Annotated in this window: 120 protein-coding genes and 1 tRNA gene (2 of these 121 cut by a window edge); 57 read left to right on the top strand and 64 right to left on the bottom strand. The window is 49.9% G+C overall.

Features of this window, described 5'->3' with window-relative positions; genetic code table 11:
* Together EKK48_12430 and EKK48_12425 are read left to right on the top strand one after the other, a co-directional pair.
* Positions 1–264, top strand: partial view of a nicotinate phosphoribosyltransferase gene (locus tag EKK48_12430; GenBank protein ID RTL42785.1) — the 3' end only. 1,209 nt of this gene lie to the left of the window's left edge; the window shows 264 of its 1,473 coding nt (coding positions 1,210–1,473); the start codon falls outside the window, past its left edge; it ends in the stop codon at positions 262–264.
* Positions 200–1,243, top strand: a complete 1,044-nt coding sequence (locus EKK48_12425) for a ribose-phosphate pyrophosphokinase (GenBank protein RTL42784.1) — start codon at positions 200–202, stop codon at positions 1,241–1,243. The genes EKK48_12430 and EKK48_12425 overlap by 65 nt, the downstream gene beginning before the upstream one ends.
* Before the next feature lie 11 nt (positions 1,244–1,254).
* Here the strand turns inward: EKK48_12425 and EKK48_12420 are convergent, their stop codons facing one another.
* The gene (locus EKK48_12420) at positions 1,255–2,007 is read right to left on the bottom strand and encodes a hypothetical protein (GenBank protein RTL42783.1); all 753 of its coding nucleotides are present in this window, start codon (positions 2,005–2,007) and stop codon (positions 1,255–1,257) included.
* Positions 2,008–2,260: 253 nt separating this feature from the next.
* On the opposite strand from EKK48_12420, the gene EKK48_12415 reads away from it, so the two are divergent.
* The 3 genes from EKK48_12415 (at position 2,261) to EKK48_12405 (ending at position 4,169) form a co-directional block, all read left to right on the top strand.
* The gene (locus EKK48_12415; protein RTL42782.1) at positions 2,261–2,476 is read left to right on the top strand and encodes a hypothetical protein; all 216 of its coding nucleotides are present in this window, start codon (positions 2,261–2,263) and stop codon (positions 2,474–2,476) included.
* Entirely contained in the window at positions 2,451–3,602 is a 1,152-nt protein-coding gene (locus tag EKK48_12410; GenBank protein ID RTL42781.1) for a hypothetical protein, read from the top strand. The genes EKK48_12415 and EKK48_12410 overlap by 26 nt, the downstream gene beginning before the upstream one ends.
* A gap of 123 nt (positions 3,603–3,725) precedes the next feature.
* Entirely contained in the window at positions 3,726–4,169 is a 444-nt protein-coding gene (locus EKK48_12405) for a hypothetical protein (protein ID RTL42780.1), read from the top strand.
* An 89-nt stretch (positions 4,170–4,258) separates the two neighbouring features.
* Here the strand turns inward: EKK48_12405 and EKK48_12400 are convergent, their stop codons facing one another.
* Positions 4,259–4,879: a hypothetical protein gene (locus EKK48_12400; protein RTL42779.1), complete on the bottom strand. Its 621-nt coding sequence runs from the start codon at positions 4,877–4,879 to the stop codon at positions 4,259–4,261.
* A 20-nt stretch (positions 4,880–4,899) separates the two neighbouring features.
* Here EKK48_12400 and EKK48_12395 point away from each other — a divergent pair, with 20 nt between their 5' ends.
* Positions 4,900–5,379 (top strand): hypothetical protein, encoded by a 480-nt coding sequence (locus tag EKK48_12395; GenBank protein RTL42778.1) that lies wholly within the window; start codon positions 4,900–4,902, stop codon positions 5,377–5,379.
* A gap of 90 nt (positions 5,380–5,469) precedes the next feature.
* Here EKK48_12395 and EKK48_12390 read toward each other — a convergent pair whose 3' ends face one another.
* Positions 5,470–5,964 (bottom strand): hypothetical protein, encoded by a 495-nt coding sequence (locus tag EKK48_12390; GenBank protein RTL42777.1) that lies wholly within the window; start codon positions 5,962–5,964, stop codon positions 5,470–5,472.
* 543 nt (positions 5,965–6,507) lie between these two features.
* Between EKK48_12390 and EKK48_12385 the strand changes: the two genes are divergently transcribed.
* Both EKK48_12385 and EKK48_12380 read left to right on the top strand, forming a co-directional pair.
* A complete protein-coding gene (locus EKK48_12385) occupies positions 6,508–7,974 on the top strand; it encodes a hypothetical protein (protein ID RTL42776.1) in 1,467 nt (488 codons plus the stop codon).
* A 738-nt stretch (positions 7,975–8,712) separates the two neighbouring features.
* Positions 8,713–11,457, top strand: a complete 2,745-nt coding sequence (locus EKK48_12380) for a hypothetical protein (GenBank protein ID RTL42775.1) — start codon at positions 8,713–8,715, stop codon at positions 11,455–11,457.
* Positions 11,458–11,512: 55 nt separating this feature from the next.
* On the opposite strand, the gene EKK48_12375 is transcribed toward EKK48_12380, so the two are convergent.
* The 3 genes from EKK48_12375 to EKK48_12365 all read right to left on the bottom strand — a co-directional run bounded on the left by EKK48_12375 (position 11,513) and on the right by EKK48_12365 (position 14,369).
* Positions 11,513–12,031: a hypothetical protein gene (locus tag EKK48_12375; GenBank protein RTL42774.1), complete on the bottom strand. Its 519-nt coding sequence runs from the start codon at positions 12,029–12,031 to the stop codon at positions 11,513–11,515.
* A gap of 796 nt (positions 12,032–12,827) precedes the next feature.
* The gene (locus EKK48_12370) at positions 12,828–13,979 is read right to left on the bottom strand and encodes a hypothetical protein (protein ID RTL42773.1); all 1,152 of its coding nucleotides are present in this window, start codon (positions 13,977–13,979) and stop codon (positions 12,828–12,830) included.
* 3 nt (positions 13,980–13,982) lie between these two features.
* Positions 13,983–14,369: a hypothetical protein gene (locus EKK48_12365; GenBank protein RTL42772.1), complete on the bottom strand. Its 387-nt coding sequence runs from the start codon at positions 14,367–14,369 to the stop codon at positions 13,983–13,985.
* A 1,274-nt stretch (positions 14,370–15,643) separates the two neighbouring features.
* On the opposite strand from EKK48_12365, the gene EKK48_12360 reads away from it, so the two are divergent.
* A complete protein-coding gene (locus tag EKK48_12360) occupies positions 15,644–16,894 on the top strand; it encodes a DUF4102 domain-containing protein (protein RTL42771.1) in 1,251 nt (416 codons plus the stop codon).
* On the opposite strand, the gene EKK48_12355 is transcribed toward EKK48_12360, so the two are convergent.
* Both EKK48_12355 and EKK48_12350 read right to left on the bottom strand, forming a co-directional pair.
* Complete coding sequence (locus EKK48_12355) at positions 16,866–17,093, bottom strand: hypothetical protein (protein RTL42770.1); 228 nt, start codon at positions 17,091–17,093, stop codon at positions 16,866–16,868. The genes EKK48_12360 and EKK48_12355 overlap by 29 nt on opposite strands.
* Positions 17,090–17,353, bottom strand: a complete 264-nt coding sequence (locus EKK48_12350; GenBank protein RTL42769.1) for a hypothetical protein — start codon at positions 17,351–17,353, stop codon at positions 17,090–17,092. Before EKK48_12350 ends, EKK48_12355 begins: the two co-directional genes overlap by 4 nt.
* A gap of 895 nt (positions 17,354–18,248) precedes the next feature.
* Between EKK48_12350 and EKK48_12345 the strand changes: the two genes are divergently transcribed.
* The 31 genes from EKK48_12345 to EKK48_12195 all read left to right on the top strand — a co-directional run bounded on the left by EKK48_12345 (position 18,249) and on the right by EKK48_12195 (position 44,587).
* The gene (locus EKK48_12345) at positions 18,249–18,512 is read left to right on the top strand and encodes a hypothetical protein (protein RTL42768.1); all 264 of its coding nucleotides are present in this window, start codon (positions 18,249–18,251) and stop codon (positions 18,510–18,512) included.
* A 247-nt stretch (positions 18,513–18,759) separates the two neighbouring features.
* Positions 18,760–19,542 carry an HNH endonuclease gene (locus EKK48_12340; protein RTL42767.1) on the top strand — a complete coding sequence of 261 codons (783 nt, stop codon included), beginning with the start codon at positions 18,760–18,762 and terminating at the stop codon, positions 19,540–19,542.
* Positions 19,543–19,806: 264 nt separating this feature from the next.
* Complete coding sequence (locus EKK48_12335; GenBank protein ID RTL42766.1) at positions 19,807–20,091, top strand: hypothetical protein; 285 nt, start codon at positions 19,807–19,809, stop codon at positions 20,089–20,091.
* 3 nt (positions 20,092–20,094) lie between these two features.
* A complete protein-coding gene (locus tag EKK48_12330; protein ID RTL42765.1) occupies positions 20,095–20,424 on the top strand; it encodes a hypothetical protein in 330 nt (109 codons plus the stop codon).
* A 1-nt stretch (position 20,425) separates the two neighbouring features.
* Complete coding sequence (locus EKK48_12325) at positions 20,426–20,665, top strand: hypothetical protein (protein ID RTL42764.1); 240 nt, start codon at positions 20,426–20,428, stop codon at positions 20,663–20,665.
* Between the two features lie 27 nt (positions 20,666–20,692).
* Positions 20,693–20,977 carry a hypothetical protein gene (locus EKK48_12320; protein ID RTL42763.1) on the top strand — a complete coding sequence of 95 codons (285 nt, stop codon included), beginning with the start codon at positions 20,693–20,695 and terminating at the stop codon, positions 20,975–20,977.
* Positions 20,977–23,517 carry a hypothetical protein gene (locus EKK48_12315; GenBank protein RTL42762.1) on the top strand — a complete coding sequence of 847 codons (2,541 nt, stop codon included), beginning with the start codon at positions 20,977–20,979 and terminating at the stop codon, positions 23,515–23,517. Before EKK48_12320 ends, EKK48_12315 begins: the two co-directional genes overlap by 1 nt.
* 9 nt (positions 23,518–23,526) lie before the next feature.
* A complete protein-coding gene (locus tag EKK48_12310) occupies positions 23,527–23,919 on the top strand; it encodes a hypothetical protein (GenBank protein ID RTL42761.1) in 393 nt (130 codons plus the stop codon).
* On the top strand, positions 23,919–24,446 hold the full coding sequence (locus tag EKK48_12305; GenBank protein RTL42760.1) for a P27 family phage terminase small subunit: 528 nt from the start codon (positions 23,919–23,921) through the stop codon (positions 24,444–24,446). The genes EKK48_12310 and EKK48_12305 overlap by 1 nt, the downstream gene beginning before the upstream one ends.
* A complete protein-coding gene (locus tag EKK48_12300) occupies positions 24,376–26,007 on the top strand; it encodes a terminase large subunit (GenBank protein RTL42759.1) in 1,632 nt (543 codons plus the stop codon). The genes EKK48_12305 and EKK48_12300 overlap by 71 nt, the downstream gene beginning before the upstream one ends.
* Positions 26,008–26,179: 172 nt before the next feature.
* Entirely contained in the window at positions 26,180–27,892 is a 1,713-nt protein-coding gene (locus EKK48_12295; GenBank protein ID RTL42758.1) for a phage portal protein, read from the top strand.
* Positions 27,885–28,553, top strand: coding sequence for an HK97 family phage prohead protease (locus EKK48_12290; protein RTL42757.1), 669 nt, complete (start codon positions 27,885–27,887; stop codon positions 28,551–28,553). The genes EKK48_12295 and EKK48_12290 overlap by 8 nt, the downstream gene beginning before the upstream one ends.
* Positions 28,554–28,757: 204 nt before the next feature.
* On the top strand, positions 28,758–30,023 hold the full coding sequence (locus tag EKK48_12285; GenBank protein ID RTL42756.1) for a phage major capsid protein: 1,266 nt from the start codon (positions 28,758–28,760) through the stop codon (positions 30,021–30,023).
* Positions 30,024–30,108: 85 nt separating this feature from the next.
* Entirely contained in the window at positions 30,109–30,534 is a 426-nt protein-coding gene (locus EKK48_12280; protein RTL42755.1) for a hypothetical protein, read from the top strand.
* 90 nt (positions 30,535–30,624) lie between these two features.
* Positions 30,625–30,852 carry a hypothetical protein gene (locus tag EKK48_12275; GenBank protein ID RTL42754.1) on the top strand — a complete coding sequence of 76 codons (228 nt, stop codon included), beginning with the start codon at positions 30,625–30,627 and terminating at the stop codon, positions 30,850–30,852.
* A gap of 3 nt (positions 30,853–30,855) precedes the next feature.
* Positions 30,856–31,461 carry a hypothetical protein gene (locus EKK48_12270; protein RTL42753.1) on the top strand — a complete coding sequence of 202 codons (606 nt, stop codon included), beginning with the start codon at positions 30,856–30,858 and terminating at the stop codon, positions 31,459–31,461.
* Positions 31,462–31,473: 12 nt separating this feature from the next.
* On the top strand, positions 31,474–31,830 hold the full coding sequence (locus EKK48_12265; protein RTL42752.1) for a head-tail adaptor protein: 357 nt from the start codon (positions 31,474–31,476) through the stop codon (positions 31,828–31,830).
* Positions 31,788–32,228: a DUF3168 domain-containing protein gene (locus tag EKK48_12260; protein RTL42751.1), complete on the top strand. Its 441-nt coding sequence runs from the start codon at positions 31,788–31,790 to the stop codon at positions 32,226–32,228. The genes EKK48_12265 and EKK48_12260 overlap by 43 nt, the downstream gene beginning before the upstream one ends.
* On the top strand, positions 32,221–32,709 hold the full coding sequence (locus EKK48_12255) for a hypothetical protein (GenBank protein ID RTL42750.1): 489 nt from the start codon (positions 32,221–32,223) through the stop codon (positions 32,707–32,709). The genes EKK48_12260 and EKK48_12255 overlap by 8 nt, the downstream gene beginning before the upstream one ends.
* Positions 32,710–32,735: 26 nt before the next feature.
* Positions 32,736–33,098 (top strand): hypothetical protein, encoded by a 363-nt coding sequence (locus EKK48_12250; GenBank protein RTL42749.1) that lies wholly within the window; start codon positions 32,736–32,738, stop codon positions 33,096–33,098.
* A 57-nt stretch (positions 33,099–33,155) separates the two neighbouring features.
* On the top strand, positions 33,156–33,587 hold the full coding sequence (locus tag EKK48_12245) for a hypothetical protein (GenBank protein ID RTL42748.1): 432 nt from the start codon (positions 33,156–33,158) through the stop codon (positions 33,585–33,587).
* A gap of 73 nt (positions 33,588–33,660) precedes the next feature.
* On the top strand, positions 33,661–34,065 hold the full coding sequence (locus EKK48_12240) for a hypothetical protein (protein RTL42747.1): 405 nt from the start codon (positions 33,661–33,663) through the stop codon (positions 34,063–34,065).
* 32 nt (positions 34,066–34,097) lie between these two features.
* Positions 34,098–34,406: a hypothetical protein gene (locus EKK48_12235; GenBank protein ID RTL42746.1), complete on the top strand. Its 309-nt coding sequence runs from the start codon at positions 34,098–34,100 to the stop codon at positions 34,404–34,406.
* A gap of 3 nt (positions 34,407–34,409) precedes the next feature.
* A complete protein-coding gene (locus EKK48_12230) occupies positions 34,410–38,438 on the top strand; it encodes a hypothetical protein (GenBank protein ID RTL42745.1) in 4,029 nt (1,342 codons plus the stop codon).
* A complete protein-coding gene (locus tag EKK48_12225; GenBank protein ID RTL42744.1) occupies positions 38,438–38,806 on the top strand; it encodes a hypothetical protein in 369 nt (122 codons plus the stop codon). The genes EKK48_12230 and EKK48_12225 overlap by 1 nt, the downstream gene beginning before the upstream one ends.
* Positions 38,776–39,366, top strand: coding sequence for a DUF1833 domain-containing protein (locus EKK48_12220; GenBank protein RTL42743.1), 591 nt, complete (start codon positions 38,776–38,778; stop codon positions 39,364–39,366). Before EKK48_12225 ends, EKK48_12220 begins: the two co-directional genes overlap by 31 nt.
* 1 nt (position 39,367) lies before the next feature.
* Positions 39,368–42,268: a hypothetical protein gene (locus EKK48_12215; protein RTL42742.1), complete on the top strand. Its 2,901-nt coding sequence runs from the start codon at positions 39,368–39,370 to the stop codon at positions 42,266–42,268.
* A gap of 177 nt (positions 42,269–42,445) precedes the next feature.
* Entirely contained in the window at positions 42,446–42,883 is a 438-nt protein-coding gene (locus EKK48_12210; GenBank protein ID RTL42741.1) for a hypothetical protein, read from the top strand.
* Between the two features lie 90 nt (positions 42,884–42,973).
* Complete coding sequence (locus tag EKK48_12205) at positions 42,974–43,477, top strand: hypothetical protein (GenBank protein ID RTL42740.1); 504 nt, start codon at positions 42,974–42,976, stop codon at positions 43,475–43,477.
* A gap of 193 nt (positions 43,478–43,670) precedes the next feature.
* Positions 43,671–43,976: a hypothetical protein gene (locus EKK48_12200; protein ID RTL42739.1), complete on the top strand. Its 306-nt coding sequence runs from the start codon at positions 43,671–43,673 to the stop codon at positions 43,974–43,976.
* A 2-nt stretch (positions 43,977–43,978) separates the two neighbouring features.
* A complete protein-coding gene (locus EKK48_12195; protein ID RTL42738.1) occupies positions 43,979–44,587 on the top strand; it encodes a hypothetical protein in 609 nt (202 codons plus the stop codon).
* A gap of 526 nt (positions 44,588–45,113) precedes the next feature.
* Here EKK48_12195 and EKK48_12190 read toward each other — a convergent pair.
* From EKK48_12190 to EKK48_12035, 32 genes are all read right to left on the bottom strand, one after another.
* Entirely contained in the window at positions 45,114–45,734 is a 621-nt protein-coding gene (locus EKK48_12190) for a hypothetical protein (protein RTL42737.1), read from the bottom strand.
* A complete protein-coding gene (locus EKK48_12185) occupies positions 45,727–46,149 on the bottom strand; it encodes a hypothetical protein (protein RTL42736.1) in 423 nt (140 codons plus the stop codon). Before EKK48_12185 ends, EKK48_12190 begins: the two co-directional genes overlap by 8 nt.
* A complete protein-coding gene (locus EKK48_12180; protein RTL42802.1) occupies positions 46,142–46,405 on the bottom strand; it encodes a hypothetical protein in 264 nt (87 codons plus the stop codon). The genes EKK48_12185 and EKK48_12180 overlap by 8 nt, the downstream gene beginning before the upstream one ends.
* A 153-nt stretch (positions 46,406–46,558) precedes the next feature.
* Entirely contained in the window at positions 46,559–46,798 is a 240-nt protein-coding gene (locus EKK48_12175) for a hypothetical protein (protein ID RTL42735.1), read from the bottom strand.
* Between the two features lie 194 nt (positions 46,799–46,992).
* Positions 46,993–47,370, bottom strand: a complete 378-nt coding sequence (locus EKK48_12170; protein ID RTL42734.1) for a hypothetical protein — start codon at positions 47,368–47,370, stop codon at positions 46,993–46,995.
* Positions 47,371–47,686: 316 nt separating this feature from the next.
* Positions 47,687–49,390 (bottom strand): hypothetical protein, encoded by a 1,704-nt coding sequence (locus EKK48_12165; GenBank protein RTL42733.1) that lies wholly within the window; start codon positions 49,388–49,390, stop codon positions 47,687–47,689.
* Positions 49,391–49,675, bottom strand: coding sequence for a hypothetical protein (locus tag EKK48_12160; protein ID RTL42732.1), 285 nt, complete (start codon positions 49,673–49,675; stop codon positions 49,391–49,393).
* Positions 49,676–49,683: 8 nt separating this feature from the next.
* The gene (locus EKK48_12155; protein ID RTL42731.1) at positions 49,684–50,277 is read right to left on the bottom strand and encodes a hypothetical protein; all 594 of its coding nucleotides are present in this window, start codon (positions 50,275–50,277) and stop codon (positions 49,684–49,686) included.
* Between the two features lie 51 nt (positions 50,278–50,328).
* Positions 50,329–51,477, bottom strand: coding sequence for a hypothetical protein (locus EKK48_12150; GenBank protein RTL42730.1), 1,149 nt, complete (start codon positions 51,475–51,477; stop codon positions 50,329–50,331).
* Positions 51,470–52,324 carry a hypothetical protein gene (locus tag EKK48_12145; protein RTL42729.1) on the bottom strand — a complete coding sequence of 285 codons (855 nt, stop codon included), beginning with the start codon at positions 52,322–52,324 and terminating at the stop codon, positions 51,470–51,472. Before EKK48_12145 ends, EKK48_12150 begins: the two co-directional genes overlap by 8 nt.
* Positions 52,325–52,553: 229 nt before the next feature.
* A complete protein-coding gene (locus EKK48_12140) occupies positions 52,554–54,758 on the bottom strand; it encodes a hypothetical protein (protein ID RTL42728.1) in 2,205 nt (734 codons plus the stop codon).
* The gene (locus tag EKK48_12135) at positions 54,722–54,958 is read right to left on the bottom strand and encodes a hypothetical protein (protein RTL42727.1); all 237 of its coding nucleotides are present in this window, start codon (positions 54,956–54,958) and stop codon (positions 54,722–54,724) included. Before EKK48_12135 ends, EKK48_12140 begins: the two co-directional genes overlap by 37 nt.
* 248 nt (positions 54,959–55,206) lie before the next feature.
* The gene (locus EKK48_12130; GenBank protein RTL42726.1) at positions 55,207–55,392 is read right to left on the bottom strand and encodes a hypothetical protein; all 186 of its coding nucleotides are present in this window, start codon (positions 55,390–55,392) and stop codon (positions 55,207–55,209) included.
* Between the two features lie 28 nt (positions 55,393–55,420).
* Complete coding sequence (locus EKK48_12125) at positions 55,421–56,662, bottom strand: hypothetical protein (protein RTL42725.1); 1,242 nt, start codon at positions 56,660–56,662, stop codon at positions 55,421–55,423.
* Positions 56,663–56,691: 29 nt separating this feature from the next.
* Positions 56,692–57,039, bottom strand: a complete 348-nt coding sequence (locus tag EKK48_12120) for a hypothetical protein (GenBank protein RTL42724.1) — start codon at positions 57,037–57,039, stop codon at positions 56,692–56,694.
* Between the two features lie 25 nt (positions 57,040–57,064).
* On the bottom strand, positions 57,065–57,262 hold the full coding sequence (locus EKK48_12115; protein ID RTL42723.1) for a hypothetical protein: 198 nt from the start codon (positions 57,260–57,262) through the stop codon (positions 57,065–57,067).
* 366 nt (positions 57,263–57,628) lie between these two features.
* Positions 57,629–57,895: a hypothetical protein gene (locus EKK48_12110; protein ID RTL42722.1), complete on the bottom strand. Its 267-nt coding sequence runs from the start codon at positions 57,893–57,895 to the stop codon at positions 57,629–57,631.
* Between the two features lie 9 nt (positions 57,896–57,904).
* On the bottom strand, positions 57,905–58,162 hold the full coding sequence (locus EKK48_12105; GenBank protein ID RTL42721.1) for a hypothetical protein: 258 nt from the start codon (positions 58,160–58,162) through the stop codon (positions 57,905–57,907).
* Entirely contained in the window at positions 58,155–58,415 is a 261-nt protein-coding gene (locus EKK48_12100) for a hypothetical protein (GenBank protein ID RTL42720.1), read from the bottom strand. The genes EKK48_12105 and EKK48_12100 overlap by 8 nt, the downstream gene beginning before the upstream one ends.
* A gap of 94 nt (positions 58,416–58,509) precedes the next feature.
* Positions 58,510–58,908 (bottom strand): hypothetical protein, encoded by a 399-nt coding sequence (locus EKK48_12095; GenBank protein ID RTL42719.1) that lies wholly within the window; start codon positions 58,906–58,908, stop codon positions 58,510–58,512.
* Entirely contained in the window at positions 58,901–59,128 is a 228-nt protein-coding gene (locus EKK48_12090) for a hypothetical protein (GenBank protein RTL42718.1), read from the bottom strand. The genes EKK48_12095 and EKK48_12090 overlap by 8 nt, the downstream gene beginning before the upstream one ends.
* Entirely contained in the window at positions 59,129–60,598 is a 1,470-nt protein-coding gene (locus tag EKK48_12085) for a DEAD/DEAH box helicase (protein RTL42717.1), read from the bottom strand.
* Complete coding sequence (locus EKK48_12080) at positions 60,599–60,877, bottom strand: hypothetical protein (protein ID RTL42716.1); 279 nt, start codon at positions 60,875–60,877, stop codon at positions 60,599–60,601.
* A 95-nt stretch (positions 60,878–60,972) separates the two neighbouring features.
* A complete protein-coding gene (locus EKK48_12075) occupies positions 60,973–61,254 on the bottom strand; it encodes a hypothetical protein (protein RTL42715.1) in 282 nt (93 codons plus the stop codon).
* 251 nt (positions 61,255–61,505) lie between these two features.
* Positions 61,506–61,736: a hypothetical protein gene (locus EKK48_12070; protein ID RTL42714.1), complete on the bottom strand. Its 231-nt coding sequence runs from the start codon at positions 61,734–61,736 to the stop codon at positions 61,506–61,508.
* The gene (locus EKK48_12065) at positions 61,736–62,032 is read right to left on the bottom strand and encodes a hypothetical protein (protein ID RTL42713.1); all 297 of its coding nucleotides are present in this window, start codon (positions 62,030–62,032) and stop codon (positions 61,736–61,738) included. Before EKK48_12065 ends, EKK48_12070 begins: the two co-directional genes overlap by 1 nt.
* Positions 62,026–62,376, bottom strand: coding sequence for a hypothetical protein (locus EKK48_12060; GenBank protein ID RTL42712.1), 351 nt, complete (start codon positions 62,374–62,376; stop codon positions 62,026–62,028). Before EKK48_12060 ends, EKK48_12065 begins: the two co-directional genes overlap by 7 nt.
* Positions 62,373–62,558, bottom strand: a complete 186-nt coding sequence (locus EKK48_12055) for a hypothetical protein (protein RTL42711.1) — start codon at positions 62,556–62,558, stop codon at positions 62,373–62,375. The genes EKK48_12060 and EKK48_12055 overlap by 4 nt, the downstream gene beginning before the upstream one ends.
* Before the next feature lie 247 nt (positions 62,559–62,805).
* Positions 62,806–63,054 (bottom strand): hypothetical protein, encoded by a 249-nt coding sequence (locus EKK48_12050; protein ID RTL42710.1) that lies wholly within the window; start codon positions 63,052–63,054, stop codon positions 62,806–62,808.
* 25 nt (positions 63,055–63,079) lie between these two features.
* On the bottom strand, positions 63,080–63,352 hold the full coding sequence (locus EKK48_12045) for a hypothetical protein (GenBank protein RTL42709.1): 273 nt from the start codon (positions 63,350–63,352) through the stop codon (positions 63,080–63,082).
* A 109-nt stretch (positions 63,353–63,461) separates the two neighbouring features.
* A tRNA-Arg gene (locus EKK48_12040) sits at positions 63,462–63,535 on the bottom strand.
* Positions 63,536–63,692: 157 nt separating this feature from the next.
* A complete protein-coding gene (locus tag EKK48_12035; protein ID RTL42708.1) occupies positions 63,693–65,129 on the bottom strand; it encodes a hypothetical protein in 1,437 nt (478 codons plus the stop codon).
* A 275-nt stretch (positions 65,130–65,404) separates the two neighbouring features.
* Here EKK48_12035 and EKK48_12030 point away from each other — a divergent pair, with 275 nt between their 5' ends.
* Positions 65,405–67,054 carry an alpha-D-glucose phosphate-specific phosphoglucomutase gene (locus tag EKK48_12030; GenBank protein ID RTL42707.1) on the top strand — a complete coding sequence of 550 codons (1,650 nt, stop codon included), beginning with the start codon at positions 65,405–65,407 and terminating at the stop codon, positions 67,052–67,054.
* A gap of 44 nt (positions 67,055–67,098) precedes the next feature.
* Entirely contained in the window at positions 67,099–68,115 is a 1,017-nt protein-coding gene (locus EKK48_12025; GenBank protein ID RTL42706.1) for a hypothetical protein, read from the top strand.
* A gap of 24 nt (positions 68,116–68,139) precedes the next feature.
* Here the strand turns inward: EKK48_12025 and hflB are convergent, their stop codons facing one another.
* Positions 68,140–70,128 carry an ATP-dependent zinc metalloprotease FtsH gene (hflB, locus tag EKK48_12020; GenBank protein RTL42705.1) on the bottom strand — a complete coding sequence of 663 codons (1,989 nt, stop codon included), beginning with the start codon at positions 70,126–70,128 and terminating at the stop codon, positions 68,140–68,142.
* 576 nt (positions 70,129–70,704) lie between these two features.
* Here hflB and EKK48_12015 point away from each other — a divergent pair.
* Positions 70,705–71,553 (top strand): haloacid dehalogenase-like hydrolase, encoded by an 849-nt coding sequence (locus EKK48_12015; protein ID RTL42704.1) that lies wholly within the window; start codon positions 70,705–70,707, stop codon positions 71,551–71,553.
* Here EKK48_12015 and EKK48_12010 read toward each other — a convergent pair.
* Positions 71,536–72,081: an N-acetyltransferase gene (locus tag EKK48_12010; GenBank protein ID RTL42703.1), complete on the bottom strand. Its 546-nt coding sequence runs from the start codon at positions 72,079–72,081 to the stop codon at positions 71,536–71,538. The genes EKK48_12015 and EKK48_12010 overlap by 18 nt on opposite strands.
* Before the next feature lie 280 nt (positions 72,082–72,361).
* Between EKK48_12010 and hisD the strand changes: the two genes are divergently transcribed.
* From hisD to EKK48_11995, 3 genes are read left to right on the top strand one after another with little or no spacing between them, the layout of a single operon-like run.
* On the top strand, positions 72,362–73,672 hold the full coding sequence (gene hisD / locus EKK48_12005; protein RTL42702.1) for a histidinol dehydrogenase: 1,311 nt from the start codon (positions 72,362–72,364) through the stop codon (positions 73,670–73,672).
* Positions 73,635–74,993: a hypothetical protein gene (locus EKK48_12000; GenBank protein RTL42701.1), complete on the top strand. Its 1,359-nt coding sequence runs from the start codon at positions 73,635–73,637 to the stop codon at positions 74,991–74,993. The genes hisD and EKK48_12000 overlap by 38 nt, the downstream gene beginning before the upstream one ends.
* Positions 74,994–75,029: 36 nt before the next feature.
* Complete coding sequence (locus EKK48_11995) at positions 75,030–76,313, top strand: hypothetical protein (GenBank protein ID RTL42700.1); 1,284 nt, start codon at positions 75,030–75,032, stop codon at positions 76,311–76,313.
* Between the two features lie 83 nt (positions 76,314–76,396).
* Here the strand turns inward: EKK48_11995 and EKK48_11990 are convergent, their stop codons facing one another.
* The 7 genes from EKK48_11990 to EKK48_11960 all read right to left on the bottom strand — a co-directional run bounded on the left by EKK48_11990 (position 76,397) and on the right by EKK48_11960 (position 83,915).
* Positions 76,397–77,641: a pyridoxal phosphate-dependent aminotransferase gene (locus tag EKK48_11990; GenBank protein RTL42699.1), complete on the bottom strand. Its 1,245-nt coding sequence runs from the start codon at positions 77,639–77,641 to the stop codon at positions 76,397–76,399.
* A 97-nt stretch (positions 77,642–77,738) separates the two neighbouring features.
* On the bottom strand, positions 77,739–78,974 hold the full coding sequence (gene hisE / locus EKK48_11985) for a phosphoribosyl-ATP diphosphatase (protein ID RTL42698.1): 1,236 nt from the start codon (positions 78,972–78,974) through the stop codon (positions 77,739–77,741).
* Positions 78,968–79,894: an imidazole glycerol phosphate synthase subunit HisF gene (gene hisF / locus EKK48_11980; protein RTL42801.1), complete on the bottom strand. Its 927-nt coding sequence runs from the start codon at positions 79,892–79,894 to the stop codon at positions 78,968–78,970. The genes hisE and hisF overlap by 7 nt, the downstream gene beginning before the upstream one ends.
* Before the next feature lie 13 nt (positions 79,895–79,907).
* Positions 79,908–80,528, bottom strand: a complete 621-nt coding sequence (gene hisH, locus EKK48_11975; GenBank protein ID RTL42697.1) for an imidazole glycerol phosphate synthase subunit HisH — start codon at positions 80,526–80,528, stop codon at positions 79,908–79,910.
* Positions 80,516–81,469 (bottom strand): ATP phosphoribosyltransferase, encoded by a 954-nt coding sequence (locus tag EKK48_11970; GenBank protein RTL42696.1) that lies wholly within the window; start codon positions 81,467–81,469, stop codon positions 80,516–80,518. The genes hisH and EKK48_11970 overlap by 13 nt, the downstream gene beginning before the upstream one ends.
* 316 nt (positions 81,470–81,785) lie before the next feature.
* The gene (locus tag EKK48_11965) at positions 81,786–82,265 is read right to left on the bottom strand and encodes a hypothetical protein (protein RTL42800.1); all 480 of its coding nucleotides are present in this window, start codon (positions 82,263–82,265) and stop codon (positions 81,786–81,788) included.
* Between the two features lie 222 nt (positions 82,266–82,487).
* A complete protein-coding gene (locus EKK48_11960) occupies positions 82,488–83,915 on the bottom strand; it encodes a hypothetical protein (protein RTL42695.1) in 1,428 nt (475 codons plus the stop codon).
* A 226-nt stretch (positions 83,916–84,141) separates the two neighbouring features.
* Here EKK48_11960 and EKK48_11955 point away from each other — a divergent pair, with 226 nt between their 5' ends.
* The 4 genes from EKK48_11955 (at position 84,142) to EKK48_11940 (ending at position 88,557) form a co-directional block, all read left to right on the top strand.
* Positions 84,142–84,549 carry a YjbQ family protein gene (locus tag EKK48_11955; GenBank protein RTL42694.1) on the top strand — a complete coding sequence of 136 codons (408 nt, stop codon included), beginning with the start codon at positions 84,142–84,144 and terminating at the stop codon, positions 84,547–84,549.
* A 436-nt stretch (positions 84,550–84,985) separates the two neighbouring features.
* Positions 84,986–85,654 (top strand): hypothetical protein, encoded by a 669-nt coding sequence (locus EKK48_11950; protein RTL42693.1) that lies wholly within the window; start codon positions 84,986–84,988, stop codon positions 85,652–85,654.
* Between the two features lie 429 nt (positions 85,655–86,083).
* Positions 86,084–87,301: a cystathionine gamma-synthase gene (locus EKK48_11945; protein RTL42692.1), complete on the top strand. Its 1,218-nt coding sequence runs from the start codon at positions 86,084–86,086 to the stop codon at positions 87,299–87,301.
* Positions 87,302–87,312: 11 nt separating this feature from the next.
* On the top strand, positions 87,313–88,557 hold the full coding sequence (locus tag EKK48_11940) for an aspartate kinase (protein ID RTL42691.1): 1,245 nt from the start codon (positions 87,313–87,315) through the stop codon (positions 88,555–88,557).
* 72 nt (positions 88,558–88,629) lie between these two features.
* On the opposite strand, the gene EKK48_11935 is transcribed toward EKK48_11940, so the two are convergent.
* On the bottom strand, positions 88,630–89,151 hold the full coding sequence (locus EKK48_11935; protein RTL42690.1) for a hypothetical protein: 522 nt from the start codon (positions 89,149–89,151) through the stop codon (positions 88,630–88,632).
* 270 nt (positions 89,152–89,421) lie between these two features.
* Between EKK48_11935 and EKK48_11930 the strand changes: the two genes are divergently transcribed.
* The gene (locus EKK48_11930; protein RTL42689.1) at positions 89,422–90,903 is read left to right on the top strand and encodes a hypothetical protein; all 1,482 of its coding nucleotides are present in this window, start codon (positions 89,422–89,424) and stop codon (positions 90,901–90,903) included.
* A gap of 202 nt (positions 90,904–91,105) precedes the next feature.
* On the opposite strand, the gene EKK48_11925 is transcribed toward EKK48_11930, so the two are convergent.
* The 11 genes from EKK48_11925 to EKK48_11875 all read right to left on the bottom strand — a co-directional run bounded on the left by EKK48_11925 (position 91,106) and on the right by EKK48_11875 (position 104,286).
* A complete protein-coding gene (locus EKK48_11925; GenBank protein RTL42688.1) occupies positions 91,106–91,468 on the bottom strand; it encodes a hypothetical protein in 363 nt (120 codons plus the stop codon).
* Positions 91,469–91,494: 26 nt separating this feature from the next.
* Positions 91,495–92,460: a branched-chain amino acid transaminase gene (locus EKK48_11920; protein RTL42799.1), complete on the bottom strand. Its 966-nt coding sequence runs from the start codon at positions 92,458–92,460 to the stop codon at positions 91,495–91,497.
* A 109-nt stretch (positions 92,461–92,569) separates the two neighbouring features.
* Entirely contained in the window at positions 92,570–93,682 is a 1,113-nt protein-coding gene (gene leuB, locus EKK48_11915; GenBank protein RTL42687.1) for a 3-isopropylmalate dehydrogenase, read from the bottom strand.
* Positions 93,682–94,284, bottom strand: a complete 603-nt coding sequence (gene leuD / locus EKK48_11910) for a 3-isopropylmalate dehydratase small subunit (GenBank protein RTL42686.1) — start codon at positions 94,282–94,284, stop codon at positions 93,682–93,684. The genes leuB and leuD overlap by 1 nt, the downstream gene beginning before the upstream one ends.
* Before the next feature lie 43 nt (positions 94,285–94,327).
* Positions 94,328–95,773 (bottom strand): 3-isopropylmalate dehydratase large subunit, encoded by a 1,446-nt coding sequence (leuC, locus tag EKK48_11905; GenBank protein RTL42685.1) that lies wholly within the window; start codon positions 95,771–95,773, stop codon positions 94,328–94,330.
* The gene (locus tag EKK48_11900) at positions 95,774–97,624 is read right to left on the bottom strand and encodes a citramalate synthase (protein ID RTL42684.1); all 1,851 of its coding nucleotides are present in this window, start codon (positions 97,622–97,624) and stop codon (positions 95,774–95,776) included.
* A complete protein-coding gene (locus EKK48_11895; GenBank protein RTL42683.1) occupies positions 97,563–97,871 on the bottom strand; it encodes a hypothetical protein in 309 nt (102 codons plus the stop codon). The genes EKK48_11900 and EKK48_11895 overlap by 62 nt, the downstream gene beginning before the upstream one ends.
* On the bottom strand, positions 97,868–99,526 hold the full coding sequence (locus tag EKK48_11890) for an acetolactate synthase 2 catalytic subunit (GenBank protein ID RTL42682.1): 1,659 nt from the start codon (positions 99,524–99,526) through the stop codon (positions 97,868–97,870). Before EKK48_11890 ends, EKK48_11895 begins: the two co-directional genes overlap by 4 nt.
* 3 nt (positions 99,527–99,529) lie before the next feature.
* Positions 99,530–100,573, bottom strand: coding sequence for a ketol-acid reductoisomerase (gene ilvC, locus EKK48_11885; protein RTL42681.1), 1,044 nt, complete (start codon positions 100,571–100,573; stop codon positions 99,530–99,532).
* A gap of 15 nt (positions 100,574–100,588) precedes the next feature.
* Positions 100,589–102,265, bottom strand: coding sequence for a dihydroxy-acid dehydratase (gene ilvD, locus EKK48_11880; protein ID RTL42680.1), 1,677 nt, complete (start codon positions 102,263–102,265; stop codon positions 100,589–100,591).
* A 356-nt stretch (positions 102,266–102,621) separates the two neighbouring features.
* Positions 102,622–104,286: a 2-isopropylmalate synthase gene (locus EKK48_11875; GenBank protein RTL42679.1), complete on the bottom strand. Its 1,665-nt coding sequence runs from the start codon at positions 104,284–104,286 to the stop codon at positions 102,622–102,624.
* A 437-nt stretch (positions 104,287–104,723) separates the two neighbouring features.
* Between EKK48_11875 and EKK48_11870 the strand changes: the two genes are divergently transcribed.
* The gene (locus tag EKK48_11870) at positions 104,724–105,929 is read left to right on the top strand and encodes a hypothetical protein (protein ID RTL42678.1); all 1,206 of its coding nucleotides are present in this window, start codon (positions 104,724–104,726) and stop codon (positions 105,927–105,929) included.
* A 13-nt stretch (positions 105,930–105,942) separates the two neighbouring features.
* On the opposite strand, the gene EKK48_11865 is transcribed toward EKK48_11870, so the two are convergent.
* Positions 105,943–107,250, bottom strand: coding sequence for an alpha-amylase (locus tag EKK48_11865; protein ID RTL42677.1), 1,308 nt, complete (start codon positions 107,248–107,250; stop codon positions 105,943–105,945).
* A gap of 72 nt (positions 107,251–107,322) precedes the next feature.
* Positions 107,323–108,441, bottom strand: coding sequence for an SRPBCC family protein (locus EKK48_11860; GenBank protein ID RTL42676.1), 1,119 nt, complete (start codon positions 108,439–108,441; stop codon positions 107,323–107,325).
* 82 nt (positions 108,442–108,523) lie between these two features.
* On the opposite strand from EKK48_11860, the gene EKK48_11855 reads away from it, so the two are divergent.
* Together EKK48_11855 and EKK48_11850 are read left to right on the top strand one after the other, a co-directional pair.
* The gene (locus EKK48_11855; protein ID RTL42675.1) at positions 108,524–108,787 is read left to right on the top strand and encodes a hypothetical protein; all 264 of its coding nucleotides are present in this window, start codon (positions 108,524–108,526) and stop codon (positions 108,785–108,787) included.
* 307 nt (positions 108,788–109,094) lie between these two features.
* Positions 109,095–110,315 (top strand): hypothetical protein, encoded by a 1,221-nt coding sequence (locus EKK48_11850; protein ID RTL42674.1) that lies wholly within the window; start codon positions 109,095–109,097, stop codon positions 110,313–110,315.
* Positions 110,316–110,482: 167 nt separating this feature from the next.
* Here the strand turns inward: EKK48_11850 and EKK48_11845 are convergent, their stop codons facing one another.
* On the bottom strand, positions 110,483–111,742 hold the full coding sequence (locus EKK48_11845) for a cation:dicarboxylase symporter family transporter (GenBank protein ID RTL42673.1): 1,260 nt from the start codon (positions 111,740–111,742) through the stop codon (positions 110,483–110,485).
* A 263-nt stretch (positions 111,743–112,005) separates the two neighbouring features.
* Here EKK48_11845 and EKK48_11840 point away from each other — a divergent pair, with 263 nt between their 5' ends.
* The 3 genes from EKK48_11840 to EKK48_11830 all read left to right on the top strand — a co-directional run.
* Entirely contained in the window at positions 112,006–112,716 is a 711-nt protein-coding gene (locus tag EKK48_11840; protein ID RTL42672.1) for a hypothetical protein, read from the top strand.
* A 284-nt stretch (positions 112,717–113,000) separates the two neighbouring features.
* A complete protein-coding gene (locus EKK48_11835) occupies positions 113,001–113,501 on the top strand; it encodes a tetratricopeptide repeat protein (protein RTL42671.1) in 501 nt (166 codons plus the stop codon).
* 475 nt (positions 113,502–113,976) lie between these two features.
* Positions 113,977–115,343 carry the 5' portion of a glycosyltransferase family 39 protein gene (locus tag EKK48_11830; GenBank protein RTL42670.1) on the top strand. Its footprint extends 412 nt past the window's final position, so the window shows 1,367 of its 1,779 coding nt (coding positions 1–1,367); it begins with the start codon at positions 113,977–113,979; its stop codon lies off the right edge, out of view.

Here is a 115,343-nt window from a genome sequence, read left to right as displayed (position 1 = left end):
GGATTTGCCATGAAGGCGACTGCAACACGACAGAACGGACAGATTATCCCAATCTTCAAAAAGCCTGTGACGGACACCGGTGGCAAATTCTCGCACAAAGGCATTCCCGTCGTAACAGGAGAATCCGGGAAATATGTTGTCAGCGAACAGTCATTGCCGGAAGATCTAGATCGATGTGCATTTGAAAAGGTCTTCAGCGATGGGAAGCTGCTGGTCGACAATTCCTTCTCTACAATCAGGAGTCGCGTTCGTGCAGATTTATAGAGTCGAATTGGGCGACAAAGAAAAATATGAGTTGATCAAATTCCCCGGCGGCGAACTGCATGTGAGAGTGCATGAAAAACTCATGCCGGATATTGTGGCGGCAGACGTAGTAGCGGTCACTGCGCGCATAACCTGCTCCGAGCAAGTGATTGAAACACTATTGCTCTGCGATGCGCTGAGACAAGATAGTGATCGAGCGATATCACTAATCCTGCCGTATCTACCATATGGACGTGCCGATCGCAGATTTAGCGGCGGCGATTGTTTTGGTGTCGCCACGTTTGCACGCTTGATCAATTCGGCTAATGTAACTCCAATCACACTTGACGCTCATTCCGCGCAGGGTCTGCAGCACTTCGAGCGCATCCAGGACCTGCCATCAAATCACTTCATTCAGCAAGCCTTTGACGATTTCAGCAAATACAATAGTGGTGGCAAAGGAACCAATCGTGGTGACGAAGAACCTGCTAGTGGTAACGAAGGACCTGCTAGTGGTGACGAAGAAACCGATAGTGGTGCCGAAGGACCCGCTCCTCTGACTCTGCTGTTCCCTGACAAAGGAGCCCGACAACGTTACGAAGCAGTCAGCAGCAACTATGAAAACGTACTGCACTGCAGCAAGGAACGCAATTTGCTGACGGGCAAACTGAAAGGATTCAAAGTTCCCGAGTTATCCGAATTCAAAACAAAAAAGGTTTTGCTTGTCGACGACATCTGCGACGGCGGAGGAACATTCAATGGTATCGCAGACAGCTTGAAAGAATATGGACTAGAACTCGCTCTTTACGTTACTCACGGAATTTTCTCAAAGGGATTCAGCGAAATAAGTAATCGTTTCAAGCGAATTTATACTACCGATTCGTTCGCAAGAAATCGCGCTTCTGACTTGCCTGGCATGGAGAAGCTCACGGTGTATCCCACGCAAGATTTCTTCCTTCAAAGTCTTTCAAAACTGCAAGAGTTTTCGACGGCAAGCTGAAAGCTACGCGCTTAAGTGTTTGCAGCTTGCTTAACGTTGAATGGAATTCCGTCTGCATCTTTGCCTCGCAAGGCTCTCCATCTAACCTGCAGATTGACGCGATTAACGACAACGATGAACACTTTACGCAAACGCTCAGGGGGACAAGTCAGCGGACGAACACCATGCCACGAATTTTCGGTGCGGTGAAAGATGAAGCTGTGATTGTCCATAATTTTAGATGCCGCTACTACATTGAAAGCATCGAAGGATGGCGCTGAATGAGCCTCTACCGGCTTATCGCTCTCGAGCACAACAGTCTGTCCACCCCAGGTATCATCCCACTCATCGCTGCGATGGAAATAAAAGATATGCGAACCCAACTTGCGACTGGCGTCTACATGAGGTGATACGGAGCATCCTGCTTTAGCGTAATGCCAGTGCATCGTCAGCACAATACGCTCGCTCGCCTTCAGTCCGTACATTCTCCTGATGAACTGTTCGTATTCCGAACCGTGCAAATAATCGACGAATTCCTGCCATACCGCTGACAGGTTCAATTCTGGTCGATACTGAAGCGACAATCGATCGTGACTTTGCTGCCCGTAGCCTCGCGCCTTGCCAAACTCGCTGTGCAACATCGATGGCGGAGGCAATGTTTCCATCAGTTCTTCAAAAGTTTTATCGGTGAGAAAACCTTGAATGTTTGTCCAGGGAAACGGTTTGCGGTTCTGAAAGTCGGCAGCGCTAATCGTCGCAAATGTCTCGGGGTTGATTATTGTCATTGGTACTCCTGGCTTTATACACCGCTGCCTAAGATTGATAGCGCGAAAGGCAAAGGTTCTTCCTCATCCTCAAGATTGATTTGTTTAATTAGCAGGCACGCACGCAACACATAAGACGCCGAACCGCACGTCGAGCGGTGATAAGAGATGACCAACTTTTTATTTCGCTGGAGGTCCGCATCAACGGGCAAAAGACACCACGAATCAATAAATCAATCTTTCGGACGATAGATATGCGGACGTCCCGACAGTTATGCCGAGCACACTGAATGCGGTATACGTCGATAGATCCCGTCATTTAGAGCTAGCATTTAATCAGTCCAACGAAAAGATGGGAGGTTCAGACATGGAAGCCATTCCAATTGTCGCCGCTAAGGTCCTCTTCCGCATCCTCTTGGCTGCTAAAATGACAGCAATCAATATTGAGGAGCACAAGATGCCTGATGCAATTGCGCGACAGGCACGATGAAGCGGAAGACCTGGCTAATGAGTTTCCGTTCAACGTGCCTGAATTGCCACCCCGGACGAACGATCCAAAGTCTCAATACAACCAGATAGTCAAATACGTTGTTATCGATATGAAAGAAGTTTATGAACTCCTGCAGGGTCGATACACAGAATCTGAATCTCGCATCGTTCAGAAGGCAGCGAAGATGGGCATGCTGCGTTTCAATTACGAGCCTGGCAGTGAAATCGGCGATTATGCGCTCAAGATCCTATTAAAAGACTACGGCGGCGGGCTGGAAGCTTCTTCCATTTTCTATGATTTGCAGAAGGCACTGGAGGCGAAAAAATCGCGCGCAGAGATTCTAAAGGCTCTCGATCACACGGACAAATTGGGCACCGATGTGAATAGCTATATGCTGAACATGAAGATGCCACCATCCGTGCGTATGAAATTTAAGAAGTCCGAGGCTTCTTCAGTTAGCGGTAATACGAATGAGGCAAACGTGTCCTCATCACGGCGCGAAGGAAGTAGCAACAAAGTTTGGAGTTCATTTGGTGGATTGTCAGGTAAACCTACGCCAATCGCACAACCACCAGGCGGTAAAACAATTTCGACGCGGGCGGACAAGCTGGCATTGTGGGACATGGGCTCGTTCATCGGTGCAGCGGCACTGTTAAGTCAAAGCCCGGACGTCCCTCTTTCCAAAGCAGCGCAATTTTATGCATGGGCTGAAGACATAGCCCGTAAGTTTCAACTGCAAATCGCGCCATTGCCCGCAAGGACTGGGTCAGTAACGAAAGACACAATGGCAAGCCTGACCTGGGCCACACAAGGTCAGTATCCGCTATGGAACAACTTAGAAAACAAATATGGCGAGACCGAACGTCTCGACGTCGAGCTTGCCACCAAAAGTCAGATGCTGTTACTGGTTTACGAACAAAGTGGCAGCGGTCGCATGGTTTGTGAGGAAATTAGTAAGTCGTTTAAAGAGAACGGGGAGGCTGCGTTTCCTCCGCGTATCTGGAAACCGCTCACAGATGCTATCGATCGAAAAGCATCGAAGGATGAAATAAAACGTCGGGTTGCGGACCTTGACGCAGCAGTGCGTGCCTGGTACGACCCATCAAAACCCGCACCGAGGAATTAAGGATTGGTCCGCTCGCGAGTTAGCGGTTTGTTGTGCACCGGATTGAAACCATCATCTTTTAACACTCTGGACAGGATAGAATTGCTCAAGCCAGGATCAAGTATAGAGTGGAATGTTGCATCGATGTTCGAATTTTCTGGAGGAACAATGCAGTCAATGAAGGTGTTAGCAGCAGTGGGACTAATCAGCATTTTTGCTGGAATTGGAGAGGCAGCGATCGCAGCCGAAAATTATCCTTTCGAAATCAAAAAAGCGAACCGAAAAGCGCTTCGCGCTTACCAGAATATCGTGCCTGCTAAGTACATGGCTATGCCCTGGATTTACACCCTCGAGGGCACCTCACCGCCAATGTCCATCATAAAATTCAAAGGCAAAGATTGTTATTATGGAAGCGTCTGCATGCCTCACAATTGCGGCGGCAACGATGTCATTTTTCTGATCGCAACAGACGGCAGCAGTGCACATGGATTGCTTTGCTCAGCTGATTTAACGAAGGGCAAGGAAGAAGAATTTGGTGTGCACGACGATGCAGCAAAGAAACTGATGGAAAAGCAACTGTCGCAGTAGATTGCATTGATTGACTCAAGGCGTAATGGAAGTTGCTAGTCTATTGCGCTTCCATTTGATCAGCACTGGCACAAAATGATTATTGACGCCTAGAATGTCTGATTGTCTTCCAGAATTGTAATCTCAGCCTGCTCGTCAGTACCAAGCAGTCCCTGAAAATCTGGAATGGAAAAATCGGTCAACCAAGTTTGAATCCCTGGATCTTGGGCTATCTCTGGAATCGATTTCGAGCAAAAGGTGATTACAGCATCGAGATATTTGTTTGCGGAGTCTTTTAACTCTTGCAAGGGCACCAGTGCTGAACGCTGATCGGACCTATCTAACGTCGGATCCTCTATGTGCTTGAACGTAAAAGTTTCCACCTTCACCACCCCATCTCGACGGTGAAATGCTAGATAGAATTCCGGTTGAAGATGCGGAGCAATATATTCTTCCGATACTGAACCTCGTTCCAGTCTGAAACAGATTGCTGCTAATGCACGCGCAAAACCAAGGATTGGATAATTCGTCGTAAAATCACATCCGTTGATTAGGAAAATCTGACGTCCCTCAAATGCTCCAAGCTGAATTACGTCCGACCACTGACGAGGAAATGGAGACAAATCTTCAACTGTTCGAGGGCAGTGAACATCTTCGAAGGCTAGAGTAATCATACTTTCGCGGTTGGCTTGGTGGAACCTCTTTGGTATGATAACAGGAGCGCTTTCCACAAGGCACGAGTTCGACTTTTATGCACACAAAGATCGCTTTACCCGAGCCGATTCTTTGTTTCATTGTAGGCTTTTTTTCAACTGGAGTATGGATAGCACTGCTTTCCATCAGCGTTGATGGTCTTTTTTCGGCGTTCGACCCATCGTATGAACTTCCGATTCAGAATTTTGCGCAGCCATTTTTTATGTACGGGATTGAAGGTGGCTTAGTGGGAGCAATGGTGGCACTCGTGTTTGGTCGATTTGTACCTCAGTCATTCAAGCATCGAGAGACATGGATGATGATTGGCGTGCCTCAAGTTTCGTTCTATTTAGCTGGATCAACAGTGACCGTCCTCAATGCAGTTGATTCAAAAACATCATTTCTCAAATTGATTCCACAACTCATCAGCTTGAATGAGATGACGGCTATATACTCCGCAGCAGCGGGCGTCTGCTCTCTATTGGTTATCATTGCTCTATGGCTAATTCGCTCGCAAAAATGTCAGAATTCGCCCTAAACTAGTTAACGGTCGCGCAATCCTTCGAATCCGCATCTGCTGGTTTATTACTTGCAATGGTGATGATTAATTACCTGACGCGGACATTTTTCAAGTTCTGTTGACTCCAAGTGGCTCCAGTAATTTCTTCCAGCTAGGACTGATCTGTTCAGCTTCTGGCAGTTTATCGAGTTCTTGTAGAACTAGCTGTACTTTGTTTGTGCGGGCAGCATCTGTATTCTTCAGAAGCCAATTCAAATTGCGATCCGTTTGCGCGGAGGCAAATTGACCTTTCCATTCTTCTATTGGGACATATCCCCGCTCTCCACCATACGCAAGTGGTTCTGCAATTTCATTGACTGGAAATTGAACTTTCTGAACCGGAGTTCGGGAAGCTGCCGCTACTCGCTCTTCAAATGTCATTGCCTTAGCTTGTGTTGCGACAGCAGATTCAGATGTAGCCGCTTTCGCGACCGTTTTGCCAGTGTTTCCCTCAGCCACTATATCTAACAAACTTAAACCTCTGGCAGACGCAGCCTCAATCGCTTCTTCGGTCCTGGCTAAAGCTGAAAGTCCAGCTTTAGCTATCAATGATTCTCCAGCCATTTTTGAAAAACCTCAAAGAATTACCTATTCAGTGTTCAATCAGGGCTATAAAATTTGCATGAAACCACTTGGAGGCAATTACGCGTCTGATGCGTGAATTACCATGGCGCCTCAGAGAAACAAGCTCTTATCTTCACCGACGCACCACAAAAACTTAGTGCAGGACTTCGAATTCAAGACTGATTCTAGTCGTAAATTTGACCTTCATTTTGTCCACACCCGGCATGAAAACAAAAAGGTTTCTCTTCAATACGAAAAGCACCCAGCATTAAACCAAACTAATGAGCCCCAAAGGCAGACCAGAGGGAGACCAAGAATTTGCGATCATGAAAAGCTTTGCGCCCAGAGAGATTCGAACTCCCGACACCTTGGTTCGAAGTCTCCTCCAAGCAAGTTTCTCACACGCACGATACAATGCATAATCACTGATGAACACTGGGTTTCCGAGTTATTTGAAGTAGACAAAAATTCACCAAAATTCTTCAAATTTGATGCAAAAAGGGAGACCAGGGGGAGACCAGAATCGCATTTTTTGAGGCGCATATGAACAGCCCAAAGCCTGACAAATACCCGAAAATCAACTTTAGCAAACGCACGATCGAGTCACTGCCACTTCCGCCAAAGGGGAGACGGGCGAGGTACTACGACGAAAAAACAAATGGACTGCTTATCCAAATCACTGGTAGCGGAGCCCGCACTTACTGGGTACGAAAAAAAGTCGATGGCATCTCACAGTGGGAACGTATAGGAGATGTTTCGATTTTCTCAGTCGAACAAGCGCGAATGAGAGCATACGAAATCAACGGAAGATTGGCCGACCGGAAGTGCAAAGATATTCGCACCAAAACTCTTCGTGAGGAACCAACTCTCCAAACTTTGTTTGATGAATATATTGAGCGACATGCAAAAGAAAACCGAAAGACATGGAAAGATATGGAGGCGAATTTCAAACGCTACGTTGTGAACTTTCACATCTCTGGCAGAAGATCGCTGGCGTCACTAAAGGTATGTGATATCACCAGCGGTATGGCGCATGATTTACACAAAAAGCTAAAACACGATGGGCAAAGTCGAGCTCAAGCGAAAAATACCATCTGGTTACAGACACAGAACAAAAGATTAGCCTGGATCGAGAAACAGCTTTCAAAAATAAACAAGGAACTTGATGAAGGACCTTCAAATTTTGCAAGAAGCGAGAAACTTCAGGAACGAAAAACAAACTTACTCAATTGGAAAGAAAAAGCCGAATTAAAACTGCAGGAACTCAATTCTCCCAAAACGAAACTCGATAGACAAGGTTCGTACTCTGCAAATCGCACCATTCAGCTTCTAAAAGCGGTCGTCAACTGTGGAAAAAAGTTCAAATCTTACACCGGAGACAATCCGTTTGACGGTATCACTTTATACAAAGAGGAGAAGAGAAAGAGATTCCTGACGGACAACGAAGCTGCCCGCCTATTTGACGTATTGGATAAGCTTAAGGGTGACACTCGAGACATCATCACTCTTTTGTTACTAACTGGCGCGCGGAAATCGAATGTTTTATCACTACGCTGGGAAGAAATTTGCTGGGATACGCAAACGTGGACAATTCCTGAAACAAAAAATGGGGAATCACAAACAATCCCACTGGGTCCTGAGGAACGAACAATTCTACTTGCTCGCTGGAACACAGCCTCTCAAGCCAAAATGAGCGAATATGTGTTTCCTGGAAATGGCGCCACTGGGCATATCGTTTTTCCGCGCAGGTCTTGGGTGTCGGTTTGTCGCCAAGCTAATCTGAAAAACTTCACCATGCACGATCTACGAAGAAGCCTGGCAGCAAAAATGGCTAGCAGCAACGTCAATATCGCCATCGTCAAAGGTGTCATGGGGCACAAGGATATAAAAACGACATTGAGCGTTTACGCTCATACAACACAGAGCGCTCAACTTGAGGCTCGCCTCGCTGCTCATGATGCTTGGCGAGAATCCAACAAGAATCGACCCAGAAATACTAATACAGGTTAGTTTCCACGGACTTTCGAACAGTATTGCCGCTCAGTGAATAGATCTCGGAATGAAAACTCTTCCAATCGAACGATGATCAGCGACTCACCTTTGAAAGACGAAGGCTAGCGATCAGGACCAGCGGCCAGAATGTCGGATATAAGTTGCACAACAAATCGCAATCATGTTGAGTTATGTGGTCCGAAAGCTGACCGAGCTTTACCTTTCGGGTTGAATAGCGAGGCGCCGCAAATAATAGTCAGCCGCGCGAGCAGCATGTAAAGCGGATTTAAGCGCACGCGCGCAAACTTTCGACATCGATTCGCTAGCTGCTGACTGCTGTGAAAGCATTCTGGAATCCGCTCGCATTTGCTCGCGCCAGTAATTCACAACGCTTCAAGCTTGCTTATTGTATTGTGACATGGTGCTCGAATCGCACTCGAATTGATTAATAGCGGCTAAACATCAGGTTTTAGAATCTCTATAGCATTTCGCCAATCAGGCGCCGCGCATTCTTTTGACACGCAAATGCGCACGTTCAATATAGTCGACACGCTCATGCGGTTGCGTTGAATGCTTTGCGATTGTTAGGTTTCAGACCTTCGCAGTTCACATTCCTCCAATCGGCTCACCTGACACCAAAAGACGTCTAACCACTTTTACGCAAGCTTTCGAGTCGCATCAATCTAATTGGTGTGAATTGCGCCTTGCGTCCGTGAACCGCGAAGAATCAACTTCAACAGCCGAATAGGAAAAGCCATGAAGATACGAAATCTTCTACCCGGCTTTGCGCTAGCCGCGCTCTTAGCGCTAGGCATAACCGGAACCGCACATGCGAACGACTACACCGGAAACTGTGCGAACTTTCCAAACCTTACCGGAGGTGGAACCTTCGATGGACACGGTGACGTGGATATCAGCGATACCGGTACATGTTCATTGCCACAGGCAGTTACGGCAACAGGGCACGTCCACATCACTGCCTCCGGCTCAATCAGCACATCGACGACGATTCAAGGCGCGGGCGAGGTGACTTTGTCCGGAACTTCAGTCAATGTCAAAGACGTTGTCTCAACTGGAAATCGTCTGAAAATCATTGCGACAAGTGGTGATATCGACACGCAAGCAGTAACTGCAAACGGCGAATATATCCAGGTTCTTGCTCCATCGGGAAAAATCACTATAAACGGCGCCGTTACCGGACACAATTTGACGGAAATTTTCAAAGCCAGTGATGACGTAGGTTTAAAAGGCGGTGCGACGAACAACGGTGGTGATGTGCGAGTCTTCGCTCACACCAGCGGATCTTCTAACACCGCTTTTGAAATAGGTTCTAGCAGTTCAAACGGCGTCACTTTCATCAACACGAACGGTGTCGGAAGCGGAACCATCTACATTTCAAATGGAGTCAGCACTGGTGGTATCAACTACAGTGGCTCGGACAAACTGCAAGTCCGAGCTTCTGGAACTCACGCTGGTACAATCGTTCTAGATGGTGGTTCGACAAACAAAATCACCCTAGCTGACGACATGAACGCAAACGGGAGCGCGGGTCAGTCATCCGGCGGTATCTTGCTGTTTGCTCCAGAAGTGATTAGCAATGGCGCGACTCTGAGCGCCAACTCACCTGGGCACCATGTGGGAAATATCTCGCTTACAACTAACAAAGTGACAATTAACTCTGCAGGACTCAATCTAGAAATCAATGGCGACGGTTCTTTTCCTGACTTTGTCAATCTCTCGATCACTCCAGTTGGTTCGTGGAGTGTTACCGGCAGCGATGATCCAGCTGCATTTGTTACCTTCGGACCCTTTACCAGTTCGCCGAACACTCTATCTATCACCGGCACAGGGCTTTTCTATATCAGCGCGGACGGCTATGGCAATGGTCTGAAGATATGGGGGAATTCACTAACAATAAACCCAGGTGCAACCTTGATTAGCCAGGTTGGCGGTTGGAATGCGATTGCGCTGTCGGCATGGGATGGAGCAAGCACTCTTTCTGCATTGACGCTAGCAGGCAGTATCGAGATTCACGAAAACACCGGCGCTCCTGGTGAAGGGCGAAACCTGATTGAAGTCGATGCCGTGAGCATCAACACACTGACATCTCGCGTCCTTCTCGACGCGTCTGGTACCTCAGGTGGTGATGGAAGCAACATAACGATTGCTCCAACTCAAGGCGCTATAAGCTTTGGGGATAGCGGCTCTAACTTCAGCTTAAATGCGAACGGAAGCAGTACTGGGGGCGATGCAGGGACTATCTATGCGGGATCTGGCAGTGATTCGCTGACTCTTGTGATAAATGATGGTGAAGCAATTACTGCTTCTGGCTTGGCCAATAACGGTAACGGTGGCTTCATTTATGTGGCAGGAGCGTTCGTCTCATCGACCGGCAATATCCGCGCAGATGCAAACGGCTCCGGCACAGGGGGAAATGTCACGATTGATCAAACCGACCTTGGAGACGTAATGACGCTCTCTGGTGCAGTTATCTCGGCTTCTGCTGCTTCTGATGGTTCGGGTAATGGAGGCAACATTACCATAAATGGCATGTATAGCGCTGATCTATCGACAACACTGATTAAGGCTCTAGGCAGCTCAAATGGCAATGGCGGACTGGGTGGCACTGTGATAGTGAATCTTGCAGGCGGAAGTGGAACTGATCCGCTTAACGTCAATGCATCCATTTTTGTATCCGGTGACACAGCATCTCTGTCTACAACCGATTTTGACGGTTCAATCAGTCTCAACGGAACAACATGTCAGCAATGGGTGACTAAAAAGGCGTGGCCAGCAACTTATTGGGATTGTGTAAACCCCACGAGCCCTACTCTCACACCAAATGCTGCCGATGTAGTTGCAGCCGCTAGTGCGCTTCAATCGACACTAACCACAAATCCCGGACGACTGAAAGATGCGAACCATCAGATCTATATTTTTGCAAACCCGGCGGCGATGAATTCGTTCTTCGGGACCGGTCTCTCACCTGATGAAGCCGTTGGGCAAACCTTTCCGCCCGCACATGTCGGTGCCGTGTTTGTACAAGACGGCTTCGGCAACACTAACATGTACATGTCTCAAACGATCCTTCATGAACTGGGTCATGCTTTGGACTACATCTGGGGTAATCCGTATTCACTGATATCCGGAGGTGACTGGGAAAATGCATACAACGATGATGTAATTTCTCCGGCGCTGCCTGGGAGTGGAACAATCAATGATGTCAGCTGTTTCACGCTCTGGCCGTCGCCGCTAACCGTATGTGCAGATCATTCTGGAACGAATCCGGCAACTTCGCAACCTTGGACTAATTGGGAGATCTTCAAAGACATATACCCACAATGGGACCAACGAGAGATGCTGGCAATTCTCATGGCGTACCGTCAGAGCGTTCTACATGGTGGGTCATACCATGGAGATCCTACCTTCGAAAATACGCTGCAGTATTTCCCTAACATGATCTTCCACATTGATCATGCTATCTCAACAGGTACGCCATAAGCGGAACCGTATTAATGCTTATTATGAGGGGGAGAATATCCCCCTCATTTCACTATTAAGCAGGACGCCAAGACAAAGACAAGACAGGTACGGACTCATCACATCTTACTCGATAGCGTTTTAGCAAACCATTCTGGAAAGTAGTATCGATATGAAAATGTAGCGGATGCTGACCTGTTAGCACCAGATCGAATGTTTTGTCTACTTTTGAAGCAGTCTCTGAACGACGAGCTTCTTTCGACCCCCAGAGCTGTTCGCAATCAGACAATGTCAATTCTGATGTAGGCGGGATAGGACCATAATCGCCGAATCCCGCAGGATTGAGCATGGAAGTTGTGTCTGGTTGAACAACCAAGATAGCGGAAATATTAGTTTTTCCGGGTTTAGCCAAAGCAAAAATCTGAGCTTTTTGCTGGCGAGGGTGAGCTACGTTCTGACGACAAGCGATGATTGGATAAGCTCGATTCCCTAAATCTAAAAACTTAGCTCTTATTTCCTTTTCGTGTTGCTCTGCCTCATCGACTTGAGGAAGCAAAACAATTGAATAACTTTCGAGACCCTTTTTAAGTGTCAACGATTTGTTCTCAGGTTTTGCTGCTGAGCCAAGATGCAAGACTGCTGTGGCTAGTAAAAGACTTAAAACGATTCTTCTGGGCATTGGTTCGCGATCTCAGCAAGGGTAATGCGATGCAGGTTGTTGGTACTATTATTCACTAAATCACATCTTTAGTACGTTGACTAGTCAGCGTGCGTGAAATCCAAAGTGCGTGAAATCCAAACCACACTCAATACCCAACAAATTCTATTCTGTTAGAGTCCATCTCAACACACCATAAGCAGTATCAAATATTTATCGACAATTCTTCGATTCTTTTGGCGTTTTCCTTTTTTCGCCTTCACCTACGACAAGCCTTAGTAAAAATATGAGTAAGTTCAACAATAGGCTCGTTTGAGCAACCAGGAGGCTCATCATCTGTGCTGCTGTATTGAGCAAATGCAATTGAGCCATCAATAGCGAATGTCAATGCACTCAGCTCACCAACTAATTCTCCTGAAGAAGGTTCAGCCGCGTGGTCTATTTTGTGATGTAAGTGTAGTCGATGGACATGCGCAAGTTTTCTCGCATTTAAATCCAAACAATCGGGCAATGTATTTTCCGGTCGAATACTACTCAAAAAAACGTCCGCATTATAATTTACGGATCGGTACACCAATACCAAGACAATAACACCCAATCACTTGTGGTGGTCGAAAACAGCGTCGAGGAATTGCGGACTAACCGTTGCAATTCGATTGATCAACAGACATTAAAACATTGATCGGCTAGGCACCATAAACGATTTCATCAATTAGCCAGGTCGCTGCACGCTTCATCTACAGCGCTCGTCTCTATCATCAGTCCTCTGTTCTCTTTCGTATGTTTCTTCGCACGGACTATCCAGTTCTGGCTGTTTATCACTTATCCGACTCGACAATTCGCGCGATGTGGCGTCGACATATTCCTGGAAATAAACAGCAAATGCCGAAAATCCCCTGTCTAACTCCTCGTGCCTGATGTCTTCTACACGAGTCGTTTGTCGAATATATTCTGCTTCAGGTCCGGCCACCGCGCGTATGTCCCTGTCAATTTGGTCCAGTCCATCTAGCAGCTTGTCTAATTCACAGCCTTGATTAGCCATGACTTTGCTTTCCGAAATAGATTCAATCAGGGCTAGTTCACGGCGAGCATCTGCGGCCAACTCAGGAAAACTTTCCTCAATGTCATTCCAATACTTTCTCAATTCCCGTGTTTGATATGTTTCATGAAAATCGAGGAGCCTGCCTGCGGATTCTGTTTGATACTGCTTGTAGCTCTTTTGGCGGTCGTAACTTGGCTCCGTTGCCAATGAGTTTTGTAATTCTTGCTCGAAAACTTTCCAGTCGCTATAAGTCCCACTCGCGTCACCAAACATCAATCTTTCGAATTCTTGATCGCCTCGTTGTCTGTGAAATTGGAGCGTTGCTGCACGAGTGGGTTCTTGCAAAATTCGTTTCAACTCGCCGTCGAGGTACCGGTCCAAAGAATGTTCTCGTTCTAGATATTCGTTGCCCCATTTCCTCAGGTTTTTACTGTCCTTGCCACTCAGGTGTACCCTTCGCCCCTGCAAGTCCATGCCTATCACAACAACGTGTGTATGAAAGTGTTCTGTATTTTCGTGGTTGACTGCATACCACTCAAGATCAAGTCCTTTGCTACGCGACAGCTCGGTCATCATCTCTCTGGTGTATGCAAACATATCGGCGTTGTTTAATCCAGGAGACAAAATGATCTTGTGGATCTGCACGCCGGCCTGGTCCAATTCATCTAGCCTTCCTTTTATTTGACTGCCTGTGATTGAATCACTTTGGCTGTCGAAGAACTTCCTCGGACCGCACTCTCGGTCCTTGCCTTCTCTGTATTGAATGTAATTGATATGGGCTTTAGCACGCGTCAATCCGCTGCGTCCTTTGACATAGCTCCACTTCACGACTGCTCGGATCATGCTTTACGATCCGGTTTGCTCTCGCAGCTCGTCTTCTTCCGGCCTTAACTTGGAGCGCATTTTTTTAACACCGCTGGCATAACATTCAGAGAAGAGCTGACCCCTCTCGTCTTCACCCATACGTGACCAGAGAAGATGCTCCGTCGCGAAGATGCCGACTCCCAGTTTTACAAGAAGTGATGCGAACCGATTTTCCATTTTTAACAGCCTCTTTTCGAGTGGTGATTGTTGCTCGTCGAGCAACTCCGATTCACGAGTTTTCATGTAGTAGCGGATCGCTTCTCTGGCTACTTCAGTCTTCGTTTTGCCTTCCAACCGGCAAAATTGATCAAATTTGATATGGTCAGGTGCGGCTAGCTTGGTTGCTATTGTTGGTGTTCTTCGACGCATGGATTTACTCCTCTTCTAGGTTATGAAGCCAATCGTTTGATCGAGTGGCACCATTGGCAGTGAATCATAGTTATTGAGACGCCAGAACTATAATTTTGTGCCGGATTAAGCGATAGCGCGACGAAAACAATCACCATATACGATACCATATTTCAGTCAATAGTGATCAATGGTGAGAAAGTGCGCATGCAAATCGGCGGGGGCACGCTGGACGTCATAACCTGACGCCGCTTGATGATGTACCGAACCAAAATAGCTTTTCTTCTTGGCTTGAGGGTCTCAGACCGCCGCCTTAACAGTGATTGATCCGTGCGGAACCATGCGCGAAGAATGCATCTACAAGGTACCCGGGAACAGTGACCGGAACGTTTCATCCTGCCTTACTTCGTGCGGCGTCGCAAGCTGCACGGAGTTCCGTAAGGTTCGATCCAGCAAGCGATCCAGGCAATACACTAACACTTTCAACCACCATCGATCGCCACTATCAATTTCGCATTTTAGCCCGTTTAGGACAGATATGCTTGGGTTTACAGGCAGTGGCAATAAAAATGATTTCGCCAACTATGGTATCGCCAACAACACCAGGTCATTATCAATATTCAACTATAAAGAGCAACATCACTGAGAAGAAATTTCTCCAGATCGGAAGAGCAGGCACCGAGCGAAGGCGAACTAGCCTCGCGTCATGAAAGTCAGCATTTCCGAATCCTTGTCCTCTCGCCAACAAGCGAAAAGGAGCCCGGGTGAGGGCTTTTCAAAACTTTCAATACAATCAACTAAAAACGCTAGCAACGACAAATTGAAATCGAGCAGTCGATTCTGCGTATCCGTCATCTTGCAATTTTTGCGCACTCTGGTCCAGAAAAGAAGCAATCGGGCCGTGTCGCAATGCTGTCATGAGAATGCTAAGCTGTGGTGGAGAATAGTTTAAAAACTACTCCAAAATTTGGCTCTGGCTAGCGAAGCTTAACCGACGAGTGCGATCGCATTGTCAATAGAACGACTCGACAATTAAGCAAACAATTTAGAAAGATTAAGTCAAACTAATACTCCCAAAGGGGAGACCAGAGGGAGACCAAGAATTAACGATCCCGAAAAGCCTTGCGCCCAGAGAGATTCGAACTCCCGACACCTTGGTTCGAAGATTTTGCCTTGTCGCCCAGGGCGAACCGATGTCGTATATAGTCAGCCTGCGAAAACCTCCGAAAGCCCCGCTAGCCTTGTCCTTCCAGGGTTTTCACCATTGTTGAGCCACAGTTTTCCCGGTATATCTAATGAATAAGCAATCGGAATCTAATGGGCACTTGCTGGTCACTTGTTTTGAGGGGAACGACCAGGTCATGAAACTTACCCAGGCGTCAATCCTGGGTATCACGTACAGCAAAATCCAGGGATCACAGGATGTCCGTTGGGACGACACGCTTCCGGGGTTCGGTGTGCGTGTATACCCGACTGGAAAAAAATCGTTCGTCGTGAAATACCGCATTCACGGGCGACAAAGAACGATGGTCATCGCGCCTTGTAATCTGATGACATTGGAGGAAGCCAGGAATCGAGCGAAGCGAATATTCGTCAATATTCTCGACGGCAAAGATCCGCTGGCGGAACGAGAAAAGAAGCCGATTTTGTTCGATGAACTATGTGTCGCTTATATGGAAAGGCACAGCAAGCCTTATAAAAGCGTGAACGAATCGAGGGAAGACCAGCGTCGCATCGATAACTATCTTCTGCCGGCATGGCGTAATCGCGCGGTGGCAAGCATCGAGCAAAGCGACGTAGCCGCACTTCATAGCAAAATCGGCATAAACAAGGTGGGCAAGCGCGGCGGACCCTACGCGGCGAACCGCGTCCGCGAACTTATTCACAAGATGTTCGAATGCGCGAAGATTTACAAAATGCTCGAGGCTCACGCGATCAATCCGGCGAAAGGAATCGAAGACTTTCCAGAGAAAGCCCGGTCGCGGTTCGTGACTGAAGACGAAATGCCGCGCTTGGCGCAGGCAATTTCCGCATACCCTAACCCTTACATTCAAGCGGCTCTCTGGCTATATCTTCTGACCGGTCTTCGGCATCAGGAACTATTGCGGCTCAAGTGGACAGACATCGACTTCACAGCACGGATGGCTAGAATCGGTTTGACTAAAAACGGTTTGGTTCATTACGCTCCGCTGTCGGCTGCAGCCGTCGAAATATTGCGTCGCATTCCACGAAAGCAAAACAACTCTTATGTTTTTTGCGGACACCTTGCCGGAAAGCCACTTTACCGAATCCAAGCCGCTTGGAAGACTATTCGAAAAAATGCAGGAATCGAAGACGTTCTGATTCATGACCTTCGCCGAACATGCGGCGCCTGGCTGGCAATGTCAGGGCATAGCTTGCCCGTTATCAGTAAAGTTCTAAACCAGACGAACGAACAAGTGACCGCCGTTTATGCCAGGATTTCAGATCCTCACGCGAAAGGTGCGCTGGAATCACACGGCGCGAAAGTGGCGAAGTTCATTCGCCGGAAGGACCGTCGCGCCTGACCTCGCCGGAAGACGCTTCGTTAAGGTTCCGCTGGTCTACAAATGCGCGTTCTTCCGGCGTCATCTGAACGGGCAAAATTACTAAGTTTTCGGCAAGGATTAGTTTATTCGGCTTATTGCAGTCCAAGCAGAATCCGTCTTGAATCAAGTGATTTACGCCGACAATCTGACACTTTTCGATTCTCGCTTCGTCTGTCACGATACCACCACGCGCAATACCGACGTATTCGGCGGCAGTTTCGACAGGTCGACATCATACCCGCCGGCTTCGTCTTCCCAGTACTCAGTCAGAACTGGATTCAGCCCGTGTTCGCTCAGATAGACGACGGCTTCTTCTAATTCCTTCACTACAGATTCGGGCGGTTCATGTCCGGCAGATTGGCACAATTTAATCAAGTTCTGAAGTTCTTCGACTCGATTCGTCGACTTGATAGCGATCACTCTCAAATAGCTGGACATGATTTTTCACCCGCGTTTTCCCTCCGAAATTTTAGCGCGGTCTTCTTAGCAGAACGCAGAATTTTTTTGTTCGCCTTCTTTTCTGCAATCACCAGCGAAGCCGCGCTAGTCAGGGAAAGTACGTTAGGAAAAAATGGCGCCATGTTCGTCTTTCGAATACTGGCGCGGCACTAGCTGCGGTGCACTCGTTTTAATGCGTATATCTTTCACTTGAGGGAATGTAGTAGATAGTTTTAGAAGACGACACCAAATGAGGTGCCATAAATTCAGGGTTAGGACCTGGTCGACCGTTTTTACGTAACATTGCAGTTTTTGTATTCCCGTAGCGTTTCGTCTACAGAGGCGAAATTAGACGATGTACCCTTAGCCCTAACCCTGTGCGTTATACAGACTCAGACGTTTTCAAAATAGATACTAATTTCCCTGAATAGATATGTAGTAAAAGTGAATACAAAAGTGAAAGGAAAGTGAATCTTCAGGGAAAGCGTTTTAGGCGCCTGTCTAGAAAAGGGAAAAAGGGAAAGCAAAATCAAAAATCGCTCTCATATGCGCGACCTAACAACGCACGCAGGCGGAATATATATTACGCGTAACAACGCACGCAAACAAAGCTTCGCGCGCACGCTGCGAGGCAAAAAAGCCAAAATGCTTTCCCTTTTTCCCTTCTTCGGGCCTGGCTGGGATCTTGCTTTCCCTGAAGATTCACTTTTGGTTCACTTTGCTGTCACTTGGACCCGCTGGAACCCGCATGAATGCTACGTCTTCGAACGACTTTTGTCAATTTGATTTTCGAAATCCCCGAAACGCACACAGGCGCCTTTCGTTAATTCTTGGAACCAAAACCGCTAAAAACTGCCGATTTTGTTTTATATTGCCCAGAGGAAGGTATATGCGAATGGTCGACGGTCGAAGCATGGAAGCAAAGACTAAAATGCCTGACGGTCGTTCTTATCAGCAGCACCTTACCGAAGCGCTGAAGAACTTCGAAGACGCAGCATTCGCCCTGGACCGTCTGGTTCCTGGTGGCATTAAGGTGCAACTGTCGAAGAAGTCAGACAGACCGCAAGATACACAGCGCTTCGTTCAGAAGCTTGGATTAGTGATTCGCTTGGAAAAGCACAGACAAGCAGCATCCGACAATTTGCAGGTAACTGCATGAGCGACACGAAGATGTTCTTCGTGCTTGCGAGTTTAGGACTAACAGCCTATGCGGTCGGTCATGTGAAGCCAGTCTTAGCGTTCGCCCTAACCATGGTGCTAAATGCGTACTGACCGGGAACTACTAACAATGTGGCAACGTGGCTATGACACTGCAAACGCAGAAAACAGGCTGAAGCTGCGCGTTATGTTTGCGTTCTTGTTTCTCCACAGCATAGTTATCATGGGTCTGGCATTGCAGGTGAACCATGCCCTATAAAGCCAAGCACAATTGCGCATACTCAGGCTGTCTTGTCGAAGTGACTGGTCGCTACTGCGATAGACATAAGAAGCAGACAGTAAGCCAATCTCAATCGAGTAGTGAAGACAGAAAGCACTACAAGACGACAGACTGGCAAGCAAGACGCGAACAGCAACTAATCGACGAACCCTTCTGTGAAGCCATTCTTGACGACGGTATCAGATGCAATGCTATTGCTACTGATGTCGATCACAAGACAGCTAGAAACAATGGTGGCACAGACGAACCTTCGAATCTTCAGTCGCTGTGCCATTCTTGCCATAGTCGAAAGACAGCACGATTTGACATGAAGCGCCAGAACGGAAGATTCGCATCGAAAGCTGCATCAGTAGCCATTCTCGTGCTAAGCGCGCTTTCAAATGGCGACACCACGCATGATACCGCTCTCAGAAATCCAGAAACCCCGAAACCCGCACAGGGTGGGGGGTGGGTCGGATTTACGGGAAGCCGCGCCCCTGGGAACGCGGGGGTGCCTCCGAAGGCGTGCCCGCAAAATCTCTTAGGGGGGATGCCAGGGGGGGATACCTCAGAAGCCCTTCTGTGGCGCCGTAGACGCCGAAAACCGGTGTCGATAGCCGATTACTACACCGTCATCGTTTCAGCGCAGCCTGCGGGAACGAAAAATAATGCCGGTGTCTCAAATTTTTCAATGATGGGCAGCTGCTTTTCGACGTGTCGTTCCGCCTCCGACGACACGTCGGTTCGCAGCGCACTAAATGCGGTGGCATAAATGGAAATCAATCTTTCACATTGCGCACCAAATACGGTGATGACTGGAAAAATGGCGGACCTCCGCCGGCAGTTAGGGGAAACCTGGGAAAGCTATCAGCCCGAACCGCAGTGTCCGAATTGTAACGACTTCAAAGAAAACGGCTTTCTTTGCACGAACTTTGAGTTTCACGGCAAGCCTTCGCGAAATCAGCTTCGTGTAATGCGCAATCGACTGACGCGCGTTCGTCGTGACAAAGCTGGGCTTCGGAAGGTACGCAACTAAATGGAAAGCTTAACAGACCGACACCCTTTCGCTGTTTTCTTCGTCGGTGTCGCCTTCGTGGTGGCGCTTGGCTGTATTTCTGCGAACCTAACAGCGCAGGAACAGTACTGGCTTCAGACTTGCGCGCTCGAAACTCACGGTTCCGTCGAACGTGAATACGCCGGCGAAACCATTCACACCGACTCAAAGGGCGTGCCTTATGGGTCTTCAGTCGATTGGCACTACTACGTTCGCACGTCAAAAGGCAAGCGAATCGAGTATAAACAGCCATATGAGCGTGAATAGTCAATGCGATATTACGACAAAGAACAGCGCCGTGATATGTACCGTGCCATGCTTCCAATGCTGGTAAGAATAGCGCGGAATCATGGTTACTGTCTGGCTGTTCATGGTTCCGAAACGCGCGACCTGGACCTGGTAGCAGTGCCCTGGGTCGAATGCCCTTCAGAACCTGAACTTCTAGCCGAAGCGATCCGGCTTTCGACGAATGCTTACAACCATGCGGACTATCCGAATCCAGAAATGAAACCACACGGGCGATTTTCGTATTCGTTTTACATGCAGAACAGCGGATACATTGATTTGTCAATCATGCCGCCAGTTAAGAAGGCGGTATGAGATGAGTCTAGAAAAACTGCAGCACGAAGTAATAGAAAAATGCGGCTGTAAGGCTGTTTATGCGGATTCGGCGCAAGAAAAACTGACAGAATTAGACGCGTGTTCGATTGAATGCGCGACAAAATTTCTTGAATCGATAGGCGATTTCGAAGTCGTAAACTTGGAAACTACAAACAAAAAAGGCGAAAAACTCGCCTATTCATGCGTAATACAACCGTCAGGCGTCGTCAAATTACCCTGATCTTTAAGTAGAAAGTAGGCAAAAACAATGAAAAAACGTCAGAAAACCGCATTAATTGCGGCATTTTTGTTTGCACTGTCAGTGATGGCACGTCCAGCGGAAGCAAAACACCCAATAAAACGCACCGTCAGGGCGATTCTTGCGCTTCCAGTGTGCCTAGTCGCCGGCGCAGCGGTCGGAATCGTCGTCGGTAGCTTCGGCGCGCTGACCGGTCCGGCAATCTGGATAGATATAGTTCGCAGTGATGCGGCAGAAGACGCAGCGGAAGACGCAAGACTGGCTGCGCAGGCGGCGAAGGACCAGGCGAAGTAGTGAACATAACGAAAACGTTATACATCGAACCGGAAGCGACGTTTAATCGCCTTCTGACGTTCTCCGCGAAGTTCGATATCAGCGCGGCAACATATCAGTTGGTGGTGAGGAAGGAAAACAGCCCAGACCTTCCAGACTTGTTCGCGTCCGATGATATGTCGCCGGACAGCACGACAGAAACCGACGGCGTCTGGACTTCACAGCTTGTCTGGACAATGGATATAGCAGAACTGCGCGCGGCATTCGGAACCGGCTGTTATTACTGGCTGAAACGCACCGTCGGCGATATTGTCGACGTGGTCCAGGAAGGTACAATCGACTTCAGTAATGATGCTGACGACGTGACAATCGTCGACGAACGCGAAGTCGTTTCTGTGACGTATGAAGGCGGCGGCGGTCCTGGCGGTGGCATCACGACCGAAGAACTTGACGCAGCGATAGCCACACGTCAGCCACTAGACGGCGATTTGACAGCACTAGCGGCGGGCACCGTGCCAGGCTTTATTACAACTGCGATTTCGACAGCGATATCTGCGGCAGCCGGAAACTATCAGCCAGCCAGCGGAAACCTGAACACGCTGGCGGCTAATGGTGTCACCAGTGGTATTAGTTCCGCGATATCTTCCGCAGTGGCTGGAAAAGCTTCGACTACTTATGTAGACAGCGGCGATGCGGCGACACTAGCGACAGCCGAAAGCTACACTGACAGCGCCGTGTCTGGTTTGGTGAATGCGACTTTCGTATCGTCAGCGATATCGACAGCCATAGCTGCGCTTAGCAGCGTCTATCAACCGTTGGCGACGCACTTATCGACACTAGCCGCCGGCACGGTGCCAGGGTTTATTTCTAGTGCAATCAGCAGCGCCATAGCTGCGCTGTCCAGCGTATACCAGCCGCTGGCTTCGAACCTGACAGCGCTCGCCGGCGGCGCGATAACTAACGGCGTGACTGCGACAAAACAAACCCTGGGCGACAATACTGACAAAGTCGCGACTGATTCATTCGTGCATGACGCGGTAGCTGGCTTAGCGTCTTCGTCTTCGGTGACTGCGGCAATATCCACAGCTGAAAGCTACACCGATACCGCTGTCGCGAACATGGCGAAGACGAACAATGCGAACAGCTGGACAGCTTCACAGACGCCGAACGCGAACAATGCTATCGACCTGGGCAGCACTTCGAAATGGTGGCGCAATCTCTTTATAGGTGCAGCCACTTATTATGCGAAGCTTCAGACAGGAACGCTGACCGCTAACCGCACGGTGACTATACCCGATGCTGATTCAGTAACGGTCAGACCGTCCACTGGAAGCGCTGGTCAGTATGTCAACGGTCTTGATTCTGACGGCGCGCTGACTTACGGAACGCCGTCGGGCGGTTCGGTAGATCCACGAACGAATGACTTCAGGCTGTCACTAGCCAGCGGTGTGTATAACGATTCGGCATCTGGTGTGACAGGCGCCACCCGTATCTATTGGACACCGCCGCAGGCTGCTGGCGGGACCGGCAAAGTAAAAACACGCGACGCCGGCACATGGACAGAACACCAGTCGTCTGAAATCTATCTAGACTTTCCAGCGAACCCATGTCAGCAGCAAGACATCTATGTTAATTACAACGGTTCGGCGCTGGTACTAAGCGCCCAAGCTGCGGATTCGACAGGACGCGTATCAGGCACCATAACTGATGCGACAGCTGCGGCGCCTTGCGTTCTTACTTCAAATAACACGCTGTCAGTCGGCGACTTTATCATGATTACGGGCATCACGGGCAGCATGGGTAGCGATTCTTCAGCCCAGGGGTTAGGTGATCGTATGTGTCGCGTCTCCGCGCGCACTTCGACCACTATCACACTGGAAGGCATGGACACGACTGGTCTAACCTATACGTCTGGCGGAACATGGTATAAAATCCCGACGACGCCAGCCGTCGCGCCTGTTCAACAGGATAATGTCTGGTGCAAAACAGGCGCCCTGGACTATCGCTGGGTCGGTAGAATCCGCACTAGGGGCGATGGCACCATATGTGTAGTCAGTGGTCGAATGCTGGTCGATAACGTTGATAACGCGATCAATATACCCGCGTCATGCAAAGACACAGCATCGAACTGGACGCTTCCAGCCAGTACGAATACATGCAGATTGACGAACCTGAATTCACTTCCAGGCGCCGGAAGAATTGAATTCGTTCAATGCTTTGCAAGCAATCGAAACTTTCGCGACTTCGGAACCGCTATCGGCTTCGCCGGTGCATACAACTACGAAATCGGTCTGCTTTTGAATAAGTGCGCCGTAACGTTACCGCTGCGAGATAATACGAACGTTCCGATTTCAGCCGGTGCCGGTCGTGCCAGCGGCGGCAATGGTGAAATAACGATGCAGATAAACGAAGCGAACGCAAGTATTCCTGCTGGTTCAGGCTGGATTCAGCGCATGGAAACTAACGGCTTTTCTGGCGCCGCAACTTCGCCTTATGGTTCGCAGTCCAGCGGCGGTGCGTATAACTTCAGCAATGGTCTTGTCGGAACACTTTCGCACTAAAGGTAAATCATGACACCAGCATTCGAATTTATGGCGCAGTTTCCAGGGGTTAGCATGTCGTTTGATGACCCCGAAAGCATTGTACCGACCCGGTTTCATTACCCTGCGGACTACACACAAGAACAAATAGACGCTGTGAACGCAGCCGCACAGACGTTTAACTGGGCACCGCGCCCGGTGCCGAACCCGGCAGGTCTAAAACAGGCGCTGAATAACTCAGATTTGATAAGCGACCCGGTCAAAGTTCAACTGACACCGTATTTGGTGTTACTTGATTCGTACATACTGGACCCGGTCGGCACGAAAGAAGCATGGCAGCGTACCAAGAGGGTGCTTGATGTGAGCGACCAGGACGCTGCAATAATCGAACAAGCGGCAGCCAATTTCGGGATGAATCTATAATGCCAAAGAAACCAGGACCTAAAAACACACCAGAAGCGCTGAAAGAACTTGCCGGCAATCCAGGCAAGCGACCACTAAACACGAAGGAACCGAAGTTCCCTAAAGGAATGCCGACGGCGCCTTCGTATGTGGTGGCAAATGATTACGCATACGCGCTCTGGAAATCAGACGGCGCCATGCTTTTGAAAGCCGGCGTTCTCACACGCGCCGATCGCGAGATGTTCGCGCTTTACTGTATGACCGCATCACTTCTGAAGGAAGTCGAAGAAGAGTTAGCGACGCTTCCGCGCAAGGACGAAGGTAATAGCAAAAAGGTGTTTCCCTTTTTCAGCACTCCGAACAATTACCTTCAGGAACACCCGTTAATTGCTACTCGGGTAAAAGTGGCAAAGCTGTTAGACGAAGCATCAAGCGCGTTCGGCTTGACACCTTCGGCACGTTCGCGAATGCAGATACATGCCGCAGGACCAGGACCGAAAACGAAAGCCGAAAAAGAAGAAATCGACTTACTCGGACCAGTCGAGTAAAGATCTCTATTATTTCGACGAAGAAGCGGCGGACCGTGTTATTCGGTTCGCGCACTCCTACGCGCGGCACCAAAAAGGCGAATGGGCAGGACAGTTAATTCGGCTTGACCAGTGGGAAATCGACATCCTGCGAAAGCTGTTCGGCTGGAAGAAAAAATCAGATGGCACGCGAAGATATAAAACGCTGTACTTAGAAGTTCCGCGAAAGAACGGAAAGTCGCTGATAGGTGCAGTAATCGCGCTGTATATGCTGATTTCAGACGGCGAACCTGGCGCTGAAGTGTATTCAGCAGCGACGGACCGAAAGCAAGCATCAATCGTTTTCGACGTAGCCGCGCAGATTGTGAAAGCCGATCAAGCACTGTCGAAACGCTGCAAAGTCTATAAAGGCACGAAGACGATCACTGTCGAAAGAACGAATTCGAAGTATGTCGCGCTGTCAGCCGACGCATTCACCAAAGACGGGTTAAACGCCAGCTGCATTATCTTCGACGAATTACACGCGCAGAAGAAGCGCGAACTGTATGACGTTCTTCGTACCTCCATGGCAGCCCGCCGGCAGCCGTTAGAAGTTTATATTACGACTGCCGGTTCCGATATCGATACCATATGCGGTGAAGTTCACGACTACGCGACGAAAGTCGCCGACGGAACACTGGTCGACGACTCATTCCTGGGCGTTATCTTCGCGGCGGACAAAGACGACGACTGGACCAGCCCGAAAGTCTGGGCGAAGGCGAACCCCGGCTTCGGCGTTTCAGTGAAGCTGGCATATCTGGAAGATAAGTGTCGGGAAGCGCAGAATAAGCCGTCCTACGAGAATACGTTCAAGCGAAATCATTTAAACATCTGGACAGAAGCGGAAACTATCTGGATTCCGCGCGCGAAGCTCCTGAAGTGCAAAGCGAACTATTCGCAGATTGGAACAGAAGCTTATGGACAGCCGATCTGGGTCGCCGTCGACTTGTCGAAGCGTGTTGATATCACAGCCGTTTCGTTTACTTATTTGCATAACGAAAAGGTCATGCGAAATATTACACAAGGATTCATGCCGGAAGAAGTCGCGAAGGAACGCGAACAACAGGACAGAATCAAGTATTCGCAGTGGGCGAAAGAAGGCTGGCTCACGCTCACCGAAGGCGATGTCATCGATATAGATGTTATCTGCGATTGGATAGACGGACTAGCGGAACACTTCGACGTTCAGAAAGTTGGCGTCGACCCTTGGGGAAGCCAGGCGCTTCAGACGCGGCTAATCAAATCTGGTGCGCCAGTGATGGAATTCCGCCAGGGTACGAAAACAATGTCGCCGGTAATGAAAGACATGGAAGCCGCCGTTCAGACGCGCCAATGGCAGCATAACGGAAACCCCATGCTTCTCTGGATGTTCGCGAACTTGACGCCGTTCGTCGACAGCAGCGGAAACATGAAGCCCGACAAGTCGAAACGAAACAAGCGCATCGACGGCGCTGTTACTTCAATCATGTCAGCCGGTCTGGTGCTCGCAGACCTGGGCGAAGAAGTGAGTATCTACGAAACAGAGGACATCAAATTTCTATGAAGACAAAATTCGACGCTTTCGACTGGTGGACGCTGTCGGGAATGCTTGCATTCTGGTACGGAATCTATCAGTTCTCGCCGGCAGCCGCTTGGATGTTCGGTGGCATCGCGTTTCTGATTTACGGCACGACCGAAGGAAAGTTCGGACGAACAAAAAAGGGCGGTGATGAATAATGGGTCTATTTGCGAAATCAGTCCGTTCGGTCGTCCAGGACCTGGGGTCGATTGGTGTTCGATATCCCAGCGAACGGCTACTGTCGCTGTTCGGCGGCGGTCGTTATTCTTCGACGCCCAGCGGAAAAGAAGTAACACGAAAAACCGCGATGGAACTAACTCCAATTTATGCGGCGGTCACATACCGCGCGAAGATTCTGGCATCTGTTCCGCTGACGATTTATCAAAAGAAGAAAGGAAAGGTTGAAGAAGCTTTCGATCATGCACTGTGGGACCTTCTGAACTTTGCACCACAGAGGGACTTCGATACTTTTAGATGGCGCTTCCTCCAATCAGTCAACCTTGACCTTCGCGGTAACGCCCTAGCATACATTGATACCACAGGCGGTACTGTTCAAGAAGGCGGCGATATCAATCAGCTGATGGTCCTGGACCCTAATTGTGTAACGCCAGTTCTGAAGAACGGCACGCTTAGTTATATTGCTTACAATCATGCTACAGGAATGGAAATACCACTTCGCCGCGAAATGGTCCTGCATATCGTCGGCGGTGTCAGTGAGGACGGTTACTGGGGCGTTTCTCCAATCCATACGGCGAAGAACGCAGTCGGCGGAATGCTTGGACTGGAAGAATATTCTCAGACGATTTTCAAAAATGGTGCGCGCCTGGGCGGCGTGTTAACTCACCCGATGAAGATTTCACCTGAGCGCGCGAAGGCTCTCGAGGAAAAGTTTAACCAGCAGTATGCCGGCGCGCAGAACGCGCACAAAACAGCGCTGCTGGAAGAAGGCATGAAATTTACCGCGCAGTCAATGACCGCCGATGAAGCGCAGCTGATCGACCAGAAGAAGTTCAACGTTACCGAAGTCGCCAGACTGTTCGGAGTGAAAGCGCACAAGCTGGGCGACTTAACACAAATGGGTTATTCGTCGATTGAACAAGAATCGCTAGATAACGTTATCGACTGCGTTCACCCAGAAGCGCGCCGCTGGGAAAGCGCGATGAACTACCAGCTTCTTTCGAAGAAAGACCGCGCACGGGGATTTTTTATAAAGTTCAATCTACGCGGTCTGACGGCTGCAGACATGCAGACACGCTGGGCAGCTTACAACACCGCAAGAATGGGCGGCTGGATGAACGGCGACCAAATCCGCACGCTGGAAGATATGGACCCTATGGAAGGTAAGAAGGGCGAAATCTATCTTCAGCCTTCCGGCACGACCGAACTGGGCGCCGAACCGGCGCCGGCAGCAACACCGCCAGCACCACCACAGGACACGCCGCCGCCAGACCAGCCGCCGCCGGCGGACGCAAAACGCGAATATCAAGGACGCGCGAAAGCGGCTTTCAAGCGTGTCTTCGCGGACAAACTCGAAACAGTCCTGGCGAAAGAAATCGTTCAAGTGAACAAGACAGGCGAAGACAAGCTTGACGAACTCTATATTCGACATATCAAGTTCATTCAGACGGCGCTGGTTCCACAGCTGATCGGTTTCTGTGAAGCGGTCGTCGGTCCAGACCCGTCGCATGAAAGAAGTATGCAGGGCGTCGCCGAGTGGTACTCGCACCTTCACAGCAAGGCTTCGCGCGACGAACTGCGAATGAAGGACCGGGAAGAACTGGCGAAGCAGTGGAAGAACGAACGACCGATGCGCGCCGCCGACGCGCTAATTCAACACATTTCAGAAAAACTGGGGGTTACAGATGGCTGATCAGAAGTTAGAACGACGCGCATTCGCGCAAAAGGCGGAAGTCAGAACGAACGACGCCGGCATTAAAACAGTAACCGGTCACGCGGCGGTATTTAACAGAACATCTCTTCCTATATATGGAATGTTCTATGAAATCAACGAACCGGGCTGCTTTCGCGAAGCCCTGATGAAAGACTCGACAATCGTCCAGGCGGTTTATGCTCATAACGACGCGACGATTCCCTTCGCCGTGTTTCGTGGTGGCGGAAAACCAGGTTCGATGATTCTTCGCGAAGACGAAGTCGGTCTTTACTGCGAGTACGAACCACTCGATTCGGAAATGGGCAGGTCGCTTATAAAGTCAATCGAACGCGGCGACACCGACGGCATGTCTTATTCGTTCATTCCGCTGGATGAAGACTGGCGCGAAATGTATAACGGTCTACCACTCCGACGCATTCTAAAAGCGGATATTTTTGACACGACAGCGACGCCGAATCCAGCCTTTCCGTCGACTGATATTTCGGTTAGAAAACAAAATAATTCTTTGGAAATGGAACTGAAGGACTACGCGAACCTTATCGAAAGCCGCAGCGGAAAGCATATTTCGGAAGCCGAAAGCTACCTGATAGCGAACGAACTTCGCCGCCGACAGCTGCAACTTTTACGATTGACACTATAAACGGTGCCTGGTAGTCTTCGGTTACTTAATTGAAACGGCGGCGCGGTAGCGTCATTCGGTCGAAAGACAATACCCGCCTAAGATCCAGCCAGCATCAAGGTTTTGAAGCGCAAGGATCGCTAATCACGGTAAACGTGGTGTTCGCGATTCTTGCGTTTTTGTTTCTTGCGCAGCGAACACCCATGACAAAAAAGGTGTTCTCACATGCTGCAAGAACTAAAAGAAAAGAAAGAAAAGCGCATGAACATTCATGCGGAATGTACCGAAATTTTGAAACGCGCTGAAGACGAAAAGCGCAAGCTCAGCCCCGAAGAAGAAGCCAACTGGGAAAAGGGCATGGCTGATATCGACGACCTCGGTAAACAGTGCGAACGGTTAGAACGGACCCTGAAGCTTTCCGAAGACATCAATCGCGAAAACCGTGACGCATTGTTCGCTGACATCAAAACAAAACAGGAAGATCGCGAGAAAACCGAAGCCGGCAAGCGCGAAAAAGAGCGCGCCGAAAAGCGCCGCGCCGCCTTTTGCCACTACTTGCTGGAAGGTCGCCAGAACCTGAACGAAGAACAGCGCGGTCTTCTCTATGGCAACGATAGCAAGGGTGGCTTCCTTACTGCGCCCCCAGAATTTTCGCTGGACATGATCAAGGGCGTCGATGACATCACGATCATGCGTCAGATTTGCAAAGTCAGAAAGCCCCTGGATAAAGCCGAATCAATAGGCAACGTCACCAGGACAAGCCGTTACAACCCGTATGACTGGTCCGACCCAGAAACTTCAACGCCGGCAACGGAAGACGACAATCTGGCGTTCGGCGTGCGAGAAATGCAGCCACACAGACAGCGGAAAAAAGTATTCGTTTCGCTTTTGCTGCTTCGTCGCGCCATTCTCGACCCGACTCCTATCGTCATGGAAGAACTCATGACCGCGCTGGGATATTCCCAGGAAAACGCGTTCCTGACTGCTAGCGGTGTGAAGAAGCCCCTCGGTCTGTTCACTAACTCGTCAAATGGTCTTGATACCACGCGTGACGTGTCAACAGATAACACCGCTACTGGTGTCACCTACGACGGCATCCTGAACGCGCTCTATGCGCTCAAGGCTCAATATCAAGCCGTCGCAAAAATGATGTTTCACAGAAACACCGTTCTGATGCTTCGCAAGCTGAAAGACGGAAACGACAACTACCTTTGGCAGCCGTCAGTACAAGCCGGACAGCCCGACCTAATTCTAGGTCGTCCGTTCTACATGTCTGAATTCGTTCCAGCGACCTTCACCGCGAACGCCTATGTCGGCGTTATTGGCGACTTCAGCTGGTACTGGATTCAGGACGCCCTGGAAACAATGCTGACCAGATTGGACGAAGTCTACTTCGAACAAGGCAAGGTCTGTTTTATCTCCGATACCTGGACAGACGGCGCGCCAGTTCTTCCTGAAGCGTTCGTTCGCGTAAAGCTCGCAGCTTCGTAAGCCGCAAGCTGACCCAGTTTAAGTCGTTGGGAAAAGGCACCGTAACTGGTGCCGCCTCCCTTACAAATTTTGGAAGGTAAATTCAATGTCTACTTTTTTCACTGACAAAAAAATCACTAAAGTGGCGGCAGCTGCGACTTCAGCAGGCACAGCCGTAAACGGAACTGGTCTTTCGATGGAAGGCTTCGAAAACGTCATTTTTATGGCGGCGTTCGGAACTGCGAATGCAGGCAATTACCTGAAGGCGCAGGGTTCCGCAGATAACTCAACATGGGCTGACATCAAAGATTCGAAAGCTACGCCTGGCGCCGATGGCGACCTGGTAGCGCTTGAACTTTACGAAACCAGCGCCAATCACGCGTATGTGCGACCGGTCGGAATTCGCGCCGGCGCTAATACGACCCTGGGCGACATCATCGCGATCCAAACTCGTTCGAAGGTGAAGCCAACGACACAGCCTACGGGAACTGTCGCCAAGACAGTTTATTACACGCCAGAAGGCACGCCGTAACAGCCGGACCTACCCGGCGCTGTTTAAGTCTGGTGCGTTTTCCTCCGCTAGACACAGCGCCGGCGGTCCACCAACACAAGAGGAAAAAAAATGGCTAACGAAAAAACCGCTGAAAAAGCAAAGGTCGAAGTTCAAATCATGTTCACGCTTGCGACACCAGATATGGTGCGCCCCGCTATGTCAGTCGTCGCCTTCGAACCAGAAGTCGCTGCGACTCTTCTAGCTAACGGGCAAGCTCGCACGCTGGCAGCAATGAAAGAAGAAGAAGAAGCTCGCAAGGCTGCGGCAGCTGCACGACGCGAAGCAGCACAGGGCTAATACATGGGCGTCAAGACGACTACCAGCCCGAACGCAGAACCGCTTGACCTTGCTGAAGTCAAAGCGCACCTGCGCGTCGACCACGACGACCAGGACTTGTTAATTCAAGGCTTGATCACAGCGTCACGCGAATTCGCGGAAAACTACACGCAGCGAAGTTTTATTACTCAAGAAATTACGCAAACGCATGACTGTTTTCCGAATGGTAGTCGTCCTGATGATACCCGCATCATCGAACTTGAAAAGGGTCCGGTCCAAGCGGTTCTAGCGGTCCAGTATTTCGACGAAGTCGCCGGCGCATACGCAACTATCGACCCCGCCGATTATCAGGTTTCCCTGACCAGCGATAACAAAGATCGCCTAGCGCCGGCACCTGGCAAAAACTGGCCTAGTACGAATCCTGAGCGCCTGGACGCCGTCAAGATTCGCTCCCGCTGCGGCTATGGCGGCACGGGCGCCCTGGTCCCTCGGCAAGCGCGTAACGCCATGCTGATGCTTATCGCCCTGTGGTACGCGAACCCCGAAGCCTTTTTACTCGCCCAGCAAGGACAAGAATTCCCGGTTCCTATCGGATTCGATGCGCTGCTGTGGTCTATCCGTTCATTCTGAAACTGAGGCATCATGCGCGCTGGCAATCTCAACCGACGAATAACAATCGTTCGAAAGCCGCTAACGCTTCGACGCGATGGCACCACATATAGTGATGAATCCAAAACGATCGAACTAACAGTCTGGGCGAAATACCAGCCTGTGAAGGGCACCGACCGCCTGGGCGCAGATAACGAAATCGCGTCCGCCGACACGATGTTCACGATTCGCTTTCGTTCAGATTTCACGCCGACGCCTTACGACTTCGTCAAGTTCCAGGGCGAAGAATACGACATCACAGAAGTTCGGCATCTTGGCTTAAACGAAGGCTGGCAGCTAATGACGACATGCCGACGCTTAACAGCACAGCCGCAGGTAATGGAATCATGACGACTTCAAAAGAACAATACATTCGTGATTACCTGGCGAACGACGCCCAGCTGAAGGCGCTTGTCGGCGACCGCATTTATTCAGAAACGCCGCCGTCAGTAAAAGGCTCATACATATATTTCTTTCTTCAGGCTGAACTTCCTGATTCCGGCTTGAACGAACTTAGCGGTCTTGTCGAAACGCATTATCAGTTTGACTGCTGGTCGCCAGACCCGCAGACGGCGCGCGCCTTGCGTGACCGCGTAAAGAAAATATTCGGACCGATGTCAAATTCAGTCATTTCGCAGACGAAGCAGAACGCTACGTCCGATCTGTTCGACGATTCGACGCGCGATATGAACGCGATGGTGTCGTTCGAACTGACCTTCTGTTGCGAGGCACCGACACCGTATGGCTAAGGGCACCTACGAATCGAAAGGTTTTGTCGAACTGGTCGCGCGGCTTCAGTCGCTGAAAGACGATGCGTTCGCGGACAAAATTGTCAAAGATTCGATGATGAAAGCGTCGTTAGTCATTCGCGACGCAGCGAAGCGCGAAGCGCCGAAGGTATCCGGTCGCCTTGAATTATTCATTGGGCGCACTGTCGGAAAAGATGCCGAAGGCATGTTCGTTTGTCGCGTCGGTCTAATCAAGTTCGGCGGCAAGTTCGGCAAATCGCAGCTATCACGATTCGGACGCTTAAAGCGCGGCGAACACCGCCTGGGCGTCCAACTTACAAAAGACGCCTGGTATGGGCGCATCGTACACAACGGCAGCAAATACCAGAAGGCAAATCCATTTTTACTTCGCGCATTTGTCGCGAACAAAGAAGGCTACACCACGAAACTAGCCGAAATTCTTCGCGAACGGCTGGACAAAGTGGCTAGGAAAACCGCTTGACACAAGACAGTTAGGAGAAAACCAAAATGGCACGAACAGACATTCCAGTAACTACGGTTGCTTCAATCAATCAGCAAGCCGCTAACTCGTTTGACGTAGCTGGCACCGCTGCCGATACCAGTAATGGCAACTCGTTCACGGTGACCGGTCGCGAAATGCTACTGGTGGAAAACACCGACGACGACACAGCCTATACCTTCACCGTCGCATCAGCGCCAGACAGACTTCTAAGAACTGCCGACATCGTCAACTATTCGCTGAACTTCGGCGAAAAAGCGCTTCTAGGTCCTTTCCCGATGGAAGGCTGGAACAACAGCGGCAAAGTCAACCTGAACGCTAGCAACGCGGCTATCAAATTCCTTCCTTTCCGTATTCCTAACACGCTGTAAGAACAGCCTGGTCTGCGGTCTTTCGTGTCCTTTCTCTAGAATGAGGTTCTAACAAAAATGTCTAACGCAATGACGACAAGGCGGACAAAGTTCTTCCGCAAAATCGCCGGTCTATGGGTATCCGTCGCTGAAATTACCGACGTAGCCGGACCTGGTTTTAAGCGTGACGTTACCGAAGTAACACACCTTGACTCACCAGACGGCTACAAAGAATTCAAGGGCGCAAACCGCGAAGCCGGCGACTTCACGCTGTCAATGAATTACGTACCCAGCGACGTTAACCAGAATCAGTCGACTGGATTCATGGCTGATTTTCATAGCGACGAACCTCAGGACTACTGCGTTCAGTACCCTGATTTGTCAGGTTATGAATTTCAAGGCTTGATCACGGGTAACGAAATCACAGCCAAGAATAACGACAAAGTGTCGGCGCAAGTCGGAATCAAAGTGACCGGCAAGCCGGTTCCTTTCACTAACACAGCACACTAAAACGCATCGCCCGGCTGGTATCTATCAGCAATGGTGCCAGCCAGGCTTGCACACATAAGAGGAAAAACGAACTATGTCTACAGAGGAAAACGCAGTCGCTATCAACAGCCTGGAAGCTTTCAAAGTCGCCCAGGAACTGAAGTCGGAAACCGTTTCGGCGGAAGGAATAACAGTCACAATTCGACAGATAGCAATCGGCGACCTGAATAATTTTCTGTTCGAAACTACTAATCGGCTTGCAATCGAAAAGAAGAAAGCAGACGAAGATCCCGAATATGTTTCGACCTACAATCCAGGAATCATCTTGCTCGCTAAATGCCTGGCATTCGCGAACGGCGAACCTATGTTTTCATCCGAAGAAGAAGGCGTCGATTTCTTATCGAAGTGTCAGCCGCGCTTGATTCGAAAGCTAATGAAAGCTAGTCAGGACCTCAATCCATACACTGACGAACAAGTCGAAGAAGTCGCAAAAAACTAAGAAGGTCGCCCGACAGGTTCCTATACCGACTAATGCTTGAACTCAAGATTCCAACAAAACGCGAACTACTTAGTCGCCTGTCGCCTCAAGACCTATTGGAATGGAAAGCGTTCTATCGATTGGAACCCTTCGGCTGCCAGGTCGCCGACATTCGCATCACCAGATTAATCCGCCTAATAACACGTAATTTCGAATACGACTTCCCAGGCTGGCTAGACGCGAAGTTCGACGAACAGGAAGAAGAAGAAAGCAAGCGACCACGCTGGAAAAAAGTACAGGAAAAACTAAACGCCGGAATGGAAATGATGATGGCGTTCTTCGACGGAAAGAAGGAAGACTAACTTATGCCTTCAATTGGTGATCTCTATACAAAGATGCGGCTGGATTCCACAGAGTGGGAAACCGGCATTGCGAAGGCGTCTAAGTCCATTAAAAAAATGGAACAAGATGTCGAACACGCAGCGAATGCTATAGAAAAATCAATTGAAGGCATTAAGCGCAGTATCGAAGCGATAGCGGTCGTAGAAATCCTAAAAGAAGGTTTCACGAAGCTAGTCGAAGAATCTAGCCAGGCTAGCGACGCCTTCGCGCAAGTGGAAGCGCGCATTCGTTCGACTGGTGGCGCCGCCGGTGTCACAGCCAAACAAGTCGCAGCGCTATCTGAAAAGCTGGGCGATCTGAATGGTATTGACGACGATGTTATCAATTCGATGGAAGGCGTTCTTCTGTCGTTCACCAGCATTTCTAAACAAGAATTGCCGCGCGTAACTCAGGCAGTTATCGACCTTTCCGTCGGAATGAAGATGGACCTGAAGGCGGCAGCTGTGCAGGTCGGAAAGGCTATGAATGACCCCATTAAGGGCGTTCAATCTTTGCAGAAAGAAGGCGTCAAGCTAACAGAAGCGCAGAAGGACCTGGTCGCCGGTCTGGTCAAAACCGGACAGACAGCGAAAGCCCAGGCGATAATCCTGAAGGAACTGGAAACGGAATTCGGCGGCGCTGCGGCTGCCGCGCGTAACACTATGGGCGGTGCTCTCGGTGCGCTGAAAGTGGCGTTCGACGACTTGTTCAAAACAGCGCAAGATACTAAGGGAATGGCAGCATTCCGCGAAGGTATCGAAACTAGCATCGTCGCTCTTAGGAACTTTCAGAAGGCGCTAGGAAACGCGAATGATGATTCGGACGTGTTCTGGCAAAACATGCAAATATTTGGCGCGACATTCACCGTTGTTTTCGCTGACATGGGACTAGCTGCGAAGCACGCCGCGAACACTGTCGCGGCTGCTTTTGAATCTATGATGCCGAAGCACCCTGAAGAATTCTTAGGACCTCTCGGGCAGTTTATCCAGGGCGTTCATAACCAAATTCAGGCGGACGCGAAGGACGGTTCGAAAGACTATGTCGGTCAGTTCTTACAGCCATTGATCGACGGCTGGAAGAAAGCCGGTGAAACCGCGCGTAAGAACATGCACGACATGGACGCCGCGTCGAAAAAGTTCAAGCCTGGCGCCGGCGATACAAGCGGACCGAAAGCTTCCGAAATCACAGAAGCCGAAAAGGCGGTCAAAAAGCAAAATGAAGAATGGAAGAAGCAGTCGGAAATAGCCGTCGACACGCTGAACACATACAAGCAGAAAACCGATGCACTTAAAAACGAACTAAACGGCGTAAAGGAAATCACCGACTACGAACAGGCGCGCCTCAAAATAATGAAGCAGACAGCGCTGACCGACGAACAGCGTAAAGTCGCACTGGAAGCCCTAGCAGGACTTGAGAAAGAACGCCTAAAAACTAATCAGGCGATGGCGGTCAAGGACGACGAAAAGCGTCTAGACAAAATTCTGGCGGACGAGAAAGAAAAACTCAAACAAGCGCAGAACGAACTAGCAGGCAAGAAAGAACTAAACGTCGTCGAACAAGCACAGAAACAAATCGACGACGCGATTCGCGCCGGCAAAGAAATGACGGCGGCAAAACAGAAGGAAATTCTGGATACTGCCAGGGAACTTTTGAAAGTCGAAGAACTGCAAAAACAAGCTGACGCTTATGCAGACATGGACAAGATCACAGCAGCGCTCAAAGAACAAGCCGACGAAGCCCAGCTAAAACTGCAAGGTCAAGAGAGTCTAATACCACTTTTGCGCGCGGAAAAACAGCTTCGCGAAGACGCGAAGAAAGCCGGCATCGACGAAAACGATTCTGTCTTTCAGGACCGCCTGAAAAAACTTCGTGAAACTAGCGCGGAACTGGAAAAGAATAACGCGCTGATTCAGTCGCAGAAAGACAGGATCGACGCGATTGTCAGTTCAACTGATTCATGGAAGAAAAAGCAAAAAGAACTGAACGACCTGCTAGCCAGCACTGATCCGAAGCTGAAAATCACACAGCAGCAATATTCAGACGCGATGAAAAAGATCGCATCGGATGCGAACAAGACGAACGACAGCGCTAAGGCGTTCGTTAGCAACATGAAAAAAGGTCTGGAAGACGCGATATTCAACGGCAAAAAATTGACTGACGTGTTCAAGGACATGGGCAAACAGTTGGCGCAATTAGCAGCCCAGCAGCTTCTGTTTAAACCGCTTGAACAGTGGCTAGGCGGTGGTATGCAAGGCGGTCTTGGCGGTCTTGGAAAGTCGCTCTTTAGCCCTGTCGGAAATATTTTCGGCGGGTTAGGAAAGCTTCTGAAGTTCGCGGACGGTGGTCGTCATCCTGCGAATCAGCCGTTCCTGGTGGGCGAAAAAGGACCAGAAATAATCATCCCCGACGGCGGTTCCGGCACCGTCATTCCGAATCATGACCTACATAAATACAACTACGGCGCAGGGCTTCCAGGCTATGCGCTGGGCGGTCGATACGGCTTCAGCCTGGGCAACTCGCTAAGCGGCAGCGCAGGAACCGCTGGCGGTGGCTCAAGCGGAATGCGCGCGCCGACGACCGACGACTTCCTGGCTATCTGGCAGGCATATTATCACGCGCAATACGACGACTTCTATAAGCGCCAGTCTGAAGGCGACAAGACCATATCACAATTCATGGTAGCTTCAGCTGAAGCCAGAATGAAACAATGGGACAGCTACACTTCGGCTAGCGCCCAGGGCTTCCAATTCTTCGCTAACGGTCTGCCGGCACTTATGGCGCAGTACCCGAACGCTTTTGGCGGAATCGACCCAGCCGTTCTGAACTGGTTCAAGAGCAGCGGCGTTCCGAACCTTCTTCCAGGTTTTCCCGCCCAGCCTATGTCGCCCCTGGGCGGTGATGGTGGTAGCGGCGATGGTGGCGTCGTTCCGACCGACGGAAGCTATGGACCCGTTAATCCTTATTCTGGTTTCAGCACTTCCGGCGGAAATTATCCTGGCGGTTCTGGCTATCTGGGCAGCGCGAACTATGGCACAGGCACCGCCTGGGATGGCACTAGCCCTGGCTACAATTACGGCGCGCGCGGCGGCGCCCAGCGGTTCATCGGCGCGCCGACCGAAGCCGACGGTTCACACTGGACCGGCGTATCGGATTATAACGGCTTGCCTGGTCGGAACGGCTACAAAGAAATGGCGGACAAGGTCGCACAGGGCATAACTGGCGGTCTGTCGAAAGGCGTTTCGGAAGCGATAGCCAGCGGCACGGGAGGAACCTTGGCGCCGTTCTCCGGTGGCTTCCAGACGGGCGAAGGCGGCGGAAATATGGACGGTTCGCCATTGCAGCCGAGCGACTTTATCGACCAGATACCAAGCAATTTCAAAGACAGCGGTTTGACTGATCGCGGTGACGCTTCGCTGAACCAGCACTTCTATGATCTCTGGAAAGACTTTTGTACCGAAGCGACCGGCGAACAGCAGCGCGACGCGCGCGAACGCTGGGAACAAAGCGGCGCCCGGCATAACATAAGTTTTTCAGACTGGGTAACGGCGCAGATCGAAGCGGCTATAAAAACGCCACTATATAAAGCCTGGGAAACTTCATTCAGTAAAGGCATGAGCCTGTCTTTCGAAGAATGGCTAGCGACACCACTGGCGACACTAGGCGTCAACATTCCCAAAATCAGTACTGGCAAAATTCCAGGCTTTGCCAGCGGCGGAAGACCGCCAGTCGGCGACCTTGCACTGGTCGGCGAAAACGGACCAGAACTGTTCATCAGCGACCGCGCAGGAACGATCATTCCAAACGGCGCTTCCTATGCCGGCGGAAGCATGACGCAGCACATAAACATTCAGAACGCCAGCCCGCATCATGAAGCAAAGGTCACGCAGCACGGCAAGAACTTACAAATCGAATTCGAAGAACGCCAGCGTCACGGCATGGCTAGCGCTTCCTCGAAAGCCGCGCTCAAGCAAAACTTCCCGAACGTCAAACCCAGTTTCACGAGGCACTCATAATGCCAGTATTTCCGCTGAACAAATTCTTTCTTCAGGGCAGCGTCACAGAACAGCCCCAGGATAACGTTCGACGAACCGACAATGACGCCGGTCCACAGAAGACCAGGCGCCGCTATACGGCGAAGGTCAACACGTTTAACGGTCAGCTTTTCCTGAACGGCGCAGAAAAGAAGACGCTGAAGCTGTTCTTCGATAATGAATGCGCTGACGGCGCGGTTCCGTTTACCTGGATTCATCCGTTCGAAGGAACGCCGGTGTCTATGCGCCTCGTGGGCACACCGCAGTTCCAGCACGTTAGCGGCTCAATCAATCAAGGCGCCCGCAGTATGTTCTTCCGATGCAGCCTGACGGTGGAAATTCTGCCATGAGAATTTTTAGCACACTAGCAAAACACGCCATGAACGACCAGCACAATAAAGGGCAGGTCTGGCTTTATCTGTGCGAAATTTCGTCGCCAATTTTTCCGACACAGCGCTTCGTCGACAATAACGAAGACATCGTATCTGGTGGCAATACATACCAGAAACGCACCTTTACTTTTCAGCCGCCGGCGGAATCCGAAGACAATTCAGATCCTACAGGAACGCTTCGCCTGGACAATGTCGACCTAACGCTGGGTAAGCTCCTGGTCCTTATGCAGCGCGACGCCGAAATCACGGTGTCGATTTCCAAAATCATCGCGGCGGAACCGGACACACTTCTATGGACGCAGACATATGCGCTGCGGCAGCTGCAATGTGACGACCAGGCTGTCGAACTTACTCTAGGCGCGGAAGACGCACTAAGCGAAGGTCTTCCCTGGCTTGTCTACTCACTTGGCGCGAATGAAGGGCTGTTCGAACTTGGTCAGTATATCGCTGGTACTAACTTCGGTGGCGCGCCAGTGAACGTCGACTTCGCGCACGGCGAAGAACCGCCAGGGGGTTAATATGGATTTCGCGAAAAACTGGACACCAGCTGTCAGATATCATCCGCTATTCAATCCGATAGCGCCGGCAGCGCCTAACACTTCGACACCGCCCCAGGTGGCACAGCAGACCGCGCCAATGGTGCCACAGCTGACCGGCTCTAGTAACGTCGCCAATAAATGGGGCAAAGTCGGGCGCGTCCTGGGCAAGCCTAAACAAATCTTTCCGAACCGGGCATGTCAGCCCTACACTGAAATCATAAATATCTTCGACGGCACCGTTCTTTACCCGGGTTATCAGCCGACGAACCGCTGGCAAAATTATTCGTTTATCAATCTTGTTTACGAAATAGGTCCTGGTCCCGTCTTCCTGACGAATTATTTTTTCCAGAATCCGAACGGTCCAGGCGTACTGCCGATGACAGAAGCGAACTTTCCGCGTCATGTAATGCAGGTTACATCGGGGTTTAAGAACGACCCGCCGATCACTCTTTATCCGCTGTGCTGTCAACAGACGAACCTGTCCGACGTTAAACTGACGCAGAACGTCACGCAGATTTACGACGTTCCTTCGAACGATGTCGAATGGATTGAACTAGACTTCGCCTTTCCGCGTGGTCTATATCACCGCAATTCGAACACGCCACCATATGGTCAAGCGCCTGGATATGTGGAAGTTCAACTGATCGCACGAAACAAAGAAACGAACGAATCAATCGTTCTGAAGTCCTACACAAGCAACGCCGGCAGTCAGTATTCATTCCGCGACAGTACTGGAAAGATGCGCGTTCCGAAGGGTAACTATGAAATCCTCGTCACGCGTGTTAACGCCGAAACGACTGACACAGACGACCAGGCGCCGCGAACCATTTCCGAAATCCAGCTGATAGCTATCAAGGGATTCAAGAACAAGCCGGCGTTTCAGCAGTTCAGAAAGGACCGGCACGGGCGGATTATTCCGCTGTCGTTTATCGCGATGCGCATTCTTTCGACAGACAATCGCGACGACGGCACCGAAGACCGCACTGTTAATGGTGCTGTGTCGAACAACAATTCGCCGTATTATCCAGTCAATTCGTCCACGCCGGCATATGGCGGGCATATTTTCAATGCTCAATACTTCCAGAATGCGCCAAATTCCAGCGTCTTCAATCCTCTGGTGGCGCTGAATGGCACACTGCCGGCGTTCCGCTGCGATGCTCAATCTTTGCTTTCATATTGGAACGGCGCGAACTTCGCTAGTCACCCAAACAATGATCTAAACATGGTCCTGGACGGTCGCGCCCTGGTATCGCCAGCGGTGATAGACGCTTCCGACAATCCGTCGGACTGCGGTCTTCTGGTTCTCACTTCCGGCGCTCTCAATTACAACGCCCTGGACTGCAATAGAATCGACGGCGACAGTTTCAAAAAGGCGCATGAATGGTGTGTCGCGAACGATTTTCGCTGCGACGGTGTAGTCGCCGAAGACATTAGCGCGTTCGAACTTCTGAACCAGATCGGCGCAACTGCCAGGATGCAGTTCGTTAAGAACGACGATTCACACCGCGTTATTATCGACAGACCGCGCGTTCTAAATACCGAAGTCGCCCAGCACTTTTGTTCACGCAATTACAAGAATTTCAAGGTCACGAAAACATTTCTGACCGACGGAATTCCGCACGCGATACTAGCTCAGTTCCTGGACGAAACGACAGCTTATAAAGGCGACGGACCGCAGCAGGGCGAAGTATTGATCTGCCGCGACGGCTACACGCCAGAAACCGTCTATAAACTTTTGCGGCAAGATTTCCCGTATGTCACGCGCGAAAGTCAGGTCTACAAGCTCGCCCGGCATATGCTCGAAACTTTCCAGCAGCGCGGCACATATTACGAATTCACGACCGAAACTGACGGCTACATATTGAACCAGGGCGACTTGATTCTAGTTAACAGCCCGGTCGTTTGGGATGTTAACAACAGCGGCAAAATCTTGGAAGTTCTGACCAGCGGCGGCTATGTGACCGGCTTCATCGTCGACGAACAGCTGATATCTTCAGCCGACTACGATTCGGGCACTACGTATAGTATCAGGGTCCGCTGTGCTAATAACCTGGGCGTCACGTTCGAAAACGTTTCAATTACGCCGGATTCCAATCGTGTCGACCTGGCTTCGCCTGTTATCTGGTATGACGACGACGCGCATCCGAATGCCGGCGACTTGCTCATGTTCGGCGAAGACCCTGTTCATGAATGCCTGGTGACAAACGTCGCGCCGGACGCTGAAGGCAACGTTCAAATTACCTGTACTGATGCAGCGCCAGGCGTTCACTATGTTGATGGTTCTATAGAACTTCCTTCGACTGGACAAGTCGGCGTATTACCACGTAATACAAACCCACTTGCGACGCCGACTATTCTGTCGCATTCAGTCCACAATTTATCAATCACTCTCGAAATGCAACGCCCAGGTTATTCGCAGTACGTCGATAAATTCCAGTTCTCTTATAAGAAATCGACAGACCCAGATGAACAGAAATACTGGCAGGGTAACACGATCATTTCTAAGCGGCTGGGCGTCGTCTATATCACGGTGCCGGAACCTGGCGAATACGACGTTCGCGTTCGCACTATGCGCGATACCGCCTATGTTTCGTCCTGGGCATCGGTCAGCGGAATAGTAGTCGAATCAATCAATCGAACATTCGACATCGAAGTCGGCGTCGTCGGCGAATTTGTCGACCCGCGAATATTCGTTACTTACGACGCGAAAGTCGGCGCCGAAGAATCAGCGACGGTCCTGGACCTGGAAGACGGCGCTATGCAGGTCGCTTTCGATGTGCCGATCCGCGCGGCGACGAACACGGTCGAAGACCTGGAAGACGGAAATATCTATGTGTCGTTCGACATCATTGTCGGCACCGGACAAGCAAAGAAACGCTAAGAGGAAAAGCGAATGGAAGAAGAACAACAAACGAAAGTAACGCTAGGAAAAGGCTTGCAAGGATTAGTAGCGCGAACGGAAGTATCGGCTGTGATCGTCAATGAAGACGGTTCTGTTTACAAGGATTACGGCATCATTCATACCGAAATCCACGAAGAAGAAAAGGAAGGATAAATCATGCCACTTGTGAATCTTGGTTTAAGTTCAATCACGTTTTTCCTGTCGCAGCAGACAGGAACCTGGTTCGGTGCCTGGGGCACTGGTGCCGGCACGACAGCGCTAGACGACACGACTTTGTTCACCGAATCGAAGTCGGCGGAAGTCGACGGAAGCGGCTATCACCGGCGCGTCGAATGCGTCAGCACGCAGGAAACACGCGACAAGTTTAACGACATCTGGCGCGCTGTCGTGACGCTAGTCGCTGACGCTTCGAAGACTATAACCAACGTCGGAATATTCGACAGTGACGGCGTCGCCGCGAACACAACAGACCCGCCGGCAGGGGGAAATTTAATTACAAAAGTAGACTGCGCGCCCAGCATCGACGTTCCGTCCGGAAAGTCGCTTGTAATCACGTTCAACCACATTTTTAAGAACGAAGGCACGGTCGGCTAGCACTTTTGCGCTAGCGTTCAGCGCTCAATTCGATTAGGAATAGACATCGCCAGTAGTGGCTACATGAAATCAAAGTGAGGAAAAAATATTATGGGATTTCCAGGATTAGACCCTGAAAAAATGGTCAAAGACCGCTTGATGAAAGCAGACGAAGATAATAATCACGTTCCAGACGTTGAACAAATGGGCGCGATTAAGGTCAAGTTCGAAGCCGGCGCATCTGAAGTTATTCACGCGATTGATCACGACAAGACAGAAGCCGCAATCGTTGAACTAAGAGCCGGCGGAACAGCGCTTCTGGCTGCTACTCCGAACCTAGAAAAGCTTGAAGCGGAACTAGTTGAATTCGCGAAGGATACGAAATCGAATCCTGAAGATTGTATCGCCGACCTGAAGGCAATCGCGGCGACTATGGTTCAGACTATCGGCGCTGTCAAAGCGGCTTCTGCTGACATTGGCGGCGGACTTGCTTCGCTTGAAGCTGCGGTCAATAAAGACCAGGTCAAAGCCGGATACGCACAGATCAAGTCTGGTTTCGACGACGTTCACAACTACGTCGAAGGCGTCAAGGCGGCACATTCAAAGAAGAAATAGCGTCGCACAATCGTTGACACTTCACTAAGAAAGGAAAAGCAATGCACAGATTGATAACATGCCGCGTTCACAAAGAATTCAGCCGCGGCTATGACTACGCTATCGGCGTCGCTCTCGCTGCGCTCGCAATTGCAGCAGCAGCGGCTTATATAGTGCCGATGGTGACACGATAACAAAACAGGAAGGGTATCCAGTGCCGGCAAAAAGCTACTTCGTTATATTCCTGTGTGCGTGCATTTTCTTCGCCTGGGCGCTGAACGCATACACGCAAATAAGCGTGACAGGTCGCTTTGAACCGCACTGGACACTTATCTTCTTTGTTCTATATTTCATCGGTCACGGCGTTTTCGAATTCTCCGTGAAATCGATTTCGGAAGTAAGAAAGTGGTTTCTACCAGCTGTGACTGAAGTTCAAGAAGTGCTAGTCGACGAAGTGACAGGCACACATAAAAAGATAGAAGTCGACGCCCAGGACGTTGAACCAATTGAAGGGGATTGATAGTGCCACCACTGCCAGTATCATTTAATGACGCGCTGAAGAAAGAATATGAATCGCTGTTCGCCGCTGCGGTCGTTTCAGAACAAGGGAAGCGTTTCGCCGGACCGATTATAAAAACCATTGTCGCGAACAAGCCGCGCTATCAAGGAGTCGCCGAACGCGTCGGGTGCCCGTGGTGGATAGTCGGAATCATCCACTATATTGAATGCCATAACGATTTTTCAAAGCACATACACAACGGCGACCCGTTGGCTCAGAAGACGAAGAAGCGCCCAGCTAACAGACCGCTGACGCCTGGACCCTGGTCCTGGGAAGAAAGCGCATATGACGCCCTGGTCAATGTGCGCGGCTTGAACAAATGGAAGGATTGGAGCATAGCCGGCTGTCTGTGGCAGCTGGAAGGATATAACGGCTATGGATATCGACAATACCATCCTGACGTTAAAACGCCGTATCTCTGGTCGATGACTAACCAGTATACGAAGGGAAAGTACATCGAAGTGAACCAGGGCGGAAAGTGGGTAGTTCAGTGGAAGCCCGAATTAGTCAGTCAGCAACTGGGGTTAGCCGCGATCATGAAATTAGGTTTCGAACAAAAGGTTTTCAGCTAGCACCGCCTCTGGTGTACAATTAATTCGTGTGGTTTGATTTGAAAGGGCGGCTGTGTGGTCGCCCTTTTGCCGTGGTATTATTTCTTTTGCTCGACGGCGCGTTCATTCTGGTTCGCCAGTCTAAAATGTTACGGCAGACGTGTTCGCTGGGCGCCATAGCCCCTAGCTCTGTGAGCCTCCGTAAGTGCAGAATCTATCCAGCGGCTACTGAATAGACAGTTCTCGGTTATACGCGAAGGGTTCGTTCAAATCGAACAGGGGCGGCTTCTAAAATGAAAAAGGCCGGGTGGTTAAGACCGGCAACGTGAAACGACTGCAGCCGCGCAACGCGAACGCATAAGACAGTCAGAAAGCACCGTCAGCAATGGCGGTGCTTTCTGTTTTGTTTACCGTTCGGGACATTTAGGACGAAAAACGGGCAATTCGATTAAAAATTTACCGCACGGGATATCGCATTATCGCATCCCCTTAAACAGCGTAAACAGAAGCCGGAAGGGCAGCGCGACCGGAATGACATAGGGGAACTTCATTGATGATAATCCTCTGGTAGCAGTTCGTTAGGGCGCCAGTCGAATTCGTCCTTTTCTGGCAGCGCGTAGATAGTCTGAAAATCTCGCTTCGGCGGATTCTGCGCGATAACGATTCGCCGCGAACCGATTGGGAACCTTGCTGTCGTAGTAAACGGGCGAATACCTCGCCCCTTGTCGAATTCAAGGCAAGCTTCGGCGACAGCTTCTTCAGCGCTGACGTTCTGAACATCAACACCGATCCAGCCAAAATCCCCGAAGTCGATTCGATGAAGGTCGCTTGAAACAACTTCGACACGAAGCTTTCGCGTAGCGAATAATTCGATAAACCCTTCCCGCTTCATTTGCGCCTGTCCGAAGTGTTTCACGATAAGCGAAAAAACGTGTCCTATAGCTGGTTTTGCGCGGACGAATAATAAGGACCTGTCACCACCATGCCAGCGCCAGTCGGCTAGAAGCGCAGTCGTTAAGCCGCACTGCCGATTACCTACGACGTGAATTTCACCGTTCGGCGCCGAAAGAAGTTCGCGCATAAACGGGCGCATCTCCGGTTCTTCAGGCGGCGGATGGAAAGCATTCAGCTGTCCGTTCAGATATTCTAATTTGAAATCATCAAGCATAGTAATCCTCTGGTATTGATTCGGGCGGACGCCAGTCGGGGTCCTGTTTGACTGGCAGGACCCCTGTTTTCTGCGGAATGAACGATACACACATTTCTTTTCCAGTCGTGCCGACTTCCTTCAAGATGGCTAGGACTAGCTGTTCTTCGCCGCCAGGTAGCCGAATTTCCAGAAAGGTTTCAGCGCCGTTCCGGCTGAACAGATAACGAAAGGCTTCGCCGTCGAATGCTAGATCTAGTGTCACCGTTCTGCTCGATGGCAGCGGCGGCAAATACTGCGCGTAGTTGTTACCACTGAAAAGGTGTGACGACTCGATTAGCTCAAGTCCGCCAAGATTTTGGGCGATACCCAAAATCTTGACCGGTCGCCCGTCGACGATCAGTTCGCCGCAATCGTTTTTCTTTGCTTTAGCCAATTTTTTTATCAATCCATTCAATGATCACGATGGTAACAGCGGCGACCTGGATAAGTTCGTAGCGCAGCTTACGCCATAGAATGCGCGTTCTAACTTCTTCAGGCGGCGTCGGGTGAAAGTGTGTGTCGCAGGCTTCCTTAGCTGCTTCGCCGACTTCCTCGGATAGAATCAGCATCCATTCGGCTAACGTGTTTTTGCCGTTCTGCGGGAACTTGCGATCCTGGCTGTTTCTTTCCTTCGCAATTTCAATACAGATGCTTCCGAACGATTCGGTTTCGACGCGGTCCAGAGCTTCGGAATCCGCTTTTTGTTCGTTGTTCATGAACTTCATATTTCTCCGATTAATGGGGCACCCGCGAAAATCAAAACTTTTTTCGAGTCTTCCGAAATCAGCATGACAAGCCAATCTCTAAAAGCCAGCTCCGCGCGAGCTCGTTCCGCCGGCGGAAGGTGATTTCAGCGAGGAAGTGGTATCAGATGCGGTTAGAATTTCGTAAGGCGGAAGAACGTTTTCAGCCTTGATTCCATCTTTCGCCGCAGCCTCAAAAATGTCGAGGCACCGCTGACAGTGCCAGGATGCAACGCCGCCATACTGGAAATACCCGACGCCTTCGTTCTGGCAATTGTTTGATATACACTTTCGTGTCAATTTCCTTTCCTCCTAAACTTATAGATTCGAATCAGTTCCTTTCGGTCCGCTGCGGCGTCCGCGTCGCATTCATCAAGCTAGCTTCTGCTTTTGCGCAGTGGTGGCGCAAGCGTAGTGGATGAAGGTTTGTTTTCCGTTCCCGTCAGTAAAGCAATAGACGCGGTCGGACGTAACAGGGCAGCCGCAGCGGGTTTTCATGCTAGCTTCAGCGTGTACAGAATCTTGGTTCCGTCCATCAGATAAGCCAGGTCGCGCGGACAATTGTTTTCTACAATGACCCGCAGCCCGAAAAGCGAAGCTGGCTTCGGACCAATCAGCGCGGCGTAAACATTCAGATTCTTTTCGCGCAAGTTCGCCAGCGTGGTTTCAGCCATCATGATCGAAGTCGCTTTCGTGAACGGACCGCCGTACATGGTGTCTAATTCGGCTAGACTGTCGCGCAATTCGTTCTGAACCTTTTCCAGCTGCGCGGCATTGAAACCGGCTTCTAGATTCGACTTGAGTATCGGATTCGGTTTCGTCGGACCGCTTTGTTTTTCGTAGTAGTTCCGCTGGTTCGGTGTCAAACTCATGCAGCACCTCCGTTACACTTTTTACAAGCGCAAAGACAGCGACAAGGCTTGTCGCGCGGGCATGGCTTTTCAGTAGTCCATTCGCCAGCCTTTTCTGATTTCCTAATCGAACCGCATTCGTACATGGCTGTAATGAAATACGGTAAAGGCGACTGGGATTCCAGTTTCGAAACGACTTGCGCAGTGCAATTGCCGCACAGCATATCGCGAAGCGTGAAATAAGGCTTATCGCCGTTTTCCAGTTTAAATTTCTCAATCTGTTCTTTAGATTCACGACGCAGTTCGGCTAGTTCATCAAATCCACACTTTGAGCATTTCATGCCGGCACCGCATCCTTTGCTGTGAACAGCTTAGTGACACCGTCTTCAAAAACGTAGGTCTTTCCACAGCCCCAGCTTTCATCTGACAGATCAGGGATATCGTGTTCCTTCGAAATTACGAAACACACCAGCGACGGTGCCTTGAAATTTTCAAGGATTTGAATCAGCCCGCCGCGACCGGCATCGTCGATTTGAACGTCGTCGTCCAGGATAAGCAGCGAACAAGGTTCCAACCACGCCAGGGCGATCTGCAAGGTCATACGGCAGCGCCAGCGAAGACCGCCTGAACAGCGGTGATAACTTCTACCGTCGTAAGTGATAGTCATGTCGTCATGCAGTTCGACCAGACCCCAGTCGGCAAGCTCACAGACGCGCTTCAAATATTCCTGATTGAACGTTTTCAATCCGGCGGACTGCTTCGTCAGTCGAAGACCTTCCTGTTTTAACACGCCGACGATATACAAGTTCTGCGAAATGTTTTCGGCGTGCTGGTCAAGCTTAGTGCGCTGCGTCCAGGCTTTCAACCGGCGGTTAGCGCGTTCGACGTTTGCGCGCTGTTTTTCTACCACTGCCGCCGGCGGCGCTTCCTGTGCGCCTTTCGCCTTAAGGACGGCAAGTCGTTCTGCGGCTTTCTTCGCCTGGGCTAATTTCACCTGTGCGTCGCTCAGATTGTCCAGCGCCTGGTTTTCGGCTTTCATCGCTTCGGCGACGAATTCCTTCTGCGCCAGGATAGCCTGCGCCATTTCGTTCTTTTCTTCGTCAGTGTAAAGGTCAGCCGGCTTCACTTTGCGCAGCGTGTCGCCCTCGATAATCAAGTCACGCTTGCAATGCGGGCACGGAACGCCGGTTTCGCCGAAGTCTGGTTTCGGAAGCGTCTTCAGAAGGTCCTGGGCTTCCTTAACTTTCGCCCTCGCCTTGTCAGCGTGTTCTTTCAGAACTTGCACGCGAAGCGCCAGGTCGTCCAGGTTCTTCGATTCTTCTTCCAGGTCGGCGATTTCCTTTTCTGATATCGCTTCGACTTTCAAGCTGGTTTCAAGGATTTCCCGTTCGCGCGCCAGTTCTTCGACCAGCGTCTGTTCGCTCATTCCCTGAAGACTGTTATCCCAGTATTGCGGAATGAAACTGGCTTGCTTGGTGCTTCCCCAGGCTTCGCCCGCTTCCTGCGCCCACAGTGATTTATGAAGGGCGCCCTGATTTTTGTAGTGATCGTGCGCTTTCTCCCAGCCGTATTTTTCGACGTAGTCGACGACTGCTTCCGCGTTCTTACCTTCGACGCCGACTTTCGACAGGGCGTCGGTCAGTTCTTCCGGCGTCGGCAGCGTCCTTAGATACTTCTGAACGACCGCCGCGCGATCAGCTGGTTTCATCTTACAGATTGATTCCATGCCGACAGCGACAAGCGAAGAACGCGGCGCGACGCCAGTCGCCGAATGCTTGCAGTCTGGATAGGTCAGGGTGACTTCGCCGGCGTCGTCGAAAACCCTGATTCGGGAACCGTTCGGCGCGCCGTCGCGAACCAGTTCATAAGCGCGGTTCTGTGGATTCTCCGCATTATAAGTGGTGCCTGTCAGCGCGAATCCTAGAGCCTGGGCGATTGAACTTTTCCCGACGCCATTATCGCCGACTAGCATCGTTATGCGGTCTAGCTCTATGTCGGCAAGCTTGACCGGTCCGAAGTTTTCTATTTGTGCTCTCAAAATTTAAGCCCCCCTTTTCTCGATTTGTCGTCGCGGTCTGACGGATACTGGCGGATTAATCATGTTTCGTATAGCGTCGAAGGTCGCCAGTACATAGAGGCATTCGCCCGTCTTCAGCCAGACGGCGGTTACTGCTTCGGTATGCGCTTCGTTCACTTTTGCGATCATGAATTCGTCGTCAGTCAATTCGCGGTAATAGTTGATATTCGAGATATCGACCAGAACCCGCTTCCTTTCAGTTGTTTTATTCGTCAGCCCTGTTCGTGCTAGCAAAAATTGCTGGTGCATAGTTCCTCCTATTTAGTGTGCGATGCCCACCACGCAGCGGTATTAGCCGCCGCCGGTGCGCCTTTCGCGACTAGTTTGATTCGATATCGCCATGGGTGAGCGACCTCGTAAGGACGCAGGTCAGGAACGTCTTCGTTCTTTATCTCGCTATAGCGAAGATATTCCGTCTGCGTTCCGTCTAGTTTGTAGTGATAGACGCGACGCCCGCGAAGAAACCCGAAATTCTGCTTCGTTACCTTCTGCAGTCCAACGACCTTGTATGTATGCGGCTTCCTGTCTTCGTCTTTCAGAATGACGACCGTCATAGGTTCCGGCGTGTTGATTGGAAGTTCCTTCGGCACGTCGTCCGCGAATGCCGGCGCACTGAAAAGAATCGCTGACACGGCGACAGCGAATCCGCGTTTCAAAAGGTCCAGGATAAACGTCCTGCGTTCGGCTGAATATGTCGACCACAAGGTGTTCAAAGCGTGCAGCGCGCGCCATTCTTCTTTAGTCAGCTTGCGCGTTTCCTGAATGCTTTCGAAAGCTTTCATAGTGCCGCGAACTTGCTGGGCTAGGGAAAAATCGGTGTCTGGTATTTCTGGAAATTCTTCGTTTGGCATGGTGTCTATCTTCTAGCTTCGGTCGTGTGTGTGTGGTTTGACCTGCGCTGTTTAGAATCGCCTGGTTCGCTTCGTAGATTCCGGTATCGGCGGTGGTGCCTCAGTTTCTGACCCAGGCGCCGATGATGGCGAAGGGTCCGCAGAGGATGGCGCTAGGGGGTCGGCACTTGCAGCCGCCGCCTTTGAACTTGATTCTGGTTCCGTCGTAGGCAAGGGTCCAGAAGCTTCCGCAGTGGGGGCAGCTTCCTTTGTAGGCGCCGCTGTCGATACTGCAGTGTTTTTTCCCTTCGTGTTCGTATCTTCCGATTTCGTTTCCTCCTGTTTTGCTTTGCGTTCGGCTTGCTTGGCTGCGGCAGCGGTGTTAGACGCGCCTTTGAAGAAATCGGACGGCTTCGCTTCGCCGGAATTTATCGCGGCGTAGACAGAACGCAGGCGACGAACTTCAGCTGGTTTGTAGTCGCCCAGGGCGCGCTTTTCGGAAGGGTGGATGCCCAGGAACGCGCGAAGCCGACCTTCTTCAATGCCAATGTCACGAAATGCCGATAGCATCGAAGGAATGGCGGCTTTGTTCTTGCCGATGGACATATCGACGGTCTGAATACATTTGTCGTAAACTTCCGCGACCACGTCCGCCGGCAGCGTGCGCTTGATTAGATTTCGTCGTTCTTTTGACAGAGCCGCTTTCGTCTGCCAACCGATTAACTGCTTCTTCTGCGACGTGTGCTGAATGTTTATTTTCGCGACCTTGCGAACATTGCTTTCGTAATTCCACAGAATGATTTCGCCGGAACTTTGCTGAAGCTGATCGCTGTAGCCATGCTCGATAGTTTCGACCTGGACGTTCTGGTATTCGTCGATCAAAGAATCCATCATCGCCGTAGACGGACCTTCTTTGAACGAATCGCCCAGGGGCAGGCAGTAAATAGCCGTTTCAGCGAACCGTTCCTGGCTTGCCAGTTCTAGCGCTCGTTTTCTGAACACTGCTAGATTTCGCGGTTTGTTCTGCGCGGCGTACACTTGCGTCAAAACTTCGACAGCTGCGCGCTGCGCTGCGACAGCGACGTTCCCTGTCATCGCGTTCTGGCTAATCTGCGCCAGCTGTCCCATGTTGCTAGCCGCACCGCCGCTGGTTTCTACGACAGAAACTTCCGCCTGGGCGTCTTCTTCTTCGTATTCGATATCTTGTGTTTCTTCAGTCAATGTCTTCGTCTCCTGTTGATTTGGTTTGTTTTCCATAAGGGCAAAGCGGCGTCGAATGCGCTTCGCAGTATTTTTTCGAGCACATGAACGAAGCCGGATTCGCGGGAAAAGCCGCGATTGAATTCGTTCGGCTGAAAGCTTCGTAATCTCTCATGACACGTTCGACGGTGTCGAAATAGGCATCTTCCGCAGCGGTCAAGTTATACGGAATGATTTCGATGTCCGGCTGTGGTTTGTCATATTTCACGCGCTTGCAGAAATTGACCTGGGCAGCCGAAACCTCGATATCATGCGACGCATAAAGAACGCTATAGCCGCCAATCTGCGCCCAGTAAGACGACAGCTTGACGCCCGTCTTATGGTCGTGAATGACACCATATTCGGTTCGACCGTCCGGCTTGCCGACGACATAAAAAATACCGTCGACGTGAACGATCATTTCTTCTTCGATATTCGCGAACTTATCATAAGGAACTATCTGGTGCGCGAACACATTGATCATTTTTTCGATTTGTATTCGCGCCTGGATAGTGTCGCGCGTCGTCTGGTCTGTCTGAACACCGTCGAAAGAATCGGCCGCATACTTTGCCCAACCCAGGGCGACGGCTGCGGGTAGGTCGGCGTCCAGACCGCATCGCACGCGGTCTAGCATGAAAGCGACGCCGGCATGAACAGCGTTACCAACTACCGAACCGATAGTCGGAAAGGTTTTGCGAATCCGTTCTTTTCCGACGACCGTTTCAATCGGTTCGCGAAAAATCTGGACGGCAGTCCTTCGCCCGCAGTCCTGATAATTAGACAGGCTTGACGGGTGAATCAGAATGTTTCCTTCTAAGTCTTTACGCATGTTCTTCCTGGAAGATAACAGTCTGTGGTTCCATATCCTGAAGAAGATGAAGGCGCGCACCGTGATTCCGTCTGAAAGTGTCGGAATAACAACGCAGCGCTTCGCGGACAAGGTCGCTTCGCGTGCGGTGTTCGCACTGTGCAATAAAGTCAACTTGTTCAAGTAGTCCAGGCGGCAAAGCAACTAGAACTTTTTTCGGCATTTTCAATCCCTCTTGTGTGTGGTGTGTTTATGCGCGGAATCTAACGCGCTCGTTCGGTGTCCATTCCGGTGTCAGCTTCAGACCCCTATAACAGGGATGTCCGTCGCGTTTCCGTATTTCGTAGCCGCGCGCCTTCATTTCGCGCTGCATTCGATGTATGTCCCAGGTCCTGGCGTGACCACATTCCTTTTGCCACTGCGTTAACACGCGGAACATATCCGCGCGGCGCACGAACATAAGGCTGTGTTCTTTCGGGATTTCTGGAATTTCTAGTTCGAAGCATTCCGAAAGAAAGTCTTTGAAGATGTCCATTTCCTTTCGGTACTCGTTTGTTGCTTCGTCGATTTCGGGCGGTATGCGAAGACCGCTATTCATGTAGTCTTCGGCTGCTGCGATAAACAGATTCAGAATGCCTTCGCGCTCAGCCCATAGCCGCGACTTGATTCGTGGAACCTTTTCCATTCGCACCATGAACGGTATCAAGACGACGCGGCGAAAGACGGAATCAGAAGCCTTAACGCGCGGCTTTTCATTACCCCTCATCCACAGCTTAGAAACCGACATGAATTCCGTCGCGTCCTTAAACATCTTGGAAGCGCTGACGGTGTCTTCGCCGGTGACTTGTTTAAGTGCGGTTTCCGAAACGCGGTCGGTTTCGTCGATTTCGTCAAGCAGAATATAGCGGCGTCCGGCGATGCGCCAGGGGTTTCCGAACTTAGTGTCCTGACCGCCTTCCAGAATCAGCTTCTTCGACATACCGCGCGCGTACTCGCCCATGATTTTCTGGACAAGTTCAAGCAGCGTCGACTTTCCGTTCTGACCCTGCGGTCCGTAGCAGAAGAAGAAGACTTGTTCGTCTGTCAGCCCGGTTAGTGAGTAACCGATCGCACGAAGAACGAATTCGATAATCGTCCGGTTCCCGGCGAAAGTTTTGTTCAGACCGTCCAAAAATGTGATGCAGACGGCTTTCGGGTTATAGTCGATGTCGATAATTTTACTGCAATAATCTTCTTTCTTGTGTGGCAGCAGTTTCTTCTGTTCGAACGAATAAGTTCCGTTCCGCAGGTTCAACAGAAGCGGATCGTTATCGAAGATTTCGAAATCGCGTATCAGAAGCGGTCTAGACAGTTCTAGAACGTGTTTTAGACCGCCCAGGGATTCTAGCGCCTTATGCCAGTTTTTAAGCTCCTGGCGGTCAATGTTGCCGTCGGTCGAAAAGATTTTGTACCACTTCCTAACGCTCTCACCGACCAGAAGAACGGCTTTATGCTTTTCGTCTTCTTCCCACTTCTTACCGTTCCAGATCCACCACAGCCCGCCGGCATATATCAAAACGTCGCGGAAATCATTCGCGAAGCGTTCGGCTGTAGCCAGTTCGGTGAACGGATTCTGAACGCCTGGCATGAACGTGCTTGGCTGTTCTTGCACTTCCGGCGGTGCCGGTACGAAGTATTCAGTCGCCTCGATTAAGTCGATCAGTTCGTCAGCCGTGTGCTTGTCGCCTAGCCATTCAAGCGGATTCAGCCTGATTACTTTCACCAGAAAGTCGTTATTCTTCAGCGCCTTAGCTTTCGCTTCCGCGTGCTCGATTCCGGCTTTATCGCCGTCGGTCAATATGACAATCTGCTTTGCGCCGGCAAGCTGTTCTGAGTACTCAACGCGCCACTGTGATTTCGAACCGCCCTTGTGTGTGGTGGCTGCGAATCCTTCGTCTTGCAGACGCCGCGCGGCTTCTTCGCTTGTCGTCAAAAATACGCTGCAATTCTCCGCTATCCAACCTTTGATTTCAGGATAGTCAAACAGGACCGGCTTCCAGCCTTCGGTTCCGCCGTCGTTCATTCCGTAGGGTGGACGACTAGACGGATATTGAATCGTGCCGTCGGGCATGTCGTAGCGCTTGACCTTCAGTGTTTCGACGATATTTCCTTCTGCGTCGAAATCTCGATAGGTCCATTCGCCGGCTAGCTTGCCGTCAGTCCACCACTTTAGACCCGCGTCTTTCTTCTTGCTCGCCTTCCTCTGCGGCTTCGGCTTATCGAAGACGCCCAGACGCTGAAGCCCTTCGTGTATCTTCGGGCCCGCGCATTTATTCTTGCAAGTGAAAGACAGTTCGCCGGCTTCGTCTCCGAATCCCAGTGTGCCGTTAAAACACACAGGACAGACTGCGATATAGCTGTCGCCGACTTTCGTCGCGTTTAGGATTTTTGCTGCTTCTGGTGCAGTTTTTGACATTTGTCAGCCTTTGCGTATAAGTCGATCAGGGTGCCTTGTAGCTGGAACGGAATAACACCGTTCCGCCGGTGAACTTTGTCAATCCGTCTTTTGATTTCATGGGCAAGCGCGGCGAATGACACCATTTCTGGTGCACGGCTGTGCCCCAGGGGCGTCTTCAAATCCAGCCCCCATTTATTTACGTCTTCGTCTGGAATCAAGTCTGTGCGCTCTTTTCTAGCTGTCTTAGTTCTTCGTTAGATATGCGGCACGCTTCTAACGCGTGCTCAAATACTGTCGTCGCCGATTCGAATTCGTCGCCAATCCAAAGCGCGTCTTTCTTGCAGACCGGGCACTTAATTGGCTTGCTTGTTACTGTGTGCGCCATTTTTTGACCTTTCTAGAGTCTTGTATTGCCGGACGTAGGGCGCCGGTTCCTTGACGACGCCCTAGCCAGCTATTCGAAAAGCTACTCGTCGCCGTATTCTGCGCCGGCTTTGCGTTCTTCTTTGCGGTCGCTTTCGACGATAATCGAAGCGTAGACGCGCGGATCTAGGTCGCCGATTTTCACACCCTGACGCGTGGTAAGCGCCAGTACGACCCAAGCGCCGACGCGGTCAATGATTCGGCAAATGCTTTTTACTTCTGAATCCAATTTCTTTTCCTCTAATTCGAACGTGTGATTACTTTCTGGACTTCGTGCTGGCTGTGCGCTTACTTCCGAACTTCGGCTTCCTGGCGTTCTTGCCGGCGGGCTTCGCGAATGGGACAGTTCCGTCTGTGGCGTTCGATTCGCTCAAAGACGAACCATCGGTTTCCGAGCACTCCGTATCCACAGCTGCACTCGATACAAAGCTGGTTGATTCCTGAGAGTCGGGTAACTTTCCCATGTCGGCTATCGTCTCCTGACCTTCAGAAGATGTCGCCGTTACAGAAACATCTAGAATTCGCTGCGGTTCTTCCCAAGCTCTGTTAAGCCAGTCGATTTTCTCCGCGTCGGTCAGCTTATGCCAGTCTTCGTCTTCGTGCGGAAAGTCGACGGGCACTTTCGACAGGTCTTCACCGCAAGCGGTGGCAAGTTCGCCCGGCGTCATGTCGACCAGCTTCTTCGGTTCGTCTGTCACGTCGCGAACTTCGACATCGACCGGCGCGTTATCATCGCAGCCAATCAGAAGCGGTCCGCCGCAGCCGGTTTCCTCAAAGCGTTCAGCAATCGCTTCTAGTCCGTTCGTCATTTTTTCCGGCACTTGCGCGGCGATTGAAGCGTCGTAATCTTCAACGAACCTATTCTGTTCTTCAGGCGTCAGCGCTTCCCAGGCTTCGACAGTGTCGACGCCAGCAAATACCCGAATGGCTTCGTTCCTGGCTTCCAGTTCGGCGATAGTCATAGTCTTGACTGGACCGCCTTCCGCTTGTTCGTCCGTCGGAATATCGCGAATGGACATTTGTCCGTCAATATTCTTGCTTCCTTTCTTCGGTTTGCCGCCTTCCGCCGGCGCGTGCGAACCGCTATAACGCGAATCGATAGCCGCCTGAACTTCTTCTGGCATACGCTGGGCGTTCCAGGCTTCCTGGACGAAGTTCGACCAGGTCGGAAACTCCATTGTCTGAAGCCTAACGATGGTTTCCTCTGATGGAAGCGCGGCGCCTTGCACAGACATATTCTTAGCGACCATTAAGCGAAATTCCGCCGCTAGCGTTTCCAGCTGTTCGACAGCAGCATAGCCAGCTTTGTTCAGAACCTTGATGTCGCGGTCTGCCAGGAAGCACTTATCGACAGCCTGGTCGCGCTGCTTCTGAATTTCCGACTTCGCGTCGTCGACCGATTTTTTGTCGAGCAAATAATAATCCGCGTGGATCTTACTCGCCTGGAACGGAACATCGCGGTCCGCAATCCTGATTTCTATTTGTTGTAATGCGCTCAATTGTTTTTCCTCTTAGCTATTCGTGTGGTTTACTTGTCGGCTTTCTTCGCGTGCAAAACCGTGATTTGTTTCTGCATTCCGGCGACTTTGCGTTCAAGTTCAGCGATCCGGGTAGCCAGCTTCCCTTCGCCCGTTGCCAGGTTTGTCAGCTTCCTGTCAGCGGCTAAAAGCCCCTGGTGCTGCGCCCAGTCAACTTCTGCAATGTGCTTAGCGTTCTGTGGCATAGCGGACTCTAGAACGGTGATGCGATTGCTTAGATGCAGCAGAACCTTCAGCGTTTTTTCGCTTCGGTCGTCAGCGAACGCGGCACCGCATATGGCGGCACTTGTAGCGACGGTGACTAAGCCCAGGGCAACAGATGCGATCAGTTTATTCATTCGTTTTTCCTCTTGGTTCGGACAGTTATCGTTCGTAAAGTCGCGGCGGATTTCGGCGCGGCTGGGGCAAGGCTGGGCAGGCGACTTCCAGGTCGCGCTGTGCTGTCGTAACGGGCACGGCGGAACCGCAGTAATCGCACTGAAGAAACCAGACTAGGAGCGGCTTTCGTCCGACTTCCTTTTCGGTCCATTTATGATTCTGGGTGTTTACCACTGCATTCATTTAAATTTCCTCGGTTTTGCAAAGCTGACAATGTTCAACAGGATGCCGAAGAAGAACGCCCAAACGACGAAGCTAAGGGCAGCGCCGGCGGGGGTGAATAAGTATTGCAACGTGATACCTCCTGTGGTGCGGCGGGGCAGCGGAACCATTCCGCCATTTCTAATTCCGTGATTTCCTTTCCGCACTGCCGGCAGGGTGATAGCTTTTTCGCAATCCCGTATGTCCGCCCGTGCCAGTGGACGCCTTCTGCTAAGTCAATCGCCCATAATCCAAGTCGAACGACAAATTTGTGCGTCGACTTCGTCAAAATCTGCTGAATGAAACCGCAGCGGACAGCGCTGTCCTGTTTAAGTTCCGCCAACCTTGTCATAGCATCCCCCACAGCCAGCCAAGCTTCTTTATCTTGCGCTGGACTTCTAGCCAGTAAGAATGGTCGACGCTGATTCGGTCTGGGTCGGTAAGTTCGGCGATTTCTTTTTCCAGGCGTTCATTTTTGGTTTTGACGCACGAAAGAACGTTTCGAGTCGCGACAAGATCGCCGTTCAGCTTTTGAATTTCAGCCTTCAGTTCGTCGCGGCTTTTCGGTTTTTCTGGTAGTGGTCGGCCAAAGCTTGCCAGAATTCTGACTCCCATAACACCCCCTTAAAACGGTAATTTGCTGATACCAGATGCGGTGTCTAGCACGTCCTGGATATCCGCCGGCGGAACTGAAAGGCGTCCCGTGTCCAGGTCGCGCATGACGACCGCCAAAGATTCCGACAGCTTCGCGGTGTGCGGCTGCATAGCCAGGGCAAGGAACACGGCGTCGCGTTCGCGCTGCATTTTCGCCAGGTCCTTCTGAAGCTTCGTAATTAGGCGGTCCTTCGATGACACCGCTTTTCTTAGTTCGGAATTATTCATCGCGTTTATACCGCCAGCGCCAGCTTCTAGCTATGATGCTCACTTGCCCGATGGACAATCCATATTTTGCCGCCAGTTCTTTCCGACTCATTATTTTTGAATCTTCAAAAATCAGGCGGTCCCGTTGTCTTCTTTGGGTACGCCTTTCTTTTGCTTTAACAGCGCGCTCGCTTTTCTCCCGACGCTTTTGTTCTGTGTTTGCGATGTCCGCTTCTGAGCAAAAGGTCAGTTCAACACGGGTAATAAAACGCATGTCGTCAGCGTAAGTTTCGACCTTGTCAGCGACCTGCCGTAGGTATTGGACGGTATCGGACTTTGATTGATATCTTTCGGGATGATTTATAAACCTACTCACAAACTTTGACCCCCTTCGATGACATGAACAAAGCGCGCTCGATCTGTGGTTCCGGTGCCGGTCCGAAGATCACAGCACCGCAGCCGCCGGCGGCTTTCACTTCACTGATAAAATTCGCCTGTTTTTTCGTCGGCTTCGATTTCAGGTCTTGCTTAAATTCGAATGCGACAAACTGCGCGACTTTCCGACCGACCATATCCGGCGTGATAATCAACTCGCGCCAGCCCAGCTGGTCGCTAGTGCCGTTCGGACCACAGCCGAAGGCGCGCTGTTCGTAGACGCCGCCGCGCTTGACGTAGGCGACGCCGCGCGCATTCGTTAGCATCTTAACGACCCAGGGAAGATGTCGCAGGCACTTTAAGCCCAGGATTTTTACTGCGGATTCAAGCATTATCACCATCCTTCTTTGCGACAGCAGTGTGACCGAGAAGGCGATACTGGTAGGGATAGCAGCGGGCGGCGCAGTTAGATAGCACCATATTTTGCAGCGCGTGAATGTGGTTGCAAGCTTCTACCAGATCGGCAGGATGTTCCTTGCCGAATATTTTTTCGAATAGAGAAGCTAGCCCGCCAATGCGCTTTACCAGTGCGTGTTCGTCATCCGTCAACACCTAACCAGCCCTCCTGTTTGCCTGCTGTCTTGCTACACGCGCGGCGTTCTTCTTCAGGCACGCACGCCAGATAACCGCTGCGTAATCCGCACCATATCCGCGTTGTGCGCAGTAGGAAATAAACGACGGCAGCGTTAGCGGATTCGTTTTCGAAAACATCTTGTAGGCGTATTGATGGATTTCGTTCCGCGCCTTTTCCTTCTGCGCCTTCGACAAAATTTCGGCAGCCGCTTCTTCTTCCAGGCGCATCAGTCGCCCTTCTATTTCTTTGATTTCGCGCATGGCGCGTTTCATTTCAGCGCCGCAAACATCGCACAGCGGCGCCGGTTCTACCCACGAATAGCAAGATTCACACTGCACTATGCGCGGTATCGCCTCGCGCTCGCCGCGTTCGACTTTCGGTCTTCCGTCAAGCGTCCAGGTCCGGTCGCGGTGCGGAATTCCGAACTCTGGATTCAGCACGTTTCCGACGTGGTCAAGCAGATACGCGAATGGTTTGTTTTCGGCAGCGCGAAGCACGCGCCCGACGGCTTGCAAAAACAGGCGAAGCGACTTCGTCGGGCGTAGCATTATGCACACCGTCACCAGGGGCAGGTCGAAGCCTTCAGATATCAGTTCGCAACTGGTCACGACCTTTAGCGAACCATTCTTCAGATTTTCAAGAACGGCGCGAATGTGGTACTTCGACTGTTTTCCGTCGATGCTCGCTGCTGGAATGCCCGCAGCGTTAAATTCAGCCGCAGTCTGTTCAGCGTGTTTGACATTGCAGCAGAACGCGACCGCCGGCAGCCCGTCGCAGAATTCCTTATACGACTCGATAGCTTTCCCAGTGATACCTTTCGCGGTCACGACCTGGGCGGCGTCATCCGAATTCCAGTCGCCGGCTTTTGTCACACGGCAAGCGGAAGCGTCGACGCGCGTCGGTATGTGGATAATCGGTCGGACCAGGTAGCCGTCGCGAATCAATTCTTTCGGCTGCGGTCCGCAAATAAGCACGTCGTAGTAATCGCGCAGACCTTTTCCGTCTAGCCGGCAAGGCGTCGCACTAAAACCAATTGTCACCGCTGACGGTATCGCGCACTTTTCCCAGATATTAGCGGCGCGATTGTGGCATTCGTCGTTCAGAACAATATCCGGTTTCGGGTAGCGGTCCAGGCGCTTCGCCATTGAAAACACAGACACCAGCTGGATTCGCTTGTGTGGCGCTTCAGGATAGTCGCCGGCGACCACACCAAAATCAAGACCGAATAAATTCAACCGCTCGCTGAATTGTTGAATCAAAGTGTCGCGATGCACGTCGATGCGGACGATCTGGTCTGGGTCTTGCATGGCTTCGGCGCACATCATAGCCATAATGTCGGTCTTCCCGCCGCCGGTCGGCAGCTGGTATAGGATGCGCTCGAAACCCGCATTGTAGGCTGCGCGGAGGTCGGCTAATGCTTTCGTCTGGTGTGGTCGCGGTGTGCGCATCTATTCCTCCCAGTGTTTAGCGAAATCATGCGGATTCATTACGGATAAGCGCCCCTTGTGGTCGATTACAATCCAGTCGCCGACGAACGCGTCTTGCGACGAAGCATCGTCAACAGGACGCCAGATCTTTAGGTGTCCACTGAATGAGCCAATACAGTATTCGGCTAAGGCAAACCTGACGACATCGCCGAATCTATAACACTGATCGACGATCATTTCGCTGGTGACTTGGAAGGCGCGTACTTCCTTCGGTTTTTTCTTGAAGGTTTTCAGTTGCATTTACTATCGTCCTCTGAAAAAGGGTCCTGGTTTTGCCGCATTTATAAGGGTCCGCATAACCGAAAGCCAGGAAAAGTGCCCCAGACCCTGATGTCCTAATCTTCGAACTTGTCGAATTCGAATCCGTCCAACGACGCCGGCAGAACAAATTCTTCCGGCACCAAAACCTTTGAGCGAATCGCGATCAGAATCGCGCACGCTTTTGACGGCGCGCCCAGCTTCTGAACTACGTCTTCCGTATACTTCCGAAACGTCGAAACCCGCAGGTCAAGCACTTTTGCGGCGACCGATGCCGGCAGCGCGAAATGCGCCAGGACGTTCAAGTCTCGTTCGCTCAGTTCGGCAGCGTCGGTTTGTTTTAATCGAATCCTGTTCAAAATTTCACCAGCCTAAGTAAAAGTACGCAAAAGAAAAGAGCGCAGCGGATAGAATCCACTCCCAGTGCGCTCTTATGATGTCGGGCATTCGGTCCGGTCTTTCTAGGTTCTCGTTTTAGAGATGCGATATAAAGTAGCCGTCCCAGGCTGAACCATGCGAAATTACATGCCAGCCTTGTCGGCGAAGGTCAGCTAAGGCGCTCAGATAGCGTTCAGCCGATACGTAAAAAAGGGTATAGATCGACGACATTTTACACACCGCCTTTAGCGAATTCAGACAGCGCCTTGGTTCCGTCACGCTTCGCGCCGCGCCAGGCTACTAGCCGAACAACGGCGGGCGCATTACACACAACTACCTTGTTTTCAAAGCAGCAGATTTCTTTAGGTGCATATGGGTCCACAGGATGAACGCAGGCTTCAAAGTTCTTGGGAATTACGTTTTTGTGCTCTTCGCACAGGTGGCTAACGAACTTGATTTCCACTACACACCGCCTTTCGGGCGGGTTTCACCCGTCTGATAGTCGACGACGACTTCGCCGGATGGAATGGAAGGTCTGATTTTTTCGGCGGCTTCCAGCGTGCGAAGAACGCGAATCATTTGCAACGGCAGCGAACCTAGAATCCCATGCCATTGGCACCATTTTTCGAACGCTTCGACCGGCGTCATTCCGGCGACATGGTTCGCCATTTCTTCCGGCGTTTCTTCGTCTTCGTCGTAGCCCAGCGCCTGGGCGATGTCCGTTATCATTTGAACTGGCAGTTTTTTTGTGTCTAGCATTCGGCACCGCCTTTAGTGCGAATCAGCTGCAAATGAAGCAAATTGTCGTTATTCGGTTCGCCGCCTTCGATTCCGAAATACTTCGCGGCTTCGACCAGTTCGTTCCCCGTGATGATCATTTCCTGGACGCCGGCGCGGCGCATCACTGTGATTAAAATATTGCGGTGCGCCTCGATCAGCATTATCAGTTCAAGCTTGCTGTATGGCATCTGTGCGGCTAGCGCTTCCTGGATGGTTTCTGGCGCCTTGTCGAACAAGGACGCCGCGAAGTCTTCGCCATAACAAAGCGCCGCGAATGCGCGGACATGCTGCTTCTGGGCTTCCAGTCGTTGGATCTGGTTCATTCTTCTTCCCCTTCGCCGCTGGGAATCAACTCAATAGCCCTGATGATTTGACGGCATCCTTCCTGGGCGATTTTCTGAAGCTTGGACTTATTCGGGTACAAACTTAAGATTTGCTGCTGATGACAGCGGACCTCGTTAATTGCGGCTTCCTTGTGCTGCTCAATTTCGGTTTTTTTGGCCACTGACCTTTCCCTTCTTTCGGCACTGGCAAAAGACGCAGCAGGGGCGGTTTTTACCCCGCCACTACTAGAATTAGGCTGCGCCTATATTTTGTAAGAACTGCTGCGGCTGGATTTCCAGCGATTACTGACACGTTTCCGTCGCCAGTGAAGATATCTTACACGACCTTTCGCAAATTTGCGAAAGAAAATTTGCACGAATAAAGCACGTCTAAGCTCGACCGCTCAAACGTGCTACTGGTCAATACTTTCAGGATATTTTGCGTTCGTTCTCTTGTATATACTCAAGCAACTCAGCCAGAAAGTCTGAAGGGCGAACGCCGATTTTTTCCGCAGTGTGCTCAATGCGTTCTATTAATGCGTTCATTCTTTCAACGTCTATAGTGCTTGCGACAGTCGACGCGCTCTCACCAGACCGCCTGGCGGCTTCTGTGGCAGTGCTTATCTTGTACTTTTCCTGTTCCCAAAGGCGTTTGACCAATGGGTGTATCGGCTTCATTCTGTCCATTCCGCGCGGCATACGGCTATCCCTCCGACCTTACATGAACTTCAGTTCCAATCAACGTTTTAGCTACTGACATAAACTGTCCGTAGACCCAGTGCTGTTCGCCGGGTTCGATGTCGTTATGCTCAAGAAGGAAATCGACTGTGTTTCCTTCCAATTTCTTCAAATCTGCGAATGAAGCCGATGGCAATACGAAGACGGCGTCATTCTCTTTGCCGAATTCTTTAGGTGGGCGCTGGAGCTCGTGCCGCTTGTTGTTAATACTTATGAAGCCGATGGTCGGTATTTCCAAGGCTTTTAACTCCTGTTCACGCGGAATCCACATATGCGGGATATATCTAGGGTGTATATCGGTCGTTCGCTTGGTGGTAGCTTGTCCAATGTATAAATCCCGTAAGCCTTGCGCCCAGAGAGATTCGAACTCCCGACACCTTGGTTCGAAGCCAAGTACTCTATCCAGCTGAGCTATGGGCGCCCGCGGGTATGCTAGCGCCTCGCATACAGGCGCGTCAAGCTCAGGACCGCTCCGACGCCCAGAAGGGACGCATCAGCAACTGGCAAAATAGCCCAAAAGGTCCTGGCAGTCCGAAATCTGGGTTTTGAGGCTGAATTTCTTCCGATATCGGAAAAAATCACTGCGCCAATGTGACCGAATCGCTCTCCACTGGCACTTTTGAGCGCTTTAACGGCACAACAAACCAGAAGGTACTGCCTTTACCCTTTTCACTTTCACAACCCATTGAACCGTTCATTAATTCAGCCAGTTTTTTAGAAATGGAAAGGCCCAGTCCGGTGCCACCATAGTTTCTTTCAGTCAGTGAACCATCCATCTGCGTATAAGGTTCGAACAACTGTTCCATCTGCTCCGGCGATATTCCAATTCCGGTGTCTTTGACGTCAAAACGAACTTGAACCTGTCCTTCATTCGAGTCAGCCAGTTTCGCAGAAACAATAACCTCTCCTTTGTTCGTGAATTTGATGCCGTTGTTGACGAGATTTAGCAGAACCTGGCGAATACGATATGAATCACCAACAAACGAACCTTCCAATGCCGTATCACAAAAAACATTCAGCTTGATATTTCGAGAATCGGCAAGTGTCCTCATCACGTTAGCGACTTCATGTAACAGCAACTCGATTGAGAAGTCCTCCTCGAGCAAGGTGAACTTGCCTGATTCCATTTTGGAGAAGTCGAGCAAGTCGTTAATGAGAGTCATTAGCTTTCGCCCCGAGTCTAATATCAGAGTAGAGAGCTCTCTGGTATCAGATACGGTATCAGCCGCAGCCAGCAATTCGCAGACTCCGAGCATTCCACTCAATGGCGTTCTTATCTCATGACTGACATTGGCAACAAACTGCGACTTGAGCAAGTTCGACTGAATCGCCTGGTCTCGAGCCTTGGTAATAGTCTCAAGAGCGTCCACCTCGGCTTTTGCAAACTTTTCAGAAGTTCTAATAATCCAATAGGCCGCCACTAAAATAGCAGCGCAGAACAGCAAAATCGCCACAAAAGAAGTTTGAGACAACTGTCTGACTCGCTCTTGTCTTTCCGATAGTAACCTTGTTTCCTCGGACTGTATCTTGCCTATTAAAGTCCTGTATCGATCCATAAGATCTTTGCCGGTATCAATATTTATGAGCGTTTTGCCAGGTTTCCAGGAGTCACGTTGCTGGTCCTTCTTGCGGGCTTCGATAACCTGCTGGCTAAATTTGATTTTTTCAGACGCAAGTTTTCGCAGTTCAGGTATTAATGCCTGTTCTCGTGGATTGTCGACTGTCAGCGCGGAAATCTTCTCTATGTGACTCTCCACTTCTCCGAAACACTTTTCATAAGGAGCCAAATACTGTTCGCTGCCGGTAATCAGATAGCCGCGATAGGCAGTTTCACAGTCCATAAGACAGACAAGCGACTCTGCCGCCTCGTCCAGCACAACCAACGTATGCGAAACCCACCAGTTAGCTGATTGGAGCTGAGAAAACAGGTAGACGGATGTGGCTGCTATGCCAATGCTGAACAGTGACAGCAGTATGCTCAAACTTCTCTGTTTTTTTCTAAATGCGACTTGCATACTTGGCTGTGCAACTGTAGTTTACAAAGTAGTTTCGTACCTCATAGTATACATCGGCAAAGCTCGTGATGCGCGGATTTTCGCAATTTACCGCGATATCTCAGTCTTTTCGAGCCCGACCCTTTGCAACCAGGAAGTCTCCCAAATGGTGAACGAAACTGGCGTCAGACGAAGCGGAACCAAACGGGTTTCATGTAATAGCATACAAGACTGATATACTCTAACGGGCACACAAGCCGCCACTGGTTCCACTTCCGACAGGGAAGGTCATTGTAATGAGCACAAAAACGTCCGATGTTCGCATTGTCGCAACGACGCCTTTCAGCGATCAAAAGCCCGGCACTTCCGGGTTGCGAAAGGCTGTAAAGACCTTTCAACAGCCAAATTACCTGGAGAACTTCGTCCAGTCGATTTTTAACAGTGCCGGACCACTTGACGGCAAGACAATCGTACTTGGTGGCGACGGCAGATACTTCAACAGAGAAGCCGTGCAGATAATCCTCAAAATGGCGGCAGCGAACGGTATCGGAGCAGTCAAGGTCGGTCAGCACGGAATCCTCTCGACGCCCGCGACTTCATGCGTGATCCGTAAAAACAAATGTGCCGGCGGCATCATACTTTCCGCTAGCCACAATCCGGGTGGACCAAACGGCGATTTCGGCGTCAAATACAACACCGAAAACGGCGGACCAGCACCTGAAAAAGTAACTGAGGCAATGTTTGCCATCAGCAAGAGCATTACCGAATACAAAATTCTCGAAGCCGACGATGTAAATATCGACGAGCTTGGTAAACACAACCTGGGTGGCATGGTCGTTGAAGTTATCGACTCTGTGGCCGACTACCAGGAATTGATGGAATCAATATTCGACTTCGACCTGATCAAAAGCATGATCATGAAGGGCGATTTCCGGATGCGCTTCGATGCCATGAATGCAGTAACAGGTCCTTATGGTCACTCAATCTTCGAGAAGCGTCTTGGCGCGCCACCAGATACAGTGATGTACGGAACACCGCTGGTAGACTTCGGTGGTGGACATCCAGACCCCAACCTGGTCTATGCTCACGACTTGGTGGAGGTTCTGTTCGGAGGCAACGCCCCCGATTTCGGAGCTGCATCAGACGGAGACGGCGATCGAAATATGATTCTCGGCCGCAAATTCTTTGTCACGCCAAGTGACAGCCTGGCAATCATGACCGCAAATGCGACTCTCGTTCCAGGATACAAGAAAGGACTTTCCGGCGTAGCTCGCAGCATGCCCACCAGCTGCGCAGTAGACAGGGTGGCTAAAAAGCTCGGCATTCCCTGCTACGAAACTCCGACCGGTTGGAAATTCTTCGGAAACCTGATGGATGCAGACAAAGCCGCTTTATGCGGCGAAGAAAGCTTCGGCACAGGTTCAAATCATATCCGAGAAAAAGACGGTATCTGGGCAGTTCTGTTCTGGCTGAACATTCTCGCCGTTCGCAAGGAATCCGTAGAAGAGATCGTGCGCAAGCACTGGCAGGAATTCGGACGCAACTACTATTCTCGTCACGACTACGAGGAAGTAGAAAGCAGCAAGTGCGAGTCTTTGATGGAACATCTGCGTAAACAGCTGCCGGGCTTGAAAAACAAGAAGTTCGGCAAATACGAAGTTGCCACCGCAGATGATTTCAGCTACACAGATCCGATTGACGGCAGCGTTTCCTCGAAACAAGGAATCCGCATTATTTTCACAGACGGATCACGCATCGTCTACAGACTCTCGGGCACCGGCACGCACGGGGCTACTCTGCGTATCTACCTCGAAAGTTACGAAGCGGATACGAACCTGCACGATCAGGAAACACAAGAGGCACTAGCCCCCCTGATCAAAATTGCGGACGAACTAGCCACGATCAAAGCGTTAACTGACAGGGACCGACCGACAGTCATTACATAACTAGCCATTTGTACCGTGGCATGCGGAAACTTTCACCACAGAAAATGAATTCGAACCAACGTTTCGTTCAGACGCTTACGTTATGTAGTGCTCTGACAATTTTCTCGGCGCTTTTTCCGATACACGTCCTTGCGGCCAATAAGCTGAATCCCAACGATCCAAGTCTCAATCCCGATTCAGCAGCGATGATGCTTGAGCGTGACGATGCGAACGTCCCACCCAAACCCGGGCAGCTGAGCGCCCGTGCCTCCGAACTTGCCGATTTAACGGGCATTGGAAAGGTCCTCTCTCAACTGAGAAAAGAACAAGAATTAGCAAGGCGCTCACCAGCAGCGCCAAAATCTCCTGAGGAGATGCAACGCAATCTGCGCATCATTTACCTGCACGACAAATTGAATCAATATTTCCAGACAGCAAACCTGGAGATCGATTCAACAATCGCAAAGCTAAATTCCGGTATGTCAGCGCTTGGAGACAGAAAAGCGACACTGGCTGACGAAAGGGGGCGAATCCTCAGACGCAACACTTTCATCAACCTGATAAGCGGTGGTCTGACCAAAATTGGTGGCTACTCAAATGCGCTCACGCCTGGCTCTCTCATACCGACCAATGTGTTAGAAATTTTCGATGGGGGCGTGCAAACGTCGCTGTCAGCCTCGACAATTAAGCAGCAACGCGACGAGGCACGCTTCAGCAGAACAACTCCAGAGATGTTGCTCGAATTTATAAATGGCAACTCTCAGCTAGCACCACATTATCCGCCTAACGTCTGGGCCTATCTAAATGCGAAAGCCAATTCTAGCGATAAACTCAGTCGACGAGGCACCTTGATCGACAGGTGGAGATCATCGGGACGTCTCGCACCCGGCGGCAGTTCAATCGCCCGTAGGCGTCCGCAGAGCACAGCACCTTCGTCCGCCCAAATTGTCGCGTTCGATGATCTCGATGACACCATTACCATGCTTGCCGATATCAGAGCAGTTCTGGCCGGTGCGCAAATCAGCCTCATGGAATTGAGTCAGACGCTGAAATTAGTCTACGACGACGATCCAGTTATTTGAGTTTGAAGAAGGTCTGGACATCCGTTACTTGGACATTAATGACTCCAGATCGTCGATCGCTTGTTCAACTCTAAGTGGAGCATTGACTGCCACCGTAGCTGAGTATCCGTTCCACAACTCCAAAAAGCGCTCGCCCAACAATGTCTGCTCAGCCAGCAATGCCTCAGCAACTCGCTCAATACGGCGCTCATTTTCTATGATCAGACGTTTCGCTTCCTGGTAGCACTCGTCGATGATTCCTCTCCATTCAGCGTCGATTTCATTTGCAAGTTCATCGCCAATTTTTGTTGGTCTCTGTCCGTCGTCCGACAGCTTGACAGAAAATGGCTCCAATTTAGACATTCCGAATTCTGCCACCATAGCCCTTGCAAGTTTGGTCGCCTGCTCGAAATCATTGGCGGCGCCGGTGTCCTTGCGATTCAAGAATACCTCTTGCGCAATGCGCCCTCCCATAGCAGTCATGATTCTGGCGCGCAGTTGCTCTTCGGTATATCCGTAACGATCGTTGACGGCGTGACTTTGCATTGAACCAAGAGATTTTGTTCTCGGCTCGATCGTTACTTTAGTGATCGGATCTGCACCATAGGGACGCAGAGCCTGCTGCACGGCACAATGACCAGCCTCGTGGAACGCAGTGTTACGTTTATCCTCTTCAGACATCGAACGAGCCCTGGAGAGCATTGGATCACCGAATTGCACATAGTCGATACCGCAGTCGAAATCTTCAAGAGTGATTACTTTGTCAGCGTCAGTTAGTTGATATGCAGATTCCTCCGTCAGCTTTTCAATGCGCTCGGCTGCAGAAATAGCTGCCTCATTGCAAGCTTGCTCAATATCTGCACCAGAAAACTGAGGCGTGCGTACAGCGAGGTCACGCAATCTAACGTTCGGCGCCAGCCTCATGTTTTTGGTGTGAATCATGAATATCTTTTCCCGACCGAGCGTGTCGGGTAAGTCGACGGAAACTTGATAATCGAATCGGCCCGGACGTTTTAAAGCCTCATCCAATGATTCGACCATGTTGGTCGCCGCCATCACAAGGATTCCACTACTGGCTTCAAAGCCTTGCATGCAGACAAGCAATTGATTCAATGTCTGATCGCGCTCAGAATCTGCGCCCGAGTTACCCTGTCCACGTTTTTTGCCAATAGCGTCGATCTCATCAATGAATATGATTGACGGCTTGCCGGTCTTTTTCCGGGCAGCGACGGCTTCAGCAAAAAGTTTGCGAACGCGTCGAGCACCGACTCCGGCGAACATCTCAACAAATGTAGAACCACTGGCCGCAAAGAAATTAGCATCTACTTCGCCGGCCAGAGCGCGAGCGAGCAGAGTCTTGCCAGTTCCAGGAGGTCCCACCGCAAGTACACCTTTCGGAATTTTTGCACCAAATTGCTCGTACCAATCAGGTGATTTAAGCCAACGCGAAACTCTTCTCAGTTTAGCTATCGCCTCGTCGCATCCAGCGACATCATCAAAAGTGCGACGCTCTTCAGGTGCGGTGGAGGCGACTTCCGAAGCACTAGGATTAAACGAATCCATGCCTGGAAGATTAACATCAAGACGACGAAATACCCGCTCGCCGAAAAGCAAGGCGAGTGCACTTAATACACACATCCCAAGCATAATCCAGAAAGTTGGATGCAATGAATAAATCAACCGGTCGACTAAAGAACGATGAACCGTTTCACTGATCTGGACCGGAATATGGGCAGAATGAGCCTTCGCCAAAAGAGAATTTGCATTCGAATAATCAACCAGAGCTGGTCCAAGCGGGCTGATATCAGCAATTACTGTACGTAGTCCCTTAAAGCAGGTGATTCGTTCTATGGACCCAGGCGATTCGGCAAAGATCCGATCCAACTCATAGCTCGTAACAGATCGCATGTTCGCTGCTTCATCAGGCAGCCGAGGAATCATCTTCTGATCGAACACACCGGCAAAAGCAAGAACAATCAAAGCGACAGCTGACAAAAAAATGGCTATCAGTCCGACTTTCCGTTTGTTCTTCATGCACACCTCTCAATTTCAAGCATCATCCAGCAGTACTTCAGGAAGAGCGATAGCTCATCAGCAGCCAGTCTTGGACATTTCGGCTACGTATTTATATCTTTCACGCAACTCAGAAAATGTATCTACTTTGTGAAGAAACACAGCCAAAATGAAGTCACAATGAAGTCTGCTGAGCTTGCAAAACCTGCATAGCAAGCGGCTTTGAGAGGTACAAACTCGAAGCAAACGGCTTAGATTGGTGGCAATTCTGATAGCGGGTGTTTCGGCGCGGACTTAACGATGGTGCCATCCATTGTTTCAGCAAACGGCCTTAGCATCGTGCCACAAGAACTTAAGCAAGCGACTTTTTATGATGGCACCCGGTGAATAGACGTTCTGGAGTGGTGGCACTTGGCACCCCCGAGAACCTCCTGCTGAGCTTCGTTAAATTGGAAGCAAGGTCGGCGCTGTCATGGTTTTGGCGGGCGTAAACAGTGCTATAGTCCTCTTCCTGTCAGTGATTTTTTCCGATATCGGAAAAAATTCAGCCCCAAATTTCTTCCGATATCGGAAAAAATTCAAGAGAAAAACACCCTTTTGGACACTGTAGCCGTCATTTTCGACTTCGACGAGACCCTGATGCCTGACTCCACGTCGGCGTTACTGGCAAAACATGGCATCGACGTCGAAAAATTCTGGACCGAACAGGCAAAAGCACTAATAGACCAGGGTTACGACCAAGCCCACGCCTACTTGCGACTGATTCTTGAAAACATTGGACCAGATAAGCCTCTGGGAAATTTGACTAATAAAGACCTGGGCAAGTTCGGTGCTGAATTGGACTGCTATTATCCCGGCGTTTTAAATATGTTTGAGGATCTTCGCCAGATTGTAAACGCAGTCTCGACCGATTTGAGACTCGAGTTTTACATTATCAGTGGTGGTTTACAGGACCTCGTGCAGGGAACGAAAATCGCGAAGGAATTTTCGGCTATCTATGGCTGCACTCTTGATGAAGACGCTGAAGGCACAAGTATTCGTTGGATCAAGCGATGCATTACGTTTACCGAGAAAACTCGATATCTGTTCGAGATTAACAAAGGTATCCGTCCTTCAGATGTTCTGAATCATCACTGCGCGGTCAATACTTCAGTAGCTGAAGAAAGACGCCGTATTCCTTTCAAGAATATGATTTACGTAGGAGACGGACTGACTGACATTCCTTGCTTTTCGTTACTGAAAAAACATGGTGGCTACGGCTACGGAGTTTTCGATCCGTCGCAACAGAAATCAGCAAAGAAGGCTCTAGAAGAATTTATGAGAGCAGATCGCGTACTTTCGGTCTACCCGCCTGATTTTCAAGCGATGTCAGGGTTGGGGGCAATGCTCAGAATAACCGTTCAAACGGTGGCAAACAGCATTGTGCTGTCACAGAAGCGCTCTTGATTTGTTCTTGATTCGATAAAGAACATGTTCCTGCAGGGGATGACCATCCTCCAGATACGGGTGCTTGAAGTTGTCTCTGGGGTCAAAGGTCATACCGATCTTTTCCATCACTCGCATCGACCTTTTATTTGTCGTGGCCGTCATTGCCACAATCTCTTCTAATCCAACTTTTTCAAAGCCGAATTGCAATGCAGCTCGTGCGGCCTCAGGTGCGTAACCGTTCCCCCAGGAACTGTTAGCCAGACGCCACCCAATTTCAACACAGGGAGTAAAGTGCGCCTCAAAGGTCGGTCGCCAGAGACCGACAAAGCCTATGAACTGTTCGTCTCGTAATATCTCTACCGCCCATAGACTGAACAAATCGTCATCAAACCGATTCTCGATTCTCTCAATCAGGGCTCTTGTCTCTTCGGCGGACAGAGTCTTCGGAAAATGCTCCATGACAGCAGGGTCAGCGTTCAATGCTGCAAAAGGCTCAAAATCAGACTCTTTCCAGCGACGCAATAATAATCGCTCGGTTTGTAACATGCATAGGCTCTCCTGGCACCGATCTAGTATCGCATTTGATATCAATTTTGAACAATGCGGAGCGGTCCTGAGGTGCGCCAGCTTGACTTTGCCGCCTTAACGAATCGTATAGTTGACTAGCTGTCATGAGGCTCACATGGTACCCTTGGCTTGAAATCAGAAGCACGCATCGAATTGCTTCGTTTCCCAGACTCGAACGCACCCAAGAGGCTCGTTTTGCGTCGCAGGCAGCCCGCTCACAGCGGGTTTTTCATTCCAGTGGTATTTTCGGGAGCATCGGATGATTCAGATACACGAACTGAAAAGCATGTCCAAAGCGGACTTAGACAAATTGATGGTTCGCGCCAATGTCGACATAAACGAAGTCAAGGCCAGTGTCGAAAAAATCATTCAAGCAGTGCGCACTGAAGGCGATCAGGCCCTGGTTAGATTCACCAGAGAATGGGACGAACCAAACTTCGAAATTTCACAGCTTAAAGTTACTCGAGAACAGATCGACGAAGCATACAAGAACACTCCGAAAGAGACGATTGATCGAATCAAAGAGCAGATAGAGTTAGCAAGAAAGTTCCACGAAATTCAGCGTCAACAGATCCGCGATTGGCAGATCGAACTTGAGAAAGGCATACTGGTCGGCGAGAAATGGACGCCAATCGACGAGGTCGGGTTATATGTTCCAGGAGGGAAGAATCCATTCCCTACAGTGCAACAGATCCTGGCAGTGGCAGCCAAAACGGCCGGATGTAAGCGTATAGTTTCTTGCATTTCGCCAAAAGGCAAGAACTACGAAGTACTGATTGCTGCCAATGAATGCGGACTGACAGAAATCTACAGAGTCGGCGGTGCACAAGCGATCGCAGCGATGGCTTACGGCACAGAGAGTATCAAACCGATAAGCCTGATTGCGGGACCAGGCAGTCCTTATGTGACAGCTGCGAAAATTCTCTGCCAGCAGAAAGTTGCTATCGATATGCCGGCCGGACCAAGCGAAGCGATTATTCTTGCTGATGGCACCACAGGCAATGACATCGATCTGCGTACCAAAGCCAGATACTGTGCTGCCGACGTACTGGCTCGAGCTGAACACGGTCCCGATTCAGCCGGTGTTCTGGTTACGGACTCGATGGAGCTGGCTAAACTCACAAAAGAGGAAATCGAGCGACAATATGAAACGCTGTCGCGTCAGAAGTACATTAAGGAAGCGCTCTCTATGTACAGCGGCTTGATCGTCACTGCAAATATGCAAGAAGCGATTGACTTCACCAATCAATATTCACCAGAACATTTAGAAGTGTTGGTTGACCAGCCGGAACAAACACTCGGGCAAATAACTAATGCCGGGTCTGTCTTCCTCGGCTACTACAATCCAGTGGCTACAGGCGATTATGCGACTGGCATCAATCACATCTTACCCTCCGCAGGATGGGCAAGACAAACTTCGGCCGTAGGAGTCTGGACATTTATGAAACGCGTTCAGTTCTCCAGCTTGACCCAAATGGGACTACACCGGCTCAAGCCGATTGTCCAGACTATTGCCACCGTAGAGGGACTGGATGCGCACCGTCGCAGCGTTGAGGTGCGGTTCGAATAGTTCAAACAATTCGCAAACCTCTCGGTTCTCATCTCGCAAAAGTTATATGGCAGCAGCGCTTCATCTCAGTGACATTCAAAAAAAGCAGTTTAGCGACAAAGCAGGCGCTGAAACAGATTTGCTTGATTTCTTGCGCGAGAACGAAGACCAATCAATCCAAAAGGTAGAACTGCAGCCCAAACCAGAATCGCTGAACTCGCTCAATGGCTTTGTCACATTCGACAACGGTGAAAGGTTCTTCTTCAAAACACACACCGAAGAAAATGAGAAAGTCTCTGAATACTACAACGCGACAGAACTTGCGAAGGCTGGATATCCGATTATTACATCTAAGCAGGTGACTCACCGAGTCGGAAAACAGATTGTCCTCTATCAAATAATCAGCTATCCGACTCTCTTTGATCTCCTCAAAACTGAAGAAGATAGCTGTATCAAGTGTGCTTCAACTGCAGTTAGTTCCACCTCGACGATTCTCCTTAATGGACAAGTTGATCTGGATAAAATGGTATTTGATATATACGCCAAAAACCTGACCAGGGCATCAGCCGAACAGCAATCGAAAGCTGTGATACACCAGCTTTTCTCCCACCGCCTGGCGGAAGACGGGCGAGTCGGACTCTTCTATAGAAATAAGCTGCTGGATCTGGAATCAACCTCAATACCGTTCCAGACGCTGGCGGAAATGCGATGGAACATCAACGGTGTGGAATACTCGCAATCACTCAACGAAATAATCGAGCGCAGCAGGACTGTGCTCAAACCGAAAGAAGGAGCCGCTGTACCCGGGCATGGAGACGCACACAACGGCAATATCTTCGTCGATATGGAAAAACAAAAGTTTTACATGTTCGATCCTGCATTTGCAGGCAAGCACCATCCACTGCTGGATCTGACAAAGCCCTTATTTCACAATATCTTTGCCAGATGGATGTACTTCCCGGACCAGGTCTTGCAAGAATTCAAATTGAATTACTCTATTCAAGGCAACGTCATTCACATCTTACACGACTTCAAACCAAGCCACTTGCGAATATCACACTTACAGTCGCGTATAAACAATGTCCTCGCTCCGACTGTTGCTCTGCTCAAGGAAAACGGACTTCTAAAAGACGACTGGCGAACATTCGTTCGCTCAGCACTTTTCTGTTGTCCGTTCCTGACAGTCAATTTGTTAGCTGACTATGTGCCAGACGGCACCCTGTCGCAACGATACAAACCACCTGTTAAGTTGTTGGGACTGGCAATGGCTGTCGAACTCGGAGCTACCAAACACAGTGGCTCGAATCCTTTTACGGATCTTCTCGACGAGATTCTTGCCTGACTCGCCTGCACTCACTAACAGGAGCGAAGCCAACTCTTGGTCGACAACACTAGAGCTTACAGCACGTTCCAGCGGCGAATATTTTTATTCGACGTAGACGGAGTAATAGTCAATCCGATAGCGTATCGACTGGGAATCACAAGGACGCTCACGGAGCTTTGTAAAAAAATCGGACTGACAGACATACCATCGATACTGCCGACCGAAGCAGAAGTTTCTGCAATGGAATCGCAGGGCGTGCACGATGTCTGGGATATGACCAACATCATGTTTTGCGACATTCTGACGACAATCGCCGTACAGAGTTACGTTACGCAGGACCATCTGCCAGCGCGTGACGTTTCCGGCCGCCTCGCAGGAAGCAAGGTTCAAAACAGTGACGAGATCGATGAAGTACTTTCGCTTTTCAGTTCTGTGCATACTTCCACAATGCGGCCAGACTATATGACTCTTGCTAAGGAAATGGCTGTAAATGACACGCACAGTCATCCACCTGATATCGCGTTGCAACTATTCTCTCAGAAGCTGCTGCCAGTCAATCAATCGTCATACTGGTTGGAACTTTTGAAGCGCTTCTTGATCGGAACCCGATCAGTCTATTCAAGCCTTGGGACTCGACTCTTTCAAAACATAATTCTCGGCTCAAGTAATTTTGAGAGGACTTATGAGCTCAAATCAGCATGTGAAGGCGCCGGACTGCTTGAAACAGAAGACAAAACGCTTATTAGTAAGGAAACAGTCGACAAACTCAAAGAGCTGAGTAGAGACGCCGCAAACTCAGTGGGTGTTTATACAGCCCGTCCCAGTTTGCCACCAACCCACGCAAAAGTTTCATCCGTTGGCTACTCACCAGAGGCTGAGATCGCTCTGGACAATGCCGGCATGCGCTCCTTTCCCTTAATCGCCATGGGAATGATGGAATGGCTGGCAAAAGAACACGGGCAGCGCACGGAAGACCTCACCAAACCAAATTCTACTCAGGCGGTGGCAGCGCTGATAAACACGATCACACAAGGACAGGATGTACTGGCACTGCACGAAGCCTACGCCATTGACAAACAAGAGAAGGACCCAGGGACTACGAGCCTTTCAACTATCAAAGAAGCAGATACTGTTATCTATGTCTTTGAAGACACCATTTCTGGTATCGTCCCGCTGCTTAAGACGACCGAACTTCTACAATCAAGAGGCTTTAACATCAAACTGGAGCCGCTGGGCATAGCAAATGAGCAAAGCAAACGCATCGCACTTGAACAATATTGCCAGCAGGTCTTCAGCAACGTCAACGACGCGTTCGCCTCAATCAACCCTTGCCAGTAATACCGCTACGCTGCATTCACAAGCAACAGCTACTCAGCATTCACAAGCAACAGGTACTCGGCATTCACAAGCAACAGGTCTGGTCAGTTATTAGCAGCCAACCAATTGTCTATGCGGTCAAAAGCTTCCGTCAATTCTTTCTCTTCGGCGCCAAATGACATTCGAATATGCCCTTCGCCAGTAGGACCGAACGCGTTTCCGGGCACAGTGATTACCTTTGCTTCGTTCAATATTCGCAGGGCAAAATCCATCGAACCGATATTTTCGCGCGCCTTAAAACGGGGAAAAACATAGTAGCCACCACGTGGTTTAGCGTAAGTGAAAACCTCGGATAAGCGATCTAATCTTTCGCAAACAAGATTGCGGCGCAGGGTCATTATATCCATCAGTTGTCTTACACTTTCATCGCCGGGCCCGTCTTTTCCATTCGTACCTTCCAGGGCAGCCAGGGCTGCATATTGGGAGATTGTAGGAGCGCAGATGGCAAAAGCATCGTGCACTTTCAGGACCTGTCTTATAATGCGCTCGGGCGCATACATATAACCTACACGCCAACCTGTCATGCAGTATCGCTTACTGAAACTACAGGCTGCGATGATGTTATTCTTCAATTCTGGAACCGACATCAAACTAAAATATGGTTGATTGTCATAGACGAGAAAGTCATAGGTTTCATCAAGTATGACAAACAAATTGTGCTCCAAAATCAACGCTGCAATTTCACGCAGCTGAGTCTCAGAGAAGACGGCTCCGGTTGGATTCGAAGGACTGCACAGAATAATCGCCTTTGTCCTTTTCGTAATAGCTTTCCTGAGTGCCTCGATATTGAGAGTCCACTCTGCTCCTTCATCAAGCGGCACAAACACAGGGACACCTTCTGAAAACAGAATTTGCTCAATATGCGAGGAATAGCTGGGCGAATTCAAAATCACCTCATCGCCCTTATCGACGATGGTGGCGATACCGGTTGCAAGCGCTTCCATGCCACCGCAACTGACAAATATCTCAGTCTCCGGGTTAATCTGCGGAATATTCCTTGTACGCATCAAGTCCTGGGCGATCAACTCCTTCAGACGAGGAATACCTGGTTGCAGTGAATACTTTCCAACTGCGCCATCGCTTTGCAGAGCCTTGATAACAGCTTCTCTAATGAATAGTGGCGTATTCGGTGACGGAATGCCTTGCCCAAGAGAGACACAGCCAGGCACCTTGCTTGCCAGAATGGGCATTTGTTTAATAGCGGACACAGTAATCTGAGCAACCCGACGAGAAATCCCGCTCAAATCTTCCTGTTCACCGGCACTTTTGAATACTGACCTGCTTTCCATCTTTCTCCCCATCGCCCTTTTATACTGAGCGCCTTTCAATCGTTACCGGCATCAGATATTTTTAGTCTGACTCGCCTTCCATCTTCACTATTGTTAGCTAACGTCTGCGCCCTGCCAACTCTGCTTCGATATCTCTCCACTCAAGACCTTCATCCACTGCAAGCACGCTTGCGAAATAAATCAAATCTGCGATTTCCCACCTTAGATTCTCTTTCGAGGAATATGACACTACTTCATACGCCTCTTCCATGATCTTCTTCAAAAGCAGCCTGCGATCGGACAGCAGCGTTGCCGTATACGACTTGCTTGAGCCTGAATTCTTGCGAGACTGAATAGTCTCGAAGAGTTCAGGCAGAGAAAACTTTCTATCGGAAGTGACACCACCGAAACAACTGTATGTCTGATTGTGACACGCTGCATTTTCTTGTACAACGGTGAAGAGAAGACAATCTCTGTCGCAATCAACCCGGCAGGAGATAAGCTTCTGCGCGTTGCCTGAGGTCAGTCCCTTCTCCCAGATTTCGTTGCGAGATCTGCTGAAGTAAATGCCTTTACCTTCCCTCAATGCACGACTCAAACTATCTTTGGAGCTGTAAGCCATCATCAAGACCTGTCCAGTTTGATCTTGAACGATAGTCGGCACGAGCCCGTCTTCCTTGAACACAATTGACTTCACGACAGCTTCAATCGGGTCGATACGCCCTGTATAAAGCGCCATTCCAACTTGAACATCAACACCCAGGGCCGAGATCTGAACAATTTCATCCGTCTCAGCGATGCCACCAGCAACGGTGAGTTGACCTTTTATCTTATCTTTCAAACCTTTTATCGCCTCAATGTCCATGCCATTGAGACATCCCTCGCCTTCCACAAAAGTTGCGAGAAATCCTGCGCAGTAAGGAGCCAGCCGTTCAGCGCGGGCCCAGATAGTTTCACCGGTGGCGTTCTCCCAGCCCTGGTCAACGACAATCTCGCCCTTATGGTCGAGTGCCACCATCACCTGCTGCGGCGAAAACTTATCTAAAAATTCCGGCGTTGCCATCGTACCGACGATCAACCTTTTGGCGCCAGCCTTGAGGAATTCCCTGCCGGTGTCAACGTCTCGTATGCCGCCACCGACGCGCACATCACAGACCCGACAGATCTCTTTGATCAACTCACGATTATTGCCTTTTCGAAGCGCCGCATCCAGGTCTATTACTGCCACTTCGCCATAGCGATTGAACTCTTTGGCTAACTCAAGCGGCGTGCGCTCGCTCTGCAAAACGAATTCCTTTCCCTGCTTAAGTTGAACAGCTTTGCCGTTCATAATATCAATGCTTGGTATCAACATATACGCACTGGAATCCCCTCTTGATTGAGCTGTCTCTTAACCTGGCTGATAGTGTAAATACAATCGTGAAAAATGCTCGCTGCAAGAGCGGCGTCGGCGCAACCTTCAGTAAAAACATCGACAAAACTCTGTGGATCCCGAGCACCGCCTGAGGCAATCACTGGAATCGGCAGCATGGAAAAAGCCTTCACCATCTCAATATCAAAACCTTGTTGCGTTCCGTCGGCATCCCATGAAGTTAGCATAATCTCGCCTGCGCCCCGTCGCACACATTCTTTGCCCCATTCAAGCGCGTCCAGTCCAGTGGATACAGAGCCGCCTCTGGTCAAAACTTCCCAGACCGAGCCACCCGAACCATCCGAGCCACCCGAACCACCCGAACCACCCGAACCATCCGAGCCATCCGCGGCAGCTGAGGCAACAGAGGCATCGGAGACAGTCGATCCCGTTGATCCGGTCGATTCATTCAATCGATTCGAAGTATTCGATTCATTTAAGCCCTTAGCCCGTTTTCGCGCGTCAATCGCTACGACGCAACATTGAGAACCACATGCGGTGGCAATTTCTTCAATCAATTCCGGTCTGTTTACAGCAGAAGTGTTGATCGATACTTTGTCGGCACCCAGTTCTAAGAGTTTTCGCACATCCTGAATAGACGATATACCACCACCAACGGTAAAAGGAATCGACAAACGATGAGCAACTTCTCTAACCAGGTCAAAGACAGTGCTGCGGTCTTCCTTGGATGCAGTAATATCGAGGAACATGAGTTCATCTGCGCCCTGTTTCTGGTATTCATAGCCGAGTTCAACCGGGTCTCCAATGTCACGCAAATTCTGGAACTTGACCCCTTTGACGGTGCGACCATTTGCTACATCAAGGCACGGAATAATCCGTTTACACAATCCACTCTTCGGCATCGATAAGGATTCCTTAGCTGACATCGTTTATCCATTTGCGCAAGAGGCGCTCACCAAATTCGCCACTCTTCTCCGGATGGAATTGAAAAGCTGTGACATTGCCGGTTTTAACAGCTGCACAGAACGATTCGTAATAGTCAGATCGATACAATATGACGTCCTCCGAATCAGGCTTTGCATAGTAAGAATTGACGAAATATACGTAACCCTTTTCCCATCCGGAATCATTTACCGGTTCAATAAAATTCCAGCCAATTTGCGGAACTTTGCCCTGCCGAAATTTCAAAACCTTTCCCGGGATCAAACCTAAACCAGCAACACCTGGAGCTTCTTCACTCTGGTCAAAAAGGACTTGCAATCCTACGCAAACGCCAAGAAATGGTGTTCCGGATCGCACCAGTTTAACTATAGTCTGATCAAATTGATTTACCTTGAGCGAATTCATCACTGCGCCAAAAGCACCCACACCAGGCAAGATGATCGGGCGCGATCCGCCAGGCGGGTCATCGTTGCCTACCAACCTGAAAGGCACACCCATCCTGGTCAGAGTGCGGCTTATGCTACCCAGGTTGCCACCAGCAGAGGTGACAAGATCAAACTCAGTCGTAATTCTGCTAGCCACTAACTGTCGTATCCTGCCACTATCTTTTCTACTTTATATTCAAGAATATCCCGCGCCCCCAGGGAAACAAGTGTCGGGATCAAATCTGGTACGTCCTTAACCGGCACTGCAATCTTGATTGCGTAACCATCTCCGTTGTACAACTCAGATATCGTTGGTGCTCGCATACAAGGCAAGTTCGAGACAACCCGCTCGAAATCATCTCGAGACACATTCATTTCAAGCATAACCTTCTGTTTGGCAAGCAACGTGCTCTTCATGAGCATCGTCATCTCCTCCAACATCTTCCGTTTGATCGGATCTTCCAGGGCTTGCTTGTTGCAAATAAATCGAGTTGTGGAGCGCATCAACTCTTCGACAATGACCAGTCGATTATGCTTCAAAGTCGTACCTGTGGAAGTATTGTCGACGATGACGTCTGCGTCTTCGGGAGGCAGCGCCTCAGTAGCACCGAAAGTCTGAACGAAAATGGCGTTCAACTTATTTCGCTCGATAAAGCGTTGGGTCAGGCTTTTATACTCGGAAGCGACAATCAATTTACGACCAAAATCTTTGGTTTTGAAGTCGTCGTTGCCGACCAGGTCTTCAGGCATAGCTGCCACAATTCTGACGGGATCAAAGTTCAAATCGAGCAATTCAACAACGTCGGCATCCTGTTCGACGATCCAGTCGTAACCAGAAAAGCCACAATCATGTCGCCCCAACGCTACCAGACTGGGGATATTCTGAGATTTAAGCAGTTTCGTTACAATATATGGGTCGGAGCAAAGCGGTCGATAAGAGCGACCGTCGGCAAGAAAGTTCATGCCAATCTGACCAAGGAGAGCCATGACCTTTTCCTGGATTCTTCCTTTAGGAATGGTCAAGCGTAAATTCGTCTTGGCGTTGCCGGCGCCATCCTCAGATCGCTTCAGTGAGCCCTTTGTAGAGGCTGATGTTTGATTGTTTGACATTCATCCTTCCTATCTATATAAAACGAAAAGAGCCCGCTTTGAGCAGGCTCCGGACAGTGTTTTGCTGTAATGCAAGCTTATCTGTCAGACTGCTCCAGGAACATTCCACAATGATGGTGATGGTACCCCGAAACAGGCGCGGAGTCGACATTTTTGCCAAATGATAGAGATACGAACATTGCACTACTCTTCTAAGCCAAGAGAGAGGTTAGCACTCGCCCCGTTCGCTTGGCAAGCCCGCAATACGAATTTTTAAGAGCCTAACCAGCAAGCATTGAGCGATACTTTCGTCTGAGCGACTCTGCCATAACCGAATTCAACTGTAAGCCTGTCTACGCCAATTCTTGCGACCCGCCAATTTCTGCCTGATCACAGTCCGGATTTCTTCCAATGTGAAGCATGCAGCAAGAGCTTGCCAAATGACTTTCCGAGGTTTGGTTCGCACGCCGCGGTCCAGACCGCGTTGGCGCAATGCATCAAGAGCTTCATCCCGCCAGAGCAATTGAGACAACGCATATGGATCGATATCCAGATTCTGGCGGGACGGCCAAATTTCATTCAGAACTGTGACACCTTTAGTGGTGCGAGAAGAAATCAATCCCCACCACTGAGGCACAATTTCGACAGCTTTAGCGACATGACGCTCATCAGCAACAAGAGTCATACGATCAAAAATTTTGCTATAAGTTAGTTGCTGCGACGGTAAGCGATCTAGATTGTCGGAAAAACTTTTGATCTCGTAGCCGTGCAATCTTGAATTGATGACAGCAAGATCGACGCGAAAACTGCCTTCCATCAAGCCAAGCTCGTCGACGACCAAGCTGCCAGGATGCGCTGCGAGTATGTCTTTGATCTCGTGATTATACAAAGCCAAACGAACATCAAGCTCTTTCAAATGACATCACCCATGGTATCACAAGGACAATTCTAAAACTGGCTGAGAGCTATCATACAGACGTTCGCCAGTCTGCGCAACTGTGGATAATGCAATAAATAAGGCGTTTGTACAGCCAGCAAATCAAGGCGAGAAGAAGGAGCCGGCGTAGCTTGAGCCAAATGGGGATCCGAAAGATGAACCCATGCTACCCAAAGTTCCAATCGTGCTTACAGATCCATAACCTGGATAACTTGAATAAGCTGAGTAAGCCGGAGCAAAGCTCGAATAAGAATAGGGGCTGCCAAATCCACTCCCCATACCCATCCCGTAATAACCCATGTTCATCGAGCTCATAGCTCCGACGGCAAGTCCACCAGCGCCAACAGCAGCACTACCGGCAATGGCAACTACCTTACCAATCTTGCCAAGCAACGAGCTATGTTTTCCTTTGGATTTATGCTTGCTGTTATTTGCGAACTGTGGGTTCGATGAACCAGCCATGAACGGTGATGAATTATACGACCCACTATTTTGCATGCTGTTGTATCCGGCTCCTGCACCTGAGAGACCGGCATAGGGGTCAGGTCCCTGAGCACTGTAGCCATTGTTACTCGTACCTGATGACGGAGACGTAGGACCAGAACCGAACGGGTTACTGGCGCCAGCCACGTAAGAATTAGAGCTATTCCAGTTGCGGTTGTATTGAGAACTGCTAAAAGGGGCCGATTGAAGTGATTGCGCAGTCGCAGCCTGGCTAGGAGCCTGAGGAGACTGCGGTAGACCCATCTGAGTTCTAGCCCAAAGTGTGCTCACTCGTGTCGTCATATCATCAACAGGAGATCGGGCAGCAGAACCAAGTACTTTGCTCTCCAAGTCTTTGATACGTTGAACAAGCGAGTGGTTTGAGTTGGCATGACCAAACAATTTTACTTCCATTGCCGAAACTTTTTCCAACATGCCTAATGAGCCATCTTGAGTAGTTCCTGTAATACCGGTTGCTCCTCGCAGCGGCGCAGGAATGTTGTTCATTAAATCGCCTGGTTGCATGCCGTACACACCGGCATAAGAGCTGAGATTGTCTACTCGTGTAGCCAGGTCATCGATGCGTGACGGCGCACCGTAGGCCTTACTCTCAAGGCGGCTCAAACGTTGACGAACCGGCTCACCTGCATATGTGCGACCAAGTAGTGAACGCTCGAGTTCAGTCACTCGTGGGTATTCTGAATTGCTCAGATCAGAACCACCAGGTTTGCTAGTTTGGCTGGCGGACTGATCCGCTTTAGCTTGCGTGGCGATACTTGTATCGGGTTTACCAGGCGTAGCTGAATCAACAGTTTTAGAAATACGTGCTACGCGTTCCTCGATTGAACCTGACTGAACATTGCCAAAAACAAGCCGCTCCAGGCGATCAAGGCGCTCGCCCGGTGTTTCACGCTCGTACTGATGGGAGAAGAACCTCACTTCTAATGGACCAAGGTCGCTGAGTCGCACGATAGCGAGCGCCGGGAGCGAGCTCAGACTGATCAAACCTACAAACAGAAGCTTAGTGACGTTTCTAGAGAAAATCATCAGGTTCCTACAACTTAGTTCTAAATACGTTGTACCACTGACAACCTCAATTTAGCCAAATATTGCTGCTGTTGAGATGATTTCTACTTCTTTGGCGCTATTGTTAAAAACACTCTTTGGTAAGCTGTTTTTTTCCGATATCGGAATAAATCTCCGACGAAATTTTTTCCGATATCGGTAAAAAAACATGTTCTGAAACGAATTTGCGAAAGGATCACATCACCATATGCCAGTCAAAGCGACCATTCACACCAAAAAGAAAAAGAATATTCTGGACATAACAGAGCAAGTAGAACAGCTTGTCGGCACAGCGAAGTCGATCAAGAACGGTCTGGTCCACATTCACACTATGCACACAACGGCAGCTGTTACCACCGCAGACTTGGACCCGGGCACAGACCTGGACATGCTGGATGCCTTTGATCAAATCGTTCCCAAGTTGAATTATCGACATCCGCATAATCCCAGTCATGTACCGGACCACATCATGTCGTCTTTAATCGGTCCAGGCGTGTTGGTACCGTTTCAAAACGGATCTCTAATACTTGGAACATGGCAACGAATTATTTTAGTTGAATTAGATGGACCACGAGATCGAGAAATTGCAGTCTCAGTGCTTAAGACGGAACTCTAACCACATTTAGTCACTGGCAATAACGCACATCGCGCGACAAAACAGATGAAATTTTCAAATTCATCTGTTCATATTTGAACTTTTTTGCTTCCACCTACGTTTTAAACAATGGAGGTGATTCAAAATGCTCTCACTTGATCCTGCCCTAAAAATCATTAGGATGTTGCTAGCTGAAAATCTAGCAAAATTTCCTACGAATGAAGATTGTCTGAAAGAACTGAGAAAATACATTGATGAAAAATGCACTCACTGTAACTCTCGCAGACTGCTCCGCGAAGTAGGACGAAGAGACGCTCGGTGCCTCAAATGTAATCGGAAGACATGGCTAACGGCAAAGACATTCTTTAGTTCTATCAAAAAGCCAAGACCATACTTAATGGCGATCATCCTTCTCTCTCATCGCATTAGGATAAGTGGTGCGGCCTTTGGACGACTGATGGTCATATCAACATCTTCAGCGCAGCACATACTGAAGAAGGTATCGACCGTATTGTTGGAGTTGCTAGAGAGATATGGCTCACCGACGAAATCATCCGAATTCGGTTCTTGTGTTTTCAGACGCAGCACTGAATCACTGCCACGTGAGCATCCTCACGCAGAATTTGATGAAATCGAACGCCGGCTTGCTGCGCAGCTCAATCAAGATCAAGCCTTACTTGATTCGCTCAGTGAAGACGAAAAACTGGTGTATCAGAATTTTTCAGATCAGCCGATTACGCAATCATCACTTGAAGTACGAAGCGGTCTGCCGACCAATCGCATTATGTCAGCGCTGACAATGCTGGAACTTGCCGGCTTAATAGAGAATCAGAACGGTGCACAGTATGTGAAGATCAAACAACCAGTCAAACTTCCTGCTATCAAAAAACCGCATAAAAACATTATTCGCTATGTGGCCCGAAGCACACGATACATCAAAAGAATCCACGGTGGTGTCAGTAGAAAATATCTGCAACTCTATTTAGCCCTGTTTTGGTGCGTAGTGGATAAAAGATGGAGCACTGAGGCATTGTTGAAAGCTTGTGCCAGGTATGGCAAACTCTCAGAACGAGAAATCGCATCCTATGTTTCACCGCATATGGTGCAGGTAAGCAAATTCGCGTAAATACAAAGACAATAAATACTCGCGATTCATCAACAAACAATATGGTATTTCATCAAGGTCAGCATGACTCATGACCCCAGTGATGCCGATATTTTGATAGGATTCGCGCTTATATATGAATGAGAACCGACGCCAGTGTAAACATACGACGGTACACGAATCTCTCTCTCCTGCTTGAATTTGCGCGATCGACAAACGTCTCTTCGGCAAATCGCTTAACATGTCTGCGCAATGAAATTGACAAACGAAACCTTTGCTTCATAATGGACAACATGCAAAACCGCGCCATGACTATGACAATGTTGATGCTCTCCTCGGGGAGGGCGGCGTTGTCACACAGGTTTAAGCAGTAGCTAACAGACCGTTAAAGTGTTTCAACCCTCCTTCTCCGAGCGAGAAGGGGGGTTTTTCAATTAGGAGATAAACCCCATGAGCCAATATAAGAACTGTACATCCGACGAACAACTTCACTTCTCCACCCTGGCAATACATGCTGGACAGGACGCCGACCCATCCACAGGCGCCCTAATAACTCCAATTTTCCAGACAGCGACATTTGTTCTTGATGAACTGGGAGTCAACAAAGGCTATCAGTACGCGAGAACACATAATCCTACCCGTACAGCCCTGGAGGAATGCCTGGCAGCTCTCGAAGGTGGGAAATATGGCTTGGCTTGCGCCTCTGGACTGGCAGCTGCATATACAGTCACTAACCTGCTCAAAGCAGGAGACCACGTCATCGTAGGTGAAGATGTCTATGGTGGTGTCTACAGACTATTCGAGCAAGTACTGACCAAATACAATTTGAAGTTCACCTACGTCAATGCCCGCAACACACACGAAGTGGAGCAGGCTATCACTCCGGAGACTAAACTTGTCTGGCTCGAAACGCCTACAAATCCACTTCTTCGCCTTGCTGATCTTCGTGCCATTTCAAAAATCACCAAAAAGAATGGACTCATACTAGTTGTTGACAATACCTTTGCCACCCCATACTTTCAGAAGCCTCTTGCTCTTGGCGCCGATATCGTCGTCCACAGCACAACAAAGTATTTGAACGGACACAGTGACGTAATCGGCGGCGCAATAGTAACTTCCGACGACAAGCTCTACGAACAATTGCAGTTCCACAATAATGCAGTCGGCGCCGTTCCTGGTCCATTCGACTGCTTTTTGATTCTACGAGGGTTGAAAACGCTTGCTCTGCGTATGAGAGAACATGAGCGTAACGCTCGGGCTATTGCAGAATATCTGGAGAAGCACCCTGCCGTAGAAGCTGTCCATTACCCAGGACTGCCAAGTCACCCTCAATTTGACCTGGCTAAGTCACAAATGTCTGGATTCGGTGGAATGGTCTCATTTGTTGTAAAAGGCGGACTGGATGCGGCCAAAGATGTCGTCAACAACACTAAGCTGTTCCAACTTGCGGAAAGTCTGGGTGGAGTCAAATCACTTATCTGTCACCCCGCTACGATGACGCACAAACCCATACCGAAAGAAGTTCGGGAGCACTGCGGCATTGTCGACGGTTTGATCAGAATTTCAACCGGAATTGAAGAAGCTGCCGATTTGATTGCCGACCTTGAGCGCGTTCTTCCAAAGACGGAAGCAGTAAAGTCGGCGCCAGAACTAGTTGTCGCAGTATAGAGGAAATACAAATGAGCATCTCTGTACTTAAATTCGGTGGCACTTCGGTGAAGAACATCAGTCGAATTCATCATGTAGCCGACGTTGTGGCCAAGTGCGGAAGCGCTAAGAGTGTGGTCGTGGTATCAGCCATGGGTGATACCACCGACTATCTCTACAGCCTGGCAAAACAATGCGCTACAGTGCCAAACAAGAGAGAACTGGATCTGCTTCTATCAACTGGAGAACAGGTATCTATCGCTTTGTTGGCTTTGACTCTGCAAGAGAAAGGTATAAATGCCAAATCTTTCACAGGGTCACAGATCGGCATAACAACCGATAATTCACATAGCACCGCAAGAATTCTCGATATTTGTCGAGATACGCTCAAGAAAGCCCTGGAGGACCATGACGTAGTTGTGGTGGCAGGCTTCCAGGGATTGAGCGAATCGGGCGAAATTACAACCCTTGGTCGAGGCGGCTCCGATACCACCGCAGTCGCTCTCGCCGCAGCTTGCGGAGCCACCACCTGCGACATCTATACCGATGTGGACGGAATATTCACAACAGATCCAAACAAAATTGCAGAAGCACAAATCATCCCGACAATCTGTTATGACGAAGTTCTCGAACTAGCACGCGTTGGAGCGCAAGTTTTGCATCCTCGAGCGGTTGAGCTAGCAAAGGAATACAACATACAGGTGCGTGTACGGAATACGTTCAATCCTGCTCACCAGGGCACTATTATCAATGGAGAAAACAAAGTGGAAAGAATTCGCAAAGTAAGTGGCATTGCCGTAGATGGAAATCAAGCCCATGTAACTTTCGCAGGTGTACCAGTCGACTTCCCATTTATTGGCACAACGCTCGATTGTTTGGGTAAACAAAATGTCTCAGTAGATATGGTTTCGCAAAATATCGATTTTGCAAATCGCACCAAGTGCTTGAGTTTAGCAATCAAGTATGAAGACCTGGATTCGGCTATTTTGATTCTCCAGGAGCTCAAACAAGCATGCGGCGCCAACGACCTGATTGTTGATAAGGAAGTGGCAAAAGTGAGCATAATTGGGACCGGGCTGGGTAATTCGCAGGAAGCATCAACCAAGCTACTTTCCGTGCTCGAAGATCACAGCATTTACGTAAAACTTCTCTATTGCGGAGAATCACGCATCTCCTGTTTAATTCCGACGGCCGCCGCAAATCATGCAGCCGCTCTGCTCCACCGCGAATTCAAGCTTAACGAACTCAGCACTAATACCCTGGTGAGGTCGGCCTGACGACGCTCCACAGCATAACTCGCTCACGAATCGCACGAATCGATCAAGAATACGAGAGCAATCCGAGCCCCATCAATAGGAAGATAGCGAAGGCGCACGTCCGTGAAAACGGGTATCCAGGCCGAGTGTGTTCATCATTCCACCGACACCGCCGTTCTTAAGAAAGGCTCCCAACAGAATAGCTGTCCCGGCAACGCCAACAACTCTTCCCACTGTTTGAGAGTCGATTTGAATAGGCTGTTGCACTTGCGCCGCTGTCTGTCTTGGTGCCTGTTGCGAATTAACGTTATTCGGCGCATCGAGAGCCGTCGCATTCGATGAAACGGCCGGCTGTTGGTACGAAGTTGGATACTGGCTTGAAGGAAAAGTCGAACCAAACGAACCAAATGAGTTAACCTGGCCCTGCTGAACAGCAGACTGACTCTGCAGAGTAGGCGAATTTGTGACGATATCAACATCAGCAATCTTCGAACGAGGTGTCGAGAAATCGTCTAATGGTTCAAAGTTTGCTGACTGCGCCCGGACGGGACTCCAGACTCCGCTAACAAGGGCCACCAAAGATATAAGAAAAACTGATTTTCGCCGTCTGTTCATGAAGTGACCTGTTTGCAAAATCCCAGACCAGGATAGCCACACGACCTTAAGTCGACAATGTGGAATTTACGCTCATGAGCATTTTAAAATGACCAAGAACCTGCCCCTGCTTGACATGCAGGTCCGGAATCGGCGATTCGAGAGCCAAATTTTTTCCGATATCGGTAAAAATCTAAGTTACTATGAGGCAATTTATAAAAGTTCGACCAACCAACGCCCGCCTGTTAAGGGTTTCCGGGTAAGAAACCAACAACAAGTATGAGATCAGGCGTGACTTCTGCCAAAAAACGAGCATTTAACAATCCAATGACCTGGCTGCTTTCGGTCCAGCTTGTCGTTTCGTCGACTACGCTTGTTGGATTCGGCGCAGACGCTCAGTCTATTTCTCAAGCTTCGACACCTCCTGTTCAGGCTAACTCAGGAGACTTCAAATCCAGCCCAGAAGCGCAGAAACTTCTCATATCAGTCGCCGATCTCGTAAAAGAATTTTTTCCGAAAGCAAAGATTGTCAGTACGGGTAACTCACTACATTTCGAATACAAAGTGCACGAGCGCATGCATCCGTACAATCGCCGTACTGTCCCTTCACCGGATCTTGACGGTATCCTGGGTGACATCGAAGTCAAACCGGGCGGTCCCAATGATCGCATTGCTGGAGTTATCGAGCGACCGGAAGCAATACACAGTGTCTTACTTATGGCACCATATTCGGCATCAGACAAGTCCCTGGTTTCAGTCAGACTAGTATTCCAACCCATTACTCCACTCGAGTTTATGGAGTCCTTTAAACGATTGATCTCCACTTACGACCATCCAGAGGGAAACCTCCAGACCGATGCAGGACCGGCCAATCTCAAAAACATTGAAAGTCTGGAGGCAGCAACTCAAACAGCTAATCGGTCGTTAAATTCCGGAGTTGCAAACACTTTCCAAACTACCCAGTTACAGAACGCTACCGCCTCAAATAGCTCAGAAAGAATCAAGGTGGACAATGCTCAAAAGGATTCGCCGCCAGGCGGTCAATCACCGAAAAGCGCTGGCCAAGACAGCTTGTCGGAACATAAAAGCACCAGCTTGAGTGCTGATTCTGAACCAGGTGCAAATTCGACTGCCGTTTCACCCATGGACAAATACACTTACCCGGAAGGTCGCTTCAAAGTAATGCTTCCTGGTTCGCCACAAGTCAAATATTCCAATCAAGCTGGAATGCGAATGGTTGATTACGTTTATACAGTGCCAGACGGAACCTTCAACATTTCGTACGTGATACTGCCCAGCGCACCTCCCAATCTGAAAACAAGCCAACTCCTGGACAACATGTCGCAAAGCGTTGTCAACTCGCTTAAAGGGCTACAAACAAGGCAATATGAGTCAACGTTGCAAGGATTTCAAGGATGCCAACTGGAAGTTCCTCAACTCGCCAACAAACCAGGGCAAAGCGCGCGCTTTCGAATTTATCTCGTCCAAAACTATATCTACATCATCGGCATAAATGGAAATAAAGACTGGTTGAACTCCAAAGCAGCCAGAGAATTCCTGGATAGCTTCCAAGTCGACTTTAAGACTACCCAACAGGTCACCATGACCGCTCCGAAATCGACACTCAAAAGCGCCAGTCAGGTAGAACTGGAACAGGCGAGACTTGAGCACAGAAATCAGACTATGCAACAAGAAGCTATCAGGCGCATGAAGGTCCAGAAGGATTTTGAAAAGTCCCGCGCCGATCGAGAATTCAATCGCGTCCACCATTGATGATAGTCACTAACTGAAAACTGACTGAAACGGGATTGCTGGAACGCGCTGCTGAAACGGGATGAAATAATTGTTTCCCATGCTGACAATTGCGAACAAGCGAAACAAAACCTCACCAGTTAAGCTTCGGGTCTATGACCGTATAGCCTCAACTAATGAGGTTCGAAGAAATCAGGTCTGAGGAAAGCAAACGAACAGGCGCCTATGGACGCTCGGGCAAATCCATCTTGTCTGATTGACGTCCGGTAGCCTTGACCCCGAATTCGGTTACGTGGACAGCATCGCACTCTTCTTGAGAGACAAACCAGCGCTCAAAGTAGTTGCGAACCACCCAGCCTTCAAAGCCTGGAGTGCGAACCTTAGTCCAGCTCCAGCCAGTCGAGCTGTTAATGTCCGAAAGGTCACCGTGCTCGTCATAGCCGAACGTGAATAGAATGTCGCTGTCAGCATAGCTAAACGAGGTAATCTGTCCTAGCTCATTCTTCCTGTACAGGTCGCCATGAGTGTTTACGCGCGATACTTCGCGCGAGGACTGGGAATAACCTTCAGCTTGCTGTTTGTACATACACGCTACCTCTTGCCTGAACTCAATTAATTGTTAAATGCAGCACCCAAAGCATGTTTGGGAGTTGATTGGGCAGACGCTTCATCCTGCTTTTCTGGAAAAACCGGCGTCAGCCACTGGGAATACTTCTGATTTACACCCCGGCAAATGTCCAAATAAACGTCCTGAATCCTTAAAGATAAGGGTCCGGCATGTCCACTGCCGATCACCCGACGATCAACTTCAATACATGGAGCAATTTGCGCACCAGTGCCAGTGAAAAATATTTCGTCGGCGGTATAAAGTTCGCTGCGATCGATCGAACGACACAGAGTTTTGAGACCAAGCTCTTGCTCCGCGATTTCGATTATGGTACCACGCGTGATGCCTTCCAGAATATTTTCGCTGGTCGATGTCGTGATTAATTGACCATTCTTTACCATAAAAATGTTCATGGCACTTCCTTCAGAAACGTGTCCGTTCTCAGAAAGCATTATGCAATCGTCATATCCGGCCAGGGCCGCATCAGTTTTAGCCAGGGCCGTGTTTACGTAAGCACCCACTATTTTTGCCCGTGCCGGAATAGCATTGTCCTCGATACGCCGCCAGCTCGAAACCATAACTTTCAGACCTTCTTGAGCTTTGAAATAGTTTCCGAACGGTACAGTAAAAATGCAGATATCAGTTGGATTTTGATCTAATCCAGGACCAACGCGTTGCCCGCACTTGTAAGCACTGGGTCGGACATACATATCACCGGTGGGCTTATTCTGGCGCAACAATTCAACCGTTACTTGACAGAGCTCATCTACGCTCAGCTCGGTTTGCAGATGCATGATTTTCATACTGTCAATCATGCGTTCGTAATGCTCACGCAACCGAAATAAATACATCTGCTCCCGCTCGGCGTTCCAGTAGCCGCGGATGCCCTCAAAGACCGCCGTTCCATACATGAACGCATGAGTCATGATGTTTACATTCGCTTCGGCAAGAGGCATAAACTTGCCCTGCATATACGCAATGCTGTTTTTTGTATTTGCGGAATCGTTACTCACTTAATTTCTCTCCGGTTTAACGCTGCTGCAGAATGACTGATGGACGTCATTTTAAATCTCGACGTCTCTAAACTAGCGCCGGGCGCTTGATGTAAGACAGAATCTCATCGGTCATTTCTTCGCAATTAACAAGCTTTATCTGGTTCTCTGACGAGGCAGTTTTCGTGTAAATGTCCCTTGTTCTGCATCCTGCTCCCAATGCACTCGATACCGCTCTCTCAATAGATGTCGCTTCCGCTTCCAGTTGAAACGAATAGCGCAGCATCATTGCAACAGAAAGGATTTGCGCCACCGGATTAGCTACTCCTGTGCCGGCAATATCTTGAGCGGATCCGCCGGGCGGTTCATATAGACCAAACCCGTCTTTGTTCAGGCTGGCTGAAGCCAGAAGCCCCAGAGACCCGGGCAAAACAGCTGCCGCATCGGAAAGGATGTCGCCGAACATGTTCGTTGTCACAACCACGTCGAATTGGGACGGATCGCGAATAATTTGCATGGCGCAATTGTCTACAAGCATGTGCTCGAGCTCGACATCGCTGTAATCTTTAGATACTTCGGTAACAACTGCTCGCCAGAGTTTCGAGGAATCGAGAACATTGGCCTTGTCTACAGAAGTCACTTTATTTCGACGAATGCGAGCCGCTTTGAATGCAACATGTGCAATCGCCGCCACTTGCTCTTCGTCATAAATAATCTGATCTGTACCGTAACGCTTGCCGTTTTCACTGTATTGCTTATGCTCACCGAAATAGCAGTCGCCCAGCAATTCGCGCACGAAGACCATGTCCACGCCTTTCTGAATTACTTCAGCACGCAAAGGCGATATGTCTTTCAACTCAGGAAATATTTTGACTGGCCGAAAGTTAGCGTTGAACTTAAAAGTCTTGCGCAGGTTCAAAATTGAATTAGCTTCGCAATTTTTCCATTTAGGCAAATCCATGTCAGCCACCGGACCGCCAACAGATCCAAACAAAATGGCATTGCAATTATAGGCAAGGTCAAGAGTTTCATTTGGCATGTGACTTCCGTACTTATCGAAAGCAGCACCCCCGACCACTCCGTGCACTTTTTCGAACTCATGCTCGAAGCGACTTTCCACTGCTTCGAGCACACGCAGCGCTTGAGCCATAACCTCTTCACCGATACCGTCACCGGGCAATACTGCTATACGCTTTTTCATTACTTGCTCTCTCCCTGCATGCAGTTAACCGCCGTCGGTTGGCCGGCTCGGAATTCCGAGATCTTCTCTTTGAATGACAGAATGTAATCGATGTCGTCAAGTCCGTTCAAAATGCAGTGCTTACGGAAGTGATCGAATTCGAACTTGAATGTTTCACCACCAGGCAAGGTCACCGTTTGAGATTCAAGATCGACTGTGACACTGTATTCACCAGCTTGTGCCTCGACCAGTATTCGCTCGACTTGAGAAGCTGGCAACGTAACAAGAACCAAACCATTCTTGGCGCTATTGCTGAAAAATATGTCGGCAAAAGACGGCGCAATGACAACTTTTATGCCCGCACCCGCAAGAGCCCAGACCGCATGCTCTCGTGACGAACCGCAGCCGAAATTTTCTCCGGCCACTAAAATCGCAGCGCCCTTGAATTTCTCCTGGTTGAAAGGGAAATTAGGGTCGTTGTCACGCAATCTGCGGAACAGATTTTGCCCATAACCTTCCCTGCTTATACTCGTCAAGAATTGAGCGGGAATAATCAAATCGGTATCCACATCCGTCATCGGCAGCGGCACCACTTTTGATGTCAGTTTTTCGAACTTGTCCATAGATTTTCTCCAACATGTTTCGCCAGGAGCCCAGGCGAACTAATTACAAATAATTTTCCGCAGAAGCTATCCGTCCTTCGATGGCACTGGCAGCGACAGTCGCCGGAGAGGCAAGGTGTGTAATACTTCCCGGACCCTGACGCCCGACAAAATTTCGGTTAGAAGAACTGATACAGCGCTTTCCTTCCGGCACTTTGTCATCATTCATAGCCAGACACATGGAGCAACCCGGCATTCTAAATTGTGCGCCCGCCGCTTCGAAAATTTCTGGAAGCCCTTCCTTGACAGCTTGTTCCATAACCGCTTCAGAACCCGGCACCACATAGAAAGTGACGGTATCTTTGATTTTCTTGCCTTTCAAAATGGAAGCGGCAACACGCAAATCCTCAATACGACCGTTAGTGCAAGAACCGACGAAGGCCCAGTCAATTGGCGTACCCTGCATCGTTGCCCCTTCAGAAAGCCCGGTATATTCAAGCGCTCGCACCGCCACACCCTGCTCTTGCTCAGGAAGAGATTTGACAGACGGAATCGGTTGATTGATCTGCACGCCCTGCCCGGGATTGGTTCCCCAGGTGACCATCGGTTTCAATGCCGAGAGGTCGATTTCGATTCGTCGATCGAATTGCGCATCATCATCACTGACTAACGCTTTCCAGTGCTCGACCGCTTCATCCCAGGCTCTACCCTTGGGAGCATGCGGTTTGCCTTTGAGATAGTCGAATGTAACTTGATCCGGTGCGATAAGACCAGCTCTGGCACCACATTCAATGCTCATATTGCAGACAGTCATGCGTTCTTCCATAGTCATGTTTCGAATCGCATCACCGACATATTCGATCACGTGTCCGGTCGCACCACCTACGCCGATTTCAGCAATCAAACGCAAAATGACATCTTTGGCATAGACACCTTTGCCAGCTTTACCTTTGAATTCGACTCGCATCGACTTCGGTTTCTGCTGCAGCAAGCATCCCGTGGCAAGCACGTGACCAACTTCGGATGTACCAATTCCGAAAGCTAATGCACCGAAAGCGCCGTGAGTGGATGTGTGCGAGTCACCGCATACAATTGTCATCCCAGGCTGCGTTATGCCAAGCTCCGGTCCGACGACGTGAACAATTCCCTGACCTTTATCAAAATCGAGAAATGGAATGCCGTGATTTTTGCAGTTTTGTCTGAGGGCTTCCACCTGGGCCTTAGCCGACTCGTCATAGATTTCCCAGCGATTTTTTCGTGTCGGAATACTGTGGTCGATTGTGCCCAGTAATCGTTTTGGATCGAAAACCTTCAGTCCTTTCGCATCTAGAGTCTGGAAAGCTTGAGCGGAAGTTACTTCGTGAATCAACATCAGGTCAATAGCAAAAACTGCCGGATGCCCTTCCAATTGGGTGACAACATGTGAATCCCAGATTTTCTCGACAATACTGCGAGCCTCTTTTTTAGAAGAGTTCTTTGAATTCGCTGTTGTTTGTGCTTGACCAGCCATTTATGCTACGACCTCCTGCTTAGTCACGACTTTGCCAGTCACTGACGCAGTCAACTTAGTACTTACATTTGCAGCCACATTTACAGCCGCATTTGGCGAAACCTTTGTCGCTTTATTTGCTTTATCTGCAGCTTTATTCGATGCTGCATTGGCCGGTACATTTACGGCTTTGCTTCGAGCCACATCTACTGCCACATCTACAGCCACATCTACAGCCCCTTTGGAGCCTTTTTCCGATAGGGAACTCTCAGCACTTCTCTCTTCTTGCCGCAAAAGGAACAACTCGAGAGCATCCATCAGCGCCTGACGGCTTGCTTCGATAATGTTCTGCGAGCAGCCCACAGTTGACCAGCGCTCCTCGCCGCATGCAGCCTCGATCACCACGCGCGTCGTAGCGTCGGTTGCCTGATCGGGATCGAGAATTCTCACCTTATAATCAGCCAGTCTCACTTCATGCAACTGCGGATACGCCGGCAGCAAAGCCTTACGCAAGGCCTGATCGAGGGCATGAACAGGTCCGCCACCTTCAGCTGCAGTATGAACGGTCTCACCATTGACACGCAATTTAACAACCGCTTCGGCAGTCATCCCCGTAGCGACACGGTCCGAAACAACGACCATCATGTCTAATTTTTCAAATGGTGCACTGTATTGTGGATTGCATCGGCGCATCATCAACTCGACAGTGCCTTCAGCATCTTCAAATTGATAACCCTTGCCTTCCAGTTCCTTAACCTGACCGAGAACGTTTGCCTCACTGCCGCTAATTCGCACGCCCAGGTCTGTTGCCAACATACGAATATTTCCGCGTCCCGAAAGCTCAGATACGACAATCTGACGGGTATTTCCAACTACCGACGGATCGATGTGTTCGTAACTCGACGTCAGTTTTTCAACAGCAGCAACGTGCAATCCACCTTTGTGGGCGAACGCCGATGCACCTACATATGGTGCGTGCGTGTCTGGATTGAGATTGGCTATCTCGCTTACCGTGCGCGATACTTCAGTTAGGAGCTTGATGCTGGCATCGGATACGCAGGTATAGCCCATCTTCAATTGCAGATTCGGCACAATCGATATGAGATTAGCATTGCCGCAACGTTCACCGTAACCGTTGACTGTACCCTGAACGTGGCGTGCCCCAGCTTCGACAGCTGCCAGGCTGTTTGCCACGGCAAGCTCACCATCGTTGTGAACATGCACTCCGACTTTGTCGCCGACCTCAGCAAAAACTCGCGATACGACTTGACTTACCCAGCCTGGCAGTGAACCACCATTGGTGTCACACAGAACCACCCAGTCAGCGCCGGCATCAGCTGCCGTCTTGACCGTTTGCAGAGCGTATTCCGGATTGGCTCTATAGCCATCGAAAAAGTGTTCGGCGTCGAAAATAACTTCCTTGCCGTGTTCCTTCATGTAAGCAACACTGTCTGCAATCATGTTCAAGTTTTCTTGCAGGTCAGTGCCAAGCACCTCAGTAACGTGCAACGTCGACGCCTTCCCGACCAGAGCTACTGCCTTCGTGCCTGCTTCAAGGAGAGCCCGTAAGTTCAAATCGTCGCAGGGTTTGATGCCAACTCGCCTGGTACTGCCAAACGCCACCACTGTTGCGTTTTTAGGTGGATTTTTGCTCAGGCGTTTGAAAAACTCCATGTCCTTCGGGTTTGAGCCAGGCCAGCCACCTTCGATGTAAGAAACACCGAACTTATCCAGCAAGTAAGCAATTTTCAGCTTATCTTCAAGCGAGAGACTGAGACCTTTTCGCTGCGTCCCATCACGAAGGGTCGTGTCATACAGGAAGACAAACTTCTCTTTCTGTGTGTCTTTCTGAGTGGTTCTGCCACTGACCATTTTGCGCTCCCCCTTCGATATATTGAAACTTGAGACTTTGAACTTCGTAGCACTTTGCCAGTTGCTTAATAACGGGCTCGACATCGCGTGTGCCTTCAATGGTGAAACGAGCATCCAGGAAGGCACGGTCGGCGGTACGCTCCGCAGACATGCTTGAAATTTCGAAAGCGCGCTGCCGTAGCCGACCGAGCAATCTTTCAAGTGCTCCCTCGGTGTTGGTCAAGCGAATGCTTACTGTGAATTTCATACTATCTTTGCCTCCATCATCTGTTCATTAGACTTTCCGGGTGGCACCAGCGGCCATACATTTTCTTTGGGATCGATGAGCACATGCAAAAGAACTGGTCCCTTTTGATCGAACATACGGTCGATTGCCTCATCTACCTGATCGGCTCGCTCCACTCTGAATGAGGGAATGCCGAATGCTTCTGCGACCTTGACGAAATCCGGATTGTCGGAGAGGTCAACTTCGCTGTAATTTTCATTGAAAAACAACTCTTGCCACTGACGCACCATCCCCAGTGCCTTATTGTCAAAAAGAACAATTTTGACTGGAATGTTATAGCGCTTGAGCGTCGCCAGCTCTTGAATATTCATCATGATCGAGCCATCACCGGATACAGCCACGACAGCTGATTCGGGGCTGGCGTACTGAGCGCCGATGGCAGCCGGCAAGCCAAATCCCATCGTGCCAAGACCACCACTTGTTAAATGGTTATTTGGCGACTTAAAGCCGTAATGTTGGGCAACCCACATCTGGTGCTGACCAACATCACAACTAACAAAGGTATTTTCAGGGGCGCGATCGCTCATTTGCTTTATGAACTTAGGCGCATAAACGCTTTCCATAGGAGCGTTGTAGTCCCATGCGAACTTCTCTTTATTGGCCAAACAGCGCTTGACCCAGAAATCTATTTCAGGGCGGCCGGGTCCGTGCAAGAAATTCAAAGAAACTTTGATGTCACCCATGAGAGCGCAATGAACCATACGCAGCTTGCCGATTTCAGCAGGATCTGCGTCCATATGAATAACTTTCGCACCCGGAGCAAATTCAGCCAGCTTACCTGTGACCCGGTCGTCAAACCGAGCGCCGACACAGATTAACAAGTCGCAAGACTGCACAGCGAAGTTTGCAGCTTTGGTTCCATGCATGCCCAGCATGCCTAAATTCAGGGGATGATTGGCTGGAATTGCACCCAGACCTTGCAATGTAGTGACAACAGGAATTCCCAGGGCGTCAACGAATGCGCACAGCTCTTTCGATGCTCCTGCGATGCGAATGCCACCACCTGCGTACACAAGCGGCTGTCGGCTGTTCAAGATCAGATCGTGAGCAATGTGCAAATCTTTTGAGTGTGGACGAGGCATAGGCTTGCTCGAACTGGGAAGGAACTGCACATCTTCCAGTTCGGCGGAGACTACATCTTTAGGCAAGTCTACGAGTACCGGACCGGGACGTCCTGAACGCGCCAATTCAAAAGCATCGTGAATGGTTTTGGCGATATCGGCTGTCTTTCTGACAATGAAATTGTGTTTGACTACCGACATCGACATACCGAAGATATCGACTTCCTGGAAGGCATCTGTGCCCATGAGTGTCGTACTCACCTGACCGGTGATTGCCACCATGGGCACAGAATCTAATTGCGCATTGGCAATGCCTGTAAGAAGATTGGTGGCGCCGGGACCGGAAGTGGCCATGCAAACGCCCACATTGCCGCTGGCCCGTGCGTAGCCGTCTGCAGCCAGTGCGGCAGCCTGCTCGTGGCGAACCAGGATATGCTTCAGTTTGCTCCCGACCAGCGCGTCATAGACGGGCATAATTGCACCGCCTGGATATCCGAAGATGACATCTACACCTTCGTTTTCCAACGCTTTGATCAGGATATCGGCGCCTTTCATCTTTTACTTGTTTGCCTTTCCGCTCGTTGCGAGTTGCTTGTTATCTTTCTTGGACGATTTTTGCAGCCACGACATATTGGCGCGCAGCTTCTTACCGACTGCCTCGACCGGATGATTGAGGTCTTCTTCCAACAAGCGTTTGTAGTTTTTCTGACCGGCTTTCGTTTCAGCGATCCACTCTTTAGCGAAAGTACCGTCTTGAATTTCAGTGAGAATTGTCTGCATCGTCTCTCTGGTCTTGGCGTCGACAACACGCGGTCCACGTGTCAGGTCGCCGTACTTGGCAGTGTCGCTGACAAACTCGTGCATGCGGGCGAATCCACCTTCGTAAATCAAGTCGACAATCAGCTTCACTTCATGCAAACACTCGAAGTAAGCCACCTCTGGCTTATAGCCGGCCTTAACGAGAGTTTCGAAACCAGCAGCAATAAGCTCGGTGACGCCGCCGCACAATACGGCTTGTTCGCCAAACAGATCGGTCTCGGTCTCTTCTGCAAAAGTCGTTTCCAGCACACCGGCTTTGGTGCCGCCCAATGCATGAGCGTATGCCAGAGCTGTATCAAATGCTTTACCTGTCGCATTTTGGTGTACAGCGAGCAGACAGGGAACACCATTTCCTTCTTCATAGGTTCTGCGAACCAGACCACCGGGTCCCTTTGGAGCGATCATGACGACATCGATGGTTTCTTTGGGCTGGATTTGTTTGTAGTGGATGTTGAATCCATGGGCAAACAGAACAGTGCCACCATCTTTTAGATTTGGGGCGACAAATTCGGTAAAGAGCTCTGGTTGAGCCATGTCAGGCGTCAAGATAACAACCACATCAGCGCCTGCGACAGCAGCTTTAGGCTCTTTGGGAGTCCATCCATCTTCTTCAGCCTGCTGCCAGGTCTTGCCGCCTTTGCGAAGTCCCAAGACCACATCGCAACCGCTGTCGCGCAGGTTCATGGCATGAGCACGGCCCTGGCTGCCGTAGCCGAGCACGGCGATGGTCTTTCCTTTCAGTGCGTCTGCGTTGGCATCGGCTTCCCAATACATCTTGGTCATTATCTTCTCCTCTTTCTAGTGAACGCTTACGGCAAGCTCGTCCGGGAAGCTGCCAGTCACGGCTCCATGAGCCGCAGATGAAACTGTCTGCCAGTATTTAGCAAATACGCCAGTCTTATATTTAGGCTCAGGGGCCTTCCAGTCGCTGGCGCGCGACTTGATGTCGCCCTCTACATTAAGGCTTCTATTGACAACGTCAATCGTAATAACATCACCGTTCTGAATTAATGCAATCGGTCCACCGACGGCTGCCTCGGGGGCGACATGCCCGACAACCAGACCGTGGGAGGCTCCGCTGAAGCGCCCGTCAGTGATCAGGGCGACGCTTGCCCCCAGACCGGCTCCGACGATGGCTCCTGTGACCTGCAACATCTCAGGCATGCCCGGAGCACCCTTAGGTCCGACATAGCGGATTACCACAACGTCTCCAGCCTTTATGTCACCGCGCATCAAACCTTCGAAAGTTTCTTCTTCAGAATCGAAAACTTTTGCCGGTCCCTGGAAATATTTCGTTTCATGACCGGAGATCTTCATCACGCAACCGTCAGGCGAAAGCGATCCACGCAATATAACGATTCCGCCTGTTGCTTTAACAGGATTATCAACCGCCCGGATTACCTGCTGCCCTGGCGTCTCCACAGCTTCTGCAGCTTCTTCGAAAAGATTTCGTCCTGTCACGGTCAACGCATCACGCAAATGTCCTGCATCCATCAAGCGCTTAGCCAGGAGTCTCATACCGCCGGCTGCCTCCATATCCGGAGCGACAAACTTTCCGCCCGGCTTCAGATCGACGACAGTAGGTGTCTTGCGCGAGATGGCGTCGAACTCGTCGAGAGTCAAAGGCACATTAGCTTCACGGGCAATGGCAAGCAGATGCAAGACAGCGTTCGTGGATCCGCCTGTCGCCATAACTGACGCTATGGCGTTCTCGAGCGCCTTCCTGGTGATGATCTGACTGGGCTTCAATCCTTGCTTGTAGATGTCCATGACGATCTCGCCGCAACGCTTAGCGGCCTCAAGCTTGCGCGGGTCCAGCGCAGGAATATCATTGGCTCCCATCGGCGACATTCCAAGGAACGTTATTGCCGTAGACATAGTGTTGGCCGTGAACTGTCCGCCGCATGAACCCGCCCCTGGACAGGCTTGATTCTCCAGTTCTGCCAGATCAGCTTCACTCATCAGACCCGCTGCACAAGAGCCCACACCCTCGAATACTTCCTGGATAGTGACATCGCGTCCACGGAAATGACCGGGCATGATCGAGCCGCCGTACATAACCAGAGAAGGAAGGTCTAATCTGGCCAGAGCCATAACAGCAGCCGGAGTAGTTTTGTCGCATCCAGTCAGAGCCACAACAGCGTCAAACATATGACCACGCACAGCCAACTCGATTGAATCAGCAATTACTTCACGCGAGACGAGAGAGGCTTTCATTCCCTCTGTCCCCATCGAGATGCCGTCTGATACAACGATTGTGTTGAATTCAATCGGAGTACCACCAGCTTTACGAACACCTTCCTTGACCTTTTCTGAAAGATCGCGCAATCCATAGTTACACGGACCCGCTTCGGTCCAGGTGTTGGCAATGGCGACAAGCGGCTTGCTCAAATCTTCGTCGGTCAAACCAGTTGCCTTCAACATAGCTCGAGCCGGCGCTCGACTGATTCCCTTCTTAATTGCGTCGCTATGCATTGTTGTCTCCGAGTAGGACTGGCGAGTAGGACTGACCTGAATGTTGGATGAATACTGAAAGATCGATGGACTTAAATTGCTCGAAAAGTTGCTCGAAAAATTGCCTGAAAAAAAGCCCCGCTACCTGGATAAGGTGCGGGGCATTGTTCATTGCTTGCTTAAGCAGGCGGCCCGCACCGATAGCGCATAATTAGCACTAGGACGTTAATACCGACTACTAGAATAGAGTTGTTGTTCACGACATCCAAAATATAGGAAGAAGACGAGGCGATTTCACGCCCTGCGATTTCTTAAGCATAGCTGACCTCCAGAATGCGTCAACCCCCGCCTTCAAATTAGCTGAAAGGTCGTTACACTTACGCCACCGAAACTTGTTTCGACTTCTCTTCTTTGCCACCCATAACGGCGACAGATTCAGAGTTTACAGCGAAATGCCTGTGAACATAAGCTCTGTTAACAGCATCAATTAATGCCTTGATAGCAGAGATCTCGATGTCGTGATCCTGACCGTTGCCTTTAAATTGCATTCCGCTTTCTGTGCTTATGTAGATCTCTGAAATACTGCAAGCATCGATACCTGCGCCATCAGAATGGCTTCTGTGGCTGAGAATCTGGAACTTGCCGAAACGTTTTTCAATGGCATTTTTTACTGCTGCAAGGGCTGAATCGCGTCCGGCGTTGTCTTCTTCTACCAGACCGACTTCGTCAAAGAATCTTCCCAGCAGCTTAACTTGCGCTCTGTCAGCCTGTTTGGAGTATTCAATCGATTCGATATGAATTGGTTGACGATACTTCACATAAGCACCGAACAACTCATCGTCAGTAATGCCCTTACGACGCAGCGGGAACTGATTTTTTATGAACTGGGCGACTTCTGCCTTTTCCGACTCTTCACAGATATAGCCAAAGTCTTCGATGATTGATTTGGCATGATTGCCACCGCTCAAAGGACCAAACAAGAAAGAAATTTTCTTACCGATCTCTTTCGGGTCAAACGGCTGATAGGCCATGGGGTTCTTCAAAATAGCATTTGTATGACCGCCGGAAGAATGCTTGGCGGCGTTGTCTCCACTAACGGGCCAGTGCGGCTGGCGGGGCAACATGTGCTGACTGACAAAATCAGAAATCTCCTGCAACTTCTCAGTCGCCACAGTCGTGTAATAGGGATTTTCGTTGCCGGAAGCTTCACTGAAATGTTTGACGATCATGATGCACTGTTCAAGCGCAGCGTTTCCAGCCCGCTCACCAATACCGTTGATACATCCTTCAATTTGTGAGGCCGGTCCATCAATTACCCCGTTCAAGGAGTTCTGGACCGCCAATCCGAAATCATTGTGGCAGTGTACTGACCAGATGATGTTTTGCGCCGGAAACTCTCGACGCATGATTTCAGCATGTCTGACCATCTTCCTCACAAAATAGTCTTCACCTTCAAATACCGAGGCGCCGCCTATTGTGTCAGGACAGTTGATGACAGTGGCGCCAGCCTGTATGGCGGCGCGAATCAAATCGGTTGTGAAATCGAAGTTCCCCCGCATGCGTGAGTAACCTTCAGGGCTGAACTGAACTTCCATGCCGGCTTCTACAGCCATGCGTGTCAGTCGATAAAGGTCGGCGATGATTCTCTCTTTGTCATCGGCAAGCTTACCGAGAGAGGCCGGCATCAATTCAGGGTCAACTGGAACATAAGTATGCAAACGAGCTTTGCCGAATGGGACCAGCGGCTGCAACGACTCGATTGTGCGAATTACTTGCTCTTCACGCAACTGGCACAAACCAGCTATGGTCGGCTTATAGTCCATTGTTGCCACTTCTTCGCAAATAGTGCGAACAATGTCAAAGTCCATCTTGCTGGCTGAGGGGAAACCAGCTTCTAATACATCGACGCGAAGGGCACAAGCCAGCCTGGCATATTCGAGATTGTGCTCGAAATCCATGCCCGCTCCTGGGCATTGCTGACCATCTCTCAAGGTCGTATCGAAAATTTTGATATGACGATCCTTAGTTTGTTCGGCGTTCATTTGCTGGTTCCTTGATTTGAGTGACAAAAAAGGCTCTGTAGAAAACAGAGCCTTGAGAATTGATGTCTTAAGTTAGTTGCTCTGTCTAAAAAATTCCGCGCAGTAGTAGTCCGCCTAGTAGCGTTAGCGTAAGGCTGGAGGTCGCAGGAATTTCAGAGCGCTTGGTTGACATATGAGTGTTATATGGCAGCCTCAGAACATTGTCAATGAAAAGTAAAGAACTCTATGTAGACTGCTACATGCCGGGGTCTGGGGACAGAACCGGCGGTCTACTATACATAAGGAACGAGCTGGATCTTGAATTTTTTCCGATATCGGAAAAAATTCAAGCCCAAAACCTACTCCACGATAAGGAAAAGCCGTTAAGTAAAGGTGAGACATGCCATAGTCGTGTGGTATGAAATGTGTGTGGCTTAAATCGCGACCGCAGGTATCTCATGGAACAGGTCCAGACCGACCTAAGAATTGGTCCGCTCTTAAAGAAAATGGAACTACTCAAGGGTGACCAGCTTGAGGACCTCCTGCAACTGAATAGAACCACAGATTTACCGGTCGGCAGCGTTCTTGTCATGTCCGGAGAGATTTCAGACCGCATTTTGCGAACGGCGGTCCAGGCACAATCGATGCTGAAAGACGGTCTGGCTACCGAAGATCAGGTCGTTCATGCTATCCAGATCGTCAAGAAACGAGGACTGACACTCAATGCAGCCCTAAAAGAAATGCGATGGTCGAGAGATAACGACGTTAAAAGCAGTACTCTGGGTGAATTGCTCTCCGCATCCAAACTGGTAGATCAACTGAAATTGACTAAAGCGCTTGCCACCAGTCAGTCAAGCATGTTGCCACTGGGCAGGGTACTTGTCCTCACGAACGCCCTTTCCCGACCACTTTTGTTGAGCACGCTAGACATCCAAACCAAAATTCGCAACGGGCAGCTAAATCGAGACATGGCAATTTCGCAACTCTGCTCCTTGAGAGAGAGAATAAAGCATGTCGAACACAATCTCTCCAATCGAGCCTCTACCCAGAAACGCGGTCCAGATCTGCGTATCGGTGAGTTGCTGGTCGAGTCAGGCATAATTTCTACCAGCGATTTACTCACCGCCCTTGAAATGTCCGTGCAGGGCGACCAGCGTGTAGGAGAGACTCTTCTTGACCTTGAATGGATTACAGAAGACAAACTCAATGCCGGTTTGGAATTACAAAAGCTCGTCTCCTGCAAAGTGCTGTCAAAAGAAGCAGCTATTAGAGCTCTAAATCACATGCATAAGACTAACGAATCACTGGATAAGTGCGTTGCACGCGAAACTAGTCCTGAGACGAAGTATCAACGAGACATCAGTCAGGATGAATTCCTCCGTTTGGCAGGAGCACTGACAGGCGTACCGGTATCACAGCTGGTATCAACTGCAGATCGACCGCATCTGCCGGAGCACGAACGCCTGACTGAAGATTTAGAAGTATTCGATGCAGCCGAGGAAAAGCAAGTTACACAAACAGCAGAGACACTGCGGCAGGCAATCAAAGAAGGACATTTAAACCTGGATCAGTCAATGATCATAATGAGCTATTGCCTGCGGGGAGGCATGAAGGTCGTCGATGCCATCAAGTTGCTGGGATGGACAGTGCCTATAAAACTGTAGCCCACCAGACCCACTAGTTAAATATCGCCCACCCATGAGAGGGGACAAGCCATCCGGCAGCGCCAGCTTGGGCTCGACCATTTACCAGATTCCATTCAGCCGATGAATGTATTTTGAACTCAGAATCGCTCACATTCAACGCAACAAAAAACCTATTAGCACCACATTTGGTTTCATACACAGATGTCTGATTTGTCAGAGTAATCATTTTGATCTGCGATGAAGCTATCCAGGGATTGTTTCTACGCAACCAGATCAAGTCTCGGTATGTGTCGAATGCTGAACTATTTCCGCTCAGCAACTGTGGGTGAGATGGGAAACACGGACGGATTGCGTCATCGCCACCAGCTCTCTTTTCTTTCCTGGCCATCCACAACTGCTCGTCACCATAATATATCGACGGCGTTCCAGGAACAGTGCAAAGAACAGCCAGAGCCAATTCGACGTCTCGTACATCCTTTAGTTCTGTAGCGATGCGCGTAACATCATGATTGCCGACAAAAGTGTTTGGCAAGAAGACTTTGCTAAAGTCATTATTCCGATTGAGCGCATGTGACAGTTCAAAGAAGTTTCGGTCGTTTAGAGCACTCCAAATAGCTTTCCACAGCTCATACTGTGTAACCGATTCAAGATGCCCCTGACGAACGCTGTTGACGTAATCCCCGTGAATTACTTCTCCTAAAAACCAGGCGTCGGGAAACTTCTGCCTCACCCTATCCAGAACTTGCTGCCAAAAATGGGGAGCCACGGCGTAGGCAGCATCAAGACGCCAACCATCGATTCCAAACCCCAACCAGTGATTGATCACGTTGACCACATATTCGACCACCTCAGGGTTATTGTGATTGAGCTTAACAAGGCGGTGATGCCCCTCAAAATTGACATATGAGAAACCGTCTTCGTTAGCACCATTGTTCCAATCAATCAGAAACCAGGACGCGAAACGAGATTGTTGCCTGTGCTGCCTGACGTCCTGGAACGGACCGAAAGATCGCCCCACATGATTGAAAACACCGTCGAATACAACCCTTATGTTGCGCTCGCGGCAACTCTCAATAAACCAGATAAGGTCAGCATTTGTGCCGAGGCGAGAGTCCAGATTGTAGAAATCGGTCGTGTCATAACCATGACTCTCAGACGAGAAAAGAGGCGCTAGAAGAATTCCGTTGCAACCCAAATGGCAAACATAATCGAACCACGCCTCGAACGAGCGCAATCGCGGATTAGGCATGGCATCAGGCGGAAGTGCAAGTTTCTCCGCACCAAAGAAACCGAGCGGATAAACATGCCACCAGACAGTATCACGAATCCACTCAACCATCAGTACATAAAACCATCCGGACACGAAATGTCAGTCGAGCATTCGATATCAGTAAGAGTTCGGTCAACCACACTAAAGCAAGGCTTTGTCCAGCGCACGGATATCCAACTCAATTTGACGCAAGTCACGATATTCGTCTTTGAGTTTTTTATCGAGTTGGTCGATGATTTGATCGGCAGCCGCTGTATTTTCATGCTTCAAGCGTACAATCTCTTTTTCTAATTCGTCTGCATCGTGCCAGTGATTGTCATACTTTGTAAGCAGATGCGAACGCTCAATACGGATAGTTTGATACCCCTGATCACTAACAGCTGCTTCCGCTGTCTCCACACTTGTCGCCATCGACAGTGCCACCGCGGTATATATGGGCAGAAGCTTTCTGAAGTTTGAAACGAAGTCAGGTGGGACCAGCCCCTTTAGATGTGCGATTAACGCATCGAGTCGAGTGTGCCATAAGGCAAGAAACTCAGCCAGCTTGTCTTCAGGCAGTCCAGAGTGAACAAGAACGAGGTTAGTCTCACTCTCCTCATGCTCGCTGAGTTCGAAAGAAACGTGTGAGGGCAGAGCCGACTGAGTATCTATCCAGGAGTATGCAATCGATTTCGGTGCATCGAAACGGTCGATCAAACCGCGAATTCGTGCAACACCATCGACTTGCATCTCACTGTCGAAATTGATCTCAATGCGCCCGCCGCCTCGAGGCTGCATACTAGATTTGCCAAGCCACTTGCAGACCAGATCAGGATCGGTCAAATAGCGCCAAACTGTTTCAACCTCGGCTGGAAGAACACGCTCGAAGCGAATTGTGGTCGAATCTTCAACGGTTCCCAGAATTTCAGAAGTCGATGAACGTTCCAACAAATGTTCTAATCCGCGTTCTCGTTCTGGCTGATTCACAAGAAGTGACGATTGAACGACGGCAGACGCTGCCGGATCCTGATCAACATCCAGAGTCTCTTTTAATTTCAGCAATTCACCATCCGCGCTTTGAGATTGAATCAATGTGCGGATTTCGGCGAGATCCCTAGCCATTGACTGGGAAACTGTTTCCAGTTGCTGCAATCTCTGAAGCACCTGCTGATTGGTAGTGCTGACCTCTTTCGACCTTTCGATAAAAGTCATCAATGGCTTTTTCATAACCAGAGCGATCATGAAAAGCCAGAAGCCAATAATCGCTAAAGAACCTTCCACCTAAACCTCGGAACAGGGGCTTTAGTCATATTCCCAAATTCAAGAGAAACGTGTAATATCGGCGTTCGTGGAGGAGTAAATCTTGGAAGGCATAATCGCAGTAGCAGGTTTCTGGGCAGTTATTTTGGCTCTGGTTCTGAAACGCCCTATAAACGATATTACTCAGGCTTTCATAACGCACAGATTACAACCAGCTGACAAACAGCAAATAGAAGAGCTAAAGGCTAAGATTGCCGATCTGGAGAATCAAGTCAGCGGAATGACGATGCAGATGCTCGAGATGAAAGATAGTCACGATTTCGCCTTAAAACTTCTTGCCGACTCTGAAAGAGCGAAGAAAAAATAGATGACACCAGATTCGCACTGTATTCAGTGCCCTGGAGCTCTGGGGCCGCAGCCAGTATCATAATCTACAGAAGTATCTGAACAGAACTGTAACAACTCCAATTATCGCTCTCACCGACACGACCGCAGTATTGTCGTAAGAAGCGATTAAGTGTGGGCCAACCATCTGCTCCGGCATAAACCATAATTGGTCATAAACCGTGCGGTAAATACGCACGATGAAACAATCCCGTCACATCTCCGACACAAAATTGAACAGAATCTAAGTGGCACCGGAACACTAAATTCAACGATACACGGGAGAGGGCATGGATAAGACTGACTTTCGCACTAATGTAGCAAACGAAGCCGAACTTTTCGGCAGTCTGAAAGAGAACCTGTGGAATTCCGTAAAGGACCATATTCAGAATCACAAGTCAGAAATATTTACCGAAGCAGCGATTGCTGCCGTTACCGGTGCCGGAATTGCAGCCATGACTAAGAATCCCGCTTTGTTAGGCGAGTCACTAGCCCCCGTGATGAAAGCGGCTGTGCCATTCGCGACAAAAGTTGGGGTCGGATTAGCAACAGCCGACTGGGCCGTGAAACTAGGCGCGCCGGCCTACGACGTATGGAACGATCCCGGAAATCTAGCGCACAACAAGACTGTTCTAGCTGGAAACGTTGGGGCCGGACTGGTAGACTACACTGCAATGGGCATAGCTGGTATCGCCGGCGGTTACACAGCGTTCAAGTTCACACCGGAGTTGATGCCAAAAGCACCGTCCTTCGAGCCAAGACCTTCGCTCAAGCTCAATGAAGTTCCAAGAGCCTTAGATAAACCTGAATCATTCAAAACAACCAGAGAAAAGCAACTTGATTCAGATGTTATCGCATTGTATGAATCATCATTTCCCAAAGCTGAACGACAACCCGTAGATGAAGTAGCAGACCTCGTTGCCCGAGGCAGAATTCTGGTGCACGCAACTCGAGACCCAGACGGCAATCTAGGTGCATTCTCGTTCACCTCCATGCACGATGAATCAGCGACCAAATTTGCTGGATTAGACTTCGTCGCTACGAACCAGGCAAACAGGTCTCAGGGAATTGGATCATTGCATCTTCAGAGAGTCGCCGAGTCGATTAAAACAGAACGCCCCGATCTAGTCGCAATGACCCTTGAGATGGAACATCCACACGAACCAGGAATCAGTCCGGAAGAACTGGCAATAAGAGTGAGGCGCTCCAAGTTTTACGACAGGCTTGACGCTCCGAATACGAACATCAAATACAACATCATCGACTTCGAGGATCCCGCCTATCGGGGCATGGCGCAGCACAGAGCCTTCGTTTTCAAACCGGAAGAATTCAATGCAGTAAAGGCAGCGCACGTATTCATGACAGACGAAGGTGGATATCAGCTAGGCAAGTTCGATCCGGCAGTGCGTGAATTCAATAAAATGAATGGATACTGGCAGCCACCCACGGATGGTCGAGCAGGCGCCGCAGCGACAGCTTATCTCAATGTCCTGAAGCAAATCAATCAATAAATCCAAGCAGTAAATCAAAGCGGCAAGTCCACGGATCGTGTCACCGAATACATGTTCAGAACACTGTTGGAAGGTTGCTAGATCTCCGGCTAAATGCGCTCACCATGGGTTCTAACCGTGTCGTCTGCGTGCACCGTCAAACCGCGCGTCGTCTAACCGTGCGTCGTCTAACCGTGCGTCGCAACGCCAACTTCAGACTCAGTTGGCGTTTCTACAACAGGGAGCGGTGCATCCACGAAGATGCCTTCCCAACGCGCCACTACTGCTGATGCAAGGCAATTGCCGAGCACATTCACGGAAGTTCTCGCCATATCCATGACGGTGTCAACTCCAAGTATCAACGCGATGCCTGACAGTGGCAGATTGAACGATGCAAGCGTGCCCGCCAAAATTACCAGCGACGCCCGCGGCACTGCAGCGACGCCTTTACTGGTCAACATCAGAGTCAGCATCATCAAGACCTGCTGCTGTATAGACAAATTGACGCCTGCCGCTTGAGCAACAAATACTGAAGCAAGAGACAGATACAGAGTTGTCCCGTCTAAATTGAAGGTATAGCCGAGCGGCAAAACGAAACTGACTACGCCACGAGGCACTCCGATGCTCTCCATATTGAGCATCGCCTTCGGAAAAGCTGCTTCACTGCTGGTGGTCGAAAAGGCTATTAGCATAGGCTCTTTCACTGCTTGTGCAAACTTCTTCAAAGGAATTCGGGCAAACAAAGCAATTGGCAAAAGAACAACTGCGATAAAAACGAAAAGAGCAAGGTACAGCGTGCCAACCAGCTTGCCGAGCGAAACCAGGACACTTACGCCATGATGTCCAACCGTCGCAGCCATGGCACAAGCAACACCGACAGGAGCGAATTTCATAACGTAGCCGGTGTATTTGAACATAACCGAAGATAGCTGTTCACAGAACTGAACGATCATCGTTGCTTTGGTGGCGGAAACCGCAACTGCAAACAACATCGTGAACACAACTATCTGTAGAACATCGCCGCGCGCCATCGAGTCGATCACGCTACTGGGGAAAATGTGTGTCACTATATCCGAGATATTCGGCTGTTTTGCCGCCAGTGTAGCCAATTCAGCTTCGCTTCCGGAAGTCAGATTAACACCAAAACCAGGATGCACAGTGTTGACGAGCAGCAGTCCAATCGCAAGCGCAAAAGTAGTTACTACTTCAAAATAAATCATGCATTTCAGTCCGAGCCTGCCTACAGAGCTGACATGACCACCACCTGCGATACCAACTACGAGAGTGGCAAAAATCAAAGGCGCGATAATGGTTTTGACCATTCGCAAGAAAACTTCAGCACCAGGCTCTATGGCCAGGCCCACCTGCGGGTAAAGCCAACCTATGGCAATACCGGCGAACAAACCAATAAATATTTGGGTAGTTAAACTAGGCCATTTGATCTTCATGAGAACCTTTCGGGCTGCAAAAGTCGCTAACAATCTAGCAGATACGCACAATGTTGTGTTTCGAGCTTCGTAAAAACCGCATCAATTCATGTTTCGATGCCAAGAGCATGCCAAAACTGATCGCTATATTTTGCACGTGCGGATAAAAACCGCACCCCAGTCGAAACCCGACACCTTCGTACACGCATTAGCTCAGATCTACTTATATGGTCAAGCGCGAGTTCATCTCGCGCGAGCTTGCGTGCTGATTTTGAGGTCAACAAATGAGAACAGCAACAATCGAACTTAATCACTTTCATAGCGGAGTCTTGTGCGAACAGTGCTGCAGTGCGCTAGTTGTGCCGAAACACAAACTGATTGAAAACATACAAGAACACTTGCATGCCCTGGGCGAAATCGTTTTTATCATGGGCAAAAGCATGGCAGCGTTCTTACTGAGCATTCAGTTTATAGTCGAGGCGATATTTCCACACCTGAACAGGATCAAAAGTCCGGAAGAGTTAGAACGTGAACGCCTTAACAAGGAGTGGTCCGATAAAAATGACGCCAACGCCCGTGCAGCACAAGAACAACGCCTGGCCGAAGATGCAGGCGTGGAAGCAGCCTACCTCAATTCGTTGAAACTGAGCTATGCGGCGGGCTCAAAGGAATACTTTGACGACGAATTTTATACAGGAGAGAGAAACAGGTTAATCGCGCAAACTGAGTCAGAGTCGCGAGATCCGGAGAAAGATAGAATTACGCTACGAAAGTATGCAGTAGACATCGAACAACTCCGATTGCATGAAATGCGCCGAAAGCAGCGAAAAATGGACCTTCAGAAAGAAGTCGACTATCACGTATCGGAGATGCGCCGATGGGAAGATCGGGCTTATGCTGCAAGCGATAGTAAGGAGAAATCGCACTGTGAGCGGGAATCAGAGATTCACAAGTACAAAGCCTACTACGCAAACGTAGCGAAAGAAAACTTGTAACTTTCGTAAAATCAAGCAGGGTGCGCCTGAGGAGCGCATGACAAGCCCGATTTAACAAGTGCTGAATTCGAAAACTTTGACGTTTAACGTTCGAATTTATATTCAATGAGCATAGACATACATTTGTTACTTGCACGAAATCGTGTACCTGTGCCGATCTCATAATTGGATATATTTTTCCTCTATCCAAGAACAATGCAGTAAGCCGTATTGCTAACTATGTGAGACCGGGTTTATGATGTTCTCATCGAAATCAAGTTAAACGGTTCACCACCACCTCCCCGATGCAAGAATGCATGGCGATGTGCTGTCTGACCGGATCGCAAAGGACGGAGCATTCCCGGCGATCGAATTTGATACTAAACGTTAAACAAAACAACAGACAGAACCGATGCGATACCACATGTGGTGGCGCTGCCGTATACATTCGTATGGAGGTCATTATGATTACTGCTACCGAACTACTTGCAAAGGGCGAACTTCTCGAAGAAAGAGGTGATTACACCAGGGCTCGACGCATGTACGAGAAAGCATTCTCAATCCAGGAACGAAGCGTAGGCGCAGAGGATGCCGAGTTGATTCCTTATCTCTACAATCTAGGTCTGATTCAGTGTGCCCTGGAAAATGAGATTGACGCACAACGCTTACTGACTAGACTGCTGACAATTCTCGTCCGCGAATATGGTGAGTCACACGAAGACTGTGAAGAAATTCGAGGCTTCCTCAACGATTTGAAGCCACGTAAACAGATGCAGCCCATTAAGAAAGTGGCTGAAACCGCCTGAAGTCTTTTGACGCCCGAACACACACCGCACTGGCGCCCCTAAGGGGGCGCCTTTTCGTTAAACTCTTTTGTCGAAAAGACCTTTCGACACTTGAATTTTTTCCGATATCGGAAGAAATTTATGCCTCCGGAACAGGATTTTTTCCCGATATCGGAAGAAATTTGTGCCTAAGAAATCGAATTTTTGCCGATATCGGAAGAAATTCACGCCTTTTGAACTGAATTTTTGCCGATATCGGAAAAAAAACAGCCTCAAACCACCCATTTCGCTCATACCGTCGGCAGACTTACAAAATTTGAATCGTCCAGCCAGGGGTCACAGATATCTCTTCACACTTCACCAATACCTCATTAGATAACCATTGCGAACAAAACTCACAGGGATCACGCAGAGGATATCGCCACCCTTAGACCGCACTAAAGTGCCTGCTAAACAGACCTGCCAAGATATAAGCCGTCTCTGGGAGTCGTCTCGCATGCAATTATCAGCTCAATCGCCGGAAAGAGCGGCTGAACCTGCGTTATCCACACACACCAGTTCTACTAAAACCGTGGCTGAAAGACACTTTTTCAAGTTTCTCCTGGTTCTCCTTCTGGTCGCGGGAACCGCCTATGCCAGCATTTCATACACAAGATTCAAATTTGCCAGGTCAGAAATAGCTTACGCAGAAATATCCAAGGAGATGCTTGCGGCCAACAGCTTCATTGTTCCGCTTTATCGCAATACAGCCTGTATCGATAAGCCCGTGCTCAACTACTGGGCAATCATTCCTTCATTCAAGGTCTTCGGCGTCAACGATTTTTCAGCTCGAATTCCCGCATTGCTGGCTTCTTTGAGTTGCCTCGCAATCTTTGCGCTTGCCATCCGTCGCATCTGGGGCGCTGATGTGAGCCTTCTCTCGACCCTGGTTTTGGCAACCACTTCCAGGTACTGGGAGTTTTCGACGCTTTGCATGACCGACATGTTTTTAACACTTTTCGACATGGTCGCGCTCATAGCTATGTACGTCGGACTGAAAAGCGAAAGCAAACGATTTGCCTCTTTTGCTTTGGCCGCGGTGAGCATGGGGTTGGCTGTGCTGACTAAGGGTCCGGTCGGATTGATCTTGCCCGCATTTGCATTCTTCGTCTATCTGGTTCTGACTGGCAATCTCAAAATCTTGAAAATTGGACAGGTGATTGCCTGCGTGGTCATATTCTTTGCCGTCGCCGGTCCCTGGTATGTCGCTGCCGCTGCGGCAGTAGACACCTCATCAAACATCGGTGCCTGGCTATGGCACCACAATGTGGAGCGGTTCTTTGGCTCTGCCTATGAATGTCATAACGATCCCTTCTATATGGTCGGTGCATTTTTCAATGGATTCGCACCCTGGTGTGCTCTTGTGCCAATAGCTTTCGCTGATTCAGTCAGACGATGGCTGAAAAAATCCGACCCGGAGGAATCAAAAACAGAACTCTATTTGTGGATATGGCTACTACTCACGACTGCCTTTTTCACCCTTTCTCGCGGAAAGATGAACTATTACGACCTTCCGGCCTTTCCTGCAGCAGCCGGCATAGTCGGACTGCACTTGAATCGCTGGATTAACGAGAGCAATGCGATCGCTAAAGGCTACGCCTGGTTATTCTCAATCACTCTTATTCTTGGTGGCTTTGTAGCCGGTTATCTACTACCAGGGGTGACAAACAACGAAGACTTTTCAGCCTGGTGCATGATGCCAATCGGCTTGCTGCTTACGGGCGGTGCTGCCATTGTGGCACTGAAGCGAAAACACTACTTCGCGCCATATGTACTCTGCAGCGCCGGCATAGCAGTGACGCTTCTCTCTTTTGCCATTCAAGT

The sequence above is a fragment of the Candidatus Melainabacteria bacterium genome (assembly GCA_003963305.1).
In the GTDB taxonomy this organism is placed as follows: Bacteria; Cyanobacteriota; Vampirovibrionia; order Obscuribacterales; family Obscuribacteraceae; genus PALSA-1081.
The sequence above is the reverse complement of the archived record's forward strand: the minus strand, read 5'-3'. Positions and strand labels throughout refer to the sequence as shown.

Bases quoted from the DNA above. Each gene is read 5' to 3' on its own strand.
- EKK48_12425 (RTL42784.1), top strand. From the start codon at position 200: ATGGGAAGCTGCTGGTCGACAATTCCTTCTCTACAATCAGGAGTCGCG.
- EKK48_12420 (RTL42783.1), bottom strand. From the start codon at position 2,007: ATGACAATAATCAACCCCGAGACATTTGCGACGATTAGCGCTGCCGAC.
- EKK48_12415 (RTL42782.1), top strand. From the start codon at position 2,261: ATGCCGAGCACACTGAATGCGGTATACGTCGATAGATCCCGTCATTTA.
- EKK48_12410 (RTL42781.1), top strand. From the start codon at position 2,451: ATGCAATTGCGCGACAGGCACGATGAAGCGGAAGACCTGGCTAATGAG.
- EKK48_12405 (RTL42780.1), top strand. From the start codon at position 3,726: ATGTTCGAATTTTCTGGAGGAACAATGCAGTCAATGAAGGTGTTAGCA.
- EKK48_12395 (RTL42778.1), top strand. From the start codon at position 4,900: ATGCACACAAAGATCGCTTTACCCGAGCCGATTCTTTGTTTCATTGTA.
- EKK48_12390 (RTL42777.1), bottom strand. From the start codon at position 5,964: ATGGCTGGAGAATCATTGATAGCTAAAGCTGGACTTTCAGCTTTAGCC.
- EKK48_12385 (RTL42776.1), top strand. From the start codon at position 6,508: ATGAACAGCCCAAAGCCTGACAAATACCCGAAAATCAACTTTAGCAAA.
- EKK48_12380 (RTL42775.1), top strand. From the start codon at position 8,713: ATGAAGATACGAAATCTTCTACCCGGCTTTGCGCTAGCCGCGCTCTTA.
- EKK48_12370 (RTL42773.1), bottom strand. From the start codon at position 13,979: ATGATCCGAGCAGTCGTGAAGTGGAGCTATGTCAAAGGACGCAGCGGA.
- EKK48_12365 (RTL42772.1), bottom strand. From the start codon at position 14,369: ATGCGTCGAAGAACACCAACAATAGCAACCAAGCTAGCCGCACCTGAC.
- EKK48_12360 (RTL42771.1), top strand. From the start codon at position 15,644: ATGAATAAGCAATCGGAATCTAATGGGCACTTGCTGGTCACTTGTTTT.
- EKK48_12350 (RTL42769.1), bottom strand. From the start codon at position 17,353: ATGTCCAGCTATTTGAGAGTGATCGCTATCAAGTCGACGAATCGAGTC.
- EKK48_12345 (RTL42768.1), top strand. From the start codon at position 18,249: ATGGTCGACGGTCGAAGCATGGAAGCAAAGACTAAAATGCCTGACGGT.
- EKK48_12340 (RTL42767.1), top strand. From the start codon at position 18,760: ATGCCCTATAAAGCCAAGCACAATTGCGCATACTCAGGCTGTCTTGTC.
- EKK48_12335 (RTL42766.1), top strand. From the start codon at position 19,807: ATGGAAAGCTTAACAGACCGACACCCTTTCGCTGTTTTCTTCGTCGGT.
- EKK48_12330 (RTL42765.1), top strand. From the start codon at position 20,095: ATGCGATATTACGACAAAGAACAGCGCCGTGATATGTACCGTGCCATG.
- EKK48_12325 (RTL42764.1), top strand. From the start codon at position 20,426: ATGAGTCTAGAAAAACTGCAGCACGAAGTAATAGAAAAATGCGGCTGT.
- EKK48_12320 (RTL42763.1), top strand. From the start codon at position 20,693: ATGAAAAAACGTCAGAAAACCGCATTAATTGCGGCATTTTTGTTTGCA.
- EKK48_12310 (RTL42761.1), top strand. From the start codon at position 23,527: ATGACACCAGCATTCGAATTTATGGCGCAGTTTCCAGGGGTTAGCATG.
- EKK48_12305 (RTL42760.1), top strand. From the start codon at position 23,919: ATGCCAAAGAAACCAGGACCTAAAAACACACCAGAAGCGCTGAAAGAA.
- EKK48_12300 (RTL42759.1), top strand. From the start codon at position 24,376: ATGCCGCAGGACCAGGACCGAAAACGAAAGCCGAAAAAGAAGAAATCG.
- EKK48_12295 (RTL42758.1), top strand. From the start codon at position 26,180: ATGGGTCTATTTGCGAAATCAGTCCGTTCGGTCGTCCAGGACCTGGGG.
- EKK48_12290 (RTL42757.1), top strand. From the start codon at position 27,885: ATGGCTGATCAGAAGTTAGAACGACGCGCATTCGCGCAAAAGGCGGAA.
- EKK48_12285 (RTL42756.1), top strand. From the start codon at position 28,758: ATGCTGCAAGAACTAAAAGAAAAGAAAGAAAAGCGCATGAACATTCAT.
- EKK48_12280 (RTL42755.1), top strand. From the start codon at position 30,109: ATGTCTACTTTTTTCACTGACAAAAAAATCACTAAAGTGGCGGCAGCT.
- EKK48_12275 (RTL42754.1), top strand. From the start codon at position 30,625: ATGGCTAACGAAAAAACCGCTGAAAAAGCAAAGGTCGAAGTTCAAATC.
- EKK48_12270 (RTL42753.1), top strand. From the start codon at position 30,856: ATGGGCGTCAAGACGACTACCAGCCCGAACGCAGAACCGCTTGACCTT.
- EKK48_12265 (RTL42752.1), top strand. From the start codon at position 31,474: ATGCGCGCTGGCAATCTCAACCGACGAATAACAATCGTTCGAAAGCCG.
- EKK48_12260 (RTL42751.1), top strand. From the start codon at position 31,788: ATGCCGACGCTTAACAGCACAGCCGCAGGTAATGGAATCATGACGACT.
- EKK48_12255 (RTL42750.1), top strand. From the start codon at position 32,221: ATGGCTAAGGGCACCTACGAATCGAAAGGTTTTGTCGAACTGGTCGCG.
- EKK48_12250 (RTL42749.1), top strand. From the start codon at position 32,736: ATGGCACGAACAGACATTCCAGTAACTACGGTTGCTTCAATCAATCAG.
- EKK48_12245 (RTL42748.1), top strand. From the start codon at position 33,156: ATGTCTAACGCAATGACGACAAGGCGGACAAAGTTCTTCCGCAAAATC.
- EKK48_12240 (RTL42747.1), top strand. From the start codon at position 33,661: ATGTCTACAGAGGAAAACGCAGTCGCTATCAACAGCCTGGAAGCTTTC.
- EKK48_12235 (RTL42746.1), top strand. From the start codon at position 34,098: ATGCTTGAACTCAAGATTCCAACAAAACGCGAACTACTTAGTCGCCTG.
- EKK48_12230 (RTL42745.1), top strand. From the start codon at position 34,410: ATGCCTTCAATTGGTGATCTCTATACAAAGATGCGGCTGGATTCCACA.
- EKK48_12225 (RTL42744.1), top strand. From the start codon at position 38,438: ATGCCAGTATTTCCGCTGAACAAATTCTTTCTTCAGGGCAGCGTCACA.
- EKK48_12220 (RTL42743.1), top strand. From the start codon at position 38,776: ATGCAGCCTGACGGTGGAAATTCTGCCATGAGAATTTTTAGCACACTA.
- EKK48_12215 (RTL42742.1), top strand. From the start codon at position 39,368: ATGGATTTCGCGAAAAACTGGACACCAGCTGTCAGATATCATCCGCTA.
- EKK48_12210 (RTL42741.1), top strand. From the start codon at position 42,446: ATGCCACTTGTGAATCTTGGTTTAAGTTCAATCACGTTTTTCCTGTCG.
- EKK48_12205 (RTL42740.1), top strand. From the start codon at position 42,974: ATGGGATTTCCAGGATTAGACCCTGAAAAAATGGTCAAAGACCGCTTG.
- EKK48_12190 (RTL42737.1), bottom strand. From the start codon at position 45,734: ATGCTTGATGATTTCAAATTAGAATATCTGAACGGACAGCTGAATGCT.
- EKK48_12170 (RTL42734.1), bottom strand. From the start codon at position 47,370: ATGAGTTTGACACCGAACCAGCGGAACTACTACGAAAAACAAAGCGGT.
- EKK48_12160 (RTL42732.1), bottom strand. From the start codon at position 49,675: ATGCACCAGCAATTTTTGCTAGCACGAACAGGGCTGACGAATAAAACA.
- EKK48_12155 (RTL42731.1), bottom strand. From the start codon at position 50,277: ATGCCAAACGAAGAATTTCCAGAAATACCAGACACCGATTTTTCCCTA.
- EKK48_12145 (RTL42729.1), bottom strand. From the start codon at position 52,324: ATGCGTAAAGACTTAGAAGGAAACATTCTGATTCACCCGTCAAGCCTG.
- EKK48_12140 (RTL42728.1), bottom strand. From the start codon at position 54,758: ATGTCAAAAACTGCACCAGAAGCAGCAAAAATCCTAAACGCGACGAAA.
- EKK48_12120 (RTL42724.1), bottom strand. From the start codon at position 57,039: ATGAATAAACTGATCGCATCTGTTGCCCTGGGCTTAGTCACCGTCGCT.
- EKK48_12115 (RTL42723.1), bottom strand. From the start codon at position 57,262: ATGAATGCAGTGGTAAACACCCAGAATCATAAATGGACCGAAAAGGAA.
- EKK48_12110 (RTL42722.1), bottom strand. From the start codon at position 57,895: ATGGGAGTCAGAATTCTGGCAAGCTTTGGCCGACCACTACCAGAAAAA.
- EKK48_12105 (RTL42721.1), bottom strand. From the start codon at position 58,162: ATGAATAATTCCGAACTAAGAAAAGCGGTGTCATCGAAGGACCGCCTA.
- EKK48_12100 (RTL42720.1), bottom strand. From the start codon at position 58,415: ATGCGTTTTATTACCCGTGTTGAACTGACCTTTTGCTCAGAAGCGGAC.
- EKK48_12095 (RTL42719.1), bottom strand. From the start codon at position 58,908: ATGCTTGAATCCGCAGTAAAAATCCTGGGCTTAAAGTGCCTGCGACAT.
- EKK48_12085 (RTL42717.1), bottom strand. From the start codon at position 60,598: ATGCGCACACCGCGACCACACCAGACGAAAGCATTAGCCGACCTCCGC.
- EKK48_12080 (RTL42716.1), bottom strand. From the start codon at position 60,877: ATGCAACTGAAAACCTTCAAGAAAAAACCGAAGGAAGTACGCGCCTTC.
- EKK48_12065 (RTL42713.1), bottom strand. From the start codon at position 62,032: ATGCTAGACACAAAAAAACTGCCAGTTCAAATGATAACGGACATCGCC.
- EKK48_12060 (RTL42712.1), bottom strand. From the start codon at position 62,376: ATGAACCAGATCCAACGACTGGAAGCCCAGAAGCAGCATGTCCGCGCA.
- EKK48_12050 (RTL42710.1), bottom strand. From the start codon at position 63,054: ATGAAGCCGATACACCCATTGGTCAAACGCCTTTGGGAACAGGAAAAG.
- EKK48_12035 (RTL42708.1), bottom strand. From the start codon at position 65,129: ATGCAAGTCGCATTTAGAAAAAAACAGAGAAGTTTGAGCATACTGCTG.
- EKK48_12030 (RTL42707.1), top strand. From the start codon at position 65,405: ATGAGCACAAAAACGTCCGATGTTCGCATTGTCGCAACGACGCCTTTC.
- EKK48_12025 (RTL42706.1), top strand. From the start codon at position 67,099: ATGAATTCGAACCAACGTTTCGTTCAGACGCTTACGTTATGTAGTGCT.
- hflB (RTL42705.1), bottom strand. From the start codon at position 70,128: ATGAAGAACAAACGGAAAGTCGGACTGATAGCCATTTTTTTGTCAGCT.
- EKK48_12010 (RTL42703.1), bottom strand. From the start codon at position 72,081: ATGTTACAAACCGAGCGATTATTATTGCGTCGCTGGAAAGAGTCTGAT.
- hisD (RTL42702.1), top strand. From the start codon at position 72,362: ATGATTCAGATACACGAACTGAAAAGCATGTCCAAAGCGGACTTAGAC.
- EKK48_12000 (RTL42701.1), top strand. From the start codon at position 73,635: ATGCGCACCGTCGCAGCGTTGAGGTGCGGTTCGAATAGTTCAAACAAT.
- EKK48_11990 (RTL42699.1), bottom strand. From the start codon at position 77,641: ATGGAAAGCAGGTCAGTATTCAAAAGTGCCGGTGAACAGGAAGATTTG.
- hisE (RTL42698.1), bottom strand. From the start codon at position 78,974: ATGTTGATACCAAGCATTGATATTATGAACGGCAAAGCTGTTCAACTT.
- hisF (RTL42801.1), bottom strand. From the start codon at position 79,894: ATGCCGAAGAGTGGATTGTGTAAACGGATTATTCCGTGCCTTGATGTA.
- EKK48_11970 (RTL42696.1), bottom strand. From the start codon at position 81,469: ATGTCAAACAATCAAACATCAGCCTCTACAAAGGGCTCACTGAAGCGA.
- EKK48_11965 (RTL42800.1), bottom strand. From the start codon at position 82,265: ATGGAAGGCAGTTTTCGCGTCGATCTTGCTGTCATCAATTCAAGATTG.
- EKK48_11960 (RTL42695.1), bottom strand. From the start codon at position 83,915: ATGATTTTCTCTAGAAACGTCACTAAGCTTCTGTTTGTAGGTTTGATC.
- EKK48_11955 (RTL42694.1), top strand. From the start codon at position 84,142: ATGCCAGTCAAAGCGACCATTCACACCAAAAAGAAAAAGAATATTCTG.
- EKK48_11950 (RTL42693.1), top strand. From the start codon at position 84,986: ATGGTCATATCAACATCTTCAGCGCAGCACATACTGAAGAAGGTATCG.
- EKK48_11945 (RTL42692.1), top strand. From the start codon at position 86,084: ATGAGCCAATATAAGAACTGTACATCCGACGAACAACTTCACTTCTCC.
- EKK48_11940 (RTL42691.1), top strand. From the start codon at position 87,313: ATGAGCATCTCTGTACTTAAATTCGGTGGCACTTCGGTGAAGAACATC.
- EKK48_11935 (RTL42690.1), bottom strand. From the start codon at position 89,151: ATGAACAGACGGCGAAAATCAGTTTTTCTTATATCTTTGGTGGCCCTT.
- EKK48_11925 (RTL42688.1), bottom strand. From the start codon at position 91,468: ATGTACAAACAGCAAGCTGAAGGTTATTCCCAGTCCTCGCGCGAAGTA.
- EKK48_11920 (RTL42799.1), bottom strand. From the start codon at position 92,460: ATGCAGGGCAAGTTTATGCCTCTTGCCGAAGCGAATGTAAACATCATG.
- leuB (RTL42687.1), bottom strand. From the start codon at position 93,682: ATGAAAAAGCGTATAGCAGTATTGCCCGGTGACGGTATCGGTGAAGAG.
- leuD (RTL42686.1), bottom strand. From the start codon at position 94,284: ATGGACAAGTTCGAAAAACTGACATCAAAAGTGGTGCCGCTGCCGATG.
- leuC (RTL42685.1), bottom strand. From the start codon at position 95,773: ATGGCTGGTCAAGCACAAACAACAGCGAATTCAAAGAACTCTTCTAAA.
- EKK48_11900 (RTL42684.1), bottom strand. From the start codon at position 97,624: ATGGTCAGTGGCAGAACCACTCAGAAAGACACACAGAAAGAGAAGTTT.
- EKK48_11895 (RTL42683.1), bottom strand. From the start codon at position 97,871: ATGAAATTCACAGTAAGCATTCGCTTGACCAACACCGAGGGAGCACTT.
- EKK48_11890 (RTL42682.1), bottom strand. From the start codon at position 99,526: ATGAAAGGCGCCGATATCCTGATCAAAGCGTTGGAAAACGAAGGTGTA.
- ilvC (RTL42681.1), bottom strand. From the start codon at position 100,573: ATGACCAAGATGTATTGGGAAGCCGATGCCAACGCAGACGCACTGAAA.
- ilvD (RTL42680.1), bottom strand. From the start codon at position 102,265: ATGCATAGCGACGCAATTAAGAAGGGAATCAGTCGAGCGCCGGCTCGA.
- EKK48_11875 (RTL42679.1), bottom strand. From the start codon at position 104,286: ATGAACGCCGAACAAACTAAGGATCGTCATATCAAAATTTTCGATACG.
- EKK48_11870 (RTL42678.1), top strand. From the start codon at position 104,724: ATGGAACAGGTCCAGACCGACCTAAGAATTGGTCCGCTCTTAAAGAAA.
- EKK48_11865 (RTL42677.1), bottom strand. From the start codon at position 107,250: ATGGTTGAGTGGATTCGTGATACTGTCTGGTGGCATGTTTATCCGCTC.
- EKK48_11850 (RTL42674.1), top strand. From the start codon at position 109,095: ATGGATAAGACTGACTTTCGCACTAATGTAGCAAACGAAGCCGAACTT.
- EKK48_11845 (RTL42673.1), bottom strand. From the start codon at position 111,742: ATGAAGATCAAATGGCCTAGTTTAACTACCCAAATATTTATTGGTTTG.
- EKK48_11840 (RTL42672.1), top strand. From the start codon at position 112,006: ATGAGAACAGCAACAATCGAACTTAATCACTTTCATAGCGGAGTCTTG.
- EKK48_11835 (RTL42671.1), top strand. From the start codon at position 113,001: ATGCAAGAATGCATGGCGATGTGCTGTCTGACCGGATCGCAAAGGACG.